The 114,483-nt window shown below is 63.6% G+C and carries 100 protein-coding genes and 1 tRNA gene (2 of these 101 cut by a window edge); 57 read left to right on the plus strand and 44 right to left on the minus strand.

Annotated features, from left to right (window positions below; genetic code table 11):
* From rpsK to ISG32_RS00595, 11 genes are all read left to right on the plus strand, one after another.
* A protein-coding gene (gene rpsK, locus ISG32_RS00545; RefSeq protein ID WP_011793799.1) for a 30S ribosomal protein S11 crosses the window boundary here: on the plus strand, positions 1-159 show its 3' end. It extends 246 nt beyond the left edge of the window; only the last 159 of its 405 coding nucleotides appear in the window; its start codon lies off the left edge, out of view; its stop codon occupies positions 157-159.
* A 92-nt stretch (positions 160-251) separates the two neighbouring features.
* Positions 252-875, plus strand: a complete 624-nt coding sequence (rpsD, locus tag ISG32_RS00550) for a 30S ribosomal protein S4 (RefSeq protein ID WP_194769087.1) — start codon at positions 252-254, stop codon at positions 873-875.
* Positions 876-993: 118 nt separating this feature from the next.
* Positions 994-1,986 carry a DNA-directed RNA polymerase subunit alpha gene (locus ISG32_RS00555; protein WP_166067726.1) on the plus strand — a complete coding sequence of 331 codons (993 nt, stop codon included), beginning with the start codon at positions 994-996 and terminating at the stop codon, positions 1,984-1,986.
* A gap of 148 nt (positions 1,987-2,134) precedes the next feature.
* Positions 2,135-2,530 (plus strand): 50S ribosomal protein L17, encoded by a 396-nt coding sequence (gene rplQ, locus ISG32_RS00560; protein WP_194769088.1) that lies wholly within the window; start codon positions 2,135-2,137, stop codon positions 2,528-2,530.
* A gap of 41 nt (positions 2,531-2,571) precedes the next feature.
* Positions 2,572-2,648 (plus strand) — tRNA-Met (locus ISG32_RS00565).
* A 180-nt stretch (positions 2,649-2,828) separates the two neighbouring features.
* Entirely contained in the window at positions 2,829-4,088 is a 1,260-nt protein-coding gene (locus ISG32_RS00570) for an Hsp70 family protein (RefSeq protein WP_407645012.1), read from the plus strand.
* A 206-nt stretch (positions 4,089-4,294) separates the two neighbouring features.
* On the plus strand, positions 4,295-5,473 hold the full coding sequence (locus ISG32_RS00575; protein WP_228529558.1) for an ABC transporter substrate-binding protein: 1,179 nt from the start codon (positions 4,295-4,297) through the stop codon (positions 5,471-5,473).
* A 230-nt stretch (positions 5,474-5,703) separates the two neighbouring features.
* Positions 5,704-6,624, plus strand: coding sequence for a branched-chain amino acid ABC transporter permease (locus ISG32_RS00580; RefSeq protein WP_194769090.1), 921 nt, complete (start codon positions 5,704-5,706; stop codon positions 6,622-6,624).
* Positions 6,625-6,626: 2 nt separating this feature from the next.
* Positions 6,627-8,450 carry a branched-chain amino acid ABC transporter ATP-binding protein/permease gene (locus ISG32_RS00585; protein WP_194769680.1) on the plus strand — a complete coding sequence of 608 codons (1,824 nt, stop codon included), beginning with the start codon at positions 6,627-6,629 and terminating at the stop codon, positions 8,448-8,450.
* A complete protein-coding gene (locus ISG32_RS00590; RefSeq protein ID WP_194769091.1) occupies positions 8,443-9,174 on the plus strand; it encodes an ABC transporter ATP-binding protein in 732 nt (243 codons plus the stop codon). The genes ISG32_RS00585 and ISG32_RS00590 overlap by 8 nt, the downstream gene beginning before the upstream one ends.
* Positions 9,171-10,787, plus strand: a complete 1,617-nt coding sequence (locus tag ISG32_RS00595; RefSeq protein WP_194769092.1) for a GMC family oxidoreductase — start codon at positions 9,171-9,173, stop codon at positions 10,785-10,787. The genes ISG32_RS00590 and ISG32_RS00595 overlap by 4 nt, the downstream gene beginning before the upstream one ends.
* A 12-nt stretch (positions 10,788-10,799) precedes the next feature.
* Here ISG32_RS00595 and ISG32_RS00600 read toward each other — a convergent pair whose 3' ends face one another.
* The 3 genes from ISG32_RS00600 to ISG32_RS00610 form a co-directional block, all read right to left on the minus strand.
* Complete coding sequence (locus ISG32_RS00600; protein ID WP_194769093.1) at positions 10,800-12,452, minus strand: AMP-binding protein; 1,653 nt, start codon at positions 12,450-12,452, stop codon at positions 10,800-10,802.
* Between the two features lie 61 nt (positions 12,453-12,513).
* Positions 12,514-13,179, minus strand: coding sequence for a glutathione S-transferase family protein (locus ISG32_RS00605; protein ID WP_228529510.1), 666 nt, complete (start codon positions 13,177-13,179; stop codon positions 12,514-12,516).
* Complete coding sequence (locus tag ISG32_RS00610; RefSeq protein ID WP_194769095.1) at positions 13,179-13,601, minus strand: hypothetical protein; 423 nt, start codon at positions 13,599-13,601, stop codon at positions 13,179-13,181. The genes ISG32_RS00605 and ISG32_RS00610 overlap by 1 nt, the downstream gene beginning before the upstream one ends.
* 45 nt (positions 13,602-13,646) lie before the next feature.
* On the opposite strand from ISG32_RS00610, the gene ISG32_RS00615 reads away from it, so the two are divergent.
* Positions 13,647-14,051: a hypothetical protein gene (locus ISG32_RS00615; protein ID WP_194769096.1), complete on the plus strand. Its 405-nt coding sequence runs from the start codon at positions 13,647-13,649 to the stop codon at positions 14,049-14,051.
* Positions 14,052-14,410: 359 nt separating this feature from the next.
* Here the strand turns inward: ISG32_RS00615 and rsmI are convergent, their stop codons facing one another.
* A complete protein-coding gene (rsmI, locus tag ISG32_RS00620) occupies positions 14,411-15,352 on the minus strand; it encodes a 16S rRNA (cytidine(1402)-2'-O)-methyltransferase (protein ID WP_194769097.1) in 942 nt (313 codons plus the stop codon).
* A 17-nt stretch (positions 15,353-15,369) separates the two neighbouring features.
* Here rsmI and ISG32_RS00625 point away from each other — a divergent pair, with 17 nt between their 5' ends.
* From ISG32_RS00625 to ISG32_RS00635, 3 genes are all read left to right on the plus strand, one after another.
* The gene (locus ISG32_RS00625; RefSeq protein ID WP_194769098.1) at positions 15,370-15,780 is read left to right on the plus strand and encodes a YraN family protein; all 411 of its coding nucleotides are present in this window, start codon (positions 15,370-15,372) and stop codon (positions 15,778-15,780) included.
* A 99-nt stretch (positions 15,781-15,879) separates the two neighbouring features.
* On the plus strand, positions 15,880-16,473 hold the full coding sequence (locus tag ISG32_RS00630) for an SIS domain-containing protein (protein WP_194769099.1): 594 nt from the start codon (positions 15,880-15,882) through the stop codon (positions 16,471-16,473).
* Entirely contained in the window at positions 16,473-17,276 is an 804-nt protein-coding gene (locus ISG32_RS00635) for a BON domain-containing protein (protein ID WP_194769100.1), read from the plus strand. The genes ISG32_RS00630 and ISG32_RS00635 overlap by 1 nt, the downstream gene beginning before the upstream one ends.
* A 254-nt stretch (positions 17,277-17,530) precedes the next feature.
* On the opposite strand, the gene ISG32_RS00640 is transcribed toward ISG32_RS00635, so the two are convergent.
* From ISG32_RS00640 to ISG32_RS00655, 4 genes are all read right to left on the minus strand, one after another.
* Positions 17,531-18,445 carry an NAD(P)-dependent oxidoreductase gene (locus tag ISG32_RS00640; RefSeq protein WP_194769101.1) on the minus strand — a complete coding sequence of 305 codons (915 nt, stop codon included), beginning with the start codon at positions 18,443-18,445 and terminating at the stop codon, positions 17,531-17,533.
* A gap of 61 nt (positions 18,446-18,506) precedes the next feature.
* Positions 18,507-19,643 (minus strand): PilT/PilU family type 4a pilus ATPase, encoded by a 1,137-nt coding sequence (locus tag ISG32_RS00645; protein ID WP_194769102.1) that lies wholly within the window; start codon positions 19,641-19,643, stop codon positions 18,507-18,509.
* Between the two features lie 105 nt (positions 19,644-19,748).
* Entirely contained in the window at positions 19,749-20,381 is a 633-nt protein-coding gene (locus ISG32_RS00650) for a cyclic nucleotide-binding domain-containing protein (protein ID WP_194769103.1), read from the minus strand.
* Positions 20,382-20,446: 65 nt separating this feature from the next.
* A complete protein-coding gene (locus ISG32_RS00655; protein ID WP_166309533.1) occupies positions 20,447-21,490 on the minus strand; it encodes a type IV pilus twitching motility protein PilT in 1,044 nt (347 codons plus the stop codon).
* 119 nt (positions 21,491-21,609) lie between these two features.
* Between ISG32_RS00655 and ISG32_RS00660 the strand changes: the two genes are divergently transcribed.
* The 4 genes from ISG32_RS00660 to ISG32_RS00675 all read left to right on the plus strand — a co-directional run bounded on the left by ISG32_RS00660 (position 21,610) and on the right by ISG32_RS00675 (position 25,769).
* Complete coding sequence (locus tag ISG32_RS00660) at positions 21,610-22,332, plus strand: YggS family pyridoxal phosphate-dependent enzyme (protein WP_194769104.1); 723 nt, start codon at positions 21,610-21,612, stop codon at positions 22,330-22,332.
* A 137-nt stretch (positions 22,333-22,469) separates the two neighbouring features.
* Complete coding sequence (locus tag ISG32_RS00665; RefSeq protein WP_194769105.1) at positions 22,470-23,606, plus strand: aminotransferase class V-fold PLP-dependent enzyme; 1,137 nt, start codon at positions 22,470-22,472, stop codon at positions 23,604-23,606.
* Between the two features lie 306 nt (positions 23,607-23,912).
* The gene (locus tag ISG32_RS00670; protein WP_194769106.1) at positions 23,913-24,329 is read left to right on the plus strand and encodes an FKBP-type peptidyl-prolyl cis-trans isomerase; all 417 of its coding nucleotides are present in this window, start codon (positions 23,913-23,915) and stop codon (positions 24,327-24,329) included.
* A 102-nt stretch (positions 24,330-24,431) separates the two neighbouring features.
* Positions 24,432-25,769 carry a DUF445 domain-containing protein gene (locus ISG32_RS00675; RefSeq protein ID WP_228529511.1) on the plus strand — a complete coding sequence of 446 codons (1,338 nt, stop codon included), beginning with the start codon at positions 24,432-24,434 and terminating at the stop codon, positions 25,767-25,769.
* A gap of 53 nt (positions 25,770-25,822) precedes the next feature.
* On the opposite strand, the gene ISG32_RS00680 is transcribed toward ISG32_RS00675, so the two are convergent.
* The 4 genes from ISG32_RS00680 to ISG32_RS00695 form a co-directional block, all read right to left on the minus strand.
* Positions 25,823-26,311, minus strand: a complete 489-nt coding sequence (locus tag ISG32_RS00680; protein ID WP_194769107.1) for a hypothetical protein — start codon at positions 26,309-26,311, stop codon at positions 25,823-25,825.
* A gap of 170 nt (positions 26,312-26,481) precedes the next feature.
* The gene (locus ISG32_RS00685; RefSeq protein ID WP_194769108.1) at positions 26,482-27,978 is read right to left on the minus strand and encodes an FAD-linked oxidase C-terminal domain-containing protein; all 1,497 of its coding nucleotides are present in this window, start codon (positions 27,976-27,978) and stop codon (positions 26,482-26,484) included.
* 123 nt (positions 27,979-28,101) lie between these two features.
* Complete coding sequence (locus ISG32_RS00690) at positions 28,102-29,448, minus strand: MFS transporter (RefSeq protein ID WP_194769109.1); 1,347 nt, start codon at positions 29,446-29,448, stop codon at positions 28,102-28,104.
* 461 nt (positions 29,449-29,909) lie between these two features.
* On the minus strand, positions 29,910-30,791 hold the full coding sequence (locus ISG32_RS00695) for a LysR family transcriptional regulator (RefSeq protein WP_194769110.1): 882 nt from the start codon (positions 30,789-30,791) through the stop codon (positions 29,910-29,912).
* Positions 30,792-30,903: 112 nt separating this feature from the next.
* Between ISG32_RS00695 and ISG32_RS00700 the strand changes: the two genes are divergently transcribed.
* Both ISG32_RS00700 and ISG32_RS00705 read left to right on the plus strand, forming a co-directional pair.
* On the plus strand, positions 30,904-32,286 hold the full coding sequence (locus ISG32_RS00700; protein WP_194769111.1) for a dihydroorotase: 1,383 nt from the start codon (positions 30,904-30,906) through the stop codon (positions 32,284-32,286).
* A 13-nt stretch (positions 32,287-32,299) separates the two neighbouring features.
* Positions 32,300-33,583 carry a Zn-dependent hydrolase gene (locus tag ISG32_RS00705; RefSeq protein ID WP_194769112.1) on the plus strand — a complete coding sequence of 428 codons (1,284 nt, stop codon included), beginning with the start codon at positions 32,300-32,302 and terminating at the stop codon, positions 33,581-33,583.
* 35 nt (positions 33,584-33,618) lie between these two features.
* Here the strand turns inward: ISG32_RS00705 and ISG32_RS00710 are convergent, their stop codons facing one another.
* The 3 genes from ISG32_RS00710 to ISG32_RS00720 are packed head-to-tail and all read right to left on the minus strand — an operon-like array spanning position 33,619 to position 36,368.
* Entirely contained in the window at positions 33,619-34,533 is a 915-nt protein-coding gene (locus ISG32_RS00710; protein WP_194769113.1) for a LysR substrate-binding domain-containing protein, read from the minus strand.
* Positions 34,534-34,582: 49 nt separating this feature from the next.
* Positions 34,583-35,431, minus strand: a complete 849-nt coding sequence (purU, locus tag ISG32_RS00715; protein ID WP_194769114.1) for a formyltetrahydrofolate deformylase — start codon at positions 35,429-35,431, stop codon at positions 34,583-34,585.
* Positions 35,432-35,489: 58 nt separating this feature from the next.
* Positions 35,490-36,368, minus strand: coding sequence for a ChaN family lipoprotein (locus ISG32_RS00720; RefSeq protein WP_194769115.1), 879 nt, complete (start codon positions 36,366-36,368; stop codon positions 35,490-35,492).
* A 307-nt stretch (positions 36,369-36,675) separates the two neighbouring features.
* Here ISG32_RS00720 and ISG32_RS00725 point away from each other — a divergent pair, with 307 nt between their 5' ends.
* From ISG32_RS00725 to ISG32_RS00795, 15 genes are all read left to right on the plus strand, one after another.
* Positions 36,676-39,135, plus strand: coding sequence for an adenosylcobalamin-dependent ribonucleoside-diphosphate reductase (locus ISG32_RS00725; RefSeq protein WP_194769116.1), 2,460 nt, complete (start codon positions 36,676-36,678; stop codon positions 39,133-39,135).
* A gap of 311 nt (positions 39,136-39,446) precedes the next feature.
* Entirely contained in the window at positions 39,447-41,384 is a 1,938-nt protein-coding gene (locus tag ISG32_RS00730; RefSeq protein WP_194769117.1) for a type IV pili methyl-accepting chemotaxis transducer N-terminal domain-containing protein, read from the plus strand.
* A complete protein-coding gene (locus tag ISG32_RS00735) occupies positions 41,381-42,067 on the plus strand; it encodes a response regulator (protein ID WP_194769118.1) in 687 nt (228 codons plus the stop codon). The genes ISG32_RS00730 and ISG32_RS00735 overlap by 4 nt, the downstream gene beginning before the upstream one ends.
* 185 nt (positions 42,068-42,252) lie before the next feature.
* A complete protein-coding gene (locus ISG32_RS00740) occupies positions 42,253-43,542 on the plus strand; it encodes an MFS transporter (RefSeq protein ID WP_228529512.1) in 1,290 nt (429 codons plus the stop codon).
* 39 nt (positions 43,543-43,581) lie between these two features.
* Entirely contained in the window at positions 43,582-45,027 is a 1,446-nt protein-coding gene (locus tag ISG32_RS00745; RefSeq protein WP_194769119.1) for an MFS transporter, read from the plus strand.
* A gap of 57 nt (positions 45,028-45,084) precedes the next feature.
* Entirely contained in the window at positions 45,085-48,870 is a 3,786-nt protein-coding gene (locus tag ISG32_RS00750) for a nitrate reductase subunit alpha (protein ID WP_194769120.1), read from the plus strand.
* A gap of 22 nt (positions 48,871-48,892) precedes the next feature.
* Positions 48,893-50,416, plus strand: coding sequence for a nitrate reductase subunit beta (gene narH / locus ISG32_RS00755; protein WP_194769121.1), 1,524 nt, complete (start codon positions 48,893-48,895; stop codon positions 50,414-50,416).
* A 26-nt stretch (positions 50,417-50,442) separates the two neighbouring features.
* Positions 50,443-51,144, plus strand: a complete 702-nt coding sequence (narJ, locus tag ISG32_RS00760; RefSeq protein WP_194769122.1) for a nitrate reductase molybdenum cofactor assembly chaperone — start codon at positions 50,443-50,445, stop codon at positions 51,142-51,144.
* On the plus strand, positions 51,141-51,881 hold the full coding sequence (narI, locus tag ISG32_RS00765) for a respiratory nitrate reductase subunit gamma (RefSeq protein WP_194769123.1): 741 nt from the start codon (positions 51,141-51,143) through the stop codon (positions 51,879-51,881). Before narJ ends, narI begins: the two co-directional genes overlap by 4 nt.
* A 21-nt stretch (positions 51,882-51,902) precedes the next feature.
* Entirely contained in the window at positions 51,903-52,775 is an 873-nt protein-coding gene (locus tag ISG32_RS00770) for a peptidylprolyl isomerase (protein ID WP_407645013.1), read from the plus strand.
* A gap of 32 nt (positions 52,776-52,807) precedes the next feature.
* Entirely contained in the window at positions 52,808-53,485 is a 678-nt protein-coding gene (locus ISG32_RS00775; protein WP_194769124.1) for a carbonic anhydrase, read from the plus strand.
* 23 nt (positions 53,486-53,508) lie between these two features.
* Entirely contained in the window at positions 53,509-54,849 is a 1,341-nt protein-coding gene (locus ISG32_RS00780; protein ID WP_228529513.1) for an NnrS family protein, read from the plus strand.
* A gap of 16 nt (positions 54,850-54,865) precedes the next feature.
* Entirely contained in the window at positions 54,866-55,495 is a 630-nt protein-coding gene (locus tag ISG32_RS00785) for a nitroreductase family protein (RefSeq protein WP_228529560.1), read from the plus strand.
* 21 nt (positions 55,496-55,516) lie between these two features.
* Positions 55,517-56,068, plus strand: coding sequence for a hemerythrin domain-containing protein (locus tag ISG32_RS00790; protein ID WP_194769125.1), 552 nt, complete (start codon positions 55,517-55,519; stop codon positions 56,066-56,068).
* A 189-nt stretch (positions 56,069-56,257) separates the two neighbouring features.
* The gene (locus ISG32_RS00795) at positions 56,258-57,343 is read left to right on the plus strand and encodes an AbrB family transcriptional regulator (RefSeq protein WP_194769126.1); all 1,086 of its coding nucleotides are present in this window, start codon (positions 56,258-56,260) and stop codon (positions 57,341-57,343) included.
* Between the two features lie 149 nt (positions 57,344-57,492).
* Here the strand turns inward: ISG32_RS00795 and ISG32_RS00800 are convergent, their stop codons facing one another.
* The 3 genes from ISG32_RS00800 to ISG32_RS00810 form a co-directional block, all read right to left on the minus strand.
* The gene (locus ISG32_RS00800) at positions 57,493-57,792 is read right to left on the minus strand and encodes a BTH_I0359 family protein (protein WP_166312171.1); all 300 of its coding nucleotides are present in this window, start codon (positions 57,790-57,792) and stop codon (positions 57,493-57,495) included.
* Positions 57,793-58,684: 892 nt separating this feature from the next.
* Positions 58,685-59,872, minus strand: coding sequence for a DUF3108 domain-containing protein (locus ISG32_RS00805; protein ID WP_194769127.1), 1,188 nt, complete (start codon positions 59,870-59,872; stop codon positions 58,685-58,687).
* 69 nt (positions 59,873-59,941) lie between these two features.
* Entirely contained in the window at positions 59,942-60,727 is a 786-nt protein-coding gene (locus ISG32_RS00810; RefSeq protein WP_194769128.1) for an IclR family transcriptional regulator, read from the minus strand.
* 108 nt (positions 60,728-60,835) lie between these two features.
* On the opposite strand from ISG32_RS00810, the gene ISG32_RS00815 reads away from it, so the two are divergent.
* The 4 genes from ISG32_RS00815 (at position 60,836) to ISG32_RS00830 (ending at position 65,092) form a co-directional block, all read left to right on the plus strand.
* Positions 60,836-61,825 carry a fumarylacetoacetate hydrolase family protein gene (locus ISG32_RS00815; RefSeq protein ID WP_194769129.1) on the plus strand — a complete coding sequence of 330 codons (990 nt, stop codon included), beginning with the start codon at positions 60,836-60,838 and terminating at the stop codon, positions 61,823-61,825.
* A gap of 23 nt (positions 61,826-61,848) precedes the next feature.
* Entirely contained in the window at positions 61,849-62,859 is a 1,011-nt protein-coding gene (locus ISG32_RS00820) for a TraB/GumN family protein (RefSeq protein WP_194769130.1), read from the plus strand.
* Between the two features lie 77 nt (positions 62,860-62,936).
* Positions 62,937-63,920 (plus strand): Bug family tripartite tricarboxylate transporter substrate binding protein, encoded by a 984-nt coding sequence (locus tag ISG32_RS00825; RefSeq protein WP_194769131.1) that lies wholly within the window; start codon positions 62,937-62,939, stop codon positions 63,918-63,920.
* A gap of 200 nt (positions 63,921-64,120) precedes the next feature.
* Positions 64,121-65,092: a helix-turn-helix transcriptional regulator gene (locus tag ISG32_RS00830; protein ID WP_194769132.1), complete on the plus strand. Its 972-nt coding sequence runs from the start codon at positions 64,121-64,123 to the stop codon at positions 65,090-65,092.
* A 26-nt stretch (positions 65,093-65,118) separates the two neighbouring features.
* Here the strand turns inward: ISG32_RS00830 and ISG32_RS00835 are convergent, their stop codons facing one another.
* The 3 genes from ISG32_RS00835 to ISG32_RS00845 all read right to left on the minus strand — a co-directional run bounded on the left by ISG32_RS00835 (position 65,119) and on the right by ISG32_RS00845 (position 68,715).
* Complete coding sequence (locus tag ISG32_RS00835) at positions 65,119-65,892, minus strand: hypothetical protein (RefSeq protein ID WP_194769133.1); 774 nt, start codon at positions 65,890-65,892, stop codon at positions 65,119-65,121.
* Complete coding sequence (locus ISG32_RS00840) at positions 65,874-66,461, minus strand: hypothetical protein (protein WP_194769134.1); 588 nt, start codon at positions 66,459-66,461, stop codon at positions 65,874-65,876. Before ISG32_RS00840 ends, ISG32_RS00835 begins: the two co-directional genes overlap by 19 nt.
* A 175-nt stretch (positions 66,462-66,636) precedes the next feature.
* Positions 66,637-68,715, minus strand: coding sequence for a molybdopterin-containing oxidoreductase family protein (locus tag ISG32_RS00845; protein WP_194769135.1), 2,079 nt, complete (start codon positions 68,713-68,715; stop codon positions 66,637-66,639).
* Between the two features lie 293 nt (positions 68,716-69,008).
* Between ISG32_RS00845 and ISG32_RS00850 the strand changes: the two genes are divergently transcribed.
* The 4 genes from ISG32_RS00850 (at position 69,009) to ISG32_RS00865 (ending at position 73,421) form a co-directional block, all read left to right on the plus strand.
* Positions 69,009-70,208: an ABC transporter substrate-binding protein gene (locus ISG32_RS00850; protein WP_194769136.1), complete on the plus strand. Its 1,200-nt coding sequence runs from the start codon at positions 69,009-69,011 to the stop codon at positions 70,206-70,208.
* Positions 70,209-70,433: 225 nt separating this feature from the next.
* Complete coding sequence (locus tag ISG32_RS00855; RefSeq protein WP_194769137.1) at positions 70,434-71,642, plus strand: M20 aminoacylase family protein; 1,209 nt, start codon at positions 70,434-70,436, stop codon at positions 71,640-71,642.
* A gap of 309 nt (positions 71,643-71,951) precedes the next feature.
* Positions 71,952-73,064, plus strand: coding sequence for a M14 family metallopeptidase (locus ISG32_RS00860; RefSeq protein WP_194769138.1), 1,113 nt, complete (start codon positions 71,952-71,954; stop codon positions 73,062-73,064).
* Positions 73,065-73,163: 99 nt separating this feature from the next.
* Positions 73,164-73,421 carry an acyl-CoA-binding protein gene (locus ISG32_RS00865; RefSeq protein ID WP_194769139.1) on the plus strand — a complete coding sequence of 86 codons (258 nt, stop codon included), beginning with the start codon at positions 73,164-73,166 and terminating at the stop codon, positions 73,419-73,421.
* A gap of 146 nt (positions 73,422-73,567) precedes the next feature.
* On the opposite strand, the gene ISG32_RS00870 is transcribed toward ISG32_RS00865, so the two are convergent.
* Positions 73,568-74,728: an aminopeptidase gene (locus ISG32_RS00870; protein WP_194769140.1), complete on the minus strand. Its 1,161-nt coding sequence runs from the start codon at positions 74,726-74,728 to the stop codon at positions 73,568-73,570.
* Positions 74,729-74,772: 44 nt separating this feature from the next.
* On the opposite strand from ISG32_RS00870, the gene ISG32_RS00875 reads away from it, so the two are divergent.
* Positions 74,773-75,438, plus strand: coding sequence for a DNA-3-methyladenine glycosylase I (locus ISG32_RS00875; protein ID WP_194769141.1), 666 nt, complete (start codon positions 74,773-74,775; stop codon positions 75,436-75,438).
* 157 nt (positions 75,439-75,595) lie between these two features.
* Here the strand turns inward: ISG32_RS00875 and ISG32_RS00880 are convergent, their stop codons facing one another.
* Positions 75,596-75,763, minus strand: a complete 168-nt coding sequence (locus ISG32_RS00880) for a hypothetical protein (protein WP_194769142.1) — start codon at positions 75,761-75,763, stop codon at positions 75,596-75,598.
* Positions 75,764-76,024: 261 nt separating this feature from the next.
* On the opposite strand from ISG32_RS00880, the gene ISG32_RS00885 reads away from it, so the two are divergent.
* Together ISG32_RS00885 and ISG32_RS00890 are read left to right on the plus strand one after the other, a co-directional pair.
* Complete coding sequence (locus tag ISG32_RS00885) at positions 76,025-77,353, plus strand: class I SAM-dependent methyltransferase (protein WP_194769143.1); 1,329 nt, start codon at positions 76,025-76,027, stop codon at positions 77,351-77,353.
* Positions 77,354-77,369: 16 nt separating this feature from the next.
* Positions 77,370-77,708, plus strand: a complete 339-nt coding sequence (locus tag ISG32_RS00890; RefSeq protein WP_194769144.1) for a DUF1840 domain-containing protein — start codon at positions 77,370-77,372, stop codon at positions 77,706-77,708.
* A gap of 124 nt (positions 77,709-77,832) precedes the next feature.
* Here ISG32_RS00890 and ISG32_RS00895 read toward each other — a convergent pair whose 3' ends face one another.
* The 9 genes from ISG32_RS00895 to ISG32_RS00935 all read right to left on the minus strand — a co-directional run bounded on the left by ISG32_RS00895 (position 77,833) and on the right by ISG32_RS00935 (position 89,076).
* The gene (locus tag ISG32_RS00895; protein ID WP_194769145.1) at positions 77,833-78,822 is read right to left on the minus strand and encodes a tripartite tricarboxylate transporter substrate-binding protein; all 990 of its coding nucleotides are present in this window, start codon (positions 78,820-78,822) and stop codon (positions 77,833-77,835) included.
* A 301-nt stretch (positions 78,823-79,123) separates the two neighbouring features.
* The gene (locus ISG32_RS00900) at positions 79,124-80,371 is read right to left on the minus strand and encodes a phenylacetate--CoA ligase family protein (RefSeq protein ID WP_194769146.1); all 1,248 of its coding nucleotides are present in this window, start codon (positions 80,369-80,371) and stop codon (positions 79,124-79,126) included.
* Between the two features lie 100 nt (positions 80,372-80,471).
* Entirely contained in the window at positions 80,472-81,308 is an 837-nt protein-coding gene (locus ISG32_RS00905; RefSeq protein WP_194769147.1) for an ABC transporter ATP-binding protein, read from the minus strand.
* 104 nt (positions 81,309-81,412) lie between these two features.
* Positions 81,413-82,693, minus strand: coding sequence for an ABC transporter substrate-binding protein (locus tag ISG32_RS00910; RefSeq protein WP_407645020.1), 1,281 nt, complete (start codon positions 82,691-82,693; stop codon positions 81,413-81,415).
* A gap of 124 nt (positions 82,694-82,817) precedes the next feature.
* The gene (locus ISG32_RS00915) at positions 82,818-84,065 is read right to left on the minus strand and encodes an ABC transporter substrate-binding protein (protein ID WP_194769686.1); all 1,248 of its coding nucleotides are present in this window, start codon (positions 84,063-84,065) and stop codon (positions 82,818-82,820) included.
* Between the two features lie 136 nt (positions 84,066-84,201).
* Positions 84,202-85,278, minus strand: coding sequence for a branched-chain amino acid ABC transporter permease (locus ISG32_RS00920; RefSeq protein ID WP_194769149.1), 1,077 nt, complete (start codon positions 85,276-85,278; stop codon positions 84,202-84,204).
* A 110-nt stretch (positions 85,279-85,388) separates the two neighbouring features.
* A complete protein-coding gene (locus ISG32_RS00925) occupies positions 85,389-86,318 on the minus strand; it encodes a branched-chain amino acid ABC transporter permease (RefSeq protein WP_194769150.1) in 930 nt (309 codons plus the stop codon).
* A gap of 17 nt (positions 86,319-86,335) precedes the next feature.
* Positions 86,336-87,124, minus strand: coding sequence for an ABC transporter ATP-binding protein (locus tag ISG32_RS00930; protein WP_194769151.1), 789 nt, complete (start codon positions 87,122-87,124; stop codon positions 86,336-86,338).
* Between the two features lie 26 nt (positions 87,125-87,150).
* Positions 87,151-89,076, minus strand: coding sequence for an AMP-dependent synthetase/ligase (locus ISG32_RS00935; RefSeq protein WP_194769152.1), 1,926 nt, complete (start codon positions 89,074-89,076; stop codon positions 87,151-87,153).
* A 303-nt stretch (positions 89,077-89,379) separates the two neighbouring features.
* Between ISG32_RS00935 and ISG32_RS00940 the strand changes: the two genes are divergently transcribed.
* From ISG32_RS00940 to ISG32_RS00955, 4 genes are all read left to right on the plus strand, one after another.
* The gene (locus ISG32_RS00940; protein WP_194769153.1) at positions 89,380-91,191 is read left to right on the plus strand and encodes an ExeA family protein; all 1,812 of its coding nucleotides are present in this window, start codon (positions 89,380-89,382) and stop codon (positions 91,189-91,191) included.
* A gap of 7 nt (positions 91,192-91,198) precedes the next feature.
* Positions 91,199-91,966: a general secretion pathway protein GspB gene (locus ISG32_RS00945; RefSeq protein ID WP_194769154.1), complete on the plus strand. Its 768-nt coding sequence runs from the start codon at positions 91,199-91,201 to the stop codon at positions 91,964-91,966.
* A 122-nt stretch (positions 91,967-92,088) separates the two neighbouring features.
* Positions 92,089-92,910: a Crp/Fnr family transcriptional regulator gene (locus ISG32_RS00950; RefSeq protein WP_194769155.1), complete on the plus strand. Its 822-nt coding sequence runs from the start codon at positions 92,089-92,091 to the stop codon at positions 92,908-92,910.
* A 70-nt stretch (positions 92,911-92,980) separates the two neighbouring features.
* Complete coding sequence (locus tag ISG32_RS00955; protein ID WP_228529514.1) at positions 92,981-94,045, plus strand: pseudouridine synthase; 1,065 nt, start codon at positions 92,981-92,983, stop codon at positions 94,043-94,045.
* A gap of 3 nt (positions 94,046-94,048) precedes the next feature.
* Here ISG32_RS00955 and ISG32_RS00960 read toward each other — a convergent pair whose 3' ends face one another.
* Genes ISG32_RS00960 through ISG32_RS00975 form a run of 4 tightly spaced genes read right to left on the minus strand, consistent with a single transcriptional unit; the run spans position 94,049 to position 99,011 of the window.
* Entirely contained in the window at positions 94,049-95,143 is a 1,095-nt protein-coding gene (locus tag ISG32_RS00960; protein ID WP_194769156.1) for a Csu type fimbrial protein, read from the minus strand.
* Positions 95,144-95,147: 4 nt separating this feature from the next.
* Positions 95,148-97,556, minus strand: coding sequence for a fimbria/pilus outer membrane usher protein (locus ISG32_RS00965; RefSeq protein ID WP_194769157.1), 2,409 nt, complete (start codon positions 97,554-97,556; stop codon positions 95,148-95,150).
* Between the two features lie 25 nt (positions 97,557-97,581).
* A complete protein-coding gene (locus tag ISG32_RS00970) occupies positions 97,582-98,376 on the minus strand; it encodes a fimbrial biogenesis chaperone (protein ID WP_194769158.1) in 795 nt (264 codons plus the stop codon).
* 44 nt (positions 98,377-98,420) lie between these two features.
* Entirely contained in the window at positions 98,421-99,011 is a 591-nt protein-coding gene (locus ISG32_RS00975) for a Csu type fimbrial protein (RefSeq protein ID WP_194769159.1), read from the minus strand.
* Between the two features lie 742 nt (positions 99,012-99,753).
* Between ISG32_RS00975 and htpG the strand changes: the two genes are divergently transcribed.
* The 4 genes from htpG to ISG32_RS00995 all read left to right on the plus strand — a co-directional run bounded on the left by htpG (position 99,754) and on the right by ISG32_RS00995 (position 103,980).
* Positions 99,754-101,706 carry a molecular chaperone HtpG gene (gene htpG / locus ISG32_RS00980; protein ID WP_194769160.1) on the plus strand — a complete coding sequence of 651 codons (1,953 nt, stop codon included), beginning with the start codon at positions 99,754-99,756 and terminating at the stop codon, positions 101,704-101,706.
* Between the two features lie 136 nt (positions 101,707-101,842).
* Complete coding sequence (gene xrtH, locus ISG32_RS00985; RefSeq protein WP_194769161.1) at positions 101,843-102,463, plus strand: exosortase H; 621 nt, start codon at positions 101,843-101,845, stop codon at positions 102,461-102,463.
* 39 nt (positions 102,464-102,502) lie between these two features.
* Positions 102,503-103,198, plus strand: a complete 696-nt coding sequence (locus ISG32_RS00990; protein WP_228529515.1) for an exosortase H-associated membrane protein — start codon at positions 102,503-102,505, stop codon at positions 103,196-103,198.
* 143 nt (positions 103,199-103,341) lie between these two features.
* Positions 103,342-103,980 carry an ankyrin repeat domain-containing protein gene (locus ISG32_RS00995; RefSeq protein WP_228529563.1) on the plus strand — a complete coding sequence of 213 codons (639 nt, stop codon included), beginning with the start codon at positions 103,342-103,344 and terminating at the stop codon, positions 103,978-103,980.
* Between the two features lie 4 nt (positions 103,981-103,984).
* On the opposite strand, the gene ISG32_RS01000 is transcribed toward ISG32_RS00995, so the two are convergent.
* The 5 genes from ISG32_RS01000 to ISG32_RS01020 form a co-directional block, all read right to left on the minus strand.
* Complete coding sequence (locus tag ISG32_RS01000) at positions 103,985-105,004, minus strand: serine/threonine protein kinase (protein WP_194769162.1); 1,020 nt, start codon at positions 105,002-105,004, stop codon at positions 103,985-103,987.
* Positions 105,005-105,040: 36 nt separating this feature from the next.
* On the minus strand, positions 105,041-106,513 hold the full coding sequence (locus tag ISG32_RS01005) for a bifunctional serine/threonine-protein kinase/universal stress protein (RefSeq protein WP_194769163.1): 1,473 nt from the start codon (positions 106,511-106,513) through the stop codon (positions 105,041-105,043).
* Positions 106,514-106,691: 178 nt separating this feature from the next.
* Positions 106,692-107,453 (minus strand): metallophosphoesterase family protein, encoded by a 762-nt coding sequence (locus ISG32_RS01010; RefSeq protein WP_194769164.1) that lies wholly within the window; start codon positions 107,451-107,453, stop codon positions 106,692-106,694.
* A gap of 116 nt (positions 107,454-107,569) precedes the next feature.
* Positions 107,570-108,406, minus strand: a complete 837-nt coding sequence (locus tag ISG32_RS01015) for an aldolase/citrate lyase family protein (RefSeq protein ID WP_194769165.1) — start codon at positions 108,404-108,406, stop codon at positions 107,570-107,572.
* A gap of 252 nt (positions 108,407-108,658) precedes the next feature.
* A complete protein-coding gene (locus tag ISG32_RS01020) occupies positions 108,659-109,507 on the minus strand; it encodes a 3-hydroxybutyryl-CoA dehydrogenase (RefSeq protein ID WP_194769166.1) in 849 nt (282 codons plus the stop codon).
* Between the two features lie 141 nt (positions 109,508-109,648).
* On the opposite strand from ISG32_RS01020, the gene ISG32_RS01025 reads away from it, so the two are divergent.
* Together ISG32_RS01025 and ISG32_RS01030 are read left to right on the plus strand one after the other, a co-directional pair.
* Positions 109,649-111,241 carry a GMC family oxidoreductase gene (locus tag ISG32_RS01025; protein WP_194769167.1) on the plus strand — a complete coding sequence of 531 codons (1,593 nt, stop codon included), beginning with the start codon at positions 109,649-109,651 and terminating at the stop codon, positions 111,239-111,241.
* A 230-nt stretch (positions 111,242-111,471) separates the two neighbouring features.
* Entirely contained in the window at positions 111,472-112,200 is a 729-nt protein-coding gene (locus tag ISG32_RS01030; protein ID WP_194769168.1) for a hemerythrin domain-containing protein, read from the plus strand.
* A gap of 29 nt (positions 112,201-112,229) precedes the next feature.
* On the opposite strand, the gene ISG32_RS01035 is transcribed toward ISG32_RS01030, so the two are convergent.
* From ISG32_RS01035 to ISG32_RS01045, 3 genes are all read right to left on the minus strand, one after another.
* A complete protein-coding gene (locus tag ISG32_RS01035; RefSeq protein ID WP_194769169.1) occupies positions 112,230-113,585 on the minus strand; it encodes a GAF domain-containing protein in 1,356 nt (451 codons plus the stop codon).
* Positions 113,586-114,071: a hypothetical protein gene (locus ISG32_RS01040; RefSeq protein WP_194769170.1), complete on the minus strand. Its 486-nt coding sequence runs from the start codon at positions 114,069-114,071 to the stop codon at positions 113,586-113,588.
* A 187-nt stretch (positions 114,072-114,258) separates the two neighbouring features.
* Positions 114,259-114,483, minus strand: the 3' portion of a protein-coding gene (locus ISG32_RS01045; RefSeq protein WP_194769171.1) for an AMP nucleosidase. The gene runs 1,257 nt beyond the window's last position; the window shows 225 of its 1,482 coding nt (coding positions 1,258-1,482); its start codon lies off the right edge, out of view; its stop codon occupies positions 114,259-114,261.

Raw genomic sequence — 114,483 nt, forward strand, 5'->3', positions numbered from 1 at the left:
GGTATCAAGAACCTCGACGTCGAGATCAAGGGTCCAGGCCCAGGTCGCGAGTCGTCGGTGCGCGCTCTGGGCGCACTGGGCATCCGCATCACTTCGATCTCCGACGTGACGCCGGTTCCCCACAACGGCTGCCGCCCTCAAAAGCGTCGTCGTATCTAATCTCTTCATAAGCCCACCGCCACCAACGCTTTCAGCGATGGTGGCTCCCGCGTTGGTCAAACAGCGCGGCAGATGAAAACAAGGAAGCTCAAGTGGCACGTTACCTCGGCCCCAAGGCCAAACTCTCCCGCCGTGAAGGCACTGACCTGTTCCTGAAGAGCGCACGTCGCTCGATCTCGGACAAGTGCAAGTTCGACACGAAGCCTGGCCAACACGGCCGCACTTCGGGTGCACGTACCTCGGACTACGGTCTGCAACTGCGCGAAAAGCAAAAAGTAAAGCGCATGTACGGCGTGCTCGAGAAGCAATTCCGTCGCTACTTCGAAATGGCCGACAGCAAGAAGGGCAACACCGGTGCCAATCTCCTGTCCGTGCTCGAGTCGCGTCTGGACAATGTCGTGTACCGCATGGGCTTCGGCTCCACACGTGCTGAAGCACGTCAGCTGGTGTCGCACAAGGCCATCACCGTGAACGGTCAATCCGTAAACATCGCTTCCTACTTGGTGAAGGCTGGTGATGTGGTTGCCGTGCGTGAGAAGTCCAAGAAGCAGGCTCGTATCGTCGAAGCCCTGCAACTGGCTCAACAAGTGGGCCTGCCCGCTTGGGTCGAGGTGAACGTGGACAAGGTCGAAGGCGTCTTCAAGAAGTCTCCTGACCGTGACGAATTCGCAGCCGACATCAACGAATCGCTGATCGTTGAGTTGTACTCGCGTTAATTCTCCGCTCGGCTGAAGAGTTTTCGAGAAACTGTTCCTAAACCGCGAGGCATCGCGGTTTAGGCGCTTCACTAGCCTTACCGGTGTAACGAGCTGGGGGTATTAAGAGGAAGTCCGCATGCAAACCAATTTGCTGAAGCCCAAGGCAATCAACGTTGAACAGCTTGGTCACAACCGTGCCAAGGTCGAGTTGGAGCCGTTTGAGCGTGGTTACGGCCACACACTGGGCAATGCTATCCGCCGCGTACTGCTCTCCTCCATGGTTGGCTACGCAGCAACGGAAGTGACCATCGCTGGCGTGCTCCACGAGTACTCGTCCATCGACGGCGTTCAGGAAGATGTCGTCAACATCCTGCTGAACCTGAAGGGTGTAGTCTTCAAGCTGCACAACCGTGACGAAGTGACCCTGAGCCTGCGCAAGGATGGCGAAGGCGTTGTCACCGCACAAGACATCCAGACTCCGCATGACGTCGAAATCGTCAATCCGGATCACGTGATTGCACATCTGTCTGCCGGCGGCAAGCTGGACATGCAGATCAAGGTGGAAAAGGGCCGTGGTTATGTGCCGGGCAACCTGCGCCGCTATTCCGACGAATCGACCAAGTCGATCGGCCGTATTGTTCTGGACGCATCGTTCTCCCCCGTGAAGCGCGTGAGCTACACCGTGGAAAGCGCCCGCGTGGAACAGCGCACCGACCTGGACAAGCTGGTCGTCGAGATCGAAACCAACGGTGCCATCACCGCTGAAGACGCAGTGCGCGCCTCCGCCAAGATTCTGGTGGAACAGCTGGCTGTGTTCGCTCAGCTCGAAGGCGGCGAACTGGCTGCGTTCGATGCTCCATCGGGTTCGCGCAACAACGCGACGTTCGATCCTATCCTGCTGCGTCCAGTGGACGAGCTGGAACTGACCGTGCGTTCCGCCAACTGCCTGAAGGCCGAAAACATCTACTACATCGGTGATCTGATCCAGCGCACCGAGAACGAGCTGCTCAAGACGCCTAATCTGGGTCGCAAGTCGCTCAACGAAATCAAGGAAGTTCTTGCCTCGCGTGGTCTCACGCTCGGCATGAAGCTCGAGAACTGGCCACCAGCCGGCCTCGACAAGCGTTGATTCAAAACGCTATAATCGCAGGCTTGCCAGTTTTTGACTGGTGAGCTTTGCAAAAAGCAAGGACCGAGTGCATCGCGCCCGGTCACACCGCGCAGCGGCCAGTACCTGATCCGGCTGGCCGCTAAAACATTTTTAAAAGGATATTCCCATGCGCCACGGTCTCGGCCTTCGCAAACTGAATCGCACCAGCTCGCACCGCCTCGCGATGCTGAAGAACATGATGAACTCGCTCATCGAGCACGAGGCCATCAAGACCACCGTTCCAAAGGCCAAGGAACTGCGCCGCGTGATCGAGCCCATGATCACTCTGGCCAAGGTGGACACGGTTGCCAACCGTCGTCTGGCATTCGACCGCCTGCGTGACCGCGACAGCGTCACCAAGCTGTTCAACGAACTGGGCCCGCGTTTCAACGCACGTCCAGGCGGCTACACACGTATCCTGAAGATGGGTTTCCGTGTGGGCGACAATGCACCTATGGCTTACGTTGAGCTCGTCGACCGCGCTCCTGAAGCTGCTACAGAATCTACCGAATCCGCTGCTTGATTCAAAAATTACAGCAGATCTGGTATATAATAAAGACATACCGCGCGATGGAGCAGTCTGGTAGCTCGTTGGGCTCATAACCCAAAGGTCGGAGGTTCAAATCCTTCTCGCGCAACCACATTGAAAAGCCCGCTTTGAACAAAGCGGGCTTTTTCTTTTGGGTTTCACTCCAATCACTTCCACGTGACCGGTCGGCGCTTCGGGCGAATCTGGCCGGAACAATCGGTGGGCGCCTGCCTGGATGAGATCGCCTGATGGCATGATCCGAAGGCTTTGCCCGCACCCAAGCTCCACAAGCATGATGGCTGACCACTCGCATACCGTTCCCGGCACGCTGGGCATCGACTTCGGAACCTCCAACTCTGCTGCCGCCTTTTGTTCACCGGGCGGACATTCGCGCCTGTTGCCGCTGGAAGGCACTGCCACCGGCATGCCCACGGCGCTGTTCTTCAACACGGAAGAGCACCGCACGCATTTCGGGCGTGACGCGATGAAGCAGTACCTCGAGGGGGAACCTGGCCGTCTGATGCGTTCGCTCAAGAGTCTGCTCGGCAGCGCGCTGCTGCAGGAGAAGACGGCTGTGCATGACAAGCTGGTGAGCTATCAGGACATCATCTCGCTGTTTCTGCGCCATGTGGCGCAGCAGTCACGCGTGTCGCTGGAGGGAAAGCTGCCGGAGCGTGTGGTCCTCGGTCGTCCGGTGCACTTCGTGGATGAGCATCCCGAGCGTGACCGCGATGCCCAGAACGCGCTGGCCCAGGCGGCGAAGGACGCGGGTCTCGGCGAGGTCAGTTTTCAACTGGAGCCGATCGCCGCCGCGCTTGACTATGAACGACGCCTGACCAGCGAGACCATCGCGCTCGTGGTCGACATCGGCGGCGGTACCTCCGACTTCACCGTCGTGCGCCTCGGCCCCGACCACGCGGGCAAGGCGGATCGCACGAGCGACATTCTCGCCACCGGCGGCGTGCACATTGGCGGCACGGACTTCGACCATCGACTCAACGTTGAGCAGGTCATGCCGCTGCTTGGCTATCGCCACATCGGCCCGAGCGGCCGCGAGGTGCCGAGCAGCGTGTTCTTCGATCTCTCCACCTGGCACTTGATCCAGTGGCTCTACACGCAAAAGTCGCTCGCCTCGGTGCGCGCTTTGCGCACCGACTACACGGATCAGCGCATGCACGCGCGTCTCCTGCACGTGATCGAGGAGCGCGAGGGCCACCGCCTGGCCGATGCGGTGGAGCAGGCCAAGATCATCGCGTCGAGCACGCATGGCGCTGCCCCGATCCAGCTCGACTGGCTTGAGCGCGGGCTGGATGCGCAGATCACGCCGCACGATCTGCAGTCGCGGCTCGGCGCATTGCTGCAGCAGGTGGTGCAATGTGCGCAGGACTGCGTGCGGCGGGCCGGCGTCAGCGCCCCCGGTGCGATCTATCTGACCGGCGGCTCTTCGGCGCTCACCGCGCTGCGAGATGTGTTGCGCACGGCTTTCCCCGAGGTGCCGCAGGTTGAGGGCGATCTTTTTGGCGGCGTCGCCACAGGTCTGGCCTACGCCTGATCCGCGACTCCGCAGAGCACCTATGGCGTCTATGAGAGGCGCTTGAGCCATTGCATCGCGCTTCGGGTTATACCCGGGATGCGCTCCGTTTTCTTCGCCGGTACATTGACTGACTTCACGGTCGCATCGCGCTGTTGGCCCGATGTCTTCCCTGTCACTGTTCGGCTTTGAAGATCATTTGAGGAGACGCGAGAATGAAGAAAGCGATGGTTCAGTTGGTAGTGGGTGCGCTGGGAGCGTGGAGTATGACCGGCGTCGCGCAGGCGCAGGACATCAAGATCGGCTACACGGCCGATCAGTCGGCGAGCGGCGTGGCGGAACTCGGCATCGCCGGGCGCTGGGGGTTCGAGGCCGCCATTGAGGACATCAACAAGGCGGGCGGCATTCTGGGGCGCAAGGTCGTCGGCGTGATCCGCGACGATCAGGGCACGCCGCCCAAGGCGATCCAGACCGTGCAGGAGCTGATCGACAGCGAGAAGGTCAGCGGCATTGTCGGCCCCGCCAACTCGGGCAACGCGCTGGCATGGCTGCACATTCCGCAGCAAAAGAAGATTCCCGTGGTGGTGCCCATCGGCACGGCCACCGAAATCACCACGCGCTACGCCAAGGAGCCGCAGAACTACTTGTACCGCATCTCGATGGTGGACCGTGAGCAGGTCTCGCTGCTTGGCGCGTATGCGGTGAAGGCCTCCAAGGACAAGAAGATCGCGATCCTCGCGGACTCGACCGGCTACGGGCAGGGCGGCATCAAGGACGCGACCGACATCCTCGCGCTGCATGGCGTGAAGCCGGTGGCGGTGGAAAAGTACGGCCCCAAAGACACGGACATGACCTCGCAGCTCAACAAGATCAAGGCGGCGGGCGCGGACACGGTGATCATCTACGGCATTGCCGATGGCGCGGCGCAGGTGCTGCGCAGCATGGAAAAGATCAACTACATGCCGATCACGCTCGGCACCTGGGGCAATCTGAGCTCGCTGCTGCCCAAGATGGCCGGCACCAAGCTCGCGGAGCACCTGATCATGGCGGCGTCCACCACGGAAGACACCTCCGCCAAGACCAAGTCGCTGGGGCAGCGCGTGCGCGTGAACTTCCCGACGCTCACCACCTTCCCTTGCTCGGCACAGGCATATGACTCGGTCATGCTGCTGGCCGCAGCGATGAAGCAGGCCAACAGCACGGATGGCGAGAAGGTCGCCGCGGCGCTTGAGAATCTGAACAAGACCGAGGGCGTGATCAAGACCTATGACAAGCCTTTCACCAAGGCGAATCATGAAGGGTTGAGCGTCAGCGACTTTTACCTCGCGCGCTGGAAGGGCAGCGAAGTTGTTCGTTTCGAAGATTCCGTTTACAAGTCCCTCACTCCTGCCGATCTGAAGAAGTGAATTTTTCTCTTTGATTCTTTGGTCGTTTGGAGGTGACGATACCGGCCCTCATGCGTTGTTGTGGAAGCCTTGCCGTACATGCGTACTGTCTGCGGCTTCACGCCTAGCCTGAGGGCCTGTCTCGTCATTGGGGTGGTGGATTCGAACGGGGCGCTTGCTGCTGGCGCCGCTGTTTGAAGACCTTCATTGCCGTTCCCGTTCTTTCTGGTTTTCGGTGGCGTGAGGCGAATATGTTTGATTCGATTCTGCAGGCCGTCTTCAGCGGACTGGCGCTGGGCAGCATCTACGCGCTGGTGGCCGTGGGTTTCAACATCACGTTCAACACGACGAAGACGCTGAACTTCGGCCAGGGCGAGTTTCTGGTGGCGGGGGCGTTCGTGGCGGTGTCGGTGTTGCTGCTGCTGGCGGGCAAGAACATCACCGATTCCCTGCTGCCCGCCGACGTCACCTTGGGGCGCTATCTGCTCAGTCTGGTCGGCACGATGGCGGTGCTTGGTCTGCTCGGCGTGATCCTTTACTACACGGCGGTGCGGCCCTTCGTGGGGCGCGGCGGCATGGCGTGGGTGATGAGCACCATCGGCTTCGGCATCATCATCCAGAACACCGCACTTGCGATCTGGGGGCCCTCGCCGATGGTGATGCCGTCGCCGCTGGGCAGCGAGGTGATCCGCATCGGTGGCGCGGGCGTGCTGCCGCAGGAGGTGCTGGTGCTGGTGGCGAGCGTGATGGTGCTGCTGGGTCTCGACTTCATCATGCGGCGCACCAAGATCGGCAAGGCGGTGCGCGCCGTCGCGCAAAGCGGCAGCGCGGCCACGCTCATGGGCATCAACGTGACGGCCATCGTGGTGCTGGCCTTCGTCATCAGTTCCAGCCTTGCGGGCCTGGCCGGACTGCTGATCGCGCCGATCACCACGGCCTCGGTCTTCATGGGCATGTCGCTCGCGCTCAAGGCGTTTTCCTCGGCGATTCTCGGCGGGCTCACCAGTCCGCGTGGCTGCATGCTGGGCGGCTTCATTCTGGGACTGATCGAGGCACTGGTCGGGCTGTGGCAGGCCGAGCTGCGCGAGATCAGCATCTTTGTGCTCATCATCCTGGTACTCGTCGTGCGGCCGCAGGGCCTGCTGGGCCAGAAGATCGTGGAGAAGGTCTGATGATGCGCGGCGAGTCCAAACATTACCTCTGGCTGATCGTCGTGGCCGCGCTGGTGGCGGCGATTCCGCTGGTCACGAGCAATGATTTCCATCTGCGCATCGTGTTTCTGATCGGCGTGAACTACATCGCCGCATCGGGCCTCAACGTGCTGGTCAACTACACCGGGCAGAAGTCGCTCGGCCATGCCGGGCTGTTCGCGGTGGGGGCCTATGCGGTGTCGCTGCTTACCGCGCGCTGGGGATGGAATCCGTGGGCCGCCTTCGCGATGGCGGGCGTGCTCGCCGGGCTGTTCGGCGTGGTGATCGCCTTGCCCGCACTGCGCGTGAAGGGCCCGGCACTCGCGATGGTGACGATCGGCTTCGGCATCGTGGTCGAGAAGATCGTCTCCGAATGGCAGGACCTGTTCGCCGGACAACAGGGCATCTACGGCGTGATCCCGCTGAATTTCGGCGGGCAGATGTTCGGCACCAAGCAGTGGGTCTGGTTCGTGCTGATTCTCTGCGTGCTGCTGCATGTGATGTTCCGCTACTTGCTCAATGGGCGCTTCGGTCGTGCGTTTCTCGCGGTGAACACGGCCGAGGTCGCGGCCGAGAGCGTGGGCGTGAGCGTCTACAAGTTCAAGGTGCTGGCGTTCGTGATCAGCGCGTTCACCTGCGGCATCGCGGGCGCGCTGATCGCGCAGCAGAACCAGTACATCAACTCGGACTTCATCACCTTCAACCTGTCGATCTTCTTTCTGCTGATCGTGCTGTTCGGCGGCAACTCGGTCTACGGGCCGCTGCTGGGCGCGGTGGTGCTCACGCTGCTCGATTCGCTGCTCTCGCGCTGGCCCGACGTGCAGCATTTCACCTACGGCGCGCTGCTGCTGTTCGCGCTCTATGCGATGCCCAACGGCCTCGCGGGCTTCGTGCGAACGTTGGCACGCAAGTTCGCGCCGGGACTGGTGCCCAAGGAAGCGCTGCCGGACACGCTGCCCGCATGGCAGCTCAAGGCGCAGCCAGCGACGGGCGACGCGAGCGTGCTGCTCGATGCGCAGGGTCTCTACAAAGCCTATGGCGGTGTGGTGCCGACCAATGACGTGAGCCTCCAGATCCGCCCCGGCCATGTGCATTCATTGATCGGCCCGAACGGCGCAGGCAAGACCACGCTGCTCAACATCCTCTCGGGCATCGTCGCGCCCGAGCGCGGCAGCATCCTGTTTGCGGGGCAGAACATCGTCGGCGTGTCGCCCAACCGGATCGCGCGCATGGGACTTGGTCGCACGTTCCAGAACCTGCGGCTGTTCAGCGACATGAGCGTGCTCGACAACGTCAAGGTCGGACTGCACTCGCACATCAAGGCGGGATTCGTTGCGAGTCTGATCGGCGTCGGCAAGGCGCACAGGGCCGAGCTGGCCGCACGCGACGAGGCGCTGCAGATTCTCGAGCGCTTGCATCTGCGCGACAAGGCGCTGGACGTCGCGGGCAGTCTTCCCTATGGCCTGCAGCGGCGGCTGGAGCTGGCGCGCGCGCTCGCCACGCACCCCCGGCTGCTGCTGCTCGACGAGCCTGCGGCCGGTCTCAACCCGCAGGAGACGCAGGAGCTGGTGCAGGTGATCGCGCGCATCCGCGATCTGGGCATCACGGTGCTGCTGATCGAGCATCACATGGATCTGGTGATGGCGGTGTCCGACCACGTGATCGTGCTCGACTACGGTCAGAAGATCGCCGAAGGCACGCCCGCCGAGGTGCAGAACAATCCGCGCGTGATCGCCGCCTATCTGGGCAGCGATGACGAGGACGAAGCCGAGGGCGCGCACGATGAGACGGGAGGCCCGCATGCCTGAGCACAACGTATTGCTGCGCGTGGATTCCCTGCAGGTGAACTATGGCGCGGTGCAGGCGCTCAAGGGCGTTTCGCTGCATGTGAACGCGGGCGAGGTCGTCACCATCATCGGCGGCAACGGCGCGGGCAAGAGCACGCTGATGAAGGCCATCTCGGGCCTGGAGCCCGCAGCGCAGGGGAGCGTCGCGTTCGAGGGGGCGGACATCACCCGCATGCCCGGTCATCTGCGCGTGCCGCTCGGCATCGCGCAGAGCCCCGAAGGCCGTCAGGTGTTCGCCGACCAGACGGTGCATGACAACCTGCTGCTCGGTGCCTATCACCGCAAGGGTGGCGCGGCCGAGATTGCGGCCGACATCGAGCGGCAGTTCATCGCCTTTCCGCGCCTGCGCGAGCGGCGCGAGCAGATGGCGGGCACCATGTCCGGCGGCGAGCAGCAGATGCTGGCGATTGCGCGTGCGCTGATGTCGCGGCCCAAGCTGCTGCTGCTCGACGAGCCATCGCTCGGCCTCGCGCCGCTCATCGTCAAGGAGATCTTCGCCATCGTGCGGCAGCTCAAGGCGCAGGGCGTGACGATTCTGCTGGTCGAGCAGATGGCCAACCAGGCGCTGGCCGTGGCCGACCGCGCCTACGTGCTCGAGACCGGCCGCTTCACGCTCGAGGGCAGCGCGGCCGAGCTGCGGCGCGACCCCAAGGTGCGCGCCGCCTACCTCGGAGCGCATGCATGAACGAGCCCGCCGGCGACACGTATGACTATGTGATCGTCGGCAGCGGCGCGGCGGGCTCCATCGTGGCCGCGCGCCTGAGCGAAGACCCCGACGTCACGGTCTGCGTGATCGAGGCGGGGCCAGGCGACGGCCATCCCTGGCTCAAGCTGCCCGCCGGGTTCATCAAGGTCATCTTCAATCCGAAGCTGGCATGGCAGTTCAGCTCCGAGCCCACGGAGCGCACGGGCGGGCGGCGCATTCCGCTGCCTCAGGGCAAGACGCTGGGCGGCTCGACGTCGATCAACGGGCTGGTCTACAACCGTGGCCAGCGCGAAGATTTCGACGGCTGGGCGGCGCTGGGAAATCCGGGCTGGTCCTACGACGAGGTGCTGCCGTATTTCAAGCGCTCCGAGGCGTTCGTCGACGGCGGCGATCCGCTGCTGCGCGGCCACACGGGCGCGCTGAAGGTCACGCTGCCGCATTGGCCGCATCCGGTCTGCGAGGCCTTTCTGCAGGGTGCGCAAGAGCTGGGCATGCCGCTCAACCCCGACTACAACGGCGCTTCCCAGCAGGGCGTGGGTTACTTCCAGCGCACGATCCACAAGGGCTGGCGGGTGAGCACCTCGGCGGCCTTTCTGCGCCCGGCGCTGCATGGGCGCAACCTGCACGTGGTGACCAACGCGCAGGCGCAGCGCGTGGTGCTGCGCGGCGCGTCGGCGGCGGGCGTCGTGTATCGACAGGGCGGCGCCATGCACATGGCCCATGCGCGGCGCGAGGTGATCATCTGCGCCGGCGCGATCAACAGCCCCAAGCTGCTGCAGCTCTCGGGCATCGGCGACGGGGAACTGCTGCACGATCTCGGCATCGCGACGCAGGTGCATCTGCCCGGTGTGGGGCGCCACCTCAAGGACCATTTTTCGATCCGCCTCGTCGCGCGCGTGAAGAATGCAGTCACCATCAATGAGATGGCGCGCGTGCCGCGTCTGTGGGGGCAGGCCTTCGACTGGCTGCGCGGCAGGCCCAACATCCTGTCGCTGAGCCCGTCCGTCGTGCACTGGTTCTGGCAGTCGCGGAGCGGCCTCACGCGCCCCGATCTGCAGGGCGTGTTTTCGCCCGCGAGTTATCGCGAGGGCTATGTCGGCATGCTCGACCGCTACCCCGGCATGACCTGCGGCGTGTGGCAGCACCGGCCGAAAAGCGAGGGCAGCGTGCGCATCGCCTCGGTCGATCCGGCCGTCGATCCCATCGTTCAACCCCATTATCTGGATGACGCGGACGACCGCCTGACGCTGATCCGCGGCGTGCGTCTGGCGCGCGAGCTGCTGCACACCAAGGCGCTTGCGCAGTTCCGCGAGGGCGAGGTGATGCCCGGCGAGCAGGTGCAGAGCGATGACGAGATCCTCGACTTCATCAGCCGCTACGGAGTCTCGTCGTATCACCTCAACGGCACGGCGCGCATGGGGCCCGTGAGCGATGCGGGGGCCGTGGTCGACGCGCGGTTGCGGGTGCATAGCGTGCCCAACCTGCGCGTGGTCGATGCCTCGGTGATGCCCGAGATCACATCGGCCAACACCTGCGCGGCGACGATGATGATCGGGGAGAAGGGCGCCGAGTTGATACGCAGCGCCGTTTGAGATCCTGCGCGATCAGCCGCGCTTTTTCCTCGCGCGCAGATCGCGGATGCCGGGCAGCGAGGTCGGGTCTTGTCCCGCTGCGAGAATGCGGTGCTTCTGGATCTTCTGCGTGCCGGTCGTGGGAATCGCGTCGGTGAACCACCACCAGCCCGGCACCTTGTAGTAGGCCATCTCCTTGCTGCAGAACGCGAACAGTTCGTCGCAGAGCGCATCGCTGGCGGACTCGCCCGGAACGAGCACGATGCTCGCCAGCACCTCCTCTTCGCGGATGTCGTCGGGCGCGGCCATCACCGCGACGCCCTGCACCTTGGGGTGCGTGAGCAGAATCGCCTCGACCTCGGCGGCCGCGATGTTCTCGCCCGAGCGGCGGATGATGTTCTTGCGCCGATCCATGAAGTGCAGCAGACCGTCGGGGTCCTGCACGACCACGTCGCCCGTGTGGAACCAGCCGCCCGACCAGGCCTTTTCGGTGGCGGCGGGATCGTCCAGATACTCAGTGAAGAAATGCTTGCGCGGCGTCCGCTCGGAATAGCGCACCAGCAGCTCGCCCGGTGTGCCGGGCGGCACGGGCGTGCCGCTCTCGTCGGCGACCAGCGCCTCCAGTCCCGGCACGCCACGCCCGAACGAGCGGGTGCCGACCTGGCGATCCGCCGTGTAGTCGGAGAGCGTGCGCACCACCTCGGTCATGCCCCAGAGCTCGATCAGCGGAAAGCCGAAGCGCTGCTCGAACACCGCATGCAGCTGCGGCTCCACGCCCGCGCCGTAGCCGAAGCGGATGACGTGTCGCTTTTCCCATGGCGACTCGGGCTGCTTGAGCAGCAGCGGAATGATCACGCCGAGGTAATGCACGATGCTGGCGCGCGAGCTCGCGACTTCTTCCCACCAGCGCGACGGCTGGAAGCGGTCCGTCTGGATCTGGCAGCCGCCCGACAGCAGCATGCAGTAGAACGACAGGATGGACGCGTTGACGTGGAACAGCGGCAGCGGATTGAAGAGGCGCTCGCGGCCCTCCTGGATCGAGATGAAACCCGGCTGGCTCGCATACCACTTTCCGGCGGCCAGCTCGTAGGCATGCGAGAGTACGCAGCCCTTGGGCTGGCCGGTGGTGCCCGAGGTGTAGAGAATGCTCGCGGGCGTGTCCGCATGCACCTTGCCGCTCTGCGCCGCGCGCTGCGCTTTCGGCAACTGCAGCGACGTGCCGCCGTCGGCGTCGTCCGTGTCGACGGCGGTGACGGTGATGACGGCGGGTTGGTGCTTCGTGTCCTCCAGCGATTCGCGGATCGATGCCAGTCGCGACGGCAGGCAGACGACGAGATCGGCCTTCGAGTGGTCAATCAGGTAGTTCAGTTCGCGGCGACGGTAATCGGGGTTCACCGGCACGACGCAGACGCCCAGCGTGTTGAGCGCGAGCTTGTGCAGCATGTGCTCGGGGCGGCTCTCGAGCAGCAGCGCGACGCGGTGGCCGAGCCCGTACCCGGCGTCGCGGTACTGGCTGGCGAGCGCGGCGATCCGCTGTCCCGCCTCGCGGTAGCTGATCTCGACGCCTTGCTGTGCGTAGCTGCGCTGCGGGTTGGCGGGAACGGCCAGCAGGCTGTTGTCCGCGTAGCGCTCGACGGCGGCCTGCAGCGCCTCGCCGATCGTCGTCTCGTCGGTCACGGTGATCATGTTGGGGAGGCTCCTACGTTGGTTCTGCAGGCAGATGAAGATAAAGAGAAGGAGGGGTGGCTCAGGGCCGCAGCAGCGGCGAGGGCAGGGGATCCACCCCCTGATCGATGGCCGCCTGACGCTCTATCTCGAGGCTGCGCCGGAAGGCCGGCCGCGCTTGCAGACGCTGCCAGTAGGCCTGCGTGGCGGGACCCCATTGCGCCGACATGTCGAGATGCTCCGACAGCATCAGCGCGTAGCTCACGGCGACGTCGGCGGCGGTGAATCGCCCGGCACAGAGAAACTCGCGCTGCGACACGGCCGCTTCCACGGCCTTGAGGCGGCCAAAGAACCAGCGCGAATAGTCTTCGACCACCTGCGGCTGGCGGCGCTCGGCCGGCTCGAAGTGGGTGTAGCGCAGCACCAGCGTGAGCGGAAACGTGAGCGTCGCGTCCGACATGAACAGCCAGTTCAGGTAGGCGGCGTACGCCACGTCACCGGGCTGCACGGCGAGCGGCGTGTCGGGAGCGAGGCTGCAGAGGTACTGACAGATGGCGCTCGATTCGGTGAGGCGCTGATCGCCGTCGAGCAGCAGCGGCACCGTGCCCAGCGGGTTGAGTTCAAGAAAGCTGCGCCGCAGGACGCGCGGGGGGAACGGCAGCATGGTCAAACGGTACGGCAGACCGAGTTCCTCGAACATCCACAGTGCCCGGAACGAGCGTGCGCTGACGCTGTGAAAAAGCTCCATCACTCCACTGTCTCCTGATGATTCTTGTCGCTTCCTCGCCACTGCTTGGCGAGCGTTCGCATGTGATGACGATGGTAAACGCAATGGATTCGCCTGTGGCGCCCGATGGCCTCAGAAATCTCGCACATCAAGGGAACCTCTGCACGAATGAGATCGACGCGTGCTGGCGCAGCCTTGTTGGGCGGTCTTCGGCGTTGGAAATCCCATCCCGATCTGCATCCAGCCGCTTGACGATGATTCGTGCAGAGGCCCCAAGCTGACGAAACCATTGCGATTTGTCTCAATAAAGCGTGTTTTGCAGCATCTCGTAACTCTACAGAGGGGGCGTAGCCCTGCTGTTTATTGATTTTTATCACGCGGATTGCAAACTGATGAGCCAATGCGATTTCTTGTGCGGGCGTTGTATTGAATTCACTTTGCAAGGGGCCATCTGCAGCGCCTGTTCATGGATACTCTAGGAGCCTGATATGTTCCCCGAAAAAATTGCCAAGTCCCACCTGCTCAAGCTCAACCGCATGCTTGACGACATCGCGCGCGCGAGCCGCGATCTGGACGCGCTGCGGCTGGCCTACCAATGCATTGCGGATGAATGCGAAAACGACCTGCACTGCGGCACCGATTGCGCTCCTGCGCCCGGCGTGCTCGGACAGGCGCAGGCGCAGCGCTGTGCGGAGATCGTGACCGCGCATGGGGCGCTCAAGTCCGACATCGAACTGGCGCTCGGCTGCGGTACCGATGGTAAGCAGGTATGCGCACTGCAGTCGCGGCTCGACTCGCTGGAAGACGAGCGTGACGCGCTCGACTCCGATCTGCGCGCGACCCAGCGCTCGCTTTGGAAACGAAGACTGTTCGCGATGGAAGATCCGCCCTAGCTGAGGATGAGCCACTTCCGTCGAAAAGATTGAAAGCGTGCCAACCACGCTGTGATGGATCGAAAGAACAACAAGAAGAGATGAGTTGGATGTCCCCGTCGGACCTCAGGCGCGATCCGCGATGCGCTGCCGGACTGACTTGAAAAGGGACGCGGAATGATGCGCTGGTCGAGAGACTGCACAAGTCTTCTACGCACATGCGCGCAGCGGTCGAATGCTCCATGCCAGAGCGTTGGTCGCGCCATTCATTCCATTTCGGCAGCGCTTTCCCGCATGACCGAATGCGCACTGCCTTCAGCCCCGTGCCCGGCAGGCTTCGCGCGCAACACACCCGATTTTCCTTGCCCCACCTCGTGGATTCACTCGTCCTCGGCGTCCCCTTCGTCGTCGTTGTCGCTCGACTTCAAAGCGAGCGCCATGTCGTAGAGCCGATTGCGCGCGCCGCCGGTGATCTGCGCGGTCAGGCGCACGGCGGTCTTCATCGGCAGCTCGGCGAGCAGCAACAGCAGGATCTGCTGTTCCTTGGGGTCGTGCTCGTCGCTCTGCGCGGCAGGATGGATCACCACCACGAACTCGCCGCGGCTGTGCTGGCTGTCCGACTGCAGCCAGGCCGAGAGGGCGTTGGCCGCATGCGTGGTGATCTGCTCGAACTGCTTGCTGATCTCGCGCGCCAGCGTCACAGGGCGCTCACCCAGCACGGACAGCGCCTTGGCGAGCTCTTCGATGCGGTGCGGCGCCTCCAGCAGCACGATGGCGCGCGGCTCAAGCGCGAGCCGGTCGATGACCGTGGCGCGCTCGGCCGACTTGGTCGGCAGAAATCCGGCGAACAGAAAGCCTTGGGCGTCGGGCGAGACGATGCCCGCCACGCTGATGGCCGTGGTCACGCTGCTGGCCCCTGGCAGCGGAATGGAGCGCAGCCCCGCCTGCTGCACGGCCGCGCACAGGCGCGCGCCGGGGTCGCTCACGCCGGGGGTGCCCGCATCGCTCACATAGACAACCCGTTTGCCTTGTTGCAGCAGATCGATCACCTGCGCCGAGCGCTCGGCCTCGTTGTGCTGGTGCACGGCGAGCAACTGGCTGCCGGACTTGTCGAGGCCGTAGGCGCGCAGCATCTGCTGGGTGTGGCGGGTGTCCTCGCAGGCGACATGGTCGGCCAGTTGCAACACATGCAGGGCGCGCAGCGTGATATCCGCCAGATTGCCGATCGGGGTCGCCACGACGTACAGCGACCCCTGCGGATAATGTTGAGCACCGGCTGCTTCCTGGGCAGCTGTCAGGGCAGAGGCAAAAGATGTGCTCATGGGATTTCCTGAAAAGAATGAAGGGGCGGGCGGCGCAAGCCACTGACGGTGCCGGTGCCGCTGGTCCGGAGCCGACCACGCGCGTGCAGGGCATGCTCGCGGAGGATCAGGCGCTGGCTTATCTCGAGAAGGCCGGGCTGAAGCTCGTCACCCGCAATTATCGAACCCCCGGCCGGGGCGGCGGAGAAATCGACCTGATCATGCGTGATCGCGATGGAACGCTGGTCTTCGTCGAGGTGCGCAGCCGGGGTTCGGCCCAGTTCGGCGGGGCTGGGGCGAGCATCGGGCAGACCAAGCAGCGGCGCATCATTCTGGCGGCAAGGCACTATCTGGCGGCGCTGCGCGCCCATCCGCCGTGCCGCTTTGACGTGGTGCTGATCGAGGGGCAGCCGGTGTGGCTCAAGAGCGCATTCGACGCGGGGGATTGAGTTTTTGGCAGGTTTTATCGCCAAGAATGGATATATGCCGATACGGATTTGGGATTCAGACACTTCGCGTTGGCGCCAGCCAAGTATCATCGGCAGTCCATGCTTGAGCAACGAATCCAACAACATTTCATCGACAGCGCCGACGTCAAATACCAGGCGGCGCAGGCCTTGAGCGACCCCATCAACGCGGCGGTGCAGGCGCTGCTCGCCTGCGTCACCAACGGCTCCAAGGTGCTGGCCTGTGGCTCGGGGCTGTCGTCCGCGCAGGCGCAGCAGTTCGCCATGATGTGCGTGGCGGGCTTCGAGCGCGAGCGCCCGGAGCTGGCCGCCATCGCGCTTTCTGCCGATGCGGGCTGGTCGGGTTCGTTGGGTCAGTCGTTTGAAGTGGGCGCGTTTGCCCGGCAGGTGCGCGCCCTGGGCGCTGCGGGCGACGTGCTGCTGGTGCTGTGCGTCAATGGCGACGAGCCCGCGCTGCTGGAGGCCGTGCTTGCGGCGCATGAGCGCGACATGTCGGTGATCGCCCTGTGCGCGCGCGATTCGGGAGCCATGGGAGGCGTCATGCGCGAGACGGACGTGCAGGTCTGTGTGCCGCACGAACGTGCCGCCCGCGTGCGCGAGGTGCATTTGCTCATCCTGCACTGTCTGTGCGACGGTGTGGATACCCAGTTGTTAGGTGAACAGGAGATGCTTTGATGAAATTCCTTCATGCCCGTACCACTTGCACCGTGCTCGCGGCGACGCTGCTGGCCGCTGGCCTGACCACCGCCTGCGCCCCCGTGGTGCTTGGCGGCGGCGCGGTGATGGGCACGCTGATGGCTACGGATCGCCGCACCACCGGCATCCAGGTCGAGGACGAAGGCATCGAGAACAAGGTCGCCGGCCGCCTCAAGGACGTCATGAATGGCCGTGGCCACTTCAACGTGACCAGCTTCAACCGCCAGGTACTGCTGACCGGCGAAGTCCCGACGATCGAGGAAAGCCAGAAGGCAGAGAAGGAAGCCCGCGCGGTCGAGAACGTGAAGTCGGTGGTCAACGAGCTCGGTGTGATGGAGAACTCCGGTTTTTCCCAGCGCTCGCGCGACACGCTGATCACCGGCAAGGTCAAGGCCAGCCTGGTGGACGCCAAGGATCTGTCGTCCAACGTGTTCAAGGTCGTGACCGAGCGTGATGTTGTCTACCTGATGGGCCGCGTCACGCCGCGTGAAGCCAAGCGGTCCGCCGAAATCGCACGGGGTGTGGACAACGTGCGCAAGGTGGTTCGAGTTTTTGAAGTGATTTCCGAAGACGAGTTGGCCAACTACAGCAAGCAGCAGGGTGCGCCTGTGCAGGATGCGGGCTCCCCTGGAACTTCTTCTTCTGCTTCCTCTTCTTCCTCTGGGACAGTGACTCCGACGCCGCTTGCGGCTGAACCGGCACCTGCGGCTCCATCAGGGCCATCGCGTACCGAGATTCAAGGTACGCCGTTGCCTGCGATTCAGACGGCGCCTGTTCGCTGAGTGTCTTGGATGAAGCCTTTGGCTTCAACGGTGGGTCGTTTGGAGGCGGCAATACAGCCCCTCATGCGTCGTTGCGAATCCTTGCCGTACGAGAGTACTGTCTGCGGCTTCGACGCCTAGCCTGAGGGGCTGTCTTGCCGTTGGGGTGGGGATCGAGAGCCCGGAGCGCTTCGCGGGCCCGCTGTCTTGAACACAAATAGAAAAGCCGGTTGGGACTTGGGTCCTGACCGGCTTTTGTTTTGTTGGGATGTTTGTTACTGCGTTGGTTTGCGCAGGCGGGTGATGAGACTGGAGGTATCCCAGCGGGCTCCGCCGGACTGCTGCACGTCGCCGTAGAACTGGTCCACGAGCGCGGTCACGGGCACGCGGGCGCCGTTGCGCTTGGCTTCGTCGAGCACGAGGCCCAGGTCCTTGCGCATCCAGTCGACGGCGAAGCCGAAGTCGAACTTGCCTTGCACCATTGTCTTGCCGCGGTTTTCCATCTGCCAGCTCTGGGCTGCGCCCTTGCTGATGACGTCGAGCACCACGTTCATGTCGAGATTCGCCTGCTGGCCGAAGGCGATGGCTTCCGACAGGCCCTGCACCAGACCGGCGATGCAGATCTGGTTGACCATCTTGGCGAGCTGGCCTGCGCCGCTGTCGCCGATCAGCGTGAAGGCGCGCGAGAACGCAAGTGCCGTGGGGCGGGTGTCGTCAAAGGTCGTCTGGTCGCCGCCGCACATCACCGTGAGCTGGCCGTTCTGGGCACCGGCCTGGCCGCCGGAGACCGGCGCGTCCATGAACTGCAGGCCGAGCGACTGCGCCTTTTCGTAGAGTTCGCGCGCCACCTGGGCCGAGGCCGTGGTGTGGTCAACGAAGATGGTGTTGGCGCCCATGCCGGCGAATGCGCCGTGCTCGCCGAGCACGACGGAGCGCAGGTCGTCATCGTTGCCGACGCAGCAGAACACGATCTCGGCGGCCTTCACGGCCTCTTTGGGCGTCTTGCCGAAGCTGCCGCCGAATTCCTGGACCCAGGCTTCGGCCTTGGCCGGGGTGCGGTTGTAGACCGACACCTGATGCCCCGCCTTGGCCAGATGCCCGGCCATGGGATAGCCCATGACGCCCAGACCCAGAAACGCGACCTTGCGCGCGGGGATGGCGTCATACGTGCGGGGATTGATGCTGCTCATTTATCAAAAACTCCAGTGGTTCGTTCAGTGGCCCGGGGTTCGGAGTCCCGGGAGGCGGGGGTCAGACGATCGCGAAATGCTCGGTTCCGGCCGACAGGTCGGTGGTCTTGGCGCGCTGGCTGCTCAGCTTGATCTGCAGGCGCAGGTCGTTGACCGAGTCGGCGTTCCGCAGGGCGTCCTCATACGTGATCATGTTGGCTTCGAACAGGTCGAACAGCGCCTGGTCAAACGTCTGCATGCCGAGGTTGCGGCTCTTCTTCATGATTTCCTTGATCTCGGCGACTTCGCCCTTGAAGATCAGGTCGGCGATCAGCGGCGAGTTCAGCATGATCTCCACGGCGGCGGCGCGGCCCTTGCCGTCCTGCTTGGGGATCAGGCGCTGCGAGACGAGCGCGCGCAGGTTCAGCGACAGGTCCATCAGCAGCTGCGCGCGGCGCTCTTCGGGGAAGAAGTTGATGATGCGGTCCAGCGCCTGGTTGGCGGAGTTGGCGTGCAGCGTGGCCAGGCACAGGTGACCGGTTTCGGCGAAGGCCACGGCGTGCTCCATGGTTTCGCGGTCGCGGATTTCGCCCATCAGGATGACGTCGGGAGCTTGGCGCAGCGTGTTCTTGAGCGCGGCTTCCCAGCTGTCGGTGTCCAGACCCACTTCACGCTGGGTGACCACGCAGTTCTTGTGCGGATGCACGAATTCCACCGGGTCTTCCACGGTGATGATGTGGCCGAAGGAGTTTTCGTTGCGCCAGTCGAGCATGGCGGCCAGCGTGGTCGATTTGCCCGAGCCGGTCGCGCCCACCAGAATGCACAGGCCGCGTTTGGCCATGGTCACGTCCTTGAGCACCTGCGGCACGCCGAGGCCATCGATGGTCGGCAGCGTGAGCGGAATCGTCCGCAGCACCAGACCGACGCGGCCCTGCTGCACGAACGCGTTCACGCGGAAGCGGCCGATGCCGGCGGGCGAAATCGCGAAGTTGCATTCCTTGGTGCGCTCGAAGTCGGCTACCTGCTTGTCGCTCATGATCGAGCGCGCGAGCATCAGCGTGTGCGACGGCGTCAGCGGCTGGGGCGAGACCTTGGTGATCTTGCCGTCCACCTTGATCGCGGGGGGGAACTCGGCCGTGATGAACAGGTCACTGCCGCCCCGGCCGACCATCAGGCGCAGCAGATCGTTGATGAATTTACTGGCCTGATCGCGTTCCATGTTGTTCCTCTCGGTCTGTTCGGCTGCCCGGAGTGGGGCGGCTCTTGGAAATGTAGGGGTGTTGCGTGAAGGTGAAGGTGGAGGCGGGCGGCCCGTCGGCGCGCTTCATCCGTTGGGATTGTCGCTGAGCCGGGAGCTCACCACCCGCAGGCGCAGCGACAATTTTCGGGCCAGCAGAGCGATCAGCGCGGCCGCCAGTGGCGCGTCCTGCGCCATCATGTCGTCGAGCGCCTCGGCGCTCAGCACGGCGATCTCGCAGTCGGTGAGCGTGGTGCAGGTGGAAAAGCGGATGCCGCTGTCCAGCAGCGACATCTCGCCCAGAATGTCTCCGGGGCGGGTTTCGGCCAGCCGCAGGTGCTCGCCCCAGGGCTGGCGTCTGTCCACGCCGATGCTGCCGGTGAGCAGCACGATCATGAAATTGCCGTATTCGTCCTGACGGATCAGGTCACGGTTGGGAGACACCTGCGCGAACGCGAAGAAGCGCTGCATGCGCTCCAGCGCTTCCTTGTTCAGGTGCGACATGTACTGGTCCTTTTCCCAGACCGACTCAAGCAGCTTGCCGCCACGGCTCTTGGGCAGGCGTGTGGCGACGACCTCGACCGCGCGCGCATCCCATGGAGCCGCCGCCTTGCCGGCGCTCTTGCCCATCGAGAAAGCGGTCGTGAACAGGGTCGACTCTCCAACTTCCCTGGCTTCTCTGGGGCTCCTGGATTTGAGCAGGTCGAGGATGCCTTTCATGTGGTGTCTTCCTGTTCCGGCGCTGCCTGAGCGCCGAAGGTTGGGTGCGTCTGGCGCCTACCTCGTCATCCCGGAAAGTTCTCCGGAATCTTGGCCTTGGCGCGGGCCTCGGCCGGGCTGATGATGTTGCGTCGCACCAAGTCTGTCAAATTCTGGTCCAGCGTCTGCATGCCCACACCGTTGCTGGTCTGGATGGTCGAGTACATCTGCGCCACCTTGGCTTCGCGGATCAGGTTGCGGATGGCGCTGGTGCCGAGCATGATCTCGTGCGCCGCCACGCGGCCCTGACCGTCCTTGGTCTTGCACAGCGTCTGCGAGATCACTGCCTGCAGCGATTCGGAGAGCATCGCGCGGACCATTTCCTTTTCTTCCGCCGGGAATACGTCGATGATACGGTCGATGGTCTTGGCGGCGCTCGAGGTGTGCAGCGTGCCGAACACCAAGTGGCCGGTTTCGGCGGCGGTCATCGCGAGGCGGATCGTTTCGAGATCGCGCATTTCGCCGACCAGAATCGCGTCCGGGTCTTCGCGCAGGGCCGATTTCAGCGCGGCGGCGAACGACAGCGTCATCGGGCCGACCTCGCGCTGGTTGATCAGGCACTTCTTGGATTCGTGTACGAATTCGATCGGGTCTTCCACCGTGAGGATGTGGCCGTACTCGGTTTCGTTCAGATAGTTGACCATCGCCGCCAGCGTCGTGGACTTGCCCGAGCCCGTCGGGCCGGTCACCAGCACCAGACCGCGCGGCTTGAGCGCGAGGTCGCCGAAGATCTTGGGCGCGTTCAGCTGCTCGAGCGTCAGGATCTTGCTGGGAATCGTCCGGAACACGGCGGCCGCGCCCCGGTTCTGGTTGAAGGCGTTCACCCGAAAGCGCGCGAGGCCTTCGATTTCAAACGAGAAGTCGACCTCGAGGAACTCTTCATACGTCTTGCGCTGCGAGTCGCTCATGATGTCATAGACCATGCCGTGCACGGTCTTGTGGTCGAGCGCGTCCACATTGATGCGGCGCACGTCGCCGTGCACCCGGATCATCGGCGGCAGGCCGGACGACAGGTGCAGGTCGGAGGCTTTGTTCTTGACGCTGAATGCAAGCAGTTGGGTAATGTCCACGGGATCCCTCTGATCGTTTGATACGCTTGATGTCTTGTTTGCGAGCAGATCGACAGGTTAAGGTTGTTTGACCTGTGCCGCTAGTCAGATCGGCCGAAACGGACTCCTCAACGAACATTATGACGACGATTTCCAACAATCTCCAACGAGTGCATGCGCAGATCGCCAAGGCCTGCGGGCAGGCGGGGCGCCCCGCGGCCAGCGTGGCCTTGCTGGCGGTGTCCAAGACCTTTGGCCCCGAGGCCGTGCGCGATGCGGCCGAGGCGGGCCAGCGCAGTTTTGGCGAGAACTACATCCAGGAAGCCGTCGAGAAAATGGCGCTGGTGGCCGAGTACGGATTGCCCCAGCCGCTCGAATGGCACTGCATCGGCCCGATCCAGAGCAACAAGACGCGTCTCGTGGCCGAGCATTTCGACTGGGCGCACACGGTGGACCGCCTCAAGATCGCCCAGCGCTTGTCCGACCAGCGTCCAGAGCATCTGCCGCCGCTGCAGATCTGCATTCAGGTGAACGTCGATGGCGGAGCCAACAAGTCGGGCATCGCGCCGGAAGAGACCGCCGAGCTGGTGCGCGCCGCCGCCGCGCTGCCGCGCATCGTGGTGCGCGGCCTGATGAGCATTCCCGAGCCCACAGCCGACTTCGCGGCTCAGCTCGCCGTGCACCAGCGCGCGCAGAAGCTGTTCGGCGATATTGCGGCGCAGCAAATGGCGGGGCTGGAGCGCTTCGACACGCTTTCCATGGGCATGACCGACGACCTTGACGCCGCCGTGCAGGCCGGAAGCACCATGGTGCGCGTGGGCAGCGGCATCTTTGGCAGACGTCACTACCCCGCCGCAGGCTGACGCTGGTGCACCAAATCGCGTGCTAAGCTGTATTTCTCTCGAAGAGACACTGAATTTCCAACGCTGACTCAGTCACCAGGCCCGCCCGTGATCCATCCGAAAGCCAGTGCGGGCCGATCACACACAGGAGATACCCCATGCCCGGATTGCTGCCCGACGTCGACCCCGATGGACTGATGGAATTTTCGGTGGTCTACACCGACCGCGCGCTCAACCACATGTCCAAGAAATTTGTGGGCGTGGTGCAGGACATCCTCGGTGTCCTCAAGGAGGTCTACAACGCCCACACCGCCGTGCTCGTGCCCGGCAGCGGCACCTTCGGCATGGAGGCCGTGGCCCGCCAGTTCGCCAACCGCGAAAAGGTGCTGATCGTGCGCAACGGCTGGTTCAGCTACCGCTGGACCCAGATCTTCGACGAAGGCGCGCTCGGCGGCGGCTCCATCGTCTGCAAGGCCCGCAAGCAGGGCGAAGGCGCTCAGGACCCCTGGGCTCCCGCGCTCGCCGCCGACGTGGCCGAAACCATCCGCATCGAACGCCCCAAGGTCGTCTTCGCCCCCCACGTGGAAACCGCCAGCGGCATCATCCTGCCCGACGACTACATCAAGACCATCTCCGACGCCGCGCATGAAGTCGGCGCGCTCATGGTGCTCGACTGCGTGGCCTCCGGCGCAATGTGGGTGGACATGCAGAAGACCGGCGTCGACGTGCTCATCAGCGCACCGCAAAAAGGCTGGAGCAGCACGCCCTGCTGCGCCATGGTCATGCTCTCCGAGCGCGCCCGCCAGGCCATCGAGCCCACGCAGAGCTCCAGCTTCTCGTGTGATCTGAAGAAGTGGATGACCATCGCCGAAGGCTACGAAAAAGGCGCCCACGCCTACCACACGACCATGCCGACCGACGCGCTCGTCAAGCTGCGCGACGTGATGCTGGAAACGCGCGAATACGGCTTCGAGAAGGTCCGTCAGGAACAGATCGATCTGGGCGCGAAGGTCCGCGCATTGCTGGAAACACGCGGCTTCCCGAGCGTGGCGGCTGACGGCTTCAAGGCCCCCGGCGTGGTCGTGAGCTACACCACCAACCCCGAAATCCAGTCCGGCAAGGCCTTCATGGCCGTCGGCCTGCAGACCGCCTCGGGCGTGCCCCTCCAATGCGACGAAGGCCCGGACTTCAAGACCTTCCGCATCGGCCTCTTCGGCCTGGAAAAGTGGCACAACGTGGACCGCACCGTAGGCTACCTGGCCAAGGCTCTGGACCAAATTCAGGCCAAGGCCTAAGCAAAGCAAAAGGCGGCGTCGCCCGAAAGGGCGATGCCGGCACGAGCGAAGCAAAGTGCCGCAAACACCTCTTCCAATCTGACTTCCGGCGGTTGTCCGAGCGGAGCGCGGCAGCGCGAAGTCGAGTTCTGCCGGAGGACTTCCAAGCGCATTTTTGATTACTTTTTGGGCAAGACCAAAAAGTGATTGCCCCGCCGGGGGCAGTCCCGGCCTCCGCCCTCAACCACGCAGCGCGCGCCAAAAAGAAACACCTTCAAAGCACGAACAAAGCAACAATCCCAACCCCAACAAACCCAAAGCAATTCAATGAAGAAGCTCACCCTGCTGGCAACCGCCACCATCACAGCCCTCACCCTCGCCACCGCAGCAAAAGCCGCAGACCCCGTCACCACCCAGAGCGGCCTGATCTACGAAAGCATCAAGGACGGCGCAGGCGCCAGCCCCAAGGCCACCGACACCGTCAAGGTCCATTACCGCGGCTGGTTTCCTGAGTCCGGCAAGGAGTTCGACAGCTCCATCAAGCGCGGCCAGCCCATCGACTTCCCGCTCAACGGCGTGATCCCCTGCTGGACCGAAGGCGTGCAGAAGATGAAGGTCGGCGGCAAGGCCAAGCTGACGTGCCCGGCCAGCATCGCCTACGGCTCGCGCGGCGCAGGCGGCGTGATTCCGCCGAACGCCACGCTGAATTTCGAAGTCGAGCTGCTGGCCGTCAACGGCAAATAAGGTTTTCCCTCTGTAGCGCGCAAGCCCACAAGCGGGCTTACGCGCCCATCTCCTACAGCGCAAGGTGTGAATCGCAGGCCCTGCCGGGCTATGCTTGAGGGCATGCAAATGCTTCCGCTCGAGGATCAGGACTCGCCGGGCGTCAGCGCCGCCACCGCCGCGCGCGCGGCGCAGCTCTCGCGTGCCAAGCGGCAGGCCACGGGCCTGTTCATCGCGGTGGTCGTGGTCTTCGCGCTCACCTACGCCTTCCCGCAGAATCTCTGGGTCAAGTGCATACGCGCCATGGCCGAGGCCGCGATGGTCGGCGCTCTGGCAGACTGGTTCGCCGTCTCCGCGCTGTTCAGGCGCATCCCGCTTCCGTATCTCTCGCGGCACACCAACATCATCGCGCGCAACAAGGACCGCATCGGCGACAACCTTTCGGCTTTCGTGCGCGACCGTTTTCTCGACGCGCCATCGCTCGTGTCCATGATCCGCCGCCATGACCCGGCCGACATGCTCGCGCAGTGGCTCACCTCGCCCGCCAATGCCGGACTGCTGGGCAAGCAGGTCTCGCGCCTGATGTCCACCGCGCTCGACACGGTGGAGGACGAAAAGATCCAGCAGCTGCTCAACAGCGCCGCGCGGGCCCTGATCGGCCAGATCGACGTCTCGCGCACCATGGCCGCCGCGCTCGAGGCGCTCACGCACGAGCGCCGCCACCAGATGCTGCTCGACGATCTGCTGGTGCGCTTCAGCAGCCTGCTGCGCGCCGACGATACGCGCGACTTCATCGCCAACACGCTGGTCAAATGGATCAAACGCGAGCATCCGCTCAAGCAAAAAGTGCTGCCCACCGACTGGCTGAGCGGCAAGGGCGCGTCGGCGATCTCGCACGCGATCGAGACCCTGCTCGTGGAGGTGGCGAGAGACCCCAACCATCAGCTGCGCGACTCGCTGGACGCGGCCATCGCCCGGCTGATCGAGCGCATGCAGCAGGACCCCGACTGGGAGCAGCGCGGCGAGGAAATCCGCAGCTATCTGCAGAACGACGAGGCGCTGAGCTCCTACGTGCACGACATCTGGGCCGACCTGCGCCGCAAGCTGCGCAGCGATCTGCAGGACGAGAATTCGGCGATTGCCCGCAACGTGTCAGAGATGGGCAAGTGGCTGGGCATGTCGCTCGCGGGCGACGCCGCGCTGCGCCTGCGACTGAACGTGCGCCTCGAACTCTGGGCCGCGCAATGGGCGCCCGACGTGGCGCAGTCCGTCGCCGAACACATCCGCGCCACCGTGCAGCGCTGGGACGCCGAAGAGATGGCGCAGCTCGTGGAGCAGCACATCGGCAGCGATCTGCAATACATCCGCATCAACGGCACCATCGTCGGTGGGCTGATCGGTCTGGTGCTGTTCGTGATCTCGCACGCCAGCATCATCTGGGGTTTGGTGGCGCGGCACTGAGATCGCCAACACGCTCCGGGGCCGTTTGCGCGCCGGGCTGTAGCCCCACCGGTTCAGTCCTCGGAATCCTCGTTCTTGCGGTCCTCGCCGTGTCCCTGCAGCTTGGCCGCGCCGTCAAGCAGGTGCCGGCCGAGCTGCTGCCACGCCTCGGCCTCCTCGGGCTGCTCGCCAAAGTGATAGCAGGTGGCGACGGCCATCGCGAGGCGGCCGTTCTCGGGAGTCAGGTCAAACGCCAGCTCCGCCTGCGCGGCTGCGTTGCTCCACATGATCTTCGCGTTGGGCGAACCTTCCTTCTGCAGCGCATGGGCCTCGGCCATCCAGGCCTGGGCGAGCTTGAAAGCCGCCTCGGGCTCGTCGCGGTCGGCCTTGTGGGCGAGGTAGTACTGCTTTCCGGCCTCCTGCCACAGCGCGCGCGCCTGGGCGAAGTCGGTGGTGGCGACGGTCTGCGCCTGCGCGACGAGCGCGTTGCCGGCCTGCAGGTGCGACTGGTAGTCGTCGTCAGGAGTCGTGCTGGAAGAGTTGGAATCGGAATCGTGAGCCATGGCGCTATTGTCGCCGCGTCCACGAGTCCGTTCGTCAGCAGCGGAATTCGGCGGAATCGATCGCTGTTGATTGGCCGGGTTGTTCAGCGTCTGCTTCAAGAAACCCGCCGCTGTTGCAACGGGCGAGCGTCAAGCGCAAGCGACGGTGCACGGCAGCCGACGAGGGTGTCTCAGAACCGCTCCAAGTCGGGGTGCTTGATCTGCCCGCCACGCACCAGCATCTTGCCGTATTCGGCGCAGCGGTTGAGTGTCGGAATCACCTTGCCCGGATTGAGCAGGCCCTTGGGATCGAACGCGCCCTTGAGCGCGAACATCTGCAGGTTTTCCTCGGTCGTGAACTGCGTGCACATGCTGTTGAGCTTTTCGATGCCCACGCCGTGCTCGCCGGTCACCGTGCCGCCCATGGCGACGCTGGTCTCCAGAATGTCGGCACCGAACAGTTCGCAGCGGTGCAGCTCGTCGGGGTCGTTCGCATCGAACAGGATCAGCGGATGCAGATTGCCGTCGCCCGCATGGAACACGTTGGCGCAGCGCAGTCGGTATTTCTTCTCCATCTCCTGGATGGCGAGCAGGATGTCGGCCAGACGCTTGCGCGGAATGGTCGAGTCCATGCACATGTAGTCGGGGCTGATGCGACCGCTGGCGGGGAACGCATTCTTGCGGCCACTCCAGAAACGCAGGCGCTCCTCTTCGTTGTTGCTCACGGTGATCGCCGTGGCACCGGCGTTGCGCAGCACGTCGCTCATGCGGCCGATTTCCTCTTCGACCTCTTCGGGCGTGCCGTCGCTCTCGCACAGCAGAATGGCTTCGGCGGTGAGGTCGTAGTCGGCATGCACAAAATCTTCGACGGCAGCCGTCATCGGCTTGTCCATCATCTCCAGACCCGCCGGGATGATGCCCGCAGCGATCACTGCCGCCACGGCATCGCCCGCCTTGCGCACGTCGTCGAAGCTCGCCATGATGCAGCGCGCGAGCTGCGGCTTGGGGATGAGCTTCACGGTCACTTCGAGCGCCACGGCCAGCATGCCTTCGCTGCCGATCATCGCGGCCAGCAGGTCGTAGCCGGGCACGTCGAGCGCCTCGCTGCCGAAGGTGACGGGATCGCCCTCGACGGTGAAACCGCGCACGCGCAGCACGTTGTGCACCGTGAGGCCATATTTCAGGCAGTGCACGCCGCCGGAATTCTCGGCCACGTTGCCGCCGATGGTGCAGGCGATCTGGCTGCTCGGATCGGGCGCGTAGTAGAGGTTGTGCGGCGCGGCGGCCTCGCTGATCGCCAGATTGCGCACGCCGCACTGCACGCGCGCGGTGCGGCTCACGGGATTGACTTCAAGAATGCGGTTGAACTTGGCGAGCGACAGCGTCACGCCCATGGCGTGTGGCATTGCGCCACCCGAAAGCCCCGTGCCCGCGCCGCGCGCGACGACCGGCGCGTCAAGCCGATGGCAGACGCGCAGCACGGCCTGCACCTGCTCTTCGGTCTCGGGCAGCGCGACGACCAGCGGACGCTGGCGATAGGCGGTCAGCCCATCGCATTCATAAGGGGTGGTGTCTTCGGAGTTCCACAGCAGCGCGTGCGCAGGCAGGTGCTGGCCGAGCGCGTCGACGATCTGTTTTTGCCGCAAGGCGCGCTCGCTGGCCGTGGGTTGAGGTGTGGCGGTGCTCATCCCGTGAATGTAGTTCAACAGCCGAGGCAGCGGCGTGAACAAATTTGCACATTCTTGTGAGGTGCGTTGTGCGGGGTGCTGCGGGCTGTTCGCTGTTTTCGCGAAATGCCCGCAGGCGGCGCGTTACACCTTGCTCGGCGCGGGCAGGAGCGAGATGGAGATCAGCGCGACGACGGCTGCGGCCATGGCGTACAGGGCAGGCGCGTGCGAGATGCCGGTGGAGTACGAAATCCAGGTCAGCAGTGCCGGAGCAAAGCCGCCAAGAATCGTCACGGCCGTGTTGTAGGACAGGGACATGCCGGAGGAGCGCACGGCGGTTGGAAAGATTTCCGAAAGCGCGGCAGGTGCGCTGCCGACGAACAGAGCGACCAGACCGCACATGGCAGATTGCACGGCGATCAGTGCCGTGGGGGTACGCACCGAGTCCAGCCACGCCAGAAGCGGATAAGCGGCCACCAGAATGAGCAGCGCGCCGATGCGCAGCATGTTGCGGCGACCGATGCGATCGGAAATCGCGCCGGACAGCAGACATCCACCGATCAGAAAGAAGTTGCCGATCAGCGCCGCAGTGAAGGCGTCGGAGCTGGCAAAGCCCATGTTCTTCTGCACATAGATCGGCAGATAGATGATGAGCGCGTAGGGGCCGGCAGCCCACAGCACCGACATGCCGAGGCCGGTGATGAGCTGGCGCGGGCATTCACGCAGCACTTTGAGCAGCGGTTGCTTGGCGGTCTCGCCGGATTTGGCGGAGCGTGCGGCTTCCTCCTTGAAGTGCGGGGTTTCGTCGAGTGCGCGACGCATCCACAGGCCGACGGGCGCAATCGCCAGACCGAAAATGAACGGAATGCGCCATGCCCATTCGCCCACCTGCTCGGGCGTGAACGCTCTGGTCACGATGGTGGCGACGAGGGCCGCAAGCACATTGCTGATGCCCATGCTGGCTTGCAGCCAGGACGCGTAGAGGCCGCGCTTTTCCGGCGGTGCGTGCTCGATGAGGAACGCGGTGGCGCCGCCCACTTCACCGCCTGCGGAGAAGCCTTGCAGCACACGGCCACAGACGATCAACAGGGGTGCGCCGACGCCGATGGCGGCGTAGGGTGGCGCAATGGCGATCAGCAGCGTGCCAACGGCCATCAGCATGATGGTCATGCTGAGTGCGGCCTTGCGGCCTTTGCGGTCGCCATAGGAGCCGAGGATCAGCGCGCCGAGTGGGCGGGCGATGTAGCCCAGGCCGAACGCGAGAAACGACGCCATGAGCTGAACGGTCGGGTTCTCGTTCTGGAAGAAGTTCTGCCCGATGTAGACCGCAAACAGGGCATACACGGTGAAGTCATACCACTCCAGCGCGTTGCCGGTGGATGCCGCGATGACGGCGCGCTTGCTGGCGCTGTCTGCGTGCTTGGTGGGAGCCGCGTGGCGGTCTGGCGCCCCGGCGTCATGCGGATGCGTGGCGGCTGATTGGATCGTCATGTCGATGTGCTTTTCACGAAAAGGATGCGTGCGAACTGGGCGCAGCGCTGAAATCAGGACGGAGCGCCGCCTTGTCAGAAAGCAGTCCGTCATCTCACTCGGTCGAAGCTCCGGGCGGCCGGCGCCATGCACCAAGGTGCAGGCAACAGCGCAGACACGGCCGAGGCTTCAATGGGTCGCATCCTAGAAAGCTCAGTCAACAATGTCGCATTACTTTTTATGTGCTGAACATAATCTCGTGTTAATGCATCATGGTGGTGCATTGCGGCAGATCTGCGCCAAGGCGTGATTTCAGAGGGAAGCGGTGCAATTTCCCGGAAGGAGCGCCACGGATCAGGGATTCTGGAAATCGGCCGGACGCAGCGCTGACTAGGGAAATCCCTAGGCATTTTCCGACTCAAAGCCTCGTGTTTGCAGAGGCACCGGAAGGTGGCTGCGCGCGCATGCGGGTTATTTCCCGCTCACTGCAGCGCTTTCAGAACCTGCACGAATTCCTGCGCCAGGCGAGACATCGGCTGGTGTTGCAGTCGAAACGCGTGAACTGGCGCGTGCACCATTGGCGCGACCGGAATGGCCACCACGTTTGACCAGGAAGGGCCGCGAATCGTCAGCTCGTCGACCAGCGCCACGCCCGCTCCGGCCTGCACGAGTGCGCACGCCACCTGTGCCTGTTGCACCTCGATGCGGGGTACGGGCTGGTTCTCTTCGCTGCCGAAGATCTGCTGCACGAGGTGCCCGAACGGGATGTCGTTGCTGTAGCCGATGAAGGGCTCATTCGCCAGATCGCGGCTGCTGATCTCTTCGCGCGTGGCCAGAGGATGGTCTTGTGGCAGGACCGCGACGATGCGGTTTTCGTACAGCGGCTGCATCGAGAGGCTGGGGTGGGGCGTCGGCATGTAGGTCACGCCCAGCTCGATCTGTTGGGTGATCAGCGCCTGCGTCATCACGTGCGGGATATGCGTGTGGAGCACCACGCGCACCTCGGGGTGCTCGCGCGTGAATTGGGCGATGGCCTGGGGCATCACGTACTGGCTGATGTTGGGGCTGCAGGAGACGCGCAGTTGCCCGCCCCGGTTCTTCGCCAGATTCTCGGCCACCTCGTTCACGCGCTGCACGTTCTGGTAGAGCGTGCTCACCTCTTCGAACAGGCGGTGCGCTTCGGGTGTGGGGTGCAGGCGACCTTTGATGCGCTCGAAAAGCTGCAGCCCCAGGCGCTGTTCGGTATAGGCAATCAACCGGCTGACAGCGGGCTGCGAGACGTACAGCAGTTTCGATGCGCCACTGATCGAGCCGCTGATCATGATGGCGCGGAACACTTCGATCTGGCGCAGGTTGAGTTTCATGAGTTGGTTAACTTGATGTTATGTATCTTCGATATTTAAGCATATGACATTTTGGGTGACTGGCTTCACACTTTTTCTCCATTGAACGTTGAATCGAATCTGGAGATGAAAGATGAGTGACTTTGATCTGGTGGTGCGCGGCAATATCGTCGATGCACGCCGTGTGGTGACTGACGGTTGGCTGGCGGTGCGCGATGGCAAGATTGCGGCGCGCGGTGAAGGCGCAGCGCCCGCCGCCCGCGAGAGCGTGGACGCGCGTGGCCAGTGGATCGTGCCGGGCGTGGTGGACGGGCAGGTGCACTCGGGCAGTCAGAACGGGCAGGAAGGCCTCGGCTGGGCGTCGCGCGCTGCCGCCGCGGGCGGTGTCACCGTGATGGTGGACATGCCTTACGACGATCCAGAACCGGTGGCATCGCGCCCGCAGCTCGATGCGAAGATCGCCGAAGTCGAGCGGGATTGTCACGTGGATGTGGCACTGTTCGGCACGCTCAATTTGGAACACGGGCTGCAGGCTGCAGCGGGCCTGATTGAAGGGGGCGTTTGCGCCTTCAAGTTCTCCACCTTCGAGGCCACGCCGGGGCGCTTTCCGCGCGTGGAAGAAGATGATCTTTTCGAGGCTTTTCGCCTGATTCAACCCTCCGGCATCGTCTGCGGGGTGCACAACCAGATGCAGGAGCTGACGCGCAAGAACATCCGTCGCCTGCAGGAGGCGGGCGATACCGGATGGGACGCGTTCATGCGCGCGCACACGCCGATGATCGAGAACCTCGCAACGGCGCTGATCTACGAACTGGGTGCCGAGACGGGGGCGCGCGCGCATGCGGTGCACGTCTCGACCTCGCGCGGATTTGAGATCTGCGACATGTATCGTCGTGCAGGCCACCACGCCAGCATTGAAACCTGCGTGCAGTACCTGATGCTCAATCACGAAGAGCATACCCGCCGCTTCGGCGCGAAGACCAAGCACTATCCACCGATTCGCCCCAAGGCCGAAGTGGATCTGCTGTGGACGCACATCGCGCGCGATGCCTGCACGTTTGTTTCGTCGGACCATGTGAGCTGGGGGCTGGAGCGCAAGGGCAACCCTGATGTCTTCCGCAATTCTTCCGGTGGCCCGGGTCTGGAAACACTGTTGCCCGCGTTCTGGACGGGATGCGAGGAACACGGCATCGATCCGTCGATGGTGGTGCGCCAGCTCTCGCGCAATCCTGCGCGCCATTTCCTGCTGGATGATCGCAAGGGATCGCTCGATGTGGGCATGGATGCCGACATCGTCGTGCTCAAGCCCGAGCGCTATGCCTTCGATCCATCGACCAGCCTTTCGGCAGTGCAATGGAGCTCGTTCGAGGGACGTGAATTCACGGTGCGTGTGGCCAACACCTGGTGTCGCGGGCAGCATGTCTTCGATGGCGTGAAAATCCTCAACAACGCGGGCGATGGCAAGTTCCTCAAGCCGCACCACCAGCGCGCGACTGCGCCTTCATATGACGACTGATTCCGACCTCCAAATGACTGACGACGCCTGCATCACTTTTCCCCCCATCAACGCCGAGCGTCTTTGGCAGCGCGTGGAAAAGCTCTCCACTTTCACACTGCCCGACGTGCCGTGGACGCGCCGCGCGTTCTCGCCCGAGTTCGAAGCCGCGCGCGCCTGGCTGCGCAGCGAATTCGAAGCTGCGGGCATGCAGGTATCGCTGGATGCGGGCGGCAATCTGGTGGGCCGCCTGCCTGCGTCCAACGGATCGATCGACGGTGCGCCGATTTCCACGGGATCGCACTGCGACACGGTGATGATGGGTGGCCGCTTCGACGGCATCATCGGCGTGCTCGCGGGCATCGAAGTGGCTCACACGCTGCACGAAAACGGTGTCGCGCTTTCACATCCGTTCGAGGTGATCGACTTTCTTTCGGAAGAGCCCAGTGATTACGGCATCTCGTGCATCGGCAGCCGCTCTCTGTCGGGAAAGCTGGGCGCCGAGATGTTGGAGGCGCGCAATCCGCAGGGCGAAACGCTGGCCGAAGGCATGCGTCGCATTGGCGCGCGCCCCGAGCTGCTTGCGCAACCGCTTCGCGGTGCCGGTGAAACCGCGGCGTTCGTCGAGCTGCATATCGAACAGGGCCCAGTGCTGGAGCAGCGTCGGCTGCCGATCGGCGTGGTGACCAACATCGTCGGCATTCGCCGCGTGTCGTTCACCGTGCATGGTCAGGCCGATCACGCGGGCACTACGCCGATGGACATTCGCCACGATGCGTTGGTGGGCGCCGCGCGCATCATCGACGCAGCGAACCGCAAGGCGAGCGCTCTCAATGGCAAGCCGCACTATGTGGTGGCAACGGTCGGTCGCCTCTCGCTCACGCCGAACGCATCGAACGCGGTGCCCGGGCTGGTGGAGATGATGATGGAAGTGCGCAGCGACCATGTCGGCGTGCTGGAAACCTTCCCCGAAGAACTGTTCGCACAGGTGCAATCGGGCCTCGATGAATTGCGCGTGAAGGCGGTGATGCAGGACGTGAGCCGGTCGCAGCCAACGGATTGCTCGGAACTTGTCATGCAGGGCATCGAGCAGGCATGCGGCCACCTGGGCTACGAGCAGATGCGCATGCCAAGCGGCGCCGGACACGATGCGGTCTACATGGCGCCGACCGGACCCATCGGCATGATCTTCATTCCCTGCCTGAATGGCCGCAGCCATTGCCCGGAGGAGTGGATCGAGCCCGCCCAGTTGCTGGACGGCACGCGGGTACTCTACGAAACCGTGCGTGTGCTCGACGTGCAGTTGTCGGCGAAATGAAATGAACTGAGCGCAAGCGCTCCCACTGGTGCGGTTCAGGCCAGCGTCTTGCGCAGCCACTCCGCAAACGCCGCGCACTCCCAGCGGTCCATCGTGCCGGTTTTCCAGCACAGGTAGTGCGCGTGCGGGCTTGGGGCGACGATGTTGTCGTAGAGGCGCACGAGCGTGCCCTGGTCCAGCCACGGTCGGCCGAGCTTGAGGCGCACCAGCGCCACGCCCATGCCGGCGGCGGCGGCGTCGCACATCAGTCCGATGTCGTTGAACTGTGAACCTTCGGTCGGTGCGGGCCAGCTCAGGCCGCAGACGTCGAACCAGCTGCGCCATGGCTCGAGCGGGCTGCGCAGGAGCGGGATGCCCTCGAGGTCTTCGGGGCGCTCGAACGGGCCATGTTCGCGCACGAAGGCCGGGGAGGCGAGCGGGGTGACGATGTCGCGCGCGAGCTCGACATGTTCCATGTCTGCGTAGTGTCCTGGGCCGAAGCGCACGACCAGATCGGCGTCTTCGGCGACCACGTCGAGCAGCGGGATCGAGACCTGCAGCGCCAGATCGATCTCGGGATAGGCCTCGGTGAACTGCCGCAGGCGCGGGATCAGGATGGCTCTTGCAAAGGTGGGCGTGACGGCCAGCTTGAGGCGTCGCTTTCCCGGAACGCTGTCCGCGCCGGGAAAGCGCTGCAGTGCGCCCAAGCCCTCGCGCACATGCGAGAGATAGGCGCTGCCGTCGGTCGTGAGCGAAAAATCGGCACGGCCGAAGAGGCGGGTGCCGAGAATCTGCTCGAGCTGCTTGACGCGGTGGCTCACGGCGCTGGGCGTCACGCAGAGTTCGTCGGCCGTGAGCGTCACGCTGCGCAGCCGCGCCAGCGCCTCGAACGTGAGCAGGCACTGGATGGGTGGAATGCGCCGCAGGGCACCGGCGTCCACGCTGATCGGGTGATTGGGGGTGCTGCTCATGATGTGTGAGGTGACGGGTTGGCTGCGGATGGGTGTGCGTTGACGGCTTTTACTTGAAGATCACCGTTTTGTGGCCGTTCATCAGCACGCGGTGTTCGCTGTGCCATTTGACGGCGCGGGCCAGCACCTGGCTTTCGGTGTCGCCGCCGCGTGCGGTGAGGTCTTCCACGGTGTCGGAGTGGCTGGCACGCGCCACGTCCTGCTCGATGATCGGGCCTTCGTCCAGATCGGCGGTCACGTAGTGGGCGGTTGCGCCGATGAGCTTCACGCCACGGTCATGGGCCTGGTAGTAGGGCTTGGCGCCCTTGAAGCTCGGCAGGAAGCTGTGGTGGATGTTGATCGCGCGGCCCGAGAGCTTCTTGCACAGGTCGTCGGAGAGCACCTGCATGTAGCGCGCCAGCACGACGAGCTCGGCACCTTCGGCCTGGATGATCTCGTACTGCTTGGCCTCGGCCTGTGCCTTGGTGGCGGCGGTCACGGGGATATGGTGGAACGGGATGTTGTAGCTGGCCGCGAGCTGGTAGAAATCGCGGTGGTTGCTGACGATGGCGCGGATGTCGATCGGCAGCAGGCCCGATTTCCAGCGGAACAGCAGGTCGTTCAGGCAGCGGCCGTCCTTGCTGACCATGATCACGGTCTTCATCGCCTCCCTGGTGGAGTGCAGGCCCCAGTTCATCTTGAACGATTCCGCAAAAGTCGCCAACTCGGCCTTGAGTGTCGGCAAATCTGGGCTTTGGCACGCAAACTGCACGCGCATGAAGAACAGGCCAGTGGCGCTGTCGTTGTATTGGGCGGCTTCTTCGATGTTGGCGTCACGCTCCAGCAGGAAGCCGGAGACGGCATGCACCAGCCCGAGACGGTCCGGGCAGGAGAGGGTCAGGATGAAGGATTCGGTCATATGGGGCCAATTGTCGCAGCACGCCGGTACATATGTGGCGTTGAGGGATGAGCTTTCCTCAGCGCTTGAAGCGCTCGCGCAATTCGGCGCAGTGGTCCTTGCGAGGCAGCTCGGGCGTCACGATGAAGATGTCCGCTTCGCCTTGGATGGCGGGTTTGACTTGTCCGGCTTGGGCGATGACCGCTTTGTAGGGCAGATCGCGTGGCAGCCAGGTGGGCACGCCCACGCGCGTGCGCACATGGCCGTGCCCGGCGACGAGCAGCACGGTACGGTTCGCGGTCACGGCGGAGGTCACGACGCGGGCCATGCGTTCGTCGCGTGCGAGCTGGATGCGCGCCATGGGCTGGAATTGCGACTCGGGCAGCAGGTTGCAATGGCCTTCCTTGATCGCATCGATCTGGATCTGCAGCGCTTCGGCGTTCAAATGCCGGTCAAAATTCGCGTTCTTCATGACTTCCGCCATCTGTGCGCGCGGCAGATTGCCGCCGAGCACCGGAACGCCGGCGCGCACGGCCGCCATGACCGTGGGGCCGTAGGACTTCCAAGGCCAGCCCTTGTCGTTCCAGTGCAGGCGCGCCTGCACGTCGGCCTCGCTGGCGTCGGAGGGGATGCCTGCGGTGGATGCACCTTCGTCCGCCATTTCCATGACCAGAGCGGCGAGCCGCCCCCGCGCGGACAGCTCGCGCACGGTGTCGGTTTCAATGGCGTGGTGCTCGGGCGCGTCGTGCTGCTCGCCGAGCAGGATCACGGGGGCGGACTGGATCTGGGTCAATGTGTCATGCCACTGGGTCTGCGCGGCAGGGGCATTCCAATGCAATTCGGGGGAGTTGTGGGCGCGGCCAGCGGTCGGCAAGGAGCAGGCGGACAGCAGCACGGACGACAGCATCAGGGTCGGCAAGGCCAAACGGGTGAGTGAACGCTTCGAGATGAGAATCATTTTCAAATACTAGCCGATTTCAGGGTGTTTGCGAGGCTGTCCACAAGGACACACAGCATGTAAATGAATGTCAGAAATGTCTGTCAAGGGCTATCTTCGTAATTGCGAATATTGCGAGCAATGATGGGAATTGCTTGCTATTAAAAATGAGCTTCGATACAGGATGCCTTGATTAGAATTCAGACACATTTTCTGTGGAAGGTGTAGAAATACGGCCTGCGCGTCACCGCCTGCCGAAGCCGTGGCGAACTGCCTCGACGACCCCCCAAGAATTCATCTACCCTCCAACATCGGAGAGCACTTTTTCATGAAACGCGAAACAGCCGATCTGACCCCCACCATGTCCATGCAACCCATCAGTCTCGACGTTCTGCGCGAGAAATATTTCAAGAATGATGAGAAGGATGTGGAGGAGTTGTATCGCCGAGTGGCACGTGCGCTGGCGTCCGTGGAGCGCGAAGACCTTCGCGAGCCTCTGGAAGCCAAATTCCTCGACAACCTGCGCATCGGCGCCATCGGTGCGGGCCGCATCATGAGCGCTGCCGGTACCGACATCCAGGCCACGCTGATCAACTGCTTCGTGCAGCCCGTGGGCGACTGCATCCAGGGCGTGGACGATGCGGGCTACCCCGGCATCTACGAGGCGCTGCGTGAGGCGGCCGAGACCATGCGCCGCGGCGGTGGCGTGGGCTACGACTTCTCGCGCATCCGTCCGCGCGGTGCGCTGGTCAAGGGCACCGCCTCGATGGCTTCGGGTCCGTGCAGCTACATCAATGTGTTCGACCAGTCCTGCTCCACCGTGGAGAGCGCCGGCGCGCGTCGCGGTGCGCAGATGGGCGTGCTGCGCATCGATCATCCAGATGTGCTCGACTTCATCACCGCCAAGCGCACACCGGGCCGCTGGAACAACTTCAACGTCTCGGTCGGCGTGCCCGACGGCTTCATGCAGGCCGTGGAGGCGGACGGCGAGTGGGAGCTGGTCCACGAGGCCACACCCGGCGAGGAACTGCAGAAGGCCGGTGCGCGTCAGCGCGGCGACGGCCAGTGGGTCTACCGCACGGTGCGTGCGCGCGATCTGTGGGACACCATCATGAAGTCGGCCTACGACTTCGCCGAGCCGGGCATTCTGTTCCTCGACCAGATCAACACCGACAACAACCTGCACTACGCGGAAAAGATCCAAGCGACCAACCCCTGCGGCGAGCAGCCGCTGCCGCCCTACGGCTGCTGCGACCTTGGCCCAATCATCCTCACGCGCTTCGTGCGCAACCCGTTCGGCATCAACGGCGCTGCGAAGTTCGACTTCGAGGCGTTCGAAGCCTCGGTCGCGCTGCAGGTGCGCGCGCTCGACAACGTGCTCGACCTCACCTTCTGGCCGCTCGAGCAGCAACGTGCCGAGTCCGCCGCCAAGCGCCGCATCGGCGTGGGCTTCACCGGCATGGGCAACACGCTGGCCATGCTCAAGCTGCGCTATGACCGCGAAGAGGGCCGCGAGATGGCGGTGAAGATCGCCGAGCACATGCGTGACGCGGCCTATACCGCGTCGGTCGAGCTGGCCAAGGAAAAGGGCGTGTTCCCCAAGTTCAACGCCGACGGCTATCTGGCCGCGGGCACGTTCGCCAGCCGCCTGCCCAAGGAGCTCAAGCAGCAGATCCGCAAGCACGGCATCCGCAACAGCCACCTGCTGTCGATCGCGCCCACCGGCACGGTGAGTCTGGCTTTCGCCGACAACGCGTCGAACGGCATCGAGCCGCCGTTCTCGTGGAGCTACACCCGCCGCAAGCGCGAGGCCGATGGCAGCAAGAGCGAGTACATCGTCGAGGACTACGCATGGCGCCTGTACAAGACGCTCGGCGGTGACGTCAACCAGCTGCCCGAGTACTTCGTGAGCGCGATGAACATGTCGGCCGGCGAGCACGTGGCGATGATGGAGGCGGTGCAGCCTTTCGTCGATACCGCCATCTCCAAGACGGTCAACGTGCCGGAAGACTATCCGTACGACGACTTCAAGAACCTCTATCTGCAGGCCTGGCATTCGGGCCTGAAGGGCCTGGCCACCTACCGCCCCAACAGCATTCTGGGCGCGGTGCTCGAAGTCACTCCCGCCCCCAAGGCCGAGGCTCCTGCGCCCGCCGCCGCCGTCGCGCCCGCACCGGCCATCGACCCGATGCGCACGATGATCGAAAGCCGTCCCAAGGGCGGACTGTCGGCCGTGGCGGAAAAGCTCGAGTACTGGACACAGGAAGGCCACAAGGCGCTGTACCTGATCGTCTCGTTCCTGCCGGTGCCCGATGGCCACGGCGGCTCGGTCGACCGCGCCATCGAGTTCTTCATGCCCGTGGGCCAGAGCGGCGAGTCGCAGCAGTGGATCACGTCGAGCATGCGCCTTCTGTCGCTGGCCGCGCGCGGCGGTTTCCTCGAACGCGCGCTCTCCGACATGCGCAAGGTGGCGTGGGATCGCGGCCCGGTGCGCCTTGGCTTCCACACCAAGGATGACGGCACCCGTGTGCCGCTGTGGCACGACTCCGAAGTCGCCGCCATCGCGTACGCGGTGCAGAACATCCTGGCGCAGCGCGCCGCGCCCCAGCAGCAGGTTCTGCCGCTTGGAGAGCCTGCGCTCACTGCGAATGCCGACATCGCCCAGAACGGCGGCAACCCGCCCACCATGGCTGGCAAGAAATGCCACGAATGCGGCGCGCACGCCGTGATCCGCAAGGATGGCTGCGATTACTGCACGCAATGTGGAGCACTGGGCAGCTGCGGCTGACAACCGATTCGCATCTCGGCTCACATCTCCGTTCGCATGGCCGCTCCATGCGAGCGGAGATGCCGTTTTGATCGGACTGTCCTCGCTCATGGCCCTGACGGGGCTGATCCGCGTGCGCCGACGCCGGAGCTGAGCGGCTTCGGGCAAGCGCCCGACATGGATGGTGGAAAGCAACGCATCGAGAGCTGCGTTGCTTTTTTGATTTGTGTCAGAGCGCGAATCGACGCTCTTTTTGGCGGCGGTTGAACGACAGCGTTTGTAAATTGATCAATATCAATTTGCATTGCTTATGGCGTCTCTAGACTGCGGCGATGAACAATCGGCCATCGCTCTCCACCAAGCTGCAGGTGCTTGGCGTCGCCTTTCTGCTGGTGGCGCTGGCATCCATCGGTTTCACGCTCTGGATCACCTGGCGGCTTGAGGGTGGGGCGGCTGCGGTCAACGAGGCAGGGCGGCTGCGCATGAACATGATGCGCATGGTGCTCGCGCACCAGCACGAAACGCCCGAGGCGCTGGCGCAGCGCATGCTGCACTTTGACGAATCGCTCGAGTTGCTGCGCGCGGGCGATCCCTCGCGCCCGTTGTTCGTGCCTTGGAACGATGAGGCGCGCACACACTACGCGCTGGTGCAGGGTGCGTGGTCGGCGCTCAAGGGCGACTGGCAGAAGCCTGCGCCGGTGGATGAAGTCCAGTCGCTGGAGCGAGCCGACCGGTTCGTCGCGTCGGTGGACATGTTCGTCGAATCCATCGAAACGCAGATCGCGCGCCTCACCGCCGCGCTGCATCTGTTCCAGCTCTTCATGGTGGCGCTGGCCATCGGCTCGGCGGTGGCGTTCATCGCGCTCAGCTATTTGCTGGTGCTCAACCCCGTCTCTCGGCTGCAGGATGCGCTCTCGCGGGTGCGAAAGGGCGACCTGGCCACGCGCATCGAGGTCGACAGCACGGACGAGTTCGGACAGCTCAACGCGGGCTTCAATCTGATGACGCATGCGCTGCAGTCCTCGCATGAAGACCTCGAGCAGAAGGTACGGGAAAAGACCGCGAGCATCAACGTTCAGAACCAGCGGCTTGCGGCGCTCTACGCGGTGAGCGCGCTGGCCGCCGAAGCCGGTGATCTGCACACGCTGACCCGGGGTTTCATTCAGGAGATCAAGAAGGTCGCCGCCTGCGATGCGGCCGTGGTGCGCTGGTCCGACGAGACCAACGAGCGCTACATGATGCTCGCCTCCGACGGCATGCCCGAGGCGGTGCAGGACGAGGAGCAGTGCCTGATGGCGGGCAGCTGCGAATGCGGCCAGTCACTGGACGGCGAACCGGCGGCGATGCGCGTGATCTCGCTGGTGCCCAAGGGCTCGCATGACAAGGGGCTCTCGCACTGCCTGCAGGCGGGTTTTCGCACCGTGGTGAGCATTCCCGTGCAGTTGCAGCAGCGGGTGCTCGGCGAGGTGGACCTGTTCTTTCGCACGCACGAGGAACTCAGCGACGGCATGCGCGACCTGCTCACGACCATGGCCCACCATCTCGCGAATTCGATGGAGAGCATGCGGGTGACGGCGCTCGAACGCGAGGCCGCCGTGGCGCAGGAGCGCAGCCTGATCGCGCGCGAGCTGCACGACTCGATCGCGCAGTCGCTCGCGTTTCTCAAGATCCAGACGCATCTGCTGCGCGATGCCGTCGCGCGCAAGGACGAGGGCGCGCGCAACCGCACGATGGACGAGCTCGAGATCGGCGTGCAGGAGTGCTACAACGATGTGCGCGAGCTGCTGATCCACTTTCGCACGCGCACGCAGGACGAGGACATCGAGGACGCGCTGCGCTCCACGCTCTCCAAGTTTGAGCACCAGACCGGCGTGGCGACCACGCTGGCGATGCATGGCCACGGCTATCCGCTCGCGCCCGATGTGCAGATTCAGGTGCTGCACATCGTGCAGGAGGCGCTCTCCAACGTGCGCAAGCACGCCGGTGCCACGCGCGTCGATCTGCTGGTGCAGCGGCATCCGTTCTGGCGCTTCGAGGTGCTGGACAACGGCTGCGGGTTCGTGCTCGCCGATGTGCCGCCCGATTCGCTGCATGTCGGCCTTGGCATCATGAAGGAGCGCGCAGAGCGCATCAGCGCACGGCTCGAGGTGCGCGCGCGCGAGCCCGGTCCGGGAACGAGCGTGGTGGTGCAGTTGCCGCTGGCGGCAGGGCAGCTCGCGCCCGGCAAGAGCGGGCGGGCAAAGAATTTGGTTTCTCTCGATTCCCCATGAACACTCAGGTAAGCGTCTTTCTGATTGACGACCACACGCTGTTGCGTCGCGGTCTGGTGGCGTTGCTCGCGCAGCAGCCCGATCTCAAGGTGGTCGGCGAGGCGGCCGACGCAGGTCAGGCGCTGCGGCTGGTGCCCGAGCTGCGGCCCGACGTGATCCTGCTCGACAACCATCTGCCCGGCGTGACCGGCATCGACGCGATTGCCGGGCTGCGCGAAGCATCTCCGCACAGCCGCATCCTCATGCTCACCGTGAGCGAGGATGGACAGGACCTCGCGGCCGCGCTGCGCAAGGGCGCACAGGGCTATCTGCTCAAGACCATCGAGGGCCACATGCTGGCCGATTCCATCCACCGCGCGATGCGCGGCGAGTCGGTGGTCAGCCCCGAGATGATGGGCAAGCTCGTCGCCGCGCTGCGCTCGCAGGAGCCCGCAGCCGCGGAGGACGCGGTGAGCGAGCCTGCGCCGGAGGCGCAGCCGCAGCTCTCGCCGCGCGAAGAGGAAGTGCTGGGCGAAATCGCGCGTGGCGCGAGCAACAAGGAGATTGCGCGCACGCTCGACATCGCCGAGACCACGGTGAAGATCCATGTGCAGCACATCCTGCGCAAGCTCGGCCTGAGCTCGCGGGTGCAGGCGGCGGTCTATGCGTCCGACCGCGTGCGTGCGGTGGATCGACCCAGCTGATCCCGTCGGCGGCAAGCTGACACGGTCCTTGCAACGGCGTCCGAATACTCCCTCATAGTTCTTTGGGAGTATGCGCGCAAGGATCACCATCGTTCTTTCGCCGATATCCGAGCGTCCGGGCGAAGGATGTTCAGCCTTGAGCGAAAACCCGACCATCAAGCCATCTACCAAAAGAGGGCTTCCCCATGGTCAATACGTCGATCGATGCCACCACAAGTGGCGCAACCCGCGCGGTTGACGACGCCACCCAGAAACGTCGTGCGTGGTCGGTGCTGATCGTCAGCACGCTGGCCTTCACCGTGTGCTTCATGGTCTGGATGATGTTCGGCGTGATCGGCATTCCGATCAAGAAGATGCTGAACCTGAACTCCACCCAGTTCGGCCTGCTCACCGCCATGCCGGTGCTCACCGGCTCGCTGGTGCGCGTGCCGCTCGGCATCTGGACCGACAAGTACGGCGGCCGCATCGTCATGACGATTCTCATGGCGCTCACCGTTCCCGCCATCTGGATGATGGGCTACGCGACCGAGTACTGGCACTTCCTCGTCGCGGGGCTGTTCGTCGGTCTGGCAGGGGGCGCGTTCTCGGTGGGCACGCCCTATGTGGCGCGCTGGTTTCCGAAGGACCGTCAGGGCATGGCGATGGGCGTCTACGGCGCTGGCAACTCGGGCGCCGCGGTCAACAAGTTCGTCGCGCCGGTGATTCTCGTGGCGTTCGGCTGGGCCGCCGTTCCGCATGTGTACGCGGCCATCATGCTCGGAGCGGTGATCCTGTTCTGGCTCTTCAGCTACAGCGATCCATCGCACCTCGTGGCCAGCAACGTGAGCTTCACCGACCAGCTGAAGGCGCTCAAGGACCCCAAGGTTCTCAAGTACTGCCAGTACTACAGCATCGTGTTCGGCGGCTACGTGGCGCTGTCGCTGTGGATGGTGCAGTACTACGTCGGCGAATACGGTCTTGACATCCGCGTGGCCGCGCTGCTGGCGGCCTGCTTCTCGCTGCCCGGCGGCGTGCTGCGCGCCATCGGCGGTGTGCTGAGCGACAAGTACGGCGCGCACGCCGTCACCTGGTGGGTGATGTGGGTGAGCTGGATCTGCCTGTTCCTGCTGTCGTATCCGCAGACGGACTTCACCATCCTCACGGTCAACGGACCCACCACCTTCCACATCGGTCTGAACGTCTACGCGTTCACCGGCCTGATGTTCGTGCTCGGCATCGCGTGGGCCTTCGGCAAGGCCAGCGTCTTCAAGTACATCAGCAACGACTACCCCGGAAACATCGGCGCGATCAGCGGCATCGTGGGTCTGGCCGGCGGTCTGGGCGGCTTCATTCTGCCGATCCTGTTCGGTGTGCTCATGGACTGGACCGGCATCCGCTCGAGCGCCTTCATGCTGATGTACGGCGTGGTCTGGGTGTCGCTGATCTGGATGTATTTCACCGAGGTGCGCCGCACCAACGTGATGGCGGCTTCCTGAACTGCATTCAGGCTGCGTTCAATTTCTCTGGAGACTTTCATGTCAAACCAAACTGCAACCCTGGGAGCACGCCGCAAAGGCCGGATGCTCACGCTCTGGACGCCGGAGGACAAGGCCTTCTGGCAGCGCGAGGGCGAGGCCATCGCCCGCGTGAACCTGTGGATCTCGGTGCCCTCGCTGTTCCTTGCCTTCTGCATCTGGCAGGTGTGGAGCGTGGTCGCCGTGAACCTGCCGGCGATGGGCTTCAAATATTCGACCAACCAGCTGTTCTGGTTGGCTGCGGCGCCCGCGCTCTCGGGTGCGACGCTGCGCATCTTCTACTCGTTCATGATTCCGGTGTTCGGCGGCCGTCGCTGGACCGCGATCTCCACCGCGTCGCTGCTGATCCCCGCGCTCGGCATCGGCTACGCGGTGCAGGACCACAACACCGGCTATCCCACCATGCTGATGCTCGCGCTGCTGTGCGGCCTCGGCGGTGGGAACTTCAGCTCGAGCATGGCCAACATCAGCTTCTTCTTTCCGAAGGAGCGCAAGGGCTCGGCGCTCGGCGTGAACGCGGGCCTTGGCAACCTGGGCGTGTCGGCGGTGCAGTTCCTGAGCCCGCTGGTCATCACGGCCGGCGTGTTCGGCGTGCTCGGCGGGGATCCTCAGACCATCGTGAAGGCCGGTCAGACGCAGACCATCTGGGCGCAGAACGCCGCGTTCATCTGGGTGCCATGGATCGCGCTGTGCTCCATTGCCGCATGGTTCGGCATGAACGACATCGCCGACGCCAGGGCCAGCTTCGCCGACCAGGCCTCGATCTTCCGCAACAAGCACAACTGGGTGATGTGCGTGCTGTACCTCGGCACCTTCGGCTCGTTCATCGGCTTCGCCGCCGGCTTTCCGTTGCTCATCAAGGCGCTCTTCCCGCAGGTCAATCCACTCGCCTATGCCTGGATGGGCCCGCTGGTCGGCGCGCTCGTGCGGCCCTTCGGCGGATGGCTGGCCGACAAGATCGGCGGCGGCGTGGTGACGTTCTGGAACTTCATGGTCATGGCGCTGGCGGTGATCGGCGTGCTGTATTTCCTGCCCAAGGGCTCGGGCGGCTTCGTGTTCCCGTTCGGCCCGGCCGAAGGCAGCTTCGCGGGCTTCTTCGCGATGTTCCTGGTGCTGTTCTGCACCACCGGCATCGGCAACGGATCGACCTTCCGCATGATCCCCGTGATCTTCCTCACGCAGAAGATGCGCCGCGTGCGCGAAGGCGACGAGGCCGCGAAGGCGCAGGCCATCAAGGAAGGCAACACCGAAGGCGCAGCCGCCGTGGGCTTTGCCGGAGCGCTGGGCGCGTATGGCGGCTTCTTCATCCCCAAGAGCTATGGCAGCTCGATTGCCGCCACCGGCGGGCCCGAGATGGCTCTGTGGTGCTTCGCGATCTTCTATGTGGTCTGCGTCGTCATCACCTGGTGGTTCTACTCGCGCAAGAACGCCGAGATGCCCTGCTGATCTCTTCTCGCCCCCCGACATAACAAGACAAGTCAGTTCAATTTTTGGAGTTCCACGATGAGCCACTTTCTCGACAGACTCACGTATTTCTCGCAGCCCACGGAGAGCTTCTCCGGTGGGCACGGGCAGACCAACGGTGAAGACCGCACATGGGAGGACGCCTACCGTGATCGCTGGGCGCATGACAAGATCGTGCGTTCGACGCATGGCGTGAACTGCACCGGTTCGTGCTCGTGGAAGATCTACGTGAAGGGCGGCATCGTCACCTGGGAAACCCAGCAGACCGACTACCCGCGCACGCGCCCCGATCTGCCCAACCACGAGCCGCGCGGCTGCGCGCGCGGCGCGAGCTACAGCTGGTATCTCTACAGCGCCAACCGCGTGAAGTACCCGATGGTGCGCGGCCGTCTGCTCAAGCACTGGCGCGCGGCGCTCGCCGTGGCCGCCAGCCCGGTCGACGCCTGGGCCAACATCGTCGAGAACCAGAGCGCACGCAGCGAATGGCAAAAGCAGCGCGGCTTGGGCGGCTTCGTTCGCAGCACCTGGGACGAGGTCAACCAGATCATCGCCGCGTCCAACATCTACACTATCAAGAAGCATGGCCCGGACCGCATCATCGGCTTCTCGCCGATTCCCGCGATGTCGATGATCTCGTATGCCGCAGGCAGCCGCTACCTGAGCCTCATCGGCGGCGTCTGCATGAGCTTCTACGACTGGTACTGCGACCTGCCACCGGCCAGCCCGCAGACCTGGGGCGAGCAGACCGACGTGCCCGAATCCGCAGACTGGTACAACTCCACGTACCTCATCGCCTGGGGCTCGAACGTGCCGCAGACGCGCACCCCCGACGCCCACTTCTTCACCGAAGTGCGCTACAAGGGCGCGAAGGTCGTGGCGGTCACGCCCGACTATTCCGAGGTCGCCAAGCTCGCCGATCTGTGGATGCATCCGACGCAGGGCACCGACGCCGCCGTCGCGATGGCGATGGGCCATGTGATCTTGAAGGAGTTCTACTTCGACAAGAAGAGCGCCTATTTCGACGAGTACGCGCGCCGCTACACCGACCTGCCGCTGCTCGTGGTGCTCAAGGAAAAGACGCTGCCCGACGGCCGCAAGGCGATGGTGCCCGACCGCTACGTGCGGGCGAGCGATTTTGACGCCAAGCTCGGCCAGGAAAACCATCCCGACTGGAAGACCGTGGCGTTCGAGCAGGACGGCCGCGTGGTCGTGCCCAACGGCTCCATCGGCTTCCGCTGGGGTGCGGAAGGCCGCGAGGATCAGGGGCTGTGGAACCTCGAGACCAAGGAAGCGGGCGGCAGCGAAGTGCGCCTCAAGCTCTCGGTGCTCGAAGACGCGAGCGTCGAGCATTCGGTGGCCGATGTCGCGTTCCCGTATTTCGGCGGCGTCGAGTCGCCCAACTTCAAGCACAACGACCAGGACGGCGACGTGCTGGTGCGCCGCGTGCCCGTGTCGCATCTCGAACTGTCCGGTGACGGCATCGAAGGCCGCGTGGCCGTGGCCACGGTGTTCGACCTGCTGGCCGCCAACTACGGCGTCCATCGCGGCCTTGAAGGCGAAGGTCCGGCGATCAGCTATGACGACAACGTGCCCTACACACCCGCATGGCAGGAGCTGATCACCGGCGTGCCGCGCGATCAGGTGATCCGCACCGCGCGCGAATTCGCCGACAACGCCGACAAGACGCATGGCAAATCGATGGTCATCATCGGCGCGGCGATGAACCACTGGTACCACTGCGACATGAACTACCGCGGCATCATCAACATGCTGATGCTGTGCGGCTGCATCGGCCAGAGCGGTGGTGGCTGGGCGCACTACGTGGGTCAGGAAAAGCTGCGTCCGCAGACCGGCTGGACGGCGCTTGCGTTCGCGCTCGACTGGATGCGTCCGCCGCGCCAGCAGAACTCCACGAGCTTCTTCTACGCGCACACCGACCAGTGGCGCTACGAGAAGCTGGGCGTCGAAGAGGTGCTCTCGCCGCTCGCCGACAAGCGCGACTACAGCGGCTCGATGATCGACTACAACGTGCGTGCCGAGCGCATGGGCTGGCTGCCGAGTGCGCCGCAGCTCAAGACCAATCCGCTGCAGGTGGTGCGCGACGCGCAGGCCGCGAACGTGGATGCGAAGGAGTATGTGGTCAAGTCGCTCAAGGACGGGTCGATGCAGATGAGCTGCGAGGATCCGGACCATCCCGCCAACTGGCCGCGCAACATGTTCGTGTGGCGCTCCAACATTCTGGGCTCGTCGGGCAAGGGGCATGAGTACTTCCTCAAGCACCTGCTGGGCACGACCAACGGCGTGCAGGGCAAGGACCTGGGCCCGCAGGAGGCCAAGCCCGAAGAGGTGCACTGGCATGCGAACGGCCCCGAAGGCAAGCTCGACCTGCTGGTCACGCTCGACTTCCGCATGAGCACGACCTGCCTGTATTCCGACATCGTGCTGCCCACGGCCACCTGGTACGAGAAGAACGACCTCAACACCAGCGACATGCATCCGTTCATCCACCCGCTGTCCGCCGCCGTCGATCCCGCATGGCAGGCAAAGAGCGACTGGGAGATCTACAAGGGCTTCGCCAAGACCTTCAGCGAACTGTGCGTCGGCCACCTCGGCGTGGAAAAGGAAGTGGTGCTCACGCCCATCATGCACGACACCGCGGCCGAACTCGCGCAGCCCTACGGCGTGCGTGACTGGAAGCGCGGCGAGTGCGATCTCATCCCCGGAAAGACCGCGCCGCAGATCGCCGTGGTCGAGCGCGACTACCCGAACGTCTACAAGCGCTTCACCGCCCTCGGCCCGCTGATGGAGAAGGTCGGCAACGGCGGCAAGGGCATCGGCTGGAACACGCAGACCGAAGTGGCGCAGCTCGGCGATCTGAACGGCCGCGTGCGCGAAGAGGGCGTGACCAAGGGCATGCCGCGCATCGTGACCGACATCGACGCGACCGAAGTGGTGATGATGCTCGCGCCCGAAACCAACGGCCACGTGGCCTGCAAGGCATGGGAGGCGCTGGGCAAACAGACCGGTCTCGACCACGTGCATCTGGCGCTGCACCGCGAGGACGAGAAGATCCGCTTTCGCGACATCCAGGCGCAGCCGCGCAAGATCATCAGCTCGCCGACCTGGTCGGGCCTCGAGAGCGAGAAGGTCAGCTACAACGCGGGCTACACCAACGTGCATGAAATGATCCCATGGCGCACGCTCACCGGCCGCCAGCAGTTCTATCAGGACCATCCGTGGATGCGCGACTTCGGTGAAGGTCTCGTCAGCTACCGTCCGCCCGTGCATCTGAAGACGCTGCACGAAGTGGAGGGCAAGAAGCCCAACGGCAATCCAGAGATCGCGCTGAACTTCATCACGCCGCACCAGAAGTGGGGCATCCACAGCACGTACAGCGACAACCTGCACATGCTCACGTTGAACCGTGGCGGCCCGGTGGTGTGGCTCAGCGAGGACGACGCCCGGCGCGCCGGCATCGAGGACAACGACTGGGTCGAGCTGTTCAACACCAACGGCGCGATCGCTGCCCGTGCGGTGGTGAGCCAGCGCGTGAGCCAGGGCATGGTGATGATGTACCACGCACAGGAAAAGATCATCAACACCCCCGGCTCGGAGATCTCCGGCACGCGTGGCGGCATCCACAACTCGGTCACCCGGATCGTGCTCAAGCCCACCCACATGATCGGCGGCTACGCGCAGTACAGCTACGGCTTCAACTACTACGGAACCATCGGCACCAACCGCGACGAGTTCGTTCTGGTGCGCAAGATGCGCCGCGTCGATTGGCTCGACGAAGAGTCGAACCCAAACACAACGCACGCCTGAGCACACCACAAGGAGAATCACGATGAAAGTACGCGCGCAAATCGGCATGGTGCTCAACCTGGACAAGTGCATCGGCTGCCATACCTGCTCCGTCACCTGCAAGAACGTGTGGACCAGCCGCCCCGGCATGGAATACGCATGGTTCAACAACGTGGAGACCAAGCCCGGCATCGGCTACCCCAAGGAATGGGAGAACCAGGACAAGTGGAACGGCGGCTGGACGCGTCAGGCGGACGGCTCGATCACGCCGCGCCAGGGCGGCAAATGGAAGCTGCTGATGCGCATCTTCGCCAACCCGAACCTGCCCCAGATCGACGACTACTACGAGCCCTTCACCTTCGACTACGAGCACCTGCAGTCGGCCAAGGAAAGCAAGGCCGCGCCCACCGCGCGCCCGCGCAGCCTGATCACCGGCCAGCGCATGGAGAAGATCGAATGGGGTCCGAACTGGGAGGAAATTCTGGGCGGTGAATTCAGCAAGCGCAGCAAGGACGTGAACTTCGAGGACGTGCAGAAGGACATCTACGGCCAGTTCGAGAACACCTTCATGATGTACCTGCCGCGCCTGTGCGAGCACTGCCTGAATCCGGCGTGCGTGGCGTCGTGCCCCTCGGGCTCGATCTACAAGCGCGAGGAAGACGGCATCGTGCTGATCGACCAGGACAAGTGCCGCGGCTGGCGCATGTGCGTCTCGGGCTGCCCCTACAAGAAGATCTACTACAACTGGCAGAGTGGCAAGGCCGAGAAGTGCATCTTCTGCTATCCGCGCATCGAGGCGGGTCAGCCCACGGTGTGCTCGGAAACCTGCGTGGGCCGCATCCGCTATCTCGGCGTGATGCTGTACGACGCGGACCGCATCGCCGAAGCCGCGAGCGTGGAAAAGGACAAGGACCTCTACGAAGCGCAGATGAGCATCTTCCTTGACCCGAACGATCCGGAAGTCATCAAGCAGGCGCGCATCGACGGCATCACCGACGACTGGATGGAGGCCGCGCGCAAGAGCCCGGTCTACAAGATGGCCGTGGATTGGAGGGTCGCGCTGCCGCTGCACCCCGAGTACCGCACGCTGCCCATGGTCTGGTATGTGCCGCCGCTCTCGCCGATCACCTCGGCGGCCAATGCCGGTCAGCTCAGCGCCAACGGCGAGATTCCCGACGTGTCGCAACTGCGCATTCCGGTGCAGTACCTCGCCAACCTGCTCACCGCAGGAGACCGCGTGCCCGTGGTGCGCGCGCTTGAACGCATGCTCGCGATGCGCGCCTTCCAGCGCGAGAAGCATGTCGACCAGCGAGAGAACCTCAAGGTGCTGCAGCAGGTGGGACTGACGGCCGACGAGGTCGAGGACATGTACCACGTGATGGCGATCGCGAACTACGAGGACCGCTTCGTGATTCCGTCTGCGCACCGCGAGTACGCGGAAAACGCCTTCGATCTGCGCGGCGGCTGCGGCTTCTCGTTCGGCAATGGCTGCTCGGACGGCGCCACGGAAACCAGCATGTTCGGTGGCAAGAAGCAGCGCACCATCCCGATCAAGGCGACGGTCTGACGCGGCAGAAGAAAAGGAAAACGAAGATGTTCAAGACCACACCTCCATCGCTGCGTTACACGCTCCGAGTGCTGGCCCGCCTGCTCGCCTACCCCGACGTGCAGCTCTTCAGCGAACTGACGCCCATGGTCGATGCCCTGCGCATGGAGCAGGCACTGCCACGCGCGCGAATCGACGAGATCGAGCAGCTGTGCTCGCACCTTGCCACGCTCGGCGAGTGGGAAGCGCAGGCGCGCTACGTCGATCTCTTTGATCGCGGCCACAAGACCTCGCTGCACCTGTTCGAGCATGTGCACGGCGACTCGCGTGATCGCGGTCCGGCGCTGGTCGATCTGCAGCAGACCTACGAGAAGGCCGGTCTGATGTTCGATGCGAACGAGCTGCCCGATCACCTGCCCGTGGTGCTCGAATTCGCGTCCACGCAGCCGCCCGAGATCGCTCAGGAATTCCTCGGCGAGATGGTCGAGATCCTCAATGCGATCTTCTCCGCGCTGGTGCACAAGGACAGCCCGTACGCGAGCGTGATCGCGGCGGTGCTGGAAGTGGCGGGCGCCAAGGCCCATGCAGTCGCCATCGATCCCGAGCCCGACATGGACGAGACCTGGATGGAACCTGAGGCCTTCATCGGCTGCAGCACCAAGGGCCAGTCGCGCCCCGGTGCGGAGCAGCCCGTGCACTTCGTGCGCAAGTCCGATCTTTCGAATCAACACACTGGAGTCTCAGCATGAACGCCTGGCTCAATACCCTTCTGTTCGGCATCTATCCGTATGTCTGTCTGGCGGTCTTCTTCATCGGCAGCTGGATGCGCTTTGACCGCGACCAGTACACCTGGAAGACCGATTCGTCGCAGCTGCTGCGCAAGGGCAGTCTGCGCTGGGGCAGCAACCTGTTTCACATCGGCGTGCTGTTCCTGTTCTTCGGCCACACCGTCGGCATGCTCACGCCGCACTTCGTCTACGAAGGCTTCATGAGCGCGGGCAGCAAGCAGCTCATGGCGATGGTGAGCGGCGGCATTGCGGGCTTTCTCGCATTCGTCGGCGTGACGCTGCTGCTGGTGCGCCGACTGGGCGACGTGCGCATCCGCGTGACCTCGAAGACCAGCGACATCGCGCTGCTGTGGCTGCTGTGGATTCAACTGGCATTGGGCCTCGCGACGATTCCGCTGTCGGCCCAGCATCTGGACGGCGGCATGATGATGAAGCTCGCCGAATGGGCGCAGCGTCTGGTCACCTTCCGCTCGGGCGGCGTGGAACTGCTGGCCGACGCGAGCTGGATCTTCAAGGCCCACATGTTCCTTGGCATGAGCCTGTTCCTGATATTCCCGTTCACCCGACTCGTGCACGTGTGGAGCGGCTTCGCAACGCTGGCCTATCTGCGCCGTCCCTACCAGGTGGTGCGCGCGCGTCGCCTGAATTTGCCCGCTGGGCACAACAATGCACCCGGCAGCCGCAACGGCGCGGTCTGACAGAGCCACGAGGAGATGACCATGTCACACGGAGATCATGTCTGCACCTGCGCTTCTTCCGGTGGAGGAGGCGGCGGTGGCTGCGGCGGCGGCGCGTCACGCATGGGGGAGGGCGACATCGCCCTGCCATTGTCTGTGCCTGTAGCGCGCGTCAACGGCGTGCCGCTGTATGCGTCCAACGAATCGCCCGACACCGAGGCGCTGCGCCAGCGCGCGTGCACCGAACTGCTGCGCCAGCAGGCCCAGTTCAAGGGTCTGCTGGACCTGTCCGACCAGCCGATGGTGCAGGGCGCCATCAGCCAGGCCGCCGAGCGCGCCATCGAGCAACTGCTCGAGCGCGATCTGCAGTTGCCCGAGCCGACCGAAGAGGCCTGCGAGCGCTACCACGCGGCGCATCCGGTGTTTCTCAACGAGCAGGTGCGACTGCGCCACGTGCTGTTTGCGGTGACGCCGGGCGTTGACGTGAACGCGCTGCGCAAACGCGCCGAAGCCTGCCTGCTCGAGCTGCGCGTGGCAGGAACGCAGGAGTCCGCGCGCTTTGCCGATGTGGCACGCGAGCTCTCGAACTGCCCGAGCGGCCGCGAGGGAGGCGAGCTCGGCTGGCTCTCGCGTGACGACTGCGCGCCGGAGTTTGCGTCGGAGGTGTTCTCGTCCGCCGAGGTGGGCGTGCTCTCGCGGTTGGTGCACAGCCGCTTTGGCCTGCATGTGGTCGAGGTGCTGGAGCGCAAGAACGGCCAGCCCATTGCCTACACGGACGCCCGCGCGGGCGTGGTGCGGGCGCTCGAGCAGCAGGCGTGGACCAATGCCGTGCGCCAGTACCTGCAGGTGCTGGCGGGCAATGCGGCGATCGAGGGCGTGCAGCTCGACGCGGCCGATTCGCCGCTGGTGCAGTAGCGACGACTCAACGATGCAAGCAAGGAGTGCACATGCCCGATGACGACCTGTTGCAGCGCCTGCGCTGCTTTCACAGCGATGCCTTCCCGCGCTACCGCGAGCAGTTCCAGTCGCTGGTGGATGAGGGGCAGCATCCGAACACCTTGTTCATCGGCTGCTCGGATTCACGACTGGTGCCGTATCTGCTGACGGGCGCGGGACCGGGAGAGCTTTTTCTGGTGCGCAACGTTGGCGCCTTCGTGCCGCCGTATGACGGCTCGCAGGGTCACCACGGCACGGCGGCGGCCATCGAGTTCGCGGTGCTCAACCTGAACGTGAGCCGCATCGTGGTCTGTGGCCACAGCCACTGTGGCGGCATCAAGGCGATGTACGGCGAGATCTCGCCCGAGGCGAAAAATCTCGACCGCTGGCTCGATCTCGGCCGTGACGCGGTGCTGCCGGTGCAGCCCACACCCGAGGCGCTGCGCCGCACCGAGCAGCGCGCGGTGGTGCTGCAACTGGAGCGGCTCATGGGCTATCCGATGGTGAAGCGGCGCGTGGAAGACGGCCGCATCACGCTGCACGGCTGGCACTACGTGATCGAGGAGGGACAGGTCTATGTGTTTGACGTGAGCGACGGATCGTTCACGCCCGCATCGCTGGCGACGAGCAGCAGCACGGGGCCGGAGACCGGCCTGCTGACGCACGACGCCTACAGCAGCAGCCAGTGATCGCGGTGAACCGGAGCCTCCACATGAACACGCCACAGTCACCGAAACGCCCGGTCATCGGGATTCAAAAAAGCCAGCCGCAAGGCTCTCCGCACAGTGCCGCGAAAGCGCCCGAGATGCCATGGCGCATCGGCACGCTCTCGCGCGCACCGCACCGGCTGAGCTTCTTTCTCGCGATGCTGGTGCTGATCGCATCGGGCATCTGGTGGGCGCTGGTGCAGGTCGACAGAAGCTTCATGGGCGCTGGCGCTTTGCCGTACACCATTCCCGCGATGCTCACGCATGCGGTGGTGATGTGCTTTGGTTTTTTGCCATTGTTCTTCGCGGGATTTCTCTTCACGGCCGGACCCAAGTGGCTGAACGTCGAGCCGCCGACGATGCGCGCGATCACGCCTGCGCTTCTTCTGCAGGCGGCGGGTTGGCTGTTCTGGCTTGCAGGATCGATGTGGAGCGCGACGCTCGCCTTCGGCGGCATCGCGGCGGCCTGGCTGGGCTTTGTGTGGATGTGCGGCATCTACTGGCGGCTGGTGCTGCGCAGCAGGCTCGACGACCGGATTCACGCGACCGCGATCGCCATCGCCTGCGTGGTCGGATGCGTGGGCCTCGGCGGTGCGGCGCTCGCTCTGGCGCTGGGCCGCGCCGATCTGGCGCGCGCGCTGGTGCACACGGGCATCTGGGGATTCGTGGGGGTGGTCTACGTCGTTGTCGCGCACCGCATGATTCCGTTCTTCACTTCGAGCGCGTTGCCGTTCATCGACGCATGGCGACCGTTCTGGGTGCTGTGGCTGCTGCTGGGCTGCATGGCGCTTCGCGTGGCGGACGTGTGGCTGGCGATGCTGCCACTGCCCGATGGCGTGCAACTGGCATGGGCCGTGTTCAGCGGATCGGTCGAGCTTTGCGCAGGCTTTGCGCTGCTGTGGCTGGCCTATCGCTGGGGGCTGGTGCAGAGCCTCAAGAACCGGCTGCTGGCCATGCTGCACATCGGGTTCTCGTGGATTGGCATCGCCTTCGTTCTGGCGGGAGCGGTGCGTTGGATGTCGCTGTTCATTCCCGTGGCGGGTGGTGATCTGGCGGCGCTGCATGCGTTCACCATGGGCGCGCTCGGTTCCCTGCTGCTGGCGATGGTGACGCGTGTCTCCTGCGGTCACAGCGGTCGCATGCTGCATGCGGACCGGCTCGTGTGGGGCCTGTTCTGCCTGTTGCAGGTGACGGTGGTGATGCGCGTGGTGGCGGCTTTCGGAGGCGGCCTGGCGGCCTACGTGCTGGCTGCTGCGGCGCTGCTGTGGGCGGCGGTCGTCACGGTCTGGGGTGCGCGGCTTTGTACTTGGTATGGGAAACCGCGCGCCGACGGGCGTGCGGGATGAAAGCAAGGTGGACAAGATGCATGCACAGGATTCATTGAACGCGATGTCTGCGGAGCAGGCGCTGGGGCTGATGCAGACGCGGCGCACGGTCCGGCCCAAAAACATGACCAGGCCGGGGCCGGACATCGAGCAGTTGGAGGCGATTCTGAGCGCTGCGGCGCACGCGCCTGACCACGGTCGCGCGCAGCCATGGCGGTTGATTCAGGTGCCTGCCAGAGCGCGCGATGCGCTCGCACAGGCCTTTGTCGATGCACTGCGCGAGCGTGAGCCCGATGCGTCCGCGGAGCAGTTGCTGCGTGCGCGCGAAAAGGCGCATCGTTCGCCCGAGCTGCTGCTCATGGTGGCCACGCGCGGCGATGATGCCGCGTTTGCCGAGAGCTGCACGGCGGCGGGTTGCGCGTTGCAGAACATGCTGCTGGCGGCCACGGCGCTGGGTTTCGCGTCCGGGTTGACGAGCGGTGGATCGCTGCAGAGCGCGAGTCTGCGGCGCTTCTTCCGGATCTCGGACAACGAACATGCGATCTGCTTTCTGAGCCTTGGAACGCTTGCCGAGCGCGGCCAGAAGATGCGCGGCGAGCGGCCGTGCTCCAGCGAGTACCTGAGCGTGCTGAACACCGTGGATATCCCCGTGGGCTGCGCCGCCTGAAGGCGCGAAGGAGAATGCCGCATGAACACCAGAATCTCTCTGCCCGGCCTGCGCAGTCCCGGCGTGGGTTTCGAGCAGCCGTTCGAGATGCTCGATGCCTGTCATGACCGTGTGCGGCGCTCGCTGCAGTTGCTGCTCGATCTGCGTGTCTACCTGCGCGCCAACGGCTGCGACGATTCGGTGCGGCAGGCGGTGCGCGATGTGCAGCGCTATTTCGACATCGCTGCGCCGCTGCATCATCAGGATGAGGAGCTGCACGTCTTTCCAGCGCTCAAGGAACGCTGCGCGGATGACGCCGATCTGCAGTCGCTGGTGAGGCAGCTTCAGCGGGACCACGAGGATATGCATCGCCTCTGGAGCGGTGCCGTGCGAGGAGCGCTCGAGGCCGTCGCGGGCGGTGCGCAGGACCGGTTCACCGCAGCTCAGGAATCCGCCTTCGACGCCTTTGCACAGTGCTATGCGCGCCATCTCACCATGGAGAACGAGGTGGCCTATCCGCAGGCGCGTCTGGTGGTGGATGAGGCGGAGCAGCAAGCCATGGGCCGCGAGATGGCGGCGCGCAGGCAGGGCTGACGCGGCGCTTGGCTGCGTGTTTCGCGAATGCAGGCGTCGTGAGTGGAGCGTGGTGCGGCCACCGCGTTGGGGTTGTGCGCGGATGGATTGAAGGACAATTTGCCGAAACGGCAAGCTGGCCTGCCACGAACTGTGGGAGAGTTCAGCGCCCTTCGCCTCGCGTCCTGAAGTTCCCGCTCCTGTTCGCCTATGCCCCTGCATTCCTCGTCGCTCCTGCGCATAGCGCTCACCTTGATGGCCGCATGGCTGGCCGCCGAAGCCTGCGTGGCTCTGCGCACACCGCTGCCGTGGATGATCGGCCCATTGCTGGTCACGGCGGTGCTGTCGATGGCGGGAGCGCCCACGAAAAGCTCCATCGCGCTGCGCAACGCGGGGCAGTGGACGATCGCGACGGCGCTCGGGCTGTATTTCACCCCCGAGGTCGCGCGGCTGGTGAGCGGGCTTTGGTGGGCGATTGGGCTGGCCATCGTCTGGGCGCTGCTGCTGGGCTGGGGCTTCGGTGCCTGGCTGTATCGCATGACCGCGCCGCGCCTGCCGCAGGTGTCCGAGCGTGCGATGCGCGCGACCTGCTATTTCGCGGGCGCGATCGGCGGAGCGTCGGAGATGACCTTGCTGTCCGAGCGCGAGGGAGCGCGGGCCGATCTGGTGGCCGCAGCGCACAGCCTGCGCGTGCTGATCGTGACCGTGACGATTCCGTTCGCCCTGCAATGGAGCGGCCTGCACGGGCTCGACAACCTGCCGCCCGCCACGCGCGTGGTGGACGTGAAGGGCCTGCTGATCTTGATGGCCGCGGCCGGCGTGGGCGCGCTCATCATGCGCAGGCTGGGGCGCGCGAATCCGTGGTTCCTGGGCGCTCTGCTGGTCACGCTGCTGATCACCGTGAACGGAATCACCCTGTCCGCAATTCCGCAGTGGATGGTCAATGCGGCGCAGCTCGCCATCGGAGTGAGTCTGGGCGTGCGCTTCAGTCGTGAGTTTCTGCACACCGCTCCCCGCTGGATGGGCATGGTCGCGCTCGGCACCTTCGCGCTGATGGGGGTGTGCGCGCTGTTTGCGGTGGGTCTTTCGTGGCTCACGGGCCAGCATTGGGTGACGCTGGTGCTGAGCACCTCGCCCGGCGGCATCGCGGAAATGGCGATCACTGCCAAGGTGCTGCAGCTCGGCGTGCCGGTGGTGACGGCGTTTCAGGTCTGCCGGCTGGTGGCGGTGCTGCTGCTGGTCGCGCCGTTCTATCACCGGCTGTATGGCAGCAAGGCGAATATGCAGACGACCTGAAAAGCTACTTCACGGAGTACCTGTGCCGTATTTTCCGTGTGCGGATCGGGACCTCGACACATTCGTGAGAAAGCAGAAAAAGAAACGCCGCCTGCAATGGACTGCAGGCGGCGTATCGGTTCGGTTGGTTGATGATGGGTTGGCGTGCTTCAGTGCACCAGAACCGGGTTCTGCGCCAGACCGACGTATCCGTCGAGCGTGTCTTCCACTTCTTCCTGAGTGGGGGTGTTGCGCTGCCATTCCAGGATCTGCAGCTGGAACATCTCTGCCCAGGAGCCATCCAGATAGACCTCTTTGCCGGAGCGCTTGTCCACGATCTCGAAGCCGTGGCGCGGCAGTTGAGGAACCGTGGGCTTCACTTCAGCAGCAGACTTTTCCGTGCCGCTCAAATCGGCATCAGGCTGCATGTGGACGACAACAAAAGAGTCTGAGTCGTAGAGCATGTGCATGGTCAAGTTCCTCCTTTCACTGCAGGGATAGATGGATGCGGAGCCTGCCATTTCAAGAGGTCCGGACAAGGCGTTTGCATGACCATCTGTGGAACAGTATTCCATGGATTTGATCTGTGATTGGAGACTTGTGCGAATCTTGCGAAAAAAACAATTTTTATATTTGAATGGACTGATTTTCTGGGATAGTAGAGGATTGGCCGGGCATGGCAGTCTCCGCCAACTGCCTTGAAAAAAGGCGTTGCACGCCTTTGGGATGCCCCAAAAAGAAACCGCGTTGATCGGCCTGGTGAGGGCAGATGCAACGCGGAAATCAACAGGAGCTCGCATGAAAAAACGGTCAGCCATCCGGTCTGTCCCCGTGTAAGTCTTGTGGATCGCTCGACTCGTCTTGCCGTGCAGAACCGGGTCAATGCGTTTCGAATTCCTCTGAATCGAAACCCGCCCATTCACTGTGTCTCGGTGCAGTGAATTGGCGAACCTGAAAAATTGGTTCCATTTACTGGATATCAGCCTCTACCGCCAAAAACCAATCAACCAAGCGCAAGTCAAAAATACTTCTTAAACCTATCGCCGTCAATCACCTTCGAAACGCTGCCCATTGGCCAAATGCCTTGATTCAGCGCTCAGAAGTAACATTTAGCCGGGAATCTTGACGGGTACGTGACGAAATCGCATTGACGCTTCTGATGGGGTTCATCGTATTCCTCCGCGATCTATTTGTTAATCGGCATTTGGTGAACTACTGTGAAAAGCAAACGAATAAATAAAATATTCACGTGCGCTTCTTCAGTGGATTCATTAAAAGACGCTTGAATCGTATTGAAAACAAACGATTTTTCTCATTTGATTCAATATATGTGCGGCCGCAGCAAATAGGCGCCGCACGCTTTCATTTGAGCGCCAGTTCCGCGAAATCGCCGTTCGATTGGGTGATCCTCAGACGCACGGGCAGATATTGATGGTCTGTCCCCAGCCACAGATCGGCGCGCAGATCGCGTTCGTGGCGGGGCAGCTTCTGCAGCCGCACGGTGCGCGTGGGGCCGGCGGGCAGGTCGATGGTTTCGGTCTCTCCGACGGTGAATGTCCAGCGGTCGGCGTTGCGCGGCCCGACCGTGGTGAACGAGATCTGCGTGCCGGGCGGGTAGCGGTCCGGTGCGGCGGCCAGCATGGCGCCGAGCTGGATGAGCACGCTGACGCGGTCCTGCGCTCCCGCGCCGATGGCGTTGCGGTTGGAGTTGGCGCTGAAGGTGACGACCTTGTTGTCGAAATCGAGATGCGCCGCCACCTCGCGCTTGCCGATGTCGCCGAAGCGGGTGGGGGCAAGGCCGTTGGCGGTGATTTTGCCCGTGCTGGTCTGGCTGCGGGTGCCCAGCAGAAACGCGCTGACTTCCTGCCGCGCCTCGTAGCTCGCGCCGTCGTTGCGCCACGCGAGCTGGCCGTTGACGTTGTAGGCCATCTTCTTGACCTCGCCGTGCACCGCGTATTTCAGCGTGGTGCTCGCGGGCAGGTGGATAGGCGGTGGTTCGGTGCCGGGCTTGGCGCCAGCGGCTCCGGGCGGGCGGATGTCCACGCCCGCGCTCAGTTCATCGTCAGGATTCGAAGGCGTCGAGGCTGTCGCGGTGGGGAGCGATGCGGGCTCTGCAGGGCTTGAGGCGGCGCTGGCGGGCGCTGGAGGGGCTTCCCCGGCGACCTGTTCCGAGGTGTCTGCCGTAGCGTGCTCTTCCGGTGCAAGCAGAGCATCGAGGGGCCCGGGCGCAGGCACTGGCATTGCGTCAGCCAGTGTGTCCGCCATCGGTTCAGGGGCGGCAGGGATGGGGCGGGGTTTTGGAGTCGGCTTGGGTTGGGGTTTGGGCTTGGGAGGCTGAGCCGGCGCTGGCGTTGGCATTGGCGTTGGCGCGGCCTGCGGCGCAGGCTCCGGGGGCGAGGGCGGTTGAGGCGGCGGGGTCACCATGCGCGTGTGGAACGCCAGCCGCTCGGCGTCGCCTTCGTCGGTGCCGCCCAAAGGTATGCCGCCCAGCAGCAACCAGTGCAGGGCGAGAACCAGAGCGGTGATCAGGAGAAGGGCTTGACGGGGCATGACTCGGCATCGATTCTCGCGCAGTTGCGACGTTGCCGCCCGGGGCGGGAATCAAGCGCCCACAGCACGTCAGTTCGTGGTCTGGCCGAGGTCGCTGGACAGCTGCGCGGCCATGGCGCGCAGCGGCGTGTCGATGGCGCCGTTCCATTCGGCGTCGAAGGTGGCGACCGAGCCCAGCGTCATGATGCCCATGACGAGGCGGCCGTCCGAGTCGAACACCGGCGCGCAGAATGCGGCGATGCCCGGCAGCAGCGTGTTGACCACGCGCGCGCAGCGGTGGGAGCGCACCACTTCGAACAACGCATCGACGGCCTTCTGCGTGGGCGGCAGATCAGCGCGCTGCTGGCGCTGGGCAAGCAGCAGCTCGTCCGCGATGAGCCCTGCGGTTTTCTCGCGCGGCAGATACGCGCCGAAACAACGCCCGGTGGCAGACGACAGCAGCGGCATCACGTCGCCGAGGCGCAGGTGGGCAGTGATGCCTTGCCGTGGCGACTCCTCCCAATGCACCAGCGTCGCGCCGCGATTGCCCCAGACAGCCAGCGCAATCGTGTGGCCGATCTGCTCCATGAGCGAGGGCACGCGTTCGCGCGCCAGCCGCATCGCGTCGAGCCGCGAGAGCGAAGCGAGGCCCAGTTTGAGCGCGGCGGGGCCGAGGTCGTAGCGGCCGCTGCGACCGTCCTGCACGACGAGGCCGAGCCGCTGGTAGCTCACCAGATAGCGGTGCGCCTTGGCCGCGCTCATGCCGGCTTCGGCTGCGATGTCCTTGAGCATCAGGGGGCCGTGCGAGCGCGTGAGCGCCTCGAGCAGCCCAAAGCCCACTTCCACGGATTGAATGCCGGCGCGTTCGTCGTTCATCTGCACTAGAATTTTGAGATTCTTTTTTGTTGAATCAATTTCGCAAATCGTAATTCATGCTGCGCATGTTTGGCGCGATTTGTGGAAGGATCGAGGACATCCGCCGCCATGAAACTTGCCACCTACAAAGACGGTTCGCGTGACGGCCAGCTGATCGTGGTCTCCCGGGATCTGGGCCAGGCGCATTATGCGACCGGCATCGCCGACCGCCTGCAGCAGGTGCTTGACGACTGGAACTTTCTCTCGCCGCAGCTTCAGGATCTGTATGACCAGCTCAATGCGGGGCGCGGCCGCCATGCGTTTCCTTTTGATCCCATGCAGTGCATGGCACCGCTGCCGCGGGCCTACCAGTGGGCGGATGGTTCGGCCTACATCAACCATGTGGAGCTGGTGCGCAAGGCGCGCGGAGCCGAGGTGCCCGAGAGCTTCTACATCGACCCGCTGATGTACCAGGGCGGCAGTGACGACTTCATCGGCCCGTGCGACGACGTGGCGGTGCCGAGCGAGGCCATGGGCATTGACTTCGAGGCCGAGATCGCCGTGGTCACCGGCGACGTGAAGATGGGCGCGACGCCCGAGCAGGCGCTCGACGGCATCCGCCTGATGATGCTCGCCAACGACGTGAGCCTGCGCAACCTGATTCCGGCGGAGCTGGCAAAGGGTTTCGGCTTCTTCCAGAGCAAGCCCGCCACGGCGTTCAGCCCGGTCGCGATCACGCTCGACGAGCTCGGCGACGCATGGGACAAGGGCCGCGTCAACCTCACGCTGCAATCCACATGGAACGGCCGCCGCGTGGGCATGTGCGAGGCGGGGCCGGAGATGACCTTCCACTTCGGCCAGCTCATCGCCCACATCTGCAAGACGCGCAACGTGCGCGCCGGCTCCATCGTCGGCAGTGGCACGGTGAGCAACAAGGACTGGTCCAAGGGCTACTCCTGCATCGCCGAGAAGCGCTGCATCGAAACCATCCAGGACGGCAAGCCCAAGACCGAGTTCATGAAGTTCGGCGACACCATCCGCATCGAGATGAAGAACAAGGCGGGCCAGAGCCTGTTCGGGGCCATCGAGCAGGCGATCGCCGATCCGGCCGCAACCTGATTTTTCCCGAAAGTCCGCAACGCATGCGCGCAACGATCAGACAACTCAAAGCGCTGCTGATCGCCGCGCTGTTTCCCTTGGCGGTCAGTGCGGTGCATGCGCAGGACCCGGCATCCGGCGCGGCCCCCAGTTGCCCGCCCGTGGCTCAGATGCCCGACACGGCGATGCTGCAGGCGCAGATGCGCACCGCGCGCGACCGTGGCCTGCTGTGGCGTGTGGACAAGAACGGCCGCACAAGCTGGCTCTACGGCACGATCCACGTGGCCAAGCAGGGCTGGTTGGTGCCAGGGCCCACGGTGATGAAGGCATTGCGGGACTCCGACGCGCTGGCGCTGGAGCTCAACATACTGGATCCCAAGGTGCTGGAGGCGCTCATGTCGGCCATGCAGGCCAGGCCGGGAGTGAAGCCACTGCCGCAGGCGCTGCAGTCTCGCCTTGACCGATTGAAGCGACGCGAATGCCTTGATGCGGAGGTGAACGCGCTGCGCCCGGACGCGCAGGTGCTGACGCTGGCCTCGATGATTGCAAGGCGCGAAGGGCTGGATCCCAACTACGGCATCGACCTCATGCTGGCGGGGATGGCCACGGGCATGGGCAAGCCGGTGCTCGCTCTGGAGTCCGTGGACACGCAGATCCGTGAGCTGGTTTCTGAAGACCCCGAGAAGGTCGTGGAGACGGTCAGTGCCGGCCTCGATCAGCTTGAGCGCGAGGACGCTTCGGCGGTGATGAGCACGCTGGCGCACGCGTGGTCCGATGGCCGCATGGGACTGCTGGAAAGCTACGCACAGTGGTGCGGGTGTGTGAACACGGCGGCGGAGCTGCGCGAGCATCAACGCATGGTCGAAGGCCGCAACCCCGGCATCGCGCGGGAAATGGTCAAGGAAATCGCGTCCGGGAAAAGGCTGTTTTCCGCCGTCGGCGCATTGCACATGGTCGGCGAAAAAGGCCTGCCCGCATTGCTCAGAAAGCAGGGCTTCACCGTGACGCGGGTGGAGTTCGCGGCGGCGCGGGTCAAGGCGGCGAACGGCGAATGAGCTGAGTGCAGCCAGTACACAGACAAGATAACAAAGAATCCAGAGATCGAATCCTCGACAACCAGGAGACAAGAAAAATGCAACGCAGAAACCTGCTCCAACAAGCCCTTGCCATCGCAGGCGCATCCATGGCGACCCCTTGGGTGCACGCGCAGGCGGCCTATCCGCATCAACCCATCCGCTGGGTCGTGCCCTATCCGGCGGGCGGTGGCACCGACGTGCTGGCGCGCGCGGTCGCCGAGGCCATGCGGCCGACGCTCGGTCAGCAGATCGTCGTGGACAACCGGCCCGGCGCATCAACCAACATCGGAGCCCAACTGGTGGCCACGGCCAAGCCCGATGGCTACACCGTGCTCTCGGCCGACAACGCCGTGCTCGCCTACAACGAGTATCTGTTCAGCAAGCTGCCCTTTCACCCCGAAAAGGACTTCACCTACGTCGGCGGGCTCACGCGCTTTCCGCTCGTGCTGGTGGTCAATCCGAACTTCAAGGAAGGCCAGTCCTTCAGCGATTTCCTCGCCTACGTGCGCGCCAATCCCGGCAAGGTCAACTACGCCTCGCCGGGCAACGGATCGCCGCATCACCTTGCGATGGAGATGTTCAAGTTCCGCACCAGGACCTTTCTCACCCACATCCCGTATCGGGGCGCGGCGCCCGCCGTGCAGGACGTCATGGGCGGGCAGGTGCCCTGCATGTTCCTCGACCTCGCGGCGGGCTTGTCGGTGATCCAGTCCGGCAAGGTGAAGGCGCTTGCCATCGGCTCGGCCAAACGCGCGCCGCTCCTGCCCGACGTTCCCACGCTCGCCGAGGTCGGCGTGAAGGACAGCGAGGTCTACGCCTTCCAGGGAATGCTCGCGCCGGCCGGGCTTCCCGCCGACATCACCAAGCGGCTCAACACCGAACTCAACAAGGCGCTGGCCTCGCCCGACGTGGTCAAGCGTCTGCAGGACTACGGCATGGAATCGCTCGCGGGCACGCCCGAACAGTTCCACGCCATGGCCCGCGCCGAGGCCAAGCGCTGGGGGCCGATCATCAAGGCCACGGGTGTGAAGCTGGACTGAGTTTCGAAGCCACCGCCGCGTCGTTGCGGCGGTGGCCCTTTGGGTGGCGCGCGTAGCCATCGCGCCGTCGGCCTGAAAATGAAGAGAATTCTCAAAACTCTTGCATTTAATTACAAATTAGTCAATGAGGCTTTGTCCGATTTCCACGGCCAATGGAGAATGAACAATGACGCCATCCTTGGTTCATTTCGCCGCCTCGCATGGCCCATACAGATCACAACGACGTACTTTTGCGGCTCTACCGCCTTGCGCACGAGCAGCCGATTGACCTGTTTCAGGATTCGGCACTGGCGCTGGTCAAGCAGGTGCTGCCGTTCGACTCCGCCATGTGGGGCTCGGCCACCATGACGCGTCGCGGCATTGATATTCACGCTATTCATCTGCATCGGCAGCCAGCCGAAATGCTTGCCGGGTACGAAGAGGTCAAGCATCTTGATACGGCAGGCAGTGAGGCTGCTGGACGCTTCAACGAGGCGCTGGCGTTCGATCGGGACACCTGGTTTTCGGACAAGCAGCAGCAACCGCTGCGTGACTATGGAAAGCGCTTCGATCAGGCGCACTTCTTCATTTGCAGCAACCGGGACGCGCGCACGCAACTCACGCACTGGATCACTCTGTTTCGCGCCAGTGCCTCGGCGCCATGTCTGGAGCATGAGCGGCGCTCGCTCGAGACTCTTGCTCCACATGTGCAGCAGGCACTGTCGCTGAATCGACTGGCGCATCTCGCGCAAAGCGCTCACGGCTCCCCGAGCGCCGCCATCGGTACCGCCATGGCGGATGCACGCGGAATGGTCCATCACATGGATTCGGTGTTCGAACACGCACTGCGCACGGAGTGGCAAGGGTGGCGAGGCCCCCGACTTCCCAGTGCGTTGATGGCGAGCGTTCAGCAAGGTCTGCCGCGCTTTGCCGGGCGGGACCATGTATTGAACCTGCGGACTGAGCACGGGTTGCTGTGGCTGCGTTGTCGGAAGCGCTGTGCGGTGGATGATCTGGCGCCCAGAGAGTTTGTCGTCGCGCAAATGGTGGCCAAAGGGCTGACGCACAAAGAAATTGCGAAAACGCTGGGAAGTGCGCCGACCACGGTGCGCAACCAGATTCGCTCTGTCTATGACAAGCTGGGTGTAAGCCATGTGGTGGCGCTGATCGAGGCACTGCGGCTTGCCGAGTGAGGCTTTTGGCGTCATGCCACGTCACGTCATTGCAGCGTCGCAGGCATGGCGGGCGCGCTCGCTTCGTAGGCAAACGGTGTGAGGTGGCCGCCTGGCGCCGCGATCTCGAACTCACCTTCGGCCAGCAGATTCAATGCGCCGTTGGCTGAAAGAACTTCCACGCGGTAGCGACCGGGACTCCAGTCGTCGGTCAAGTGCATCCACAGTGGCACGGTGCCACCGACTTCGGATGGCAGGCTTTGGGAACTCAGGTTGAGCAATGTGTTGTCGCTTGCATTGCGCCAGCGCAGCAAGACGGAATCGCCGTTCAGCGCCTCGATTGGCAGGTGCGCATCCACGTAGCGCTCATGGGGTGACAGCACGGGAGTCCTGCCGGGCACCGACTCCGCGATGCCCCCCTGCGGGCCAAAGGCAATCGGTATCGCATTTGTTCCCCGCACGGCCGTGTGTCCATTGAGCAGTGCGTGCAAGCGATGGAAAGCCTCGCTGCCGGGAGTGAATCCATGGGACTGCAGCCACCGCGTATCCAATCCCGAGTGTTGAAGCAGATGGTTCCACGACGCCATCGCTTGCTCACTCTCGAAGGACGCAGCGCGTGTTTCATCCGTCGCGGTCAATCCGTCGCCGGGGACGGCGCGTGCCAAGCGTCCCGGGTGCGGGGCTGCCGAGAAGTCGTGGGCTGCCGTCTGACTCGGGCTTGGCGCATCGGTCGCTTGCGAGATCACTCCTGCCGCGATCCACAGCACGCCGGCGGCCACTCCGGCCAGCCTCAACTGATGGATCACTTGGAGTTGAGCCATGACGTGCGCGCGGATACGCATGCGCTCTCGGAGGAGTGCTGACTGATGTAGGTGAAGCCCTGGCTCGATCCGCAACCGCCTTGGTCCTTGAACAGGGGCCCGTAGCACAGTCCGACGCGCTGAGAGTTGCTCACCTTGCCGCACATGTTGTAGTAGCTTTGGGTTGAAGGGTTGGGAAGCGTTGGGCCGTTGTTGCCGCCGCAGTTCAGAGTTTTCGCGTTGTCGCGTGCATATTGCACGGCCTTTTTGTATACGTTTTCGTAGTGGGCGTCGGCTTCCGCCTTCTTGCCCTGCTTGCATGCGGCGATCACTTGGCCGAGATGGGCATCGGCATTGCCATAGGCCCCCGAGACCTGAATGCCGCAGCTGTTCGCCTGAGCGCGTTCGGAGGAGGTGACCAGATCGGTGTAGTTGCAAGCGCTGCTGGAGCCGCCTCCGCTGGAACTGCCGCCGCTGGTCGTGGTGCTGGAGGAGTCCGAGCCACCGCCGCAACCGGGCAAGCCCAGCGCGAGAAAAAGGGTGGCTGCAAGCGCGAGCGAACGTGTGGGCGCGGATGTGGTGTATCGCATGAGGCTGTCCTTGGAAATCCGTTGACCGCAAGGGTCGTGATGGGTATGGACAGCACGTTAAGGATCGCGGCGAAAAAACAAAATGATGCAAATGCATCATTGCGGACGGCGCGGGCCTCTTCTTGCCACGGCGTCATGCGGCCAGAAGAACAGAAGAGGCGCCCGAGGTCAGGGCTCACGCCATCTTTTCGACCTCGACCGCGCAGTCATAAAAACACGGCCCGCGGCCGATGTCGGTGAGCTGCTGGTGGGTGAGTTCGTTCACGTTGGTGCCGTTCTCTCCGTTCTTGCGCCACCAGATGCCAAGACCCACGACCACGCCCTTGCGTGCGCGGCCGTTGATGCTGGCGTGGCAGACATGTTCGCCGCGAGCGTTGTGTACGCGCAGCAGATCGCCGTCGGCAATTGCGCGCGATGCTGCATCGTCGGGGTGCATCTCCAGCAGCGGACGGCCTTCGCTGTTGCGCAGGCTCTTCACGTTCACGAAGGTGGAGTTGAGAAAGTTGCGCGCGGGCGGGGAGATCATCGCGAGCGGATAGCGCGCGTCGGCGTTCGGCAGTTCGTAGTTGGGGATGTGATCGGGCAGCGGGTTGACGCCCAGTGCGGCGAGGCTTGCGCTCGTGAACTCGCACTTGCCTGATGGGGTCTGGAAGCCGCCGTCGGCGAACGGCGCCTCGGGCACGGCCAGACTCGCGAAGCCGTGCACTAGCAGCTGGTCGAAATCCACATTCGTTCCGGCAACGGCGGCGCGGCACAGGGCCTCGTCGTCGTCCTGGAAATGCGGTGCGGCGAAGGCGGGATCGAGCACCGCCATCCGCTTGGCCAGGTCGCGGAAGATGCGCGCGTTGCTGCGTGCCTCGCCTTCCGGCGCGATGGCGGGGCGGTTGAGCAGCACGTCGGAGTGGCCGTAGCTGCCGTGGATGTCCCAGTGCTCGAGCTGCGTGGTGGCGGGCAGCACGTAGTCGGCGAGGTCGGCGGTGTCGGTCATGAAGTGCTCAAGCACGACGGTGAACAGGTCGTCGCGCGCAAAGCCCTTTGCGACCTTGTGCGACTCGGGTGCGACGGCGACGGGGTTGCTGTTGTAGACCACGATGGCCTCGACCCGGGGGCCGAAATCCGCAGCGCCCGGGTGCAGCAGCGCGTCGCCGATGGTGCTCATGTTGATGGTGCGCGGGCGGCGCTTGCCGAGCAGGTCGGGGCGCTGCAGGTCGGCGCGCCTGAATGGATAGATGCCCGACGACGACAGCAGCAGTCCGCCCGCGCGGTGCCGCCACGCGCCGACCAGCGCTGGCAGGCAGGCGATCGCGCGGATCGCGTTGCCACCGCCGCGTGCGCGCTGCACGCCGTAGTTCACGCGGATCGCGGCCTGCGGCGTGGTGCCGTAGTCGCGCGCGAGCTGGCGGATCTGCTCGACGGGCAGGCCGCAGACTTCGGCGGCGCGCTCGGGCGGCCATTGCAGTGCGCGCTCCTTGAGTTCTTCCCAGCCCAGCGTGTGGCGCGCGATGTAGTCGTGGTCGAGCCAGTCGTTCGTGATGAGCTCGTGCATCAGCGCGAGAGCCAGCGCGGCGTCGGTGCCCGGCAGCAGATGAAGGTGCTCGTGGCACTTGTCGGCGGTTTCGCTCTTGCGCGGATCGATGCAGACGAGGCGCGCGCCGTTGCGCTTGGCCTCCTGGGCGAAGCGCCAGAAATGCAGGTTGCTGCCGATGCTGTTGCTGCCCCAGATGAGGATCAGCCGGCTCTCGGCGAAGAACTCCACCCGCATGCCGAGCTTGCCGCCGTAGGTGTGCAGCAGCGCCTCTCCGCCTGCGGAAGAGCAGATGGTGCGGTCGAGCAGCGACGCGCCGAGCTGATGAAAGAAACGCCGGTCCATGCTCTCGCCCTGCACCATGCCCATGGTGCCCGCGTAGCTGTAGGGCAGCACGGCCTCGGGCGCGTGCGTGGCGATGCGGTGCAGGCGGGTGGCGATGTCGGTCAGCGCTTCGTCCCACGTCACTTCGACGAACTGACCGCCACCCTTGGGACCCACGCGCTTGAGCGGCTTCAGCACGCGCTCGGCGTGATAGGTGCGTTCGGTGTATTTGCTGACCTTGGCGCAGAGCACACCGCCGGTGAAGAGGTGGTCGGCATTGCCGCTCACTTTGGTGGCGACGCCGTCGATCACGGTGGTGATCAGCGCGCAGGTGTCGGGGCAGTCATGAGGGCAGGCACCTTTCACGGCGCTGACGTGATGGGTTGTGTTGTTGTGATACTGCATGTTTCAGGTCGACACAAAAATGGTGGGTGAATGCTTACTGTTGTTTGGAAAAACGGTTAGATTTTTGACAATTTGTTAAATATCTACACGTTCTCTGATAACAGTCAATCTGGCGTTTTACACCTGTGGTTTTTTGAAATCTCACTGGGCATATTGCGTTCCAGAGCACTCTAGCGCGTTTCTTTTCACGGTGTTTGCGGGCGGTCGATGGCCGCTCCCCGCTGCCACGGCGTGCGCTTGGGGACTGGGAGGGCGTTGTCGGTATGAACTGGGTTTTTACGCAGGGGATGACGATGTTTCAAAGCAATAAGGTGGCTTCTTTGGGTTTGAAGCCTGTGGTGGCCGGTTCGGCCCATGTCGGCCGCAGGCAGTTTGTGGCGTCCGTTGCGGCGGTGGCCGCGACAGGACTGGCGCCCTTGGCGCGGGCGCAGGATGCCGGGGCCATCGTGCTCGGCCAATCCTGTGCGCTGAGCGGTTTCTCCGGCGAACTGGGGGTTCAATACAGCCAGGGCGCGCTGCTGTGTTTTGAAGATCTGAATGCGCGTGGCGGCATCAACGGCCGAGAAGTGCGCCTGCGCGTGCTCGACGACGGCTACGAGCCCGAGCGCTGCGCTGCCAACACCCAGCGCTTCATCAAGGACGAAGCGTTCGCGCTGTTCGGCTATCTCGGCACGCCGACCAGCGTGGCCGCGCTGCCGCTGCTGCAGCAGGAGAAGATTCCGCTGTTTGCGCCGCTCACGGGATCGCAGGTGCTGCGCCAGCCGAATCTGCGCCATCTGGTGTTCAACGTGCGCGCTTCCTACGCCGACGAGACGGCGCTGATGGTGCGTCAGCTCATCGGCCTTGGGCTCAAGAAGATCGCGGTGTTCTACCAGAACGATGGCTATGGGCAGTCGGGCCTGGAGGGCGTGAACGAGGCGCTTGCGCTGCATGGCCTGAGTCCGGTCGCGACGGCCACCGTCGAGCGCAATTCCGCCGATGTGAAGGGCGCGGTGCAGAAACTGGTGGCCCAGAAGCCCGATGTGATCGTGCAGGTGACCACCTATTCGGCAAGCGCCGGTTTCGTGCGCGAGGCGCGCGCTGCCGGTTATGGCGGCCAGTTCTACAACGTTTCGTTCGTCGGTACCTCGGCGCTGTCGAACGCTCTGGGCAAGGAGGCCGAGGGTGTGGTGGTGACGCAGGTCGTGCCGTCGCCCTTCAAGACCACGCACCCGGTGACCCGCGAGTTTCTGGCGGTGCTCGGCAAGAGCGGCAAGAACCTGCAGCCGAACTACTCGGCGATGGAAGGCTTTCTCGCGGCGCGCATCTTCTCGGAAGGCCTGCGCCGTGCGGCCGCCAATGGCAAGCTCACGCGGGAATCGCTGGTGGCGGCGCTCGACGGGCTGAACGGTCAGCAGGTCGCGGGCTTTCCGGTGGCGTTCCAGCCGCAGGGGGCGAAGGCGCGCTTTGTGGAGCTGTCGATGCTCACGGGCGACGGCAAGGTGCGCGTGTAACCTCGCCGAGCGCGGCTGGGCTTTTGAGGGGCGCCGCGCGCGAATTCCCCCGGCCCGCGCCGGGGCGGTAGGAACCCGATGGCGCGGGTTTGGCGCGCGGGCTAGACTGTCCTCTCGACCAGCGCCTGACCTCCTTCGAGTCATCCGTCGGGCGGCGCGCGCAGCAAGCGACCGCGCCGCACGGGGCCGGCTTCGCGGTGGATCGGGCCCAAAGGAAGCCAGCATATGAAAGTCATCGATTCGATCGTCGCCCAGGCGGCGTCCATCGCGGCCGTGCGCCGCGACATCCACGCTCATCCCGAACTGTGTTTTGAAGAAGTGCGCACGGCCGATCTGGTGGCCGCCAAGCTCACGGAATGGGGTATTCCGATCCATCGCGGCTTGGGCAAGACCGGCGTGGTCGGCATCGTCAAGGGCCGAGACGGCGGCGCGAACGGCCGCGCCATCGGCCTGCGCGCCGACATCGACGCGCTGCCGATGCAGGAGTTCAACACTTTCGCGCACGCGAGCAAGCACACCGGCAAGATGCACGCCTGCGGTCACGATGGCCACACGGCCATGCTGCTCGCGGCGGCGCAGTATTTTTCGCAGCACCGCAATTTCGACGGCACCGTCTATCTGATCTTCCAACCGGCCGAAGAGGGCGGAGGGGGCGCGCGCGAGATGATCAAGGACGGCCTGTTCGAGCAGTTCCCGATGCAGGCGGTGTTCGGCATGCACAACTGGCCCGGCATGCCGGCCGGCTGCTTCGCGGTGAGCCCCGGCCCGGTCATGGCGTCGAGCAACGACTTCACCATCACCATCCACGGCAAGGGCAGCCATGCCGCCATGCCGCACATGGGCATCGACCCGGTGCCCATCGCCGCGCAGATGGTGCAGGCCTTTCAGAACATCATCAGCCGCAACAAGAAGCCGATTGAAGCGGGTGTCATCTCCGTCACCATGATCCATGCGGGCGAGGCCAACAACGTCGTGCCCGACTCGTGTGAGCTGCAGGGAACGGTGCGCACCTTCAGCATCGAGGTGCTCGATCTGCTGGAATCCCGCATGCGTCAGGTGGCGGACAACATCTGCGCGGCGTTCGACGCGACCTGCGAGTTCGAGCTCAACCGCAACTACCCGCCCACGATCAACTCCCCCGCCGAGGCCGACTTCGCACGCAAGGTGATGAGCGGCATCGTCGGCGAGGCCAGCGTGCGCGAGCAGGAGCCGACCATGGGGGCGGAAGACTTTTCGTTCATGCTCATGGAGAAGCCCGGCGCGTATTGCTTCATCGCCAACGGCGATGGAACGCACCGCGAGATGGGGCACGGCGCGGGCCCGTGCACCCTGCACAACCCGAGCTATGACTTCAACGATGATTTGATTCCTTTGGGGGCGACTTATTGGGTGGAGCTTGCCCAGCAGTGGCTGGCTGATCCTACCGTTCGCTGATTCTGTTTTTCGTGTTCAAACGACTCCACGCTGCCTTCGGCAGCGATGGGTGGGTCGTGCGGGGGCGCAGATAAAGGCTTTCATGCGTCGTTGCGAAGCCGTGCCATACCAAAGTACTGTCTGCGCCTTCGACGCCTGGCCTGAAAGCCTTTCTCTGCGTTGTGGTGGGTCGACGGCACTGCCTGTTTCGCCGGCCCGCTGCTTGAAGACAGGGGGAGGTCCTTCCAAGGGAAGTCCTTGGTGATGTCTTGCCATGCGGCTTACATCGTTGAGGCTCATCATTGCGCTGATCTCACTGGAGCATTCTTCATGATCCCCATTCCCGACGCTTTCGCCGATCGTTACGCGCTTGCGCGGGCGCGCTTCATTGCCGGGGTGGCGTCGGCGGGGCTGTCGCTCAAGCAGTATCCGCATCCGCTCAAGGGGCGCGAGGGCGAGGAACTCTCGGTCGATGTGGCGCTTGATGGGGATATGGATGCAAAGCGGCTGCTGATCGTGAGCAGCGGCTGTCATGGAGTGGAGGGGCTGTGCGGCAGCGGCGTGCAGGTGTTTGCGCTGCATGACGACGAGTGGCGCGAGAAGGCGCGGGCGCGTGGCATTGCGGTGCTGTATGTGCATGCGCTCAATCCACATGGTTTTTCATTTCTGCGGCGGGTGACGCATGAAAACGTGGACCTGAACCGCAACTTCATCGATTTCAGCCAGCCGCTGCCCGCCAATCCCGCGTATGACGAGCTGCACCCCATCCTGCTGCCGGCGCAATGGCCGCCCGCGCTGCAGAACGAGATGGCGCTTGGCAAACTGGTGTCCGAGCGCGGCGAAGCGGCGCTCCAGGCCATCATCAGCCGGGGGCAGTACCAGAGGCCCGACGGGCTGTTCTACGGCGGCCGCGAGCCGACCTGGAGCCATCTGACGCTGCGCTCCATCCTGCGGAGTTACGGTGGCAGTGCGTCGCGCATCGCCTGGCTGGATCTGCACACGGGACTGGGGCCCTTTGGTTTCTGCGAGCGCATCTATTCGGGCCGCAATGAGGCGGCCGACATGCAGCGCGCGATCGATTGGTGGAGCGGAGGCGGCGCCACGCCGGTGACGGTGGCGGGCGACGGGGATTCGGCCTCGGCCGCGCTGACCGGGCAGATGCACGGCGCCATCCATGAGGAATGCCCGCAGGCGGAGTTCACCGGCCTGACGCTGGAGTTCGGCACCATCCCCGCGGTGCAAGTGCTGCAGGCCCTGCGCGCCGATCAATGGCTGCATCTGCATGCCGATGATGCCGACGTGGATGCGGGCCTTGCGCAGCAGATCCACGCGCAGATGCGGGCGGCTTTCTTTGATGAATCGGATGGCTGGAAGGGACAGGTCATCAGTCAGGCGAGGCAGGCGATGTTCCAGGCGGTGGATGGGCTCGCGAGCGAGTACTGAAATAAAAAGCACGATCGTTCGAATTTTTGGCTACACTGGCGCACGACTGATTTTCAGTTTTCCTTTGATTGATCGATCTTTTTGCGGAGACAACCAGCCATGTCCGATCTGAACGCCACTTTCGAAACCGCCGTCGCCAACTCCAAGCTGCTGACCGAGCGCCCCGACAATCCAACGCTGCTGAAGATCTACGCGCTGTACAAGCAGGCCACGGTGGGCGACAACGAGGAGAAGAAGCCGAGCTTCTCCGACATCGTGGGGCGCGCGAAGTGGGATGCGTGGGAGAAGCTCAAGGACACCACCAACGACGAAGCCAAGCAGCAATACATCGACCTCATCGAATCCCTGCGCGGTTGAGTTTTTGTTTGTTTGTTGTGCTCGCTGCCCCGGCGGGCGCGGCAATGAAGCCCTTCATGCGTCGGTGCTCACGCTTGCCGTACGGGAGTACCGTCTGCGCGTGAGACGCCTGGCCTGAAGGGCTTTCTTGCCGTTGGGGTGGGAGATCAGCGGCCTGTGGGCTCTGCGGAGGCCGCTGTCTGGGGTTGTGGGGATTGCATCAGTGCGTTGAGCGCCGTTTGTCGCTCTTTCTTGGGCTGCTCTGCGAGTGTTTTGACTGCCGCATGAAACTTGCGCCAGTCTTGCCCTTGCTGTTCGAACAGCGCGATGAACGCTGGCACGAGATCGTCGTAGGCTCCCTGCGCTCCGAAGGCGGCGTTGTTGGCTTCTCGGACCCAGCGGTCCAGGTTGGTGAGCTGGTCTGGCTTGACCTTGTCTTCGGTGATCCAGCGCTCGCGCTGTCGTGCGTAGGCTTCGTGAAAAGACTGCATGGCGCGCTGTTTTTCCGCCTCCAGGCGAGCGCTTCCCTCGGCGGTGTCGGGGTTGCCGTTGTCGTAGACCTGCGCGAGCGCGGCGCGGGCGTCGCGGGTGAGGGTGCGGAATTCGGCGCGGCGCTTTTCGCTGATGGCGAATTCGGCTTTTGCCTTGGTGCTGGAATGCTCGCTCAGCCACTTTTCCACGCCAAGGCGTTCCACGGCGGTGGCGTACGACTCGTTGAACGCGGTGTCTCCCTCGGCATAGACCACCTGATGCGCGAGCTCATGGAACAGCAGGCGCACGAAGTCGCCCTCGGGCCAGCCGATGAAGGTGTTGAGCAGTGGGTCGCCGCCGAGCCAGTTGGAATAGCCGAGTGTGGAATACGCTGGCACGGGGTAGACGCTGACCTCCTGTCCCGACCGCGCGAGGCGCTCGGATTCGGCCTTGGCGTCGGCCTCGGCGAAGTAGCCGCGGTAGCCAATGCAGCCCGTCACCGGAAAGCACCAAGTGTGCAGCTTGAGCGAATAGGGCGGCGCGCCCACCACGTTCCAGACGGCGGCGGTGCGGCCCAGTTGGGCGTAGCGGCGGTAGCTGGCGTTGTCGGGCAGGGCGAGGGCGTCGATGGCGAACTGGCGTGCGCGCTGGGCCAGCGCCAGACGGTCGCGCAGCGCGGGTTTCAGGCTGGGATCGTCGATCCAGTCCTGCACGGGCTTGGCCGCGCCCATGATGCCCATGTGCCCGCGAAAAGACTGCCAGTAGTAACCGACGGTGCTGTCGTCCGACGAGGACGCGCAGCCGCCGAGCGCCGACGCGGCGAGCAGCGACAGAACCCACAAAACAGATTTTTTCATGGATGGATATACAGTATTTCCGGATTTCACGGCACAATGCGCCGATGGCCGACACCAAACACACTCATGAACCAGTGGCGGGGCTTTTCACCGATGACAGCGGCCATGCGCGCTGTTTCTGGTGCGACGCCTCGCCTTTGTACAAGCATTATCACGACCACGAATGGGGCTTCCCCGTGGATGACGAGCGGCGCTTGTTCGAGAAGCTTTGTCTCGAAGGGTTCCAGGCGGGGCTGAGCTGGATCACCATTCTCAAGAAGCGAGAGTCCTTCCGGTCGGGGTTCGCGAATTTCGAGGCGGAGGAACTGTCGCGCTTCGATGAGAAGGACATCGCGCGGCTGCTGGCGGACGCGGGCATCGTGCGCCATCGCGGCAAGATCGAGTCGACCATCAACAATGCCCGGCGGGTGATCGAACTGCGCCGGGAATTCGGTTCGCTCGGGGCCTATGTCTGGGGCTACGAGCCGCAGGCGGGGCTGGACCGACCCAAGGTGAACACCTATGACGCGGTGCGCGCGATCACGGCGACGCAGGCATCACTGGCCTTGTCCAAGGATCTCAAGAAGCGGGGATGGAGTTTTGTCGGGCCGACCACGATGTACGCCTTCATGCAGGCCATGGGGCTGGTCAACGACCATATCGACGGTTGCCACGTGCACAAAGCGGCGGCTGAGGCGCGCAGCCGGTTCAAGGTACCGCAGCGCAGCTAGAGCTTCCGGAAATCTGCGGGGTGCAGCGGAAGAGGGAGAGAAAGACGGGAGAAAAGAGAACCAGCAGTTCAGCGGTTCAGCCTTCCATCCGCAGTGCGTCGCGGTTCAAGCGGGTTGAAGCGCGGGTCGCAAAGCGAATGAAAGAGACCCTTGCGGATCAACCTTGGTGCGGACGCTTGCCAGGGTTCTTCTTGCTGCGTGTCGACACGCCGCGCTCCAGGCTCACGCGCTGGCCGCGACCGGCGGTCGCCACAGGCATGCCGGGCATAGGTGTTGGACGGGGCGCGCGCTTGCGGTCTGCTTCGGTAACGATCTTGTTGCCCATGATTGGCTCCTCTAAAGAAAAATCCACTAAACCCGCTATTAGGCCATATTTGCGAGGAGGATGGTCTGAATCGGGTTTTTCTGGGGTGTTTTTGCCCCGCTTTGACAGATTTTTGACGCATGAAGCGCACATCGGCGCATGACATGCGCATGTACGTCCGCGTCGGAAAAAGGCGGTCCGCCCTGTAAGACAAAGTCCATTGACTATTGCTCGCTCGAGGGCAAAAAATCAACGACGTTGAATTTTTCACAAGGAGCCGGTGTGAAGGACTTGATGAAGTCGCTCGAGCTCAGTCTTGCAGCGTCACCCGTCAGCGTGCAGGTGCAGCTTCCCGATGGAAAGCGCCTGGGAGCCGTGGACCCTGAGGTGCGGCTGGGGTTCAAGGACCGATTGTCCATGGTGGCCTTGGCCATGGGGGAGATCGGCAACGTGGGGGCGGCCATCGTCGAGGGCCGCGTGGCCATCGAGGGCAGCATGCGGCACCTGATGACGGTCGCCACGTCGCTGCTCAAGTTCGACCCGACCAGCGAGACGGGCGGCTGGTGGCACCGCGTGGTCCAGCGGACCCGCTCGATGGCCGCGCACACCGTGCTGCACGATGCGCGCAACATCCAGTTCCACTATGACCTTTCCGACGATTTCTACGCGCTGTGGCTCGATCCGCGCCGCGTGTATTCCTGTGCCTACTACCGCACGCAGGATCTGAGTCTTGCGATGGCGCAGGAAGCCAAGCTCGATCACATCTGCCGCAAGCTCCATCTGCAGCGCGGCGAGCGTTTTCTCGACATCGGCGCGGGCTGGGGCGGGCTGCTGCTGTGGGCGGCCGAGCACTACGGCGTGGACGCGACCGGCATCACGCTTTCCAAGAACCAGTTCGCCCATGTACAGCGGCTCATCGAGGAGCGCGGTCTTGCGGGCAGGGTGCGCATGAAGCTCGTCGACTACCGGGAGCTCAAGACCGACGAGCTCTTTGACAAGATCGCGTCGGTCGGCATGTTCGAGCACGTGGGCCGCGCCCAGATGGTGCGCTACTTCCAGACCGTGCACGGTCTGCTGCGCCCGGGTGGCCTGCTGATGAACCATGGCATCACGGCGGGCGGAGTGGACAACTCCCAGCTCGGCGCGGGCATGGGCGACTTCATCGAGCGCTACATCTTCCCCGGCGGCGAACTGCTGCATGTGAGCACGGTGCAGCGCGACATGGCGCTCGGCGGGCTGGAGATGGTGGATACCGAAAATCTGCGCCCGCATTACGCGAAGACGCTCTGGGCCTGGTCCGATGCGCTGGAGGCCCGCCTCGACGAGGCGACCGCCATCCTGAACCGGCAGTACGGCGAGGACAAGGGCGGCAAGGCGCTGCGGGCCTATCGGCTGTATCTGGCGGGCAGCGCCATCGGTTTCGAGCGCGGCTGGATCGCGCTGCACCAGATGCTTGCGACGCGCCCCAGTGGCGATTTACAGACCGGAACGATGACTGGAGCCCAATCGGTTTATCCTTTCACCCGTGACTACATGTATGCGCCGCGCGAGGCGGCCGCAGACACACCGTCCGAGAAGCCATCACCGACACCTCTCTCTGCAACTCCCTGAACGAAGCGACGCCGCGATGCTCTACAAATTCAAATCCCGTTCCACAGCCGATCTCATCATGCTGGAGCCCACGGCTCGCCAGATTCTGCCGATCATCGGCAAGGACCCTGCAGATGCCCACGGCATCGTGACCGTGGCGCAGATTCCCGGTGCCATCGCGGCTCTGGAGGCAGCGGTGGATGCCGAAGAAAACCTCGGTCGCAAGGAAAGCGACAAGGCCCCCGACTACGCGAGCACCAACGAGGAAGACCAGCAGGTCAATGAAGGCGAGGTCATCGGCCTGCGCCAGCGCGCAGTGCCCTTCATCGACATGCTGCGCCGCAGCGCCGCCGAGAACAACGACGTGGTCTGGTAAACGCCTCGTTCTTGCGGCACACGCAAAAAAGCGGTGGGCTCTTTCGAGTCCACCGCTTTTTCTTTGACTTGCCGCAGCGGGCTGACCGACACCAGGCTCGGTCAGCCACTGCGGCTCGGATCAATCAGTCTGCATAGGCACCGGCGGCCTTGATGATCGGGCCCCACTTGTTGATTTCGCTGATCACGAACTTCTTGTGACCTTCGGGGGTCAGGCGGTCGTCATTGGCGATCACGGCGCCCAGAGCCTCTTCGTTCTTCACGAAGGTCGGGTCCTTCAGCGCGACCTTCAGCGCGTCGTTCACCGTCTTGATCACGGCGGCGGGCGTTCCCTTGGGTGCGTACAGGCCGTGCCAGATCGTCACTTCAAAGCCCTTGAGACCCGATTCCTGCAGCGTTGGCAGGTCCTTCAGATCGGGCGTGGTCAGACGCTTGGGCGTGGTCACGGCGTAGGCCTTGACCTTCTTGCCGGCGATCTGCTGCGTCGTGTTGGTGGTCTGGTCGCACAGCAGGTCGACCTGATTGCCCATCAGATCGGCGATCGCGGGGGCCGCACCCTTGTAGGGAACGGGCGTCATGTCGGTCTGCAGCTGGCTTTGGAACAGCAGGCCGCACAGGTGCGAGGCAGAGCCCACGCCGGCGTTGGCCAGATTGATCTTGCCCTTGTTGGCGGCGATCCAGGTGCTCAGTTCCTTGTAGTTGTTGGCGGGCAGCGTGGGCTTGCCGATCAGAGTCATCGGCACATCATTGATGATGCCCATGTACTCGAAGTCCTTTTCCACGTTGAACGGCAGCTTGCGATACAGGCCCGGCACGGTGGCCATGCCGATGTGGTTCAGCAGCAGGGTGTAGCCATCGGGGGTCGCACGCGCCACCTTGGCCATGCCGATGGAGCTGCCTGCGCCAGCGGTGTTGTCGATGACGATGGTCGCGCCGTTCAGCGGCTTGCGCAGCGCTTCTGCCAGATCACGCGCCACGCGGTCGGTCGGACCGCCAGCCGTGAATGGAACCACGATGGTGATCGTCTTTCCCTTTTCGGGGTAGCCTTCGGCGGATGCGCCAAAGGCGGCGAACACGGCAGCAGCGGCTACGGCGAACTTGAAAGTTGTCTTCATGATGTTCCTATTGAAAGAGGGCGCAATGGTAAAAAAAGATTGCCGTGGGTGACATTAAGGAAACCACTGAGAAGTAAGCGCAAACGCCCTTGACTTAAATGGGTTGAGGCAGCGATTCGTTTACAAGAAAGCTCCATATCTATGGTGGTTGTCAATTTGATGTAATTTTTCTCTGATAGTCAATTGAATTGACCATGGTTGAAGTTCGAATGCCTGTCCATCGCACGGGGACATGATGCATGAAAAAAAACCTCCCGAGGCTTGGGAGGTTCGTGTCGCGAAACCGCAGTGGCGGTGCGTATCACTTGTAGCTGCGCGCGTCCTCGATCACCTTGCCGTCGTTGGGCAGGCTGCCGGGCGTGACCATCTGGATCTCGCCGCGCAGCTTGGTCACCTCGCGCAGCACCTCGGCCACCTGCTCTGCGAAGCCCGGCGCGGTTTCGGTGGTCTCGACGAAGAGCGTCATCTGGTCGTTGGCCATTTCGCCGCTCACGACAAGGCGCGACTTGGTGATCTGTGGGAAGCGCTTGGCGACGGCCGCGACCTGGCCCGGATGCACGAACATGCCGCGCACCTTGGTGGTCTGATCGGCTCGGCCCATCCAGCCCTTGATGCGGGTGTTGGTGCGACCCGTGGGGCAGGGACCGGGCAGCACGGCCGAGAGGTCGCCGGTGCCGAAACGGATCAGAGGATAGTCGCTGTTCAATGTGGTGATGACGAGTTCACCCACTTCACCTTCGGCCACGGGGTCGCCCGTGCCGGGGCGCACGATTTCGACAATCACGCCTTCATCAAGCACCAGTCCTTCACGCGCTGAAGTTTCATAGGCGATCAGGCCCAAATCGGCGGTGGCATAGCACTGGTAGCCCACCACGCCGCGTTCGGCCATCCAGTCGCGCAGAGAAGGAGGGAACGCTTCGCCGGAAACCAGCGCCTTGGTCACGCTGTCGAGTTTCACGCCTTGTTCTGAGGCTTTTTCGATGATGATCTTCAGGAAGCTCGGCGTGCCGATGTAGCCAGCGGGTTTGAGTTCGGCCATCGCCTGCACCTGCTGCTCGGTCTGGCCCGTGCCGCCGGGAAACACGGTGCAGCCAAGCGCATGTGCGCCCGTTTCCATCATCGAGCCGGCGGGCACGAAGTGGTAGCTGAAGCTGTTGTGAATGAGCTCGCCCTCGCGAAAGCCTGCGGCGTACATGGCGCGCGCCATGCGCCAGTAATCCTTCTTGGTGCCCTCGGGCTCGTAGATGGTGCCGGGGCTGGCGAAGACGCGCGGCATCCGCGCTCCGAACTGCAGGGTGCTGAAGCCGCCGATGGGATCGCTCGCGCGCTCCTTCTGCTGGCGCTCGAGCAGTTCGTATTTGCGCGTGACGGGCAGTTGGGCGAGCGCCTCGCGGCTCGTCACCGAAGCGGCATCCACGCCCGCGAGAATCTCCGCGAAGGCCTTCGAGTGCTGCTGCGCGTTGGCGATCTGCGCGGGCAGCGCGGCCATCAAAGCCGCTTCACGATCCTTGGGATCGCGGGTTTCCAGTGCATCGTAGAAGGACGTCATGACAGGTTCCTGGGGCTTTCGGGCGTGTGAAAGCCGCCCGAGTTGGGTGATGTTTTTATGGGGTCTGAAAACGGCGCTCTGAACTTCGCTTCTGGCGGCTTCAAGCCAGCCAGCGCTTGCGGCGCTTGTAGCTCTTCACGTCCTTGAAGGACTTGCGCTCGCCGCCGCCCATGCCAAGGTAGAACTCCTTGACGTCTTCGTTGTTGGCGAGGTCGCTGGCGACGCCGTCCATCACCACGCGACCGCTTTCCATGATGTAGCCGTAGTCGGCATATTTCAGCGCCATGTTGGTGTTCTGCTCGGCCAGCAGGAAGGTGGTGCCCTCCTTGCTGTTGAGGTCCTTCACGATGTTGAAGACCTCTTCGACGATCTGCGGGGCAAGGCCCATGGAGGGCTCATCCAGCAACACGATGTTCGGGTTGCTCATCAGCGCGCGGCCGATGGCACACATCTGCTGCTCACCGCCCGATGTGTAGGCGGCCTGGCTGGTGCGGCGCGTTTTCAGGCGCGGAAAATAGTTGTAGACCTTTTCCAGATTGGCTGCGATCTCCGCCTTGTTGGTGCGGGTGTAGCTGCCGGTCATGAGGTTTTCTTCGATGGTGAGGTGGGCAAAGCAATGCCGCCCCTCCATCACCTGCACCACGCCGCGCTTGACCAGATCGGCGGGTGAGAGGTTTTCGATGCGCTCACCGCGCAATTCGATGGTGCCCTTGGTGACTTCTCCGCGCTCGCCCTTGAGCAGGTTGGAGATGGCGCGCAGCGTCGTCGTCTTGCCCGCGCCGTTGCCACCGAGCAGCGCGACGATGCCTTTTTCAGGCAACTGCAGCGACACGCCCTTGAGCACCAGAATGACGTGGTTGTAGATGACTTCGATGCCGTTGACCACGAGCACGGGCGCGGCTGAAGAGGTGGCAGTGGTGTTGGAAATATCGGTCATGGTTTCAGCAATCAATCGTCATCGGAAGTGTGGCTAAAGGCGTTGCGGGCCCCGGACTGGCCGCACGGCGTGTGAGTGCAGACAGCCCGGGAACTCGGCGACGCTCAGTTGCAGGAGCGGACCTTGATGTTCTTGTCCTTGGCGTACCTGTCGGCGAAGTCCTTCACCAGCGGATCGATGAGGGACTTGTCGGCCTGGTACCAGTCAGAGGTCACGACCCACTTGCTTCCGTTCCACTGCGCAATGCGTGCCCAGTCGGCGCCGATGTGGTTCTCGCAGCTGGTCTTGAACGGGCGCAGGATCTTGCCGAAGCCCAGTTCGTTGAGGCGCTCTTGCGTGAGGTTCAGGTTCTCCATGCCCCAGCGGATTTGCTCGGGTGTCATGACCTTGCCCTTGCCGTATTTTTCTTGCGCAGCGCGAATGCCTTCCACCTGCAGCATGGCAATCATCATGCCGCGTGTGTGCGCGATGGCACCCAGTTCCTTGGCATTGCCCGCCGCGCCTTGGCCCTTGTCGTAGAGCATAGCCTTGACTTCGTCGTGCACCTTGTCGCGCTCGGCGGTGTTGTGGATGGTGACGGTGTTGTAGCCCTTGGCGCCGTCGATGTCCTTCACGTCATGGTCGGAGCCAGCCCACCACACGGCGTACATCTTTTCGCGCGCAAAACCGGTGGCTTGCGCTTCGCGGATGGCGGTGGGAGTCATCACGCCGGCAGACCACAGAATCACGTAGTCCGGGCGGAGCTGGCGCACTTGCAGCCAGGCCGATTTTTGCTCCACACCCGGTGCGGTAACCGGCAGCAGCGTGAGCGCAAAGCCTTCTTTTTCAGCGCGCTTTTGCAGCAGCGGAATGGGTTCCTTGCCGTACGGCGAGTCGTGGTAGACGAGCGCAATCTTCTTGCCCTTGAGGCTGCCCTTTTCCTTCTTCAGGATGTCCTGCACGATCGAGTCTGCAGCGGTCCAGTAGGTGCCGAGCAGCGGGAAATTCCACTCGAACACTTTGCCGTCCACCGATTGCGACAGGCCGTAGCCCGGCGTGACCACCGAGATCTTGTCGATCGGCGCCTTTTCGGTCACCGCGAAGGTGATGCCGGTGGACTGCGTGTCAAAGCCTGCAGCGCCGCTTCCCTTGCCCTTCAGACGCTCATAGCACTCCACGCCACGGCTGGTGTCGTAGGCGGTTTCGCACTCTTCATAAGAGAGCTTCACGCCGTTGACGCCACCTTTGGCATTGACGAGCTTGATGTAATCAAGCTTGCCGTCCCCCCACGGAATACCGAGCGGCGCGAACTGGCCGGTGCGGTATGAGAGCAGCGGAACGAACTGCTCCTGTGCCTGCGCGGCTGCGCTGGCGGCGGCGCCCAGCCCTGCGAGGGCGAGCGTCATGGTGGCTGTCAAACGAGTGAGTTTCATGCTTGTCTCCGGTTGGTGATGTGGAACGCTGCGGTGACATGACAGGCGCGACGCTTGTGGCGTTGCACCGGTCATGTCGGGGTGCTCTGTGCTGTGCTTACTTGCAATCGCTACGGCGGGTGATCTTCTTTTCCGCCAGGTACTTGTCGCCATGCTCCTTCACGAGTGGATCAAGCACCTTGGCGTCGGCTTGATACCAGTCGGATGTGTACTTCCAATCCTTGCCATCCCACGCATAAACGCGTGCGGCGCTGGAGCCCATGTGATTGGAGCAGCTGGTGGACATCGGCTGCATCACGCCGTCAAAGCCCAGTTCCTTGAGGCGGGCGGCATCCAGCTTGAGGTTCTCCATGCCCCAGCGCACTTGCTCGCCGGTCATGACTTGGCCCTTGCCGAATTTCTCTTGTGCAATGCGCACGGCCTCGATCGCCAGCATCTGTGTGATCACGCCATGCACGTAGAGCACGCTGCCCACTTCGTCCTTGGGGCCGGTGCCTTGCTTGGCGTCGTGCACGTGCTTGAGGATGTCCTGCATCACCTTGGATGCCGTGCCGTGGCCATACAGCGAGAGCGCGTTGAAGCCCTTCGCACCATCGGCAACGTCACGCACTGCAGGCTCGGTGCCGCCCCACCACACGCTGTACATCTTCTCGCGCGGGAAACCGGTGGCTTGCGCTTCCTTCAGCGCGGTGGAATTCATCACGCCCCAGCCCCACAGCAGCAGGTAGTCAGGACGGTTCTGGCGCACTTGCAGCCAGGTGGATTTCTGCTCCACGCCGGGCGCGGTCACGGGCATCAATTGCAGCGTGAAGCCGTGCATCTGCGCGCGTTTTTCCAGCAGCGGAATGGCATCCTTGCCGAACGGGCTGTCGTGATAAACGTAAGCGATCTTCTTGCCCTTGAGCTTGTCGAGGCCGCCAGCCTGCTTGCCCAAATGCTGGATCAGGATGTCCGCGCCGGTCCAGTAGCTGCCCAGAAATGGGAAGTTCCACTGGAACGCATTGCCGTCCTGCGAGATCGACAGGCCGTAGCCCTGCGTCATCAGCGGGATCTTGTCCACGGGGGCTTTTTCGGTCAGCGCAAACGTGATGCCGGTGGCCAGAGGTTCCACCACGGCCACGCCGGGACGTGTCTTCAGGCGCTCGTAGCATTCCACGCCGCGGTCGGTGGCGTAGGCGGTTTCGCACTCTTCAAACGTGAGCTTCACGCCGTTCACGCCGCCATCGCGCGCGTTGATCATCTTGATGTAGTCCACCTTGCCGTTGGACCATGGAATACCGTAGGCCGCATAAGCACCGGTGCGATAGGTCAGTTGCGGAAAGAACTGTTCCTTGGCTTGTGCCATGGCGCTGGAGGCGAAGCCCGCAGTCAGCGCGGCGGCCAGTGCGATGTGGGTGAGTTTCTTCACGGTTGTCTCCTCGGGGATTGGTTTGAAGTAAATGGGTTGCTGTTGTCTCAAGCGTTGCGGATCGTGTTGACCCTCAATGCGGGAACGGCCACACGCGCATCTTTTGTTTGCCGGTGGACCACAGCTTGGCGATGCCGTGCGGCTCCACGATCAGGAACCAGACGATCAACGCGCCAAAGATGATGAACTCGGCGTGCGAAATGCCCGCCGTGGAAATCTGCACGCCGAACACGCCTGCGATGGCGGGCAGCACCAGATTCAGCACGATCGGCAGCACCACGATGAAGGCCGCACCGAAGAAGCTGCCCATGATGGAGCCCATGCCGCCGATGATCACCATGAACAGCAGCTTGAACGAAATGTCCACCGAGAACGCCGCAGGCTCCCACGCGCCCAGGTGCACAAAGCCCCACAGCGCGCCCGCCATACCGACGATGAACGAGCTGACCGCAAACGCGCTGAGCTTGGCGTACATCGGGCGAATGCCGATCACGCTGGCTGCCACGTCCATGTCGCGTATGGCCATCCACTCGCGCCCGATGGCACCGCGCACAAGGTTCTTGGCCAGCAGCGCAATCACCACCAGCACCGCAAGGCAGAACAGGTATTTGGATTGGGGCGACTGGATGGGCATGCCCAGCAGTTCAAGGTTAGCCACCGACACCGAGCCCGAAGGCGAATCGTTGGTGAACCACTTGATGCGCAGGAACATCCAGTCGGCAAAGAACTGCGCAGCCAGCGTCGCAACGGCCAGATAGAGGCCCTTCACGCGCAGGCTGGGCAGACCGAACAGGATGCCGAAAAACGTGGCGCACAAGCCGCCCAGAATCAGCGCCGCCACCAGCGGCATGCCCGGCACGCGCACCATGAAGTTGTACGCGCCGTACGCACCCACCGCCATGAAAGCGCCCGAGCCCAGCGAGATTTGCCCGCAGTAGCCGACAAGGATATTCACCCCCAGCGCGGCCAGCGACATGATGACCAGCGGGGTCAGAATGGCGAGATAGAAGTAATCGGTGGCGAACATTGGCACCACCAGAAACGCTGCCGCCACGAGCAGCAAAATCGCGATCTTGTCCTGCCGGATCGGGAAGATCTGCTGATCGGCGCGGTAGCTGGTTTTGAACTGACCGTTCTCACGATAGAACATGTGAGCTTCTCCTTATCGTTATGCGTTCACACGCGATCGATGTTTTTGCACGCGGGCGCATCCATCCATGGTGCTGCGCGCCGTCTTCGAAAAATGATTGCTCTCGTATGTCATACGCGATCAATGATCTTTTCACCGAACAGTCCTTGCGGACGGAACAGCAGGAACACCAGCGCCAGCACATAGGCGAACCAGATTTCAATACCGCCGCCGACAAACGGGCCAAGATACACCTCGGAGAGCTTCTCGCCCACGCCGATGATCAGGCCGCCGATGATGGCGCCGGGCACTGATGTAAGGCCGCCCAGAATCACCACCGGCAGCGCGCGCAGCGCAACGGTTGTGAGCGTGAACTGCACGCCGAGCTTGGAGCCCCAGATCATTCCCGCCACCAGCGCCACCACACCCGCCACGCACCACACGATCACCCAGATACGGTTGAGCGGAATGCCGATGGATTGCGCGGCCTGGTGGTCGTCGGCCACGGCGCGCAGCGCGCGGCCGGTGCTGGTTTTCTGAAAGAAGATCGACAGCGCCACCACCAAGCAGGCAGCGATCACGGCGGCAATCACGTCTTCCTGATTGACCATCACGCCGCCTTCAAACACCGACTCCAGCAGGAACACGGGGTCCTTGGGCATGCCCACGTCGATCTTGTAGATCTCGCTGCCGAACAGCGTCTGGCCGACGCCTTCCAGAAAGTAGGTGATGCCGAGCGTCGCCATCAGCAGCGTGGCTGCCTCCTGATTCACCAGATGGCGCAGCACGAGTCGCTCGATCAGCCACGCGCAGATGAACATCACCACCGCCGCCAGAATGAAGGCCACCACGTTGGCGAAGATTTTGTTTTCGATGCCGGTCCACTGCGGAATCCATTCCGCAAAACGCGCCATCGCCAGCGCCGCGAACAGCACCATCGCACCTTGCGCGAAGTTGAAGACACCGGACGCTTTGAAGATCAGCACGAAGCCGAGCGCAACCAGCGCATACAGCATGCCCGCCATGAGGCCGCCGAACAGGGTTTCCAGAAAGAATGCCATTTCGTATGTCTCCCCGATCAGTGGCTCGTGCCCAGATAGGCGCGGATCACGTCTTCGTTGTTGCGCACTTCATCGGGCGCGCCGTCGCCGATCTTCTTGCCGTAGTCGAGCACGACCACGCGGTCCGAGATGTCCATCACCACACCCATGTCATGCTCGATCAGCACGATGGTGGTGCCGAACTCGTCATTCACATCAAGAATGAAGCGGCACATGTCCTGCTTTTCTTCCACGTTCATGCCGGCCATCGGCTCGTCGAGCAGCAGCACTTGCGGCTCCATGGCGAGGGCACGTCCCAGGTCCACGCGCTTTTGCAGGCCGTAGGGCAACTGGCCCACAGGCGTTTTGCGGAAGGCTTGGATTTCAAGGAAGTCGATGATGTGTTCGACGAACTCGCGGTGCTTGATCTCTTCACGCTCCGCAGGGCCGATGCGCAGGGCCTGAAGGAGCATGTTGCTTTTGATCTTCAGATTGCGACCAGTCATGATGTTGTCGATCACGCTCATGCCCTTGAACAGCGCAAGGTTCTGAAACGTGCGCGCCACGCCCATCTCGGCGACCTGGCGGCTGTTCATGTGATCGAAGGTCTTGCCGCGGAACGTGATCGAGCCTTCGCTGGGCGTATACACGCCGTTGATGCAGTTGAGCATGGAGCTCTTGCCTGCGCCATTCGGGCCGATGATGGAGCGGATTTCGTGCTCCTTCACGTTGAACGAGATATCGGTGAGCGCCTTCACGCCGCCGAATCTGAGGCTGATATTTTTGATGTCGAGGATGACATCGCCAATCTTCTTGTCGTTGCTCATGATGGGTGCTTGCCTCGTGTTGCGCCTCAGGCGCTGGCCTTGTGGAGCTTGGCGCCGGTGATCTTCAGCGTGGCGCTCACGCTGCCCTTGCGACCGTCCTCGAACTTCACCTGCGTTTCAATGAACTGCTCGGTCTTGCCGCCGTAGAGCGCATCGACGAGCACGCCATACTTGTCGGCGATGAAGTTGCGGCGCACCTTGCGGGTGCGGGTCAGCTCGTCATCGTCGGGATCGAGTTCCTTGTGCAGCACGATGAAGCGCGCGATCTGCGTGTCGGCCATGCCGGGCTCGCCCGCGAGATCCTTGTTGACTTGGCCGATGCAGTCGGCGATCAGCGTGATCACCTTTTCCTTGGTGGCCAGATCGACATAGCCGCCGTACGGCAGGTTCTGGCGCTCGGCCCAGTTGCCCACGGCTTCGTAGTCGATGTTGATGAACGCGCAGACCTCATCGCGCTGATTGCCAAAGCACACGGCCTCTTTGATCTGCGGGAAGAACTTGAGCTTGTTCTCGATGTAGTTCGGCGCAAACATGGCGCCGGTGTTCATCTTGCCCACGTCCTTGGCGCGGTCGATGATGCGCAGGTCACCATCGGCATCGAGCACGCCCGCGTCGCCGGTTTTGAAGTAGCCGTTTTCGTCGATCACTTCGGCGGTGGCGTCGGGGCGCTTGTAGTACTCCTTGAGCACCGAAACGCCCTTGACCAGCACTTCGCCGTTGTCGGCGATCTTGAGTTCGATGCCCGGTGCGGCGCGGCCCACGCTGTTGAGCTTGACCGCCTTGTCGCGCTGGATGCAGACATACGCGCAGGTCTCGGTCTGGCCGTAGAGCTGTTTCAGGTTGATGCCGATGGAGCGGAAGAAACGGAACAGGTCGGGACCGATGGCGGCGCCCGCCGTGTAGGCCACGCGGATCTGCGACAGGCCCATCACGTTGCGCAGAGGACCGTAGATGAAGAGGTCGCCAAGCTTGTACTTGAAGCGGTCCATCGCGCCGACGGGTTTGCCGTCGAGAATGTCGGAGCCCACGCGGCGCGCGAGATCCATGCACTTCTCGAACAGCCAGCGCTTGGGCCTGGCCGCGTCTTCCATGCGGATCGACACCGATGTGAGCATGCCCTCGAACACGCGCGGTGGCGCGAAGTAGTAGGTCGGTCCGATCTCGCGCAGGTCGATGCTCACCGTGGCGGCGGACTCAGGACAGTTGATGGTGAAGCCCGCGGTCAGCCACTGCGCGAGCGAGAACAGGTGATCACCCACCCATGCCGGTGGCAGGTAGGAGATGACGTTGTCATGGGGGTTGAGGTTGTCCACCTCGATGGCGCCCTTGGCCGATCCGGCGAAGCTCGCATGCGTCTGGCACACGCCCTTGGGCGTGCCGGTGGTGCCGGAGGTGTAGAGAATCACCGAGACGTCGGATGGCTCGATGAGCTCGATCCGCTTGTCCCATTCGCCCGGATGGGCGCGGGCCCATTCGGCGCCTTTCTTCATCAGGTCTTCGGTGCTGATGAGGCCGGGCGCGTCGTACTTGCGCAGGCCGCGTGGGTCGTCATAGATGATGTGGCGGATGCTTGGAACCGATTCGCGCACTTCGAGCAGCTTGTCGACCTGTTCCTGGTTTTCGGCGAAGGCGAACTGGATCTCAGCGTCCTTCATCACGAAATTCATTTCGGAAGCGACCGCGTCCTGATACAGCGGAATCGGCACGCCGCCGATGCTCTGCACGGCCACGAAGCCGAGGTACAGATGAGGGCGGTTGTCGCTCACGAAGGCCAGGTTCTGCCCACGCTCGAAGCCCAGCGCCAGCAAACCGCAGGCCATCTGGCGCACCTCGGTCGCGGCCTCACGCCAGCTCCATGTCTGCCAGATGCCATACTCTTTTTCGCGCAGCGCTGGCGCATCCGGTCTTTCGGCGGCGTGTCGCAACAGCAAATGGGGGAACGTTGTCTTCATTCCTGTACCTATCCAGTGAGTGAACGGATGGGCCAGTTGCCAAAAGCAAAGGGCGAGTCCATCAAGATGTTGCGAATGGTAGAAACAACTTTGACGTCAATATGTCTTTCCGCTGACAATTTGCGGGTTAGTCCTCACGGGTCTAACCCTGCTGTGGTGAAAGACGTGACAAGGATCAAAAAATGCCGACCGTTCAAGGGTTTTCGATGATGTTTGCATCACTTTTCTTGTTTATCCCCGCGCGCACGGTCACCGCGTCCGCGTGTTCACGAGACTGATCCACACTGGCGGTATCCTCACACCATGTACGCCTCGTTTTTCGGGCTGGAGCACCAGCCCTTTTCCATCGCGCCCGACCCGCGTTACCTGTTCATGAGCGACCGCCATCGCGAGGCGCTGGCGCATCTGCTCTACGGCCTTGATGCGGGCGGCGGCTTCGTGCTGCTCACGGGCGAAGTCGGTACCGGCAAGACCACGGTCTGCCGCTGTTTTCTCGAGCAGATTCCGGCGCACTGCAACGTGGCCTACATCTTCAATCCCAAGCTCACCGTGCTCGAGCTGCTGCGCTCGATCTGCGATGAGTTCGGCGTCGCGCATGCGGCGTCCGTGCCGGGCTCGGAGACGGTCAAGGACTGCATCGATCCGCTCAACGCCTTTTTGCTCGAGTCGCACGCACGTGGGCGCAACAACGTGCTGATCATCGATGAGGCGCAGAACCTCGCGCCCGATGTACTCGAGCAGCTGCGCCTGCTCACCAATCTCGAGACCAGCGAACGCAAGCTGCTGCAGATCATCCTGATCGGCCAGCCCGAGCTGCGCGCGATGGTGGCCGAGCCATCGATGGAGCAGCTCGCGCAGCGCGTGATCGCACGCTATCACCTCGATGCGCTGAGCCTTGACGAGACGCGCCAATACGTCGCGCACCGCTTGAATGTGGCGGGCCTGAAGGCGCCGACGCCGTTTGGCGAAAAGGCAGTGCAGCGCGTGCATTCGCTCGCTGGGGGCGTGCCCCGGCGCATCAATCTGCTGTGCGACCGCGCGCTGCTCGGGGCGTATGCGGCGGGCTCGCGCGAGGTTTCGGAAGCGGTCGTGAAGAACGCGGCCAACGAGGTCTTCGACGCGAAGAGCAAGGCCGCCGCATCGGCGCGGCAGGCGGGTGGAGCCTCTGCGGCGTCGCGCCTGTGGTGGCCGGTGGGCGCATTGGCTTTGGCGTTGGTGGCGGGCGGCGCGGGTTGGGCCTTGCGTGGCGAGTCCACGCGCGATGCGGGCGCAGACGCCAAGGCCGTGGCGAAGAGCGCAGCGACTCAGCCGGCCGCATCCCCCGCACCGGTTCCGGGCGCATCGCAACCGGGTGGCGCAGCGTCGGATTCGGCACCTGCACCAGCGCAAGCACCGACACAGGCAGCCGCATCGGAAACATCGTCTGCAGTCCCCGCCACGCCCGCACAAGCGGCGGCGAGCGGCACATCATCCGCAGCGTCGCCGATGCAGCTTGAGCAGTTTTTGAACGTGCAATCAGCCGATGATGGCTTTGGCGCATGGAAGGTGCTGGCCTCGAGCTGGAACTTGAAGCTCACGGGCAAGAGCGCCGACCCCTGTCCCGCGCTCGCGCGTGGCGGCGTACAGTGCTATCGCAACCGCAAGGCCGGGCTGGGACTGGTGCGTCAACTCAATCGCCCAGTGCTGCTCACGCTGGTCGCCCAGCGCGATGGGCAACCCGTCAAGGTCAGCGCCGTGCTCGAAGGTCTGAACGAGGAGGAGGCCTGGCTTGAAGGCGTCAACGGCTCGCAGCTGGTGATTCCGGTGAGCGAGCTGGCATCGCTCTGGCATGGCGAAATCACCACGTTCTGGCGTGCGCCCAAGGCGTTGGCGGACGGTGCCGATCCGTTGAGCAACCCCGATGCCCAGGCCTGGCTTGACGAGCAGCTGACGCGCTCGCTTGGCACCCATGTGAAGCCCGCATCGGGCAAGCCGGCGACGGTGCGCCGTGAGCGCATTCGGCAGTTCCAGCTGGCGCAGGGCATCACGCCCGATGGCCAGCCCGGACCGCTGACCCTGATGTTGTTGAATCGTGCGGCCGGCGTGACGGAGCCGCGTCTGCGTACTGGAGTTTGAGTTACCCATGTCCTACATCCTCGATGCGCTGCGGCGCGCACAAGCCGAACGCGGCAGGGGTAACGTGCCCGGTCTGCACACGCAGTCCGTTTCCGTTCCATCGGCCAAGGAAGCGCCCGTTCGCAGCGGCGGCAACCGCGGTGCCTGGCTGATCGCAGGCGTTGCGGGCGCTGCGGCGCTGGTGCTCGCGTGGTTGCAGTTTTCGCCCAAGGGGCCAACGCACCAGCCGGTGGTCGTGGCGCAGGCACCCGTGCCCGCACCGGCTCCTGCACCGCTTGCTGCTCCGGAGCCAGCGCCCACTCCTGCTCCTGCTCCCAAGCCAGCGGTCATCAAGAACGACGCGCCCGCGCCCGTTGAAATCGACGTGACGCCACCACCGCCACCACCTCCGCCGCCCGCAGCACCCAAGCCTGTCGCGCAGCCGGCAGCCGCGCAGGCGCCTGCACAGACGAAGCGCGAACGCGAAGAAGCAGCGCGCGCAGCCCGGCTGGCAGCGGCTCCTGCGGATGCGGTGCCTGCACCAGCGCCCGCTCCGGCACCCGCCGCAGCGCCGGTCTACAACGTCGCCAACCTGCCGCCAGCCGTGCGCGAGCAACTGCCCAACCTGCAGCTCGCGGGCATCACCTATTCGTCGAACCCCAAGTACCGCATGGTGATCGTCAATGGCCAGGTGCTGCACGAAGGCGAATCGGCAGGGCCTGGGCTGGTGCTCGAACGCATCGAGAACGCGCGCACGATCTGGGCATTTCGCGGCTATCGCTATGCTCTGCCATGATCGATTGAGCAGGCGGGAGCGTTCCTGAGATCGTCAACACGCTCTGAGCGCGGCGCGCCCACAACGCGATGGGGTTATCCCCCCTTCCTATAAGTGGGCCTCCTGAGCCATGCTCACGCGCTATGAGTCAGGAACTCTCGCTGCATCAACGTCGTCGCCTGCCATCCGCCAACGAGCTGGATGGGATTCCATGGCTGCGTCTTCTCAACTCCAATGAACGCGACCGCGCCGTCGCATCGCTGGTCGTGGGCGACGCCCTGCGCGGAGACTATGTCTGCCGTGTCGGGCGACCCGTGACCTACTGGTTTGGCGTGGTCGAAGGGCTGCTCAAGATGAGCGCCGACAACGCCGAAGGTCTCACCATGACCTTCACCGGCGTGCCGCCAGGCGGTTGGTTCGGCGAGGGCACGGCGATGAAGCGCGAGCCCTACCGCTACAACATCCAGGCGCTGCGCAAGAGCCTGGTGGCGGGCCTGCCCATCGACACCTTTCACTGGCTGCTCGATCACTCCATTGGCTTCAACCGCTTCGTGATGAACCAGCTCAACGAGCGGCTTGCACAGTTCATCGCGGCGCGCGAGATCGACCGCATGGCCAACCCCGACGTGCGCGTGGCGCGCAGCCTCGCGGCGCTGTTCAACCCGGTGCTTTATCCGGCCGTCGGCGAGATCCTGCGCATCACGCAGCAGGAGCTGGCCTACATCGTCGGCCTGTCGCGCCAACGCGTGAACGAGGCGCTGTCGGCGCTCGAAGAGCACCGTGCCATCAGCGTCGAGTACGGCGGCGTGCGCGTGCTCGACCTGCAGGCGCTGCGCACCGGCATGTTCACGCAGGACCCCGCCGCCAGCGGCGTGGGCGGCCGCCGCATCAAGCGCAGCGCTGATCCTGCCGCCATGCGCAGCGACGTGGTCGACACCTCGGGCGCTTCGATCCAGATCGCTTGAAGACTGGCCGAAAAAGTCCATAAGCCCGACTTGGTGACGTGCCTCGTCGAGGCTTGAGACAATACGGGCCATGCCCGATAAGCCATCTTCTTCCAAACCAGCCGCCGACGCCAACAGCACCCCGGCGGCTGCGTCCGCTGCTCGCCCACGTCTGGCCCTCAAGCGCCCCGCCGCCAAGGCTGCGCCTGCGCCCGCTCCCGCCAGCTCGCGCGGCCCTGCGCGCGCACCGGCCTCCGGCGCGGCTCGTTCGACATCCTCCGGCTACGGCAACAACAAGCCCGCCTACGAACCCAAGCCGCGCGGCAACACCTGGACTGCACCTGCGGGCGGCGCGTCGGCCTCTCGCCAGGCCCCTCCGGTGATCCGCAAGGAACCCACCGACAAGATCCGCCTGAACAAGCGCATGGCCGACCAGGGCCTGTGCTCGCGCCGCGAGGCCGATGACTGGATCGCCAACGGCTGGGTGCGCGTGAACGGCACGGTCGCCGAAATGGGCCTGCAGGTCGGCCCCGAAGACCGCATCGAGGTCGACCGCCGCGCGCAGGGCCAGCAGGAGCAGCAGGTCACCATCCTGCTGCACAAGCCCATGGGCTACGTGAGCGGCCAGGCCGAAGACGGCCATACGCCCGCCGTCGCGCTGATCAACCCGCGCACGCACTGGCGCGAAGACACCAGCCGCACGCGCTTCTCGCCGGGCCAACTGCGCGGCATCGCACCCTGCGGACGTCTCGACATCGACTCCGTCGGCCTCCTTGTGCTCACGCAGGATGGCCGCGTCGCGCGCCAGCTCATCGGCGAGAACTCCGCCGTCGACAAGGAGTACCTCGTGCGCGTGATCTACGAAGACCGCGAAAAGGACGTGCGCTCCGTTTTCCCCGAGGAAAAGCTCGCGCTGCTCAACCACGGCCTCTCGCTCGACGGTCAACCGCTCAAGCCCGCCAAGGTCGACTGGCAGAACCCGGAGCAACTGCGCTTCGTTCTGGTCGAAGGCAAGAAACGCCAGATCCGCCGCATGTGCGAGCAGGTCGGCCTGAAAGTCGTCGGCCTCAAACGCATCCGCATCGGCAAGATCACGCTGGGCAATCTGCCGGTGGGGGAGTGGCGGTATCTGGGGGCGAATGAGCGGTTTGAGTGACGATCAGTAGCTGACCTTGACGGTGACCGTGTCGGAATAGGTGCCCGGGTTGATGTTCACGTTGCTGATGCGCCCGTAGACCGTCCACGGCGTTGCAGGATAGTTGCCGGTTCCGTTGCTGCTGACGGTGTTGGTGCCGATTTGGCTGCCCCAGGGCTTGGTGAACGACGCGTCTTGAAAAAGGCTGTAATTCAGATAGGTGTCCGGGTCGCTCAGAGAGGTGCCCGCATTGGTCAATCGGCCCGTGCCGTTGGTCGGGGCTGGAGAGCCTCCGGGAGACAGCGCGATATTGAAAGCGGTTGAATTGGTGCAGCGCGCATTCACGGTGCTGTTTTGCGTGATGGCACCTGGCGCGATCGATTCTGTGTTGTTGAAATTCATGGCTGTCGCCGTGACCTGGCAGTCGGACAGCACGGTGGCGCTGATGGTGAAGCTCTGAGAGAAGGAGCTGTCGAGCCCGGTGTCGCTGTTCGCGGTGGAGCCAAGACAGCTCACATTGGACGATGTGCTCGCCACGGCAAACACTTCCGTATCACCCGCACCATAGTTGCCCTGATAGCTTCCGGGAGAAACGGTGGACTGTCCTGAGATCACTTGCGCTGCATAGCTGGCGGAGCCGGATGCATATTTGGGTGCGTTGGATCCGAAGTCCATGGGCGCAAGCGGGCCCAGTTTCAGTTGCATGGGGGTGGAGCCCGTGTTCCAGCGCGATCCCCACACCGTGACGCCTGATTGATATACCTGATATCCCAACCGGCTGCTTGAGGAGGTGACCGTTGATGGCATCACCCGAGGACTCCAGACACCGGTGGCTGCACCGCTGCCCGTACCCAGATGTATGCAAAGCGCTACGTAGTATGAGGGGGCGGTGGTGAGCCAGCCATTGCGCTGCGTGCTGTAGCAGCGGAAAGAAAGGTTGCCGTTGGTGCTTGGAGCCGCATCGAACGGCGAGAACGAACCGAACGCGAGACTGCTGATGGAGAAGTTTTCGCACTTGACGCTCTGCGCCTGCGCTTCGGTCGAAGACAGCCATGATGCGCCGATCAGCAGGAGGCCGAGCAGCAGCCGGGACATTTTGGCAATTGATGTTGAGCTCATGATGTCATGGCACCTTTTTGCAGACGACGGGGCCGACGAGAGGTATGTCCGTGGTCTCGCCTTCTGGAATGACGACTTCCGCCTGACATTGTCCACCGCCAGCCAGGTAGACCTGAATGCGGGCACGGGCGTCCACGTTTTCGAAGTAGGTCATGCCGTCGTGTCCCACGATGCTTGTCAAGGGAGTCGGGGCCGTTGTCTTGCTGCCAGTTGCCTGCGCCCGGCTTCCAAGTGGCAGCGGCTTAGCGTTTTCATCGACAAGAATGACGCTGGCCGAGTGGATGCGCTCGATGTCGAACTTCACCAGTGTGCCCGCGCGGTCGGTGGGTACGATGTTCTGATCGGGCGTGGGCACCTTCAGTTGAGCAGGCAGCGCCAGTGCATCGATGGACAGCTTGTTGTTTCGATATGCGCCCATGTCGGTAATCAACATGCGGCCGCTGCTGTTCGTGTGGCCAATCAGTGTGTTGTCCCGCTTGATGGGGACATCCGGGATCCCATTGGTGCTGACGACGGCGAAGCTGTCATAGATTCTGCGGCTGGCAAAAAGATGGCTGTCCATGAAAACCAGCGAGCCCGCCGCGCCGAAAGCCGTACTGGTGTTTCCATGGTCGGAGGTGATCGACGCATTGGCCTCAAATTTGCTGGCCAGGTAATCTACGCGAGCCTGCCCTGAAGTACCGCTGCCATCATGTTGCGCCGCAGTGCTCCAGCCCCAACCGCCATCCGCCGGACGCGACTGGTTGGCATAGGCATTGAAAGCATTCTCTTTGTTCTGGCGTGAGACTGATGTTCCGGCATTGATGCGACCGTCGAGGTACCAGCTCAAAACGAACTGCATGGTGCTGCGTCGGCTGTCATCGAGATTGTGATTGACATTGAAGTTCAACATTCCACGCCCATTCAGGCTCCTGCTCCAGCCTGCGGTGACGTAACGCTGCGCGCTGTCGCCGAAATTTTGAAGGTAGAGCGCGCCGATATTGAAGCTGCCAAGAAGAGGGTCGTTGTATCCCACCATCGCACGTCCCGACGCACGCTGGCGTTGGCTGTCATAGAGCGAAGCAGTGTCTCGGTAGCCAGCGCTGGCTCGCGTAGCCTGAATGCTGGTGGAGAACGACTGATTGTTCCAGTCGTGCCCCAATTGAACCAGCGCGCCCGAATCGCCATGCGATTGACTCGTTGCGAGTGCCGCGGAGAACACGCCGATGCGGTTCGCGCTCCACATGGCACCGCCACCTGCATTGGCGAGGCCGCTGGTTGCTTCCGCGTGCGACTGCAGTGTGAGACGATCCGACCACCCATAGCTGTAGGAGCCAGACAGTGCCGGATCGGAGCCATAAGAGAATGATTTCTCGCCATAGTTGCGGCGTACCCAACCCAACTCTGCCGACCAATTGCTCAGCCCCTTGCTGAGCAATTGCGTGGTTCCGTAGATGTTGTACTGCACCGTGGTGGAGCGCCCATACGCGTCGGTCAGAACAACCTGCGCCAGACCAGAGCCGTTGATGCCGGTCGGAACGTTGAGGGCGAAGGGGCCCGCATTGAGCGAGCCTTGGTATTGCTTGATGCCATTGATGTAGAGCTCGACGGCAGATGGCAGTGCACTCGTGCCCATCAGGGCGGGAATCGGGGACGTGGAGAAATAGGGCTGCAGTCCAAAGTTCCGGGCAATCTGAATGCCGCCAATGCGCGTGGCGCGAGACCACGGCTGCGCGCCGGTGGTCGTGTCTCCCACCCGCACCGAAATCATGCTGTCAGGCAACGAGAGAGCATACGTGGTGTCCAGCCGAACCTGAGAGAAATTGCTTGGCGAACTGCTTGAGTCAGTGGCATCGCTTCTCACCCAACGCGAGGACATGGTGTTGCTCAGTACAGAGTTCTGGGAAAACGCACGCCATTCCGTCAATGCACTCAGAGAGTGACTGTTTTTGAAGTTGGACGCATACAGGTCGTAGTTCACCAGCAAACCAGGTGCCGAGGTGGCTTGCTGAGATTTCTGCCGCGAAGTGTCGACGAGCGTGCGTGCCCAGTTCAGGTGTTCGAAGGGCATCTGCAGCGTCAGTGACTGCAATGCCATGTTGAACTGCACCTGCATTCCGGTGATCTGGTCCAGGCGAATCCACTCATCGTCGTTCTCTGAGACTGGGCCAACAGGCATTGCTGCTGGCTGCAGTCCAAGCGTTGTGAGCGTGCTGCGGCGCATTTCAAGCCCGCCTGCGCGCATCCGCGCCGGGAGCATGCCGAAATCTCGAGTGTTCAGCTGCGTCGCGAGCGTCATCGCAATAGGCGCTGCCCTCGCATCCGCGCGGGTTTTCGCCGGCGTAGTCATGGGAAGATCGGACTCCCGGAAGGCGCCGCTCTGCGCGAACGCCGGCAAGGTGCCGAATGCCACCGCCAATGCGGCGCTTGTCACACCCCAGCGGAATGCGCAAGCCGTGTCACGGGGTGCCGGAGACATTGATGGATTGGATTTCCGAGTTGATCATGGCTTGATAGCCGGTGATCGTCTGGCCAGTCGCCAATTTGGGCACCAGAAGCGACCAGCGCATGGAGCTTCCAGGCAAGACGTAGCCAAGAAGGCCTTCTCGCAGCGGCAGGGCCTGATTGGCTCCAACAACGGCCTGCACGTCGGCTACCTGGGCGCGGATGGTGCCGGTGTTGCGAGCCAGCAGGACCCAATCCTTGGAGGTTTTTTCAATGGAAAACTGAAGCGCAGACCCTGCGGCTTTGATTTGATCCTCGCTTGCGCTTCCGATGTAAACGGGAACTGAATAGCGCATCAGAAAATTCATCGTCAAAACTGCGGGCGATTTTTTATCGTTTGACGATGCAGGTTGGGGCGCTGCTTCGGTCGCCTCATTCGGGAGTTCGTCGATGATGAGCCGATAGGTGGCTTCGGTTCCAGTCGCGGGTGCGGGGCCAGTGCGCAACACACGCACCAACTGACGTGAGCCAGCCGGGATCTCCACCAACGGTGGGCTGACGGTCAGATTTGTGGATGGCGAGAGCAGGTCTTCCCCGCCTTGTTGCAACCACTGAAATACGCGTACTTGAGCACTGAGCGGGGTGGTGCCGGAGTTGGTCAGCCAGATGCCTTCCGCATTCTGCGTGGGCCTGATCTGCAATGAAACCGGCGAGACTTGCAGCCCACCCGCAAATAACGCTTGGGAAAAGCCGGCCAGTACGGTCCCCGCGATCCAGCCAATCATGGGACGAGTAAAAACAGAGAACATGGTTGGGCGGAGTCGTTGAAGGTCTTGGTCGGCTCTTCTTGCGATCAATAGGTCACTTTGACTTGGACTGTGTCGCTATAGGCACCGGGCTCCACATTCCACGCACCAGCAGCGACTGAGCCGTTCACGATGATCGGTTGGACAGCGCCGTTGCCGGTGCCTGTGTAAACATTGGGGCCCGTGCCGGTGACATTGCCCCAAACCCCAGAACCGGTTGGCTGTTGCAGCTGGTATGCGATCTTCTGATCGGCGCTGGCGGACGCGAAATCCATGCCACCCAGCGTCATCACGCCGGCGCCTGATGTCGAGGCGTTGCTGGGTGTCAGTGCGATGGTGTAGCCCGTTTTTTTGGAGCAAGTCACATTGATCGTCGTAGTCTGTGCTGCACTGGCGGTGGAATTCGTCTCGAACTCGCCGAAGGCGATGCCCGCAGCACTGTTCATGGCGACGGTGCAGGCTTTGACGACCGTGGCTGTTACCGGAAAGCTGGTGGTGGCCGGATTGGATGCCGCCGCAATGGCTCCGGTTGCGAAAACGGCCAGAGCGCAGGAGGCCAGGGAGGTGAGTACGACGCGACGTGTAGACATGAAAAATCCAATCAAAAAGGACAGACCCAACAAGTTGGTGGGCTCCAAGGCCCCACTTCAACCCTTGAACGAGAACAACAAAAGGCCGTTGCGGCAGGCCTCTGAACATGGCGGATTTCGTCTTCAAGCACCTGTCGAGTCCATTGAAGAATGTCAACTTCGCATTGTCAGAACGGCATCGCTGCTCAGACCGCTGAATCTGCCCTTTTCCCTGACTGAACAGCGAAAATTTAGTAAAACGCTATTGCAATAAAAAAAAGATGGTCAGATACCAACGCAACGCGAATTTACGGCAAAAGGATGACCATGGGTTACATTTTGAAAGTTACAAAAAGTAATAAACCATAGCTTGCTAATCTTCATTGTGAAAATAGATAGCAGTGTTGCTTTGCTGATATTTGATGGGTTGAGATTTTTCGTGCTTTTTTATGTACGACCGTTCGCACTAGATCGTTTTTACAGATTGGGGCATTGAAGATACAAGTGGATGGACGATTCGGTGGCGATGGTCAACCGCACCGCTGTCGGGTTCCGGGTTGCTGTACCGAAATGTTTCGCATGCAGACAGGCGCCAAAAGTTTATTCCTATCAAACTTCGTAGCGAAGTCCTGTTTCCCACGGGTGTTTTGGGACACTTGAAGTCCGCGTCGCTGTCCCCAAATAAAAGGCAGCTCGGCAGCGGCGCCACGGCGCACGGGCGCTGGACCGCTCGCCATGCATCACAAGCGGATGCCCGCCGAGAGGGCGGCGCATCGTCGGGATCAGAGACTTTTCCGTTTTCATTCATCCAATGAGCAACAAACACACCCATTCCTTCCAGGCCGAAGTGGCGCAACTGCTGCATCTGGTCACTCACTCGCTGTATTCCAACAAGGAAATCTTTCTGCGCGAGCTGATTTCCAACGCGTCGGACGCATGCGACAAGCTGCGGTTCGAGGCGCTGAACAAGCCCGAGCTCTATGAAGGTCAGCCGAATCTGGAAGTGCGCGTTTCCTTTGATCAGAAGGCGCGCACGATCACGATCGCCGATACCGGCATCGGCATGAGCGAGCAGGAGGCCATCGAGAATCTGGGCACCATCGCCAAGAGCGGCACCAAAGACTTCATGAGCAAGCTCTCGGGCGATCAGAAGTCGGATTCGCAGCTCATCGGCCAGTTCGGCGTGGGCTTTTATTCGGGCTTCATCGTGGCCGACAAGATCAGCGTCGAGTCGCGCCGTGCGGGCCTTGCCGCGAGCGAGGGCGTGCGCTGGGTGAGCGGGGGCTCGGGCGATTTCGAGGTCGAGCAGATCGAGCGCGCCGAGCGCGGCACCGCGATCACGCTGCATCTGCGCGAGGATGCCGAAGAGTTCCTCAACGCCTGGAAGCTCAAGCAGCTGATCAGCAAGTATTCCGACCACATCAGCCTGCCCATCCTCATGGAAAAGGAAGAGTGGAAGGATGGCGAGAACGATCAGCCCGGCGAGATGGTCAAGACCGGCGAATGGGAGACCGTCAACCAGGCGAGCGCGCTGTGGACGCGTCCCAAGAAGGACATCACGTCCGAGCAGTACGTCGAGTTCTACAAGGCCATCAGCCATGACCACGAAGACCCGCTGACCTGGAGCCACAACCGCGTCGAAGGCAACACGGAGTACACGCAGCTGCTGTACATCCCCTCGCACGCGCCGATGGATCTGTGGAACCGCGACAAGAAGGCGGGCGTGAAGCTCTACGTCAAGCGCGTGTTCATCATGGACGACGCGGAGGCGCTGATGCCGACCTACATGCGCTTCGTGAAGGGCGTGATCGATTCGGCCGACCTGCCGCTCAACGTGAGCCGCGAGCTGCTGCAGGAAAGCCGCGACGTGCGTCTGATCCGCGACGGCAACACGCGCCGCGTGCTGTCGATGCTCGAGGATCTGGCCAAGCACGACAGCCATGAAGCCGCAGCGACCAATGCCGATGGCGTGACCGATGTGGTCAGCGACGACGACAAGGCCAAGGAAGGCAAGTACACCAAGTTCTATGGCGAGTTCGGCGCGGTGCTCAAGGAAGGTCTGGGCGAGGATTTCGGCAATGCCGAGCGCATCGCCAAGCTGCTGCGCTTCGCGTCCTCGACCACCGACACGGTGAGCGTGTCCTTCGCCGACTACAAGGCGCGCATGAAGGACGGTCAGGAAGCGATCTACTACATCACCGCCGACACGCTGGCCGCCGCCAAGAACAGCCCGCAGCTTGAGGTGTTCAAGAAGAAGGGCATCGAAGTTCTGCTGATGACCGACCGCGTGGACGAGTGGGCGCTGAACTATCTGAACGAGTTCGACGGCACGCCGCTGCAGTCGGTCGCCAAGGGCGCGGTGGATCTGGGCAAGCTGCAGGACGAGGCCGAGAAGAAGGCCGCCGAGGAGGCTGCCGAGGCCTTCAAGCCGATGCTCGCCAAGCTCAAGGAAGCGCTCAAGAACGAGGTGGACGACGTGCGCGCCACGACCCGCCTGGTCGATTCGCCCGCCTGCATCGTGGTGCAGGACGGTGGCATGAGCGCACAGCTCGCCCGCATGCTCAAGCAGGCGGGGCAGGCGATTCCGCAGAGCAAGCCGGTGCTGGAAGTGAATCCCGACCACCCGCTGGTCAAGAAACTCGACGGCTCGGTGCACTTCAATGATCTCGCGCACATTCTGTTTGACCAGGCGCTGCTGGCCGAGGGCGGCATGCCCGAAGACCCGGCCGCATATGTCAAACGTGTGAATGCGTTGCTTGTTTGACTCGGGCAAAGCCCTGATCTGGCCACAATGATGGCCTGATCTCCCGGTTTGGACGAAAATGCCGTGTAACTACGAGTTGCACGGCATTTTTTTGCATTGTGGAACTCGCGAACATGCTCAGGGGCCATTCACGGATATGTTGCGTTTCTTCCTGCTATTTCTTTCCATTCAGCTGTCGCTGTTCGGCCTGAACATGCTCAACTGGGTGCAGCAGCACATCGTGCTGCCCTGGACCGCGCTGCTCGCCAAGATCTGTTCCGGACTGGTGGTCTGGTTCGACGATACCGCGACGGCCCAGGGCAAGGTGCTGTGGAACAGCGCGACGGGCTTCGGCGTCTCCATCGAGGCAGGCTGCAACGGCATCGAGGCCTGCATCGTGCTGTTCGCGGCCATCATCGCGTTTCCTTCGAGCTGGCGTCACAAGCTGGTGGGATTCGTCGTCGGCTTCATCGCGATTCAGGCGCTCAACGTGGTGCGCGTGATCAGCCTGTTCTACCTTGGTCAGTGGAACATGGCGGTGTTCAACTTCGCGCACGAATTCCTCTGGCAGGGCCTGATCATGCTGGACGTGCTGATCGTCTGGCTGCTGTGGGTGCGTGCGGGCTCGAAGGAGCGCGCCGCCAATGAGCCGCCTCCGCCGGACGAGCCGCCCGCACCGCCCGTGGTGCAGAGCGCCCCGCGCATGGGTCACGGAGAGGGCACCGTCAGCCATTCGCTGGACCTGTCGCCGCACGCACGGCCACGGCCATCGGTTTGAAGCGTTTGAGGTCACAGAGAGGGATTGAGGGAGCGACACATGACAGAACAGGCGACGACGGCAACGGCAGGGCAGACCAGCGATGACGACGGAGTGACGACGGCCAAGAGCAAGGTGCTGCCGCGCTTCGTGATCTTCGCGTTTGCGGGAATGATTCTGTTCACGCTCCTGTGGACCAAGATCACGCCGTGGACTTCGTATCCGATTGCGCTTCTGTCCCATGTGGCGCTCGAGGAAGTCGCTCCGATGTGGGTGCGCGCGGTGCACAAGAAGCCCGGTCAGATCGAGGTCGAGACCAGCGTGGGCGTAGTGGTTCCGAGCGCCGGCGGGCAGATCGCCGACGTGGTGGTGGATGCCGATCCGGGGCGCTACGCGTTCGGTCTGCCGATCTTTCTGGCGCTGGTGTTTGCGGCCTACGCGGCCAACCGCGCGCCGGGTCGTCTGACCAAGGCGATCGGCGGGTATCTGATCCTGTTGCCGATCCAGAGCTTCAGCCTCGTGATGTATCTGCTCATGCAGGTGCTGGTGGCCGCCAAGCTCGACATCCGCACGCTGCGCGTGGACCCGTGGCAGGTCGAGTCCATCGTGTTCGGTTATCAGGTGGGAGTGCTGGTGCTGCCCACGCTCGCTCCCGTGCTGGTGTGGCTGCTGCTGGACCGCAAGTTCTTTGGAGATGTGATCGTCAATGGCTGGAAGCGTTCGCTCAAGGCCAAACCGGCGGTCAGCAAGAAGTGATGCAAGCAAAGACGAACCGACCGACATGGAAGGCCGTGGCAATTGTGGCGGGGCTGCTGGCCGTGCACATGGCGGCAGTGGCCGAAACGCCGACGAGACAGGCGGTGCATGCGCTCACCGACGAGTCCCACCAGCAGGCCGCCATGGCGACCACTGAAGCCGCCCATCGCAAGGCGGTGCATGGCAAGGCGCTTGGTGATCAACTGCTCAAGTTTGCGCGCGTGGGTGACGAGCTTGCGGTGCGCAAGCTGCTGGCGCGCGATGCGCCGGTGGATGCGCGGGACGTCGACGGCAACACGCCGCTGCTGCTCGCGACGGCAGGCAATCACGTTGAAGTGGCGCGCTCACTGATCCTGCATGGCGCGGACGTGAACATCCAGAACGCCCAGCAGGACAGCGCCTATCTGCTCGCCGGTGCACGAGGCAACATCGAGATTCTGCGGATGACGCTGTCGCGCGGCGCCGATCTGAAAAGCACGAACCGCTACGGCGGCACGGCGCTGATTCCCGCCTGCGAGCGCGGCCACGTGGCGACTGCCAAGACGCTGATCGATGCGGGCGTCGATGTGAACCATGTGAACCGCCTCGGCTGGACCTGCCTGATGGAGGCCGTCGTGCTGGGCAACGGAGGCGAGGCGCATCAGCAGATCGTGCGCGACGTGATCGCTGCAGGTGCCGACGTGAACCTGGCCGACAAGGAAGGCGTCACGCCGCTGGCCCATGCCCGCCAACGTCAGCAGGAAGCGGTCGCCGCGATGCTGACCGCTGCTGGCGCGCGCTGACGGATCACACCATCAGCGGTTCTTCCTGCATGGCCTCGATCTGCTCGACGAGCATGTCGATCTGGCCGCGCCAGTAGTCGCTCGATCCGAACCATGGGAAATTGATCGGGAAGATGGGGTCGCTCCAGCGCCGCGCGAGCCAGGCGCTGTAGTGGATCAGGCGCAGCGTGCGCAGCGGCTCGATCAGCGACAGCTCGCGTCGGTCGAAATCGCGGAACTGCTCATAGCCCTCGAGCAGCGTGGACAGCTGCATGCTCCGCTGGGCACGCTCGCCCGAGAGCAGCATCCACAGGTCCTGCACCGCCGGGCCCATGCGCGCGTCATCCAGATCGACGAAGTGCGGGCCGCCGTGGCCGTTGTCGTCCACCGGCGTCCACAGCACGTTGCCGGGGTGGCAGTCGCCGTGCAGGCGCAGTGAAGTGAAGCGGTGCGCGTTCATCTTCTCGGTGATGATGTCGAGCGCCTCATTGCAGGCCTTGTGCCAGCCGCTTTCCTGGTCGAGTGGAATGCTCTGGTGCGAGAGCAGCCAGTCACGGCTGTCGATGCCGAAGGTCTGCACGTCAAGCGCCGGGCGCAGCGTGAAGGGCCGTTGGCTGCCCACGGTGTGGATGCGCGCGAGAAAGCGGCCGATCCATTCCAGCGTTTCGAAATCATCGAGCTCCGGTGTGCGCCCGCCGCGCCACGGACTCACCGAAAACGCGAAGCCCGCGTGGTGGTGCAGCGTTTTGCCGTGGACCGAAAGCGGGGCCACCATCGGCACTTCGGCGGCCGCGAGCTCGACCGCGAAGGCATGCTCTTCCAGGATCTGCTGATCGCTCCAGCGCTCGGGCCGGTAGAACTTGGCGACCACGCGAGCACCGTCTTCGAGCGAGACCTGATAGACGCGGTTCTCGTAGGAGCCCAGCGCCATCAGCCGCCCGTCGCCATACAGGCCCAGCTCGGCAAGCGCGTCGAGCACCAGATCGGGCGTGAGCGGAGAGTACGGGTGCTGCGCGGGGCTGGCGCTGGAATCATCGGTGTGCATGCGGGCTATTGTCGCAGCCGCCAATGGCCCTCGGGCTCACATGGCAGCGCGGGTGGACGGGCTCGAGACCTCGTCGGCGGCGGGTGCCGCGGCCAGCGCGTGAAAGGGCAGCTGCTGTTTCACCAGAATCACGGTGCAGGGCGCATCGCGCACCACGCGGATCGGCACGGTATCCACGAAGCGCTGCATCTGCAGGCCGTGCGTGGCCGCGCCCATGATGATCATCATGACCTGATTGCCGCGCGCATAGCGCACAAGGGCCTGCGCGACATCGCTGGATTCAAGCACGTGGCAGCTCGCGCTGTGGCCCGCCAGATTGAGCGTGGCGGACCATTGCTTGAGGCGCGCGAGATGCGTGCGGTGCAGCGTGGTCTCGCTGCGCTCGTGCTGGCTGGTGTTGCTGGCCGAGGGCGAGATCACCGTCACGCAGGCCAGCCGCGCACCGGGGCGGATGCCGAGCGAGCGATTCACCGCCTGACGCAGCGAATACATAGTGGCGTCGCTCACGTCCTGATGCGGCACGGCCACCATGAGAATGGGCACGTCCTGCAGCTGTTCCTTGGGCAGAGGGCTGGGCTGGTAGTGCATGCCGGCCGCCTTGATCCAGCGCTTGAACTGCGATCGTGCGCCGGGCGCGCTCCTGCGGTCGCCGCGTTCGGTGACGGGCACATGCTCGGGGTGCGTGAGATCGAAGGCCAGATGCGCGGCCGATGGGTAGCGCTGCGCGGCCTCGGGCTCAAGGCAGCGCAGGATGATCTCCTGCAGCCAGGACGGAACGTCGTCCCGCAACTGAAGCGGCGGCGTCGGCGACATCCACAGGCGCTGGCGCAGGCCGCCCTGCGTGACCGGCGCACCGAACGGCAGTTCGCCGGTGACCATCTCGTAGAGCATCACGCCGATGGCGAAGAGGTCGCTGCGCACGTCGCCGCGCACGCCGACGATCTGCTCGGGCGCGATCCACGCGGGCGAGCCCACGGCGCTGCGCATCTCCTCGGCGAGCAGGTCCGGATAGTGCGAGTGGCAGGAGAGACCGAAGTCCAGCAGCGCCGCCGTTCCATCGGGCTTGAGCAGCACGTTGGCGGGCTTGAGGTCGAGGTGGCAGACATGCTGCTGGTGCAGGCTGTGCACGGCCCAGGCGACGGCATTGGCGATCAGCGTGATCTCGTCGATGTCCCCGTGTGGATGGGCGTCCAGCCACTGCTGCAGCGTCTGGCCTTCGAGATACTCCATGACGATGTAGGGCAGGCGCATGAGATCGCCAGCCGCGACGAAGCGCGGCACATGCGGACCGGAGAGCGTGGGGTGAATCAGCAGTTCCACCTCGAAGCTCACGATGTTCTCGGCACCATCGCCGGTGGCCATGCGCGGAATCTTCATCACCAGCGGAAAGCCGGGGTCGCGCGAACTCTGCGCGTACGTCACGTGGTAGATGTGCGCCATGCCCCCCGCATGTACGCATTCATGAACGATGAAACCATCGATCTCGGTTCCCGGTGTCAGCATTTTCATGTCAGCGAACGAGGACGTGAAGGAGCGGGAGATTGAAGTCGTCGATCTTGTTTTTGCGCTCTGATGGCGGTGATCAACGACGCGGCGTGACGTTCTGCGCGTCTTTGCCGTTTTGTTTTTATATCCAACCAACTATCTATCTATCTGTGTTTCTGTGTTTCTGCAATGCGCCGACCGTTCACAGCCCCCATTCCAGCCGGTCGGCAAAGTGCGGCGGCATGGCATGGGTGCGCCGCACCGTCGCCGCCGCCGCCATGTGGTCGTAGACCACTCGGTGAAAGGTGAGCGTCGCCGCGTCGCTGTCGTACATCGTGTACATGGCGCGCGGATCGCGGTCGCGCGGCTGGCCGCAGGAGCCCACGACCGCCAGCCACTGCCGATGCGGCGGCACGGGCACGGGCACGCCGGGCTCGGGGCTGAAGCGCATCAGCTTGGCCGTGGGAGTCAAAAAATACAATGACTGCGTGTGCACATGGCCCACAAACACGTAGCGAATGGAGGCATCCTGCTCGGCCGCCGCGCGCATGCAGCGCTCGGCCGCGCCGCTGTCGCTCACGTAGTGCCAGCTGCCCGGTGAGTCGGCACTCGCGTGGGCGAGCAGCACGTCCTGTTCGAGCTTGACGGTGAGCGGCAGGTTCTCGAGAAAGCTCTTGTGCAGCGGCTGGAGCTGGTCGTGCGTCCAGGCCGCACCTTCGTCCTGCACCTGCCGGATGACGGTGGGCGGGTGGAGCGCCATGTGCTCATGGTTGCCGCGCACGCACAGCGCGCCGCACGAGACCATGTCCATGACCCGGTCCAGCACCTGCGCGGGATTGCCGCCGTAGCCGACCAGATCGCCCAGAAACGCAAACTGCTGTGCATCATGGGCGCGGGCATGCTCAAGACAGGCGTCCAGCGCATGCAGGTTGGAGTGCAGATCGGCGAGAAGAGCGTATTTCATGCGCGGTGCGAGTGGCTATGTGCACATGATGAGGGCACAAGCTGATTCCATGCTTGCAATCCCTAGTGGATTTGAGGTGCATTTCAGCTGCTTTGCACACTACCGCTCTTCGCAGCTCAATAGGTGCTTCGTGCGATCGTGCCGTCACCGCCGCTTGGGCGAAAGCGTGCGGCGCAGCCGTCGGCGGCCTCGCGCAGCAGCACCATGTCGAGCGCCACGGCCACGAACAGCGCGCCGAGCGCGAGGCATTCGCGTGCACGTTCCTCATTGACCTGCAGGATGCCGGGCGCCTTGCCGGTGGCGCGGATGCGGCGGATGGCGTCATCGATGGCGGCGCGCACTTCAGGGTGGTTGGGCTGGCCGGGGTGCCCCATGCTGGCCGAGAGGTCGGACGGGCCGATGAAGATGCCGTCCACCCCATCGACCGCCGCGATGGCCTCGATCTGGGCGAGCGCCTCCTTGGTCTCCACCTGCACGAGCAGGCACAGCTCTTTTTCTGCATCGCGGATGTAGTGGGCGTCACGTCCGAAGTTGGAGGCGCGCACCGATCCGCCGAGGCCGCGCACGCCGTTGGGGGCGTAGCGGATGGCGTTCACCGCTGCCTTTGCTTCTTCGGCGTTCTGCACGAAGGGGATCAGCAGGGTCTGTGCGCCGATGTCGAGGTAGCGCTTGATGAGGACGTGGTCGTTCCAGGCGGGGCGGATGACGGCGTGGGTGGTCTTTCTCTGGTCCTGTTGCTGTTGTTGTTGCTGTGCCGTTGCGGCGGCTACGGCCTGCAGATGGGGGACCATCAGCGGGACGTCGTTGGGGGAGTGCTCCGTGTCGAGGAGGATCCAGTCGAAGCCTGAGCCTGCGAGGAGTTCTGCCACCAGCGGCGAGGCCAGCGTGGACCAGATGCCTATTTGTTGCTGGCCTGCGGCGAGGGCTTGTTTGAAGGGGTTGGGAGTGGGCATTTGTTTGTCTCCTTCTGCTTCTTGCTCGGCTTCGGCTGGGTGGTTTTGTTCAGAGGCCGGGAGTTCCGCCCGGCGGCGGAATCACTTTTTGCTTGCGCGCAAAAAGTAACCCAAAACGCGCTTTTCAATACCCGCGGCAGAACTCACTTTGCGACGGCGTCGCTCCGTTCGGACAACCGCCGCGAGCTAGAGGTTAATTCGGAGGAGTGGTCGGCACTTCGCTTCGCTCGTGCCGATGCGCCGGTCAATCAATCAGTACTTGTACACGCCTTGACCCGTCTTGCGGCCCAGGCGGCCTGCCGCGACCATTTCCTTGAGCAGGGGGCAGGGGCGGTACTTGCTGTCGCCGAATTCTTCGAGGTACACGTCCATCACAGCCAGGCAGACGTCGAGGCCGATCATGTCGGCGAGCGCCAGTGGGCCGATGGGCTGGTTGCAGCCGAGCTTCATGCCGGCGTCGATGTCTTCGGCGGTGGCGGAGCCTTCTGCGAGCACGAAGAAGGCTTCGTTGATCATGGGCACCAGAATGCGGTTGACGACGAAGCCGGGGGCGTTCTTCACGGTGATCGGGCTCTTGCCGAGGCGCTCGGACAGGGTCTTCACGGCTGCATGGGTGTCGTCGGAGGTCTGCAGACCGCGGATGATTTCGACCAGCGCCATCATCGGCACGGGGTTGAAGAAGTGCATGCCGATGAAGCGGTCGGCGCGGCTCGTCACGGCGGCGAGCTTGGTGATCGAGATCGACGAGGTGTTCGATGCGAGGATCACTTCGGGTGCGAGCAGGGCGTCGACCTGCTTGAGGATCTTGACCTTGAGGTCGAAGTTTTCGGTCGCGGCCTCGATCACGATCTGTGCGGCCTTGAGGTCGTCGTAGTTGGTCGAACCCTTGATGCGTGCGAGCGCCGCGGCCTTGTCGGCTTCCGAGATCTTTTCCTTCTTGATCAGGCGGTCGAGACTGCCGGCCACGGTGGCGATGCCCTTTTGCACGGCCGCGTCGGAGATGTCCACCATCACCACGTTGATGCCGGAAACCGCACACGCCTGCGCAATGCCATTGCCCATCGTGCCAGCGCCAATGATGCCCACGGTAGAAATCGTCATATAAAGTCTGCCTTGTAGAGAAAAAAGAAAATGGGTTGGTAGGTAGGGTAAGTCGGTGGCCGCGCGCAATGCTGCGGCGCAACCATACATGGTATCGACAAAAAAGCGCAGGCACGCTTTTTCAACGGAGACGGGTGTCACATGTTCGACTACATCGTGGTGGGTGGCGGATCGGCCGGCTCGGTGCTCGCGGGGCGTCTGAGCGAGGATCCTCAGGTGCGCGTCTGCCTGATCGAGGCGGGAGGACACGACGCCAGCGTGTTGATTCACTGCCCCGCGGGCCTTGCAGTCATGGCCAGGACCGGTGTCAACAACTGGAAGCTGTCGACCACGCCGCAGGCCGGACTGGGCGGGAGGCGCGGGTATCAGCCGCGTGGCAAGACGCTGGGCGGCTCCAGTTCCATCAACGCGATGATCTACGCGCGCGGACATGCGAGCGACTATGACCACTGGGCCGCACAGGGCAACGCGGGCTGGGGCTGGAGCGATGTGCTGCCGTACTTCAAGCGCTCCGAGAACAACGAGCGCGGCGCGGACGCGCTGCATGGCGCGGGAGGGCCGCTCAACGTGGCCGATCTGCGCAGTCCGAATCCACTGAGCCATGCCTTTGTGGATGCCTGCGTTCAGGCCGGGCACACCCACAACCACGATTTCAACGGGCCCGAGTTCGAAGGCGTGGGGCTGTACCAGGTCACGCACAGGAACGGCGAACGCTTCAGTGCCGCCAAGGCCTATCTCACGCCGCATCTCTCGCGCCCCAACCTGCAGGTGGTGACGGGCGCGCAGGTCACACGCATTCTCATGGAAGGCAAGCGCGCGGTGGGCGTGCAGTATTTCAAGGGCGGCGCACTGCATTCCGAGCGTGCCACGCGCGAGGTGCTGCTCAGTGCGGGCGCGCTGCTGTCACCGCAGATACTGATGCTTTCGGGCATAGGCAATGGCGCGGATCTGCAGAAGCTCGGCATCGGCGTCGTGCACGATCTGCCGGGCGTCGGCGAGCATCTGCACGATCATCCCGACGTGGTGACCGTGGTCGACGGTGCGCAGCTCACCGACTCGTTTGGTCTGTCGCTCAAGGGCGCGAGCAATGCGGTGCGCGGCATGTTCGAGTGGAATTCTCGGCGCACCGGCATGCTGACCACCAACTTCGCCGAAGCGGGCGGCTTCATCAAGAGCAGCGAGAGCGAGGCCGTGCCCGATCTGCAGCTGCACTTCGTCGTCGGCAAGCTGCTCGACCATGGCCGCAAGATGGTCTGGGGGCATGGCTACTCCTGCCATGTCTGTCTGCTCCAGCCCAGAAGCAGAGGCCGCGTCACGCTCGCCAGCGCCGATGCGCTCGCCGCGCCGCTGATCGATCCTGCGTTCTTCGCCGACCCCGAGGACATGCGGAAAATGATCGGCGCGGTGAAAACCATGCGCCGGATTCTGATGCAGCCGGCGCTCGCGAACCTTGGCGGCAAGGAGCTGGAGCATTCCGCAAATGCGCAAAGCGACGAGCAGATCGCCGAGTACATCCGCGACTATGCGGACACCATCTATCACCCGGTCGGAAGCTGCCGCATGGGGGCGGGGCCTCTGGACGTGGTCGACGCCGAACTGCGGGTGCATGGCGTGCAGGGACTGCGGGTGGTCGATGCGTCGATCATGCCCCGGGTGGTGAGCGGTAACACGAACGCTCCCGTGATCATGATCGCGGAGAAGGCGGTGGATTTGATCCGCTCTTCCGTGCCTTGACGCTCTCGCCTGCGGGGCATCGGAGCGCGGGAAGCGTGACGTGACAGGACGAGGAGAAAGCATGGCCACGCATGCGTGGAGTTTTTTCTTTTAATGAATCTTTAGGATTTGCTTAAGCGCTTTTTAGCAGCGCAAATCATGGTCCGTTTCTAGACTTTGAACCCGCCGGCAAACCGTGATTTCAACGGGGTTGCCGGTCCATTCCAACGTTCAATATCAGGACAACGACCATGCGATTCAGTACCGAAGAAACAGGACAGGCGCTTACCCAGGAGACGGCCGACGCAGCACCGCGTGCGGACATTTACGTGATCATCCACAAGGCCCTGCGTGCCTACATGAGCGACATGCTGGTCGCGTTGGGACGCATGGACGCGCACGACGACGCCGAAGTGCGGACGGTGTGCGCGGAGCTGCATGGGCTGCTGGATTTCTGCAGCTCCCATGTGACGCATGAGAACGAGTTCGTGCACAAGGCGATGCAGGCGCGCGTACCGGGCAGCAGCGAGAAGATCGCGCAGGAGCATGTCGAGCATGTGCAGGCGATTGCCATGCTCCATGAAGAGGCCCGCGCACTCCCGCAGCAACCGAAGGGCCGCCGTGGTGCGGCGGCGCTGGCGCTGTATCGACGCTTTGCGCTGTTCGTGGCGCACAATTTTGAACACATGCACTACGAGGAAACGGTGCACAACCTGGTGCTGTGGAGGCACTACAGCGACGCTGAAATCCAGCAGGTGGAAGCGGCATTGGTCGCCACCATCGGGCCGGAGGAAAGCATGCTGTGCTTGCGGTGGATGATTCCCAGCGTCAACGCGGACGAGCGCACGCTGATGCTCGATGACGTGCGCGACAAGGCGCCGCCGCCAGTCTTCGCAGCGGCGATGGACCTCGCGCGCGAGCACCTGCGGGCGCGGGACTGGACTCGGTTGCAGGGTGATCTGTTGGGCGTGCCCGCGTGACGGGAGCGCGGGCGGATCGCGCGGTCCGCTCAAGCGGCGATGAGGTGCACCGAACCGGCGAGCACCAGTCGCATGCGGCCGCGTCCCGTCTTCTGGAGCTGGATGGCACCGTCGCTTTCCTGAAGGCGGCGCTGGAGCAGCAGCAGCCGTGCTTCAAGATTGTCGGCCACGTCGGGCAGGCGCAACGCGGGGTCCAGCCGCAGCTCGCGATTGGAAAAATCCACGCGAGCGCTGCTTTCGTGGTCGCGCAGCAGTTTCCAGAGAATCGCTCCCGCCACGCCCTTGATGAGATAGACGTCGTTCACGAAGATGCTGCAGTTGCTGTCGAAGTACCTGACGCGCACGGGGACGCTTGGCGTGCTCGGAGGCGCTATGGCGGCAGGTGGCGCCTCAGGTGCGGTGGCGGTTTCTTCGGCGGGCTGCTGCAGCGCGTCGATGGCGGCGGCAAGATGCGCGCCCAGCGTCATCAGCGCGTCTTCTTCGAGGTAGCGGAACTGCAGATCGAAAGGGCTCTCGACGAACAGCACGCCGACGGTGCGCTGGGCGCTGATGAGCGGCACGGCAAGCTGACTGTGGGGGGCAGCCAGACCGGGATAGGGAATGCTGGGTTCGGCCTGCATCATCTCGCCGAGGCTGCTGCGGATGGTGTGGCTGTAGAGCGCAGCGTGCGTCATGTGGCTGATGCGCACCGGCGTGACTTCTCGCGCGGCCATGCCGATGACGCCTTGCCCGAGCTTGATCTCCGAGCCCACGCCAGACCTCGCATAGCCGTGGCTGGCCACGGTGTAGAGCTGTGCCGCCGCGGCGTCGAGCATCAGCACCATCGAGTGCGCGATCGACAGATGCTCCTCCAGTGCCGCCAGAGTTTCCCTCAGCAGCTCAGCAAGAGTCGTGCAGCGTGTCATGCGCTGCGTGCACAGGCGCAGCGCGATCAGCAGGTCGGCGCGTGGCGGGGCGGGCGCGAGCGTCTCGCCAGGAACGGTTTCTATGCGCTCGACAGCGTAGATGTCCGAGCCCTTGAGCGCAAACACGTCGGCCATGCCGCAATGCGATGCGATGCCCGCGAGCTGCGCTTTCATGCGCTCGAACAGCGGGCCCTGGCTTTCGGTGTGCAGGTAGCGCAGATGCAGGCGGTAGCAGCGCGCGGTGACCGGGTCCATCACCAGCACGTTGGCGAAGGGATTGACCAGTATGTTCTGCCGCGTCTTGTTGAAGAACTGGAACGACAGCGCGACATGCCCGTCGTCGACGAAGAGCACCTGCGAGATGTAGGCGACATTGGGCGTGCCGTCCGCCGCGCAGGTGGCGGCGATGGCGGGAATCGCGCCCTCCAGGCACGCACGGATTCCCCGCAGCGTGGGTTCGATGGTGTCCGGCTGGCTCATTCAGGCACCTTGCGTCAGCGGCAGTCCTGCGCCGGTGCCGGGGGTCTGGTTGAACGCCTGTTCGGGCGAAAACTCCACGGCAATCAGATCGTGCAGCGGCGCGCTCAACATGGCGTCCACATAGTGTGCGCCGTAGCCGACCTGCGCGATCGCCTTCTGCATTGCCAGCCGGTAGGCGAGCAGCGCGGGGGCGTCGGCATCGGTGACGCCCCGTTCGGTGGCGTGCGAGGCCTTGACCTGCACGGTGCGCTCGGAGGGCGGGTCGCTGAACACCACGGCGATCTGTCCCGTTTCGCGGATGTCGGCCAGCAGCTGGCGCGATTGGCTTGGACGCAGAAAAACCGTGATGTGCCCGCCGTCGGCGCTGATCGACGACCCCACGGCGCGCATCAGGCTGGGGCGCAGCCGCACGTCGCGCGACGCGACGATGGTGGAGACGCCACTCTGGATCAGTGCGATGTGATCGGCTTGGAGCAGGGACGGCATGGACGGTGCGGTGGTGAGGTGAATGGACAGTCCACCCCGCAGGCCATGCGCGGACCGCCCGCACCCCTTCAGCCGACGTCAGGGAACTTCTGCCACGTATTGTGGAAAGTTTTCCCTCTGGCCGCTGTCGAAAAACTTCAACCGATACGCAGGACCGATTGCATTTGACAAAGCGGCTGCGGCAGCATCACTGGAACGCCACTTCCGCAAAGCTGCGCAGCTTGCGGCTGTGCAGGCGCTGCGAGCCGCCCTCGCGCAGAATGTCGACCGCACGCATGCCGATGCGCAGGTGCTGGTCGACGCGCTCGCGGTAGAAATGGTTGGCCATGCCGGGCAGCTTGATCTCGCCGTGCAGCGGCTTGTCGCTCACGCACAGCAGGGTTCCGTACGGCACGCGGAAGCGAAAGCCGTT

Source organism: Diaphorobacter caeni, assembly GCF_015354245.1.
In the GTDB taxonomy this organism is placed as follows: Bacteria; Pseudomonadota; Gammaproteobacteria; order Burkholderiales; family Burkholderiaceae_C; genus Diaphorobacter_A; species Diaphorobacter_A caeni.

Excerpts from the sequence above, each read along its gene's own strand:
- ISG32_RS00795 (WP_194769126.1), top strand. The coding sequence starts at position 56,258 with ATGCCCCTGCATTCCTCGTCGCTCCTGCGCATAGCGCTCACCTTGATG.
- ISG32_RS00770 (WP_407645013.1), top strand. The coding sequence starts at position 51,903 with ATGTCACACGGAGATCATGTCTGCACCTGCGCTTCTTCCGGTGGAGGA.
- ISG32_RS00745 (WP_194769119.1), top strand. The coding sequence starts at position 43,582 with ATGTCAAACCAAACTGCAACCCTGGGAGCACGCCGCAAAGGCCGGATG.
- ISG32_RS00725 (WP_194769116.1), top strand. The coding sequence starts at position 36,676 with ATGAAACGCGAAACAGCCGATCTGACCCCCACCATGTCCATGCAACCC.
- ISG32_RS00955 (WP_228529514.1), top strand. The coding sequence starts at position 92,981 with ATGCCCGATAAGCCATCTTCTTCCAAACCAGCCGCCGACGCCAACAGC.
- ISG32_RS00730 (WP_194769117.1), top strand. The coding sequence starts at position 39,447 with ATGAACAATCGGCCATCGCTCTCCACCAAGCTGCAGGTGCTTGGCGTC.
- ISG32_RS00710 (WP_194769113.1), bottom strand. The coding sequence starts at position 34,533 with ATGAGCAGCACCCCCAATCACCCGATCAGCGTGGACGCCGGTGCCCTG.
- ISG32_RS00820 (WP_194769130.1), top strand. The coding sequence starts at position 61,849 with ATGCGCGCAACGATCAGACAACTCAAAGCGCTGCTGATCGCCGCGCTG.
- ISG32_RS00905 (WP_194769147.1), bottom strand. The coding sequence starts at position 81,308 with ATGACCGATATTTCCAACACCACTGCCACCTCTTCAGCCGCGCCCGTG.
- ISG32_RS00670 (WP_194769106.1), top strand. The coding sequence starts at position 23,913 with ATGAAGAAGCTCACCCTGCTGGCAACCGCCACCATCACAGCCCTCACC.
- ISG32_RS00585 (WP_194769680.1), top strand. The coding sequence starts at position 6,627 with ATGCGCGGCGAGTCCAAACATTACCTCTGGCTGATCGTCGTGGCCGCG.
- ISG32_RS00830 (WP_194769132.1), top strand. The coding sequence starts at position 64,121 with ATGGCCCATACAGATCACAACGACGTACTTTTGCGGCTCTACCGCCTT.
- ISG32_RS00595 (WP_194769092.1), top strand. The coding sequence starts at position 9,171 with ATGAACGAGCCCGCCGGCGACACGTATGACTATGTGATCGTCGGCAGC.
- ISG32_RS00840 (WP_194769134.1), bottom strand. The coding sequence starts at position 66,461 with ATGCGATACACCACATCCGCGCCCACACGTTCGCTCGCGCTTGCAGCC.
- ISG32_RS00640 (WP_194769101.1), bottom strand. The coding sequence starts at position 18,445 with ATGAGCAGCATCAATCCCCGCACGTATGACGCCATCCCCGCGCGCAAG.
- ISG32_RS00625 (WP_194769098.1), top strand. The coding sequence starts at position 15,370 with ATGAAGGGGCGGGCGGCGCAAGCCACTGACGGTGCCGGTGCCGCTGGT.
- ISG32_RS00990 (WP_228529515.1), top strand. The coding sequence starts at position 102,503 with ATGACAGAACAGGCGACGACGGCAACGGCAGGGCAGACCAGCGATGAC.
- ISG32_RS00750 (WP_194769120.1), top strand. The coding sequence starts at position 45,085 with ATGAGCCACTTTCTCGACAGACTCACGTATTTCTCGCAGCCCACGGAG.
- ISG32_RS00690 (WP_194769109.1), bottom strand. The coding sequence starts at position 29,448 with ATGACGATCCAATCAGCCGCCACGCATCCGCATGACGCCGGGGCGCCA.
- ISG32_RS00895 (WP_194769145.1), bottom strand. The coding sequence starts at position 78,822 with ATGAAGACAACTTTCAAGTTCGCCGTAGCCGCTGCTGCCGTGTTCGCC.
- ISG32_RS00920 (WP_194769149.1), bottom strand. The coding sequence starts at position 85,278 with ATGTTCTATCGTGAGAACGGTCAGTTCAAAACCAGCTACCGCGCCGAT.
- ISG32_RS00635 (WP_194769100.1), top strand. The coding sequence starts at position 16,473 with ATGAAATTCCTTCATGCCCGTACCACTTGCACCGTGCTCGCGGCGACG.
- ISG32_RS00695 (WP_194769110.1), bottom strand. The coding sequence starts at position 30,791 with ATGAAACTCAACCTGCGCCAGATCGAAGTGTTCCGCGCCATCATGATC.
- ISG32_RS00880 (WP_194769142.1), bottom strand. The coding sequence starts at position 75,763 with ATGGGCAACAAGATCGTTACCGAAGCAGACCGCAAGCGCGCGCCCCGT.
- ISG32_RS00685 (WP_194769108.1), bottom strand. The coding sequence starts at position 27,978 with ATGAGCACCGCCACACCTCAACCCACGGCCAGCGAGCGCGCCTTGCGG.
- narI (WP_194769123.1), top strand. The coding sequence starts at position 51,141 with ATGAACGCCTGGCTCAATACCCTTCTGTTCGGCATCTATCCGTATGTC.
- rplQ (WP_194769088.1), top strand. The coding sequence starts at position 2,135 with ATGCGCCACGGTCTCGGCCTTCGCAAACTGAATCGCACCAGCTCGCAC.
- ISG32_RS00790 (WP_194769125.1), top strand. The coding sequence starts at position 55,517 with ATGAACACCAGAATCTCTCTGCCCGGCCTGCGCAGTCCCGGCGTGGGT.
- xrtH (WP_194769161.1), top strand. The coding sequence starts at position 101,843 with ATGTTGCGTTTCTTCCTGCTATTTCTTTCCATTCAGCTGTCGCTGTTC.
- narJ (WP_194769122.1), top strand. The coding sequence starts at position 50,443 with ATGTTCAAGACCACACCTCCATCGCTGCGTTACACGCTCCGAGTGCTG.
- ISG32_RS00705 (WP_194769112.1), top strand. The coding sequence starts at position 32,300 with ATGACTGACGACGCCTGCATCACTTTTCCCCCCATCAACGCCGAGCGT.
- ISG32_RS00615 (WP_194769096.1), top strand. The coding sequence starts at position 13,647 with ATGTTCCCCGAAAAAATTGCCAAGTCCCACCTGCTCAAGCTCAACCGC.
- ISG32_RS00660 (WP_194769104.1), top strand. The coding sequence starts at position 21,610 with ATGACGACGATTTCCAACAATCTCCAACGAGTGCATGCGCAGATCGCC.
- ISG32_RS00590 (WP_194769091.1), top strand. The coding sequence starts at position 8,443 with ATGCCTGAGCACAACGTATTGCTGCGCGTGGATTCCCTGCAGGTGAAC.
- ISG32_RS00645 (WP_194769102.1), bottom strand. The coding sequence starts at position 19,643 with ATGGAACGCGATCAGGCCAGTAAATTCATCAACGATCTGCTGCGCCTG.
- ISG32_RS00665 (WP_194769105.1), top strand. The coding sequence starts at position 22,470 with ATGCCCGGATTGCTGCCCGACGTCGACCCCGATGGACTGATGGAATTT.
- ISG32_RS00680 (WP_194769107.1), bottom strand. The coding sequence starts at position 26,311 with ATGGCTCACGATTCCGATTCCAACTCTTCCAGCACGACTCCTGACGAC.
- ISG32_RS00890 (WP_194769144.1), top strand. The coding sequence starts at position 77,370 with ATGCTCTACAAATTCAAATCCCGTTCCACAGCCGATCTCATCATGCTG.
- ISG32_RS00915 (WP_194769686.1), bottom strand. The coding sequence starts at position 84,065 with ATGGCACAAGCCAAGGAACAGTTCTTTCCGCAACTGACCTATCGCACC.
- ISG32_RS00775 (WP_194769124.1), top strand. The coding sequence starts at position 52,808 with ATGCCCGATGACGACCTGTTGCAGCGCCTGCGCTGCTTTCACAGCGAT.
- ISG32_RS00720 (WP_194769115.1), bottom strand. The coding sequence starts at position 36,368 with ATGATTCTCATCTCGAAGCGTTCACTCACCCGTTTGGCCTTGCCGACC.
- ISG32_RS00810 (WP_194769128.1), bottom strand. The coding sequence starts at position 60,727 with ATGAACGACGAACGCGCCGGCATTCAATCCGTGGAAGTGGGCTTTGGG.
- ISG32_RS00875 (WP_194769141.1), top strand. The coding sequence starts at position 74,773 with ATGGCCGACACCAAACACACTCATGAACCAGTGGCGGGGCTTTTCACC.
- ISG32_RS00870 (WP_194769140.1), bottom strand. The coding sequence starts at position 74,728 with ATGAAAAAATCTGTTTTGTGGGTTCTGTCGCTGCTCGCCGCGTCGGCG.
- ISG32_RS01010 (WP_194769164.1), bottom strand. The coding sequence starts at position 107,453 with ATGAAATACGCTCTTCTCGCCGATCTGCACTCCAACCTGCATGCGCTG.
- ISG32_RS00815 (WP_194769129.1), top strand. The coding sequence starts at position 60,836 with ATGAAACTTGCCACCTACAAAGACGGTTCGCGTGACGGCCAGCTGATC.
- htpG (WP_194769160.1), top strand. The coding sequence starts at position 99,754 with ATGAGCAACAAACACACCCATTCCTTCCAGGCCGAAGTGGCGCAACTG.
- ISG32_RS00570 (WP_407645012.1), top strand. The coding sequence starts at position 2,829 with ATGATGGCTGACCACTCGCATACCGTTCCCGGCACGCTGGGCATCGAC.
- ISG32_RS00700 (WP_194769111.1), top strand. The coding sequence starts at position 30,904 with ATGAGTGACTTTGATCTGGTGGTGCGCGGCAATATCGTCGATGCACGC.
- ISG32_RS01035 (WP_194769169.1), bottom strand. The coding sequence starts at position 113,585 with ATGAGCCAGCCGGACACCATCGAACCCACGCTGCGGGGAATCCGTGCG.
- ISG32_RS00825 (WP_194769131.1), top strand. The coding sequence starts at position 62,937 with ATGCAACGCAGAAACCTGCTCCAACAAGCCCTTGCCATCGCAGGCGCA.
- ISG32_RS00600 (WP_194769093.1), bottom strand. The coding sequence starts at position 12,452 with ATGATCACCGTGACCGACGAGACGACGATCGGCGAGGCGCTGCAGGCC.
- ISG32_RS00800 (WP_166312171.1), bottom strand. The coding sequence starts at position 57,792 with ATGCACATGCTCTACGACTCAGACTCTTTTGTTGTCGTCCACATGCAG.
- rsmI (WP_194769097.1), bottom strand. The coding sequence starts at position 15,352 with ATGAGCACATCTTTTGCCTCTGCCCTGACAGCTGCCCAGGAAGCAGCC.
- ISG32_RS01000 (WP_194769162.1), bottom strand. The coding sequence starts at position 105,004 with ATGCACACCGATGATTCCAGCGCCAGCCCCGCGCAGCACCCGTACTCT.
- ISG32_RS00555 (WP_166067726.1), top strand. The coding sequence starts at position 994 with ATGCAAACCAATTTGCTGAAGCCCAAGGCAATCAACGTTGAACAGCTT.
- ISG32_RS00835 (WP_194769133.1), bottom strand. The coding sequence starts at position 65,892 with ATGGCTCAACTCCAAGTGATCCATCAGTTGAGGCTGGCCGGAGTGGCC.
- ISG32_RS00855 (WP_194769137.1), top strand. The coding sequence starts at position 70,434 with ATGAAAGTCATCGATTCGATCGTCGCCCAGGCGGCGTCCATCGCGGCC.
- ISG32_RS00900 (WP_194769146.1), bottom strand. The coding sequence starts at position 80,371 with ATGACGTCCTTCTACGATGCACTGGAAACCCGCGATCCCAAGGATCGT.
- ISG32_RS00785 (WP_228529560.1), top strand. The coding sequence starts at position 54,866 with ATGCATGCACAGGATTCATTGAACGCGATGTCTGCGGAGCAGGCGCTG.
- ISG32_RS00960 (WP_194769156.1), bottom strand. The coding sequence starts at position 95,143 with ATGAGCTCAACATCAATTGCCAAAATGTCCCGGCTGCTGCTCGGCCTC.
- ISG32_RS00805 (WP_194769127.1), bottom strand. The coding sequence starts at position 59,872 with ATGCCCCGTCAAGCCCTTCTCCTGATCACCGCTCTGGTTCTCGCCCTG.
- ISG32_RS00735 (WP_194769118.1), top strand. The coding sequence starts at position 41,381 with ATGAACACTCAGGTAAGCGTCTTTCTGATTGACGACCACACGCTGTTG.
- ISG32_RS00650 (WP_194769103.1), bottom strand. The coding sequence starts at position 20,381 with ATGAAAGGCATCCTCGACCTGCTCAAATCCAGGAGCCCCAGAGAAGCC.
- ISG32_RS00995 (WP_228529563.1), top strand. The coding sequence starts at position 103,342 with ATGGCGACCACTGAAGCCGCCCATCGCAAGGCGGTGCATGGCAAGGCG.
- ISG32_RS00970 (WP_194769158.1), bottom strand. The coding sequence starts at position 98,376 with ATGTTCTCTGTTTTTACTCGTCCCATGATTGGCTGGATCGCGGGGACC.
- ISG32_RS00845 (WP_194769135.1), bottom strand. The coding sequence starts at position 68,715 with ATGCAGTATCACAACAACACAACCCATCACGTCAGCGCCGTGAAAGGT.
- ISG32_RS00780 (WP_228529513.1), top strand. The coding sequence starts at position 53,509 with ATGAACACGCCACAGTCACCGAAACGCCCGGTCATCGGGATTCAAAAA.
- ISG32_RS00675 (WP_228529511.1), top strand. The coding sequence starts at position 24,432 with ATGCAAATGCTTCCGCTCGAGGATCAGGACTCGCCGGGCGTCAGCGCC.
- narH (WP_194769121.1), top strand. The coding sequence starts at position 48,893 with ATGAAAGTACGCGCGCAAATCGGCATGGTGCTCAACCTGGACAAGTGC.
- ISG32_RS00580 (WP_194769090.1), top strand. The coding sequence starts at position 5,704 with ATGTTTGATTCGATTCTGCAGGCCGTCTTCAGCGGACTGGCGCTGGGC.
- ISG32_RS00925 (WP_194769150.1), bottom strand. The coding sequence starts at position 86,318 with ATGGCATTCTTTCTGGAAACCCTGTTCGGCGGCCTCATGGCGGGCATG.
- ISG32_RS00860 (WP_194769138.1), top strand. The coding sequence starts at position 71,952 with ATGATCCCCATTCCCGACGCTTTCGCCGATCGTTACGCGCTTGCGCGG.
- ISG32_RS00630 (WP_194769099.1), top strand. The coding sequence starts at position 15,880 with ATGCTTGAGCAACGAATCCAACAACATTTCATCGACAGCGCCGACGTC.
- ISG32_RS01040 (WP_194769170.1), bottom strand. The coding sequence starts at position 114,071 with ATGCCGTCCCTGCTCCAAGCCGATCACATCGCACTGATCCAGAGTGGC.
- ISG32_RS00945 (WP_194769154.1), top strand. The coding sequence starts at position 91,199 with ATGTCCTACATCCTCGATGCGCTGCGGCGCGCACAAGCCGAACGCGGC.
- ISG32_RS01020 (WP_194769166.1), bottom strand. The coding sequence starts at position 109,507 with ATGACGATTTCTACCGTGGGCATCATTGGCGCTGGCACGATGGGCAAT.
- ISG32_RS01030 (WP_194769168.1), top strand. The coding sequence starts at position 111,472 with ATGCGATTCAGTACCGAAGAAACAGGACAGGCGCTTACCCAGGAGACG.
- ISG32_RS01015 (WP_194769165.1), bottom strand. The coding sequence starts at position 108,406 with ATGCCCACTCCCAACCCCTTCAAACAAGCCCTCGCCGCAGGCCAGCAA.
- ISG32_RS01005 (WP_194769163.1), bottom strand. The coding sequence starts at position 106,513 with ATGAAAATGCTGACACCGGGAACCGAGATCGATGGTTTCATCGTTCAT.
- ISG32_RS00605 (WP_228529510.1), bottom strand. The coding sequence starts at position 13,179 with ATGGAGCTTTTTCACAGCGTCAGCGCACGCTCGTTCCGGGCACTGTGG.
- ISG32_RS00865 (WP_194769139.1), top strand. The coding sequence starts at position 73,164 with ATGTCCGATCTGAACGCCACTTTCGAAACCGCCGTCGCCAACTCCAAG.
- purU (WP_194769114.1), bottom strand. The coding sequence starts at position 35,431 with ATGACCGAATCCTTCATCCTGACCCTCTCCTGCCCGGACCGTCTCGGG.
- ISG32_RS01025 (WP_194769167.1), top strand. The coding sequence starts at position 109,649 with ATGTTCGACTACATCGTGGTGGGTGGCGGATCGGCCGGCTCGGTGCTC.
- ISG32_RS00950 (WP_194769155.1), top strand. The coding sequence starts at position 92,089 with ATGAGTCAGGAACTCTCGCTGCATCAACGTCGTCGCCTGCCATCCGCC.
- ISG32_RS00850 (WP_194769136.1), top strand. The coding sequence starts at position 69,009 with ATGTTTCAAAGCAATAAGGTGGCTTCTTTGGGTTTGAAGCCTGTGGTG.
- ISG32_RS00740 (WP_228529512.1), top strand. The coding sequence starts at position 42,253 with ATGGTCAATACGTCGATCGATGCCACCACAAGTGGCGCAACCCGCGCG.
- ISG32_RS00940 (WP_194769153.1), top strand. The coding sequence starts at position 89,380 with ATGTACGCCTCGTTTTTCGGGCTGGAGCACCAGCCCTTTTCCATCGCG.
- ISG32_RS00935 (WP_194769152.1), bottom strand. The coding sequence starts at position 89,076 with ATGAAGACAACGTTCCCCCATTTGCTGTTGCGACACGCCGCCGAAAGA.
- ISG32_RS00910 (WP_407645020.1), bottom strand. The coding sequence starts at position 82,693 with ATGACGCTCGCCCTCGCAGGGCTGGGCGCCGCCGCCAGCGCAGCCGCG.
- ISG32_RS00575 (WP_228529558.1), top strand. The coding sequence starts at position 4,295 with ATGGTTCAGTTGGTAGTGGGTGCGCTGGGAGCGTGGAGTATGACCGGC.
- ISG32_RS00930 (WP_194769151.1), bottom strand. The coding sequence starts at position 87,124 with ATGAGCAACGACAAGAAGATTGGCGATGTCATCCTCGACATCAAAAAT.